Origin of the sequence: Lentzea waywayandensis (assembly GCF_900115955.1) — a bacterium.
GTDB lineage: Bacteria > Actinomycetota > Actinomycetes > Mycobacteriales > Pseudonocardiaceae > Lentzea > Lentzea waywayandensis.
Map to the genome: position 1 here is coordinate 634,148 of NZ_FOYL01000003.1, position 115,343 is coordinate 749,490.

A 115,343-nucleotide genomic window follows, 5' to 3' on the forward strand; every position below is an offset into this window, starting at 1 on the left:
ATGGAATCTCGACGGCAGTCCAATGGCGTGTCCAGCGGCGAGGAAACGTCACTCCCCAGCGGTGGATTCGAAAGCAAACCGCTACTGAGACGCATCCGGGCCGCAGCTGCAGTGCTCGCGGCGTCGATGGCCCTGGTGCTGGCTGCCGCGGCGCCGGCGCAGGCGTGGACGGGAGGGAATGTCTGGGTCAACTTCGGCTCGTGGAACTGCCCTGCCGGCGGATCTGTGGTTGGCGTCTACTGGGCGGTCGACGCCTATTCGAGTGGGCCCGCCACGGGGGACTGGGGCGACAACGTGATCTACCCGCGCGTGCGGGTCGGATCCGGCTCCCACAACACGCTCAGCTATCAGCTGATGTGCAAGAAGTGGGGCTGGTACACCTATCGTGGCGTCGTCGGCCAGCGCACTCTCACGCCCTACAAGTCTGGCCTCAGCTACACCTACTGACTCGACTTTCAGTCGCGTTGGTGACGAAAAACCTGACCGCGTTGCACCGGTCGTGAATTCGCAAGCCCGGTACTTTGGCTCGATACCCTCGTGGGTGGCGATCGAGATGCTGGGAGATGCCGGTTCGGTCGTCAAAGAGGTGTTGATTCGGGAGGCTGTATAATTTTGCAGACAAGCGGAGAGGCTGCCGATGTCGACGGCCTCTCCGCATGAACCGTTCAAACGTGTCAGAGGGCGAGTTACTCATATCTCTCCGGCTTGAAACTGGACTAGGCGTCGTTGTGGTCCCGGACACCGTGCCAGACAGCCTGCCTGGTCAGATGGATCATGGCTGACACGGTGAGCATCAGCGGTTGTACGAGCACGCCGGGGCATTGTCGATAGTCCAGCCGGGGTTCGCTCGTGCGGCCGTTACGGCCACATCGGCGACGGCGGCCCGTCCGGTCGAACTTGTCGGAGGACGGTGCGGCTGACCTGCGGTTCGCCAACCAGGTCCGGACAGTTTGGCGTGCGTGTGTCCAGACTTGGCTGGCGGAATCCGGGGGCGCGCGGCGGTGACCGACTCCCGAACGCGCATCTCCGAGAATCGGGTGTGCGTCCTGCTTGATGTGGCAAAGTTGGTGCGTGGGGGAGCGCGAGATGGACGACGAGCAGCGCGATCGGATGCACGACCTCAAGCGGTTGACCTGGCGTGGAGTGCTGACCGGTGGCGCGGTTCTGGTCTTCGCGATCGTCGCGGGCGTGCTCCTGCTCAACGACTGGACGGCGTTCCTGTTCTGGGGCTCGCTGAGCCTTGTGCTGACCATCGTCGTGTTCGTCTCGCAGTGGTGCTACATCCGGCGCGGACCGTTCCCGCGGCTGCCCGCGAACATGCGTGATGGCACCACCCCCTCGCCCGACTCGTCCAATGACGGGTAGCCGGTGAGGATCGGTCCGCAGGTGGCTGAGTTCAAGGCGCCGCGCGCAGCGCGGCGACGACGTCCGGATCCGTTCGACGATCTTCCTCTGACGCTGCGGCTGGCGGGTCGGGCCACCGTTTCGACGAGGCCCGGCCCGTACAGAGGAGCCAAGGTGGCCCAACATCGAGCTGAGCAGACGAAACAGGCGAGCGGCTGGTACTCACACCTTGAAGGTGTCTTCGAGTACCAGCCGCTCGCCTGTTGATGTTGCCCGTGTTCTGTGTGCCCCCGGTAAGGCACCACGCAGATCTGCTCGCCACTTCGCCCATGCGCCTGACCGGCAAGTTGGTGCTTGAGACCAGCTTCGTCGTGGACGAGCCGCGGGGTGGGCGATGAACCGCCAGGCAAGCGTGGAGCAGTTGAGCTGCTCGTTCGGGCGGTCACGACGATCATGACCGCGGTCGTGACGAGGACTGCTGACAGCGCGATGTCGGCGCGATCAGCTGCGCCTGCTACGAGAGCAACAGCCGCCCCTGGGACCCGGCCTCTGGCGGGTCATGAACAACATCGACTTCAAGTTCGTCCACGTCGCCGACCTCGGCAGCGGCAGCGCGCCCGCCTGATCCAGGTCCTGCAGCGCTTCGAGGGCGCCACCGGCTTGGGCATCGACATCGCTCAGGGCGCCCTGGACTTCGCGGCCGACGAGGTGGCTGAGGACGAACTCTCGGACCGCATCTCGTTCGCGCTGGACGACGCCCGCAACCTGACGACGGCGAAGCCGGAGTACGAGAAGGTCGAGCTGCTGACGTGCTTCATGATGGGCCACGACTTCTGGTCGCGCGAGAACTGCGTCCGCAACCTGCGTGAGCTGTCCCGAACGTGCGCAAGTTTCTGCTCGGGGACGCCACCTGGACGGTCGGCATCGCGGACGTGGACAAGCCGGCGTTCACGCTCAGGTTCGAGGTCCGGGCACGACATGATGGCGACCTATGTGCCGACGATCGACGAGTAACTCGGGTGTTCGGTGAGGCCGGGTGGCATCTGGACCAGATGCACCGGATGGAGGTTCCGGCGGCTTCGGTGATCTTCGAGTTGAGTTGAGCGGGTCCGGTCGCCCCGACGTGGCTTCACCAGCGCCAGATTGCGGCGACAGTCCCGAGGAAGAACCTCGAACGATGAGGGCCTGCGGAAGGCTGGACCTCAGTCGGTGCCGAGTTTCGTCCTGAGGTGCTGTGGCAACCTCTCACCTGCTGCCGCCCGTAGTTGCTCGACACGACTCTCGTCCTCCTCGACGAGCTCGAGAATCTCGAAGGCGTAGCCTGCCGCGTCGACGTCTCGCCCGGAGAGGACCTCGGCGTAGAACAGCCATAGTCCCTGCCGGGCGGTCGCACGACTTTCCGAGACCAGATCGCGGCCACGGGCGTAGTAGCTGGGGTCGTACGCGGTGTCCCCGACCAGAGCGAGTACCTGGCCGTAATACTCGGCCAACTGGCTTGCCGGCGGGTTCGCCGAGAGGACAGCCAGCAACACCTCCAGCACCGGGAACGACGGTTCCACGAGAACTTCCCCGGCCGGCAGGAAGTGCTCGTCCAGACTCCCCGGATCGGAACCGCCGGCGAACGCCAGCAGTTCCGCCGCGAGATGACCGGCTGACTTGCCACAACCACATCGCATCGCAGCCCAGTCGTGCCGGTCCACCTCGAACCGGACCAGGTCACTGGTCAGTGCCCCCACGCTCCTCCTGGCTCGCCCCTGACCTCCGGTTTGAAGCCCCTTCAACGGGAATGCCGATTGGCAGACCACACACAAGTCTGGGCTCCGGGGTGTGAACGCCGCCCTTGCTCTTGACCGTCCACACCTGACCGAAGTACACGTTTACAGGAACACCGCCCAGTGCGTGGATGGCATGCTCTTAGCGCAGTGTGACACGCCGCAGCCCGTCAGGTTGGTTCCCGACGACGCCAGGGCGATCTCTCCGGTCACCGTGTTCACGCCGCCGACGTAGACGCGGTTCTGGGTGTTCTTCCTGCGGCTGTTCACGGCGAAGTCCTGAATGAGGCTGTCGATCGTGGCCATCTGCCCGTCGACGGTCCAGCCGCTCGGGGCCGGTGGACTTCGAGTGCGTGGTCGATCGAGCCCGCCTCGCCGCGGATGGGGAGGCCTGTCGGGCAGCTGCCTTGGCTTTGCGGATCACCGTTGTGCGTGAGTACAGCGATGGACGCCACACCCACGCGGTAGGTGTGCAGCCCGTCGACCATCAGGTTGTACACCCGTCGGTCCTTGTCGGAGAACGACTGCGTCCGGGACACCGTGGCGGACCGGTTGTCCGCCGTGAGGGACTGGTAGCCGGGCTTCAGGTCCTCGGCGTTGACCCACTTCTGCAGGCTCTCCACCCAGAACGGGTGCTCGTCTGTCGCGACCAACGACCCGTCGCCGGACGTGCTGCTCACCCAGATGGTGACCAGCACGTTGTCCGCCTTGTGCGCCCGGACGTCGGTGACGACCTTGGTGGCCGTCTCCTTCGTCGTCGGGTCCGTGGCCAGGACCGCGTCGTCGACCTGCGCCGACGTGATGGCCTTGCGTGAGCCGTCGGCCATCAGGACCGGGTGGTGCCGACGAAGCTGTTGCTGTCGGCGGGCACCGGCGGGCGGATCGGGCAGGACGCGCCGCCTGAGGCGTCCTGCTTGGCCTCCTTGCCCTTGTCGCCTGCTCGCTTGCGCTTCTTGCCGCCGTCCGCGAGGTCCAGGATCTCCTCGGCGTACGGGACACCCATCGTGGCCAGCGTCTCCGCCACCTGGGCCTGCGCGGCCTCCTTCACGACCTCCTTGCCCACGCCGAGCATGGCGGTCTTGATCGTCTCGTAGACCTTGTTGAGGTCCTGGACGTTCGTCACCGCGATCTGCACGATGCGGGCCGGCGCGTTCGGCATCGCCGAGATGATGTTCTTGGCGTTGGCTATGCGCGGCTTGAGCGCTGCCTTCAGGATCGGGATCGGGTTGGACTTCACGGCTCGGGCGACGGCTGCCGTTCGCTTCACCGCTGCCTGGTAGGCGGCTCTGGCCGCTGCCGCCTTGCGAGCCGCCGCTTCCGCCGCGAGTTTCGCCGCGTCGTCCAGGCCCTTGCCCGCGTTCGGGCCGTCCGGGCGCCTCGGCTGCCTGCCCATCGCCGGGGTCGACCTCGACCTCCTGCTTGACGAGGTGTCGCGACCGCTGTTCGAGGCGCTTCGGCTAGAGATCCACTATGACTACGAAACGAGGACTGCCGTGTGTCGCATCACCCTGACCGGGGACACGGTCCTAGCAGCAGAAAGGGCCGCAACCGAGGCGGTTGCGGCCCTTCCGAAGCAACGCTCTGCTCGTGGTGAGCAGGTCTGCGTGGTGCCCCCGGCAGGATTCGAACCTGCGCTCCCGCCTCCGGAGGGTAGGCGGCATCGGCTACACCGGCCTCCACCTGCATCAACGTTTTCATCGTCGGCCGCGCGATGCTCATCGATCACATCGTTCTCGCTGTTTCGCGGCACAACTGATGGCATGTAAAGCCGCTTCCGCGGCCCGCCGTGGCTACTCAGCGTGGTGCCAGACGATGTAGGTCAGATCACTTCCCGCTGCGAGCCGCGTCCGGCGTGTCGCCTGTGTCGGTGCGAGTGATCCGTCGACCGTGATGACTCTGAGCGGTCGTGGATACGCCTGTGGTGTCATCGGGCCTGGCCGCAGACAAGGGGCTACAGGTGGCTTCGAGTCCGTCTTGGAGGCCAGGTTCCCGTGCTGATCAAGCTCGGCTACGACCGTCAGCTCGGCTGCTACCGATACCTCGACGTCATCGTGGCGAGGTGTCCTGCAGCGCATGATCTGGTCAAACTCACCCGCGGGTCGAGCCATTCCAGGCTTCCGATACCGGAAGATCATGAAGAGCCCGACTGCCGTGACCCGACTTCCGCCGAAAAGGATCTTCAGGTCACGTGTCGGGTTGCTGCGGTGGGTGAGATCGTCCGGCCCTCCAACACCGCCCGCGCTGCCTCTTCAGGGTTGCGTCGAACCACACATTCCCAGAGTCGGACAACATTCCATCCGGCTTCGACTGCAAGCTGAGAGCTACGGATGTCACGCTCTCGGTTGCGACGCATCTTTTCTTCCCAGAGTCCTGCGTTAGGTCCGGTGAACGGCGCCTTGCGGCCGTGCAGGGGACACGAGTGCCAATAGTCGCCGTCGACGAACACCACGATGCGCCTGCTGGGCATGACGATGTCAGGGGTACAGCCCTTGGCTAGGTTGCGATGCAGGCGATAGCGCGCGCCGAGCGCGTGGAGAGCCCGTCGCAGCATGAACTCGGGCTGCGTGTCCTTCTTGCGCCGCCCGCTCAGATGGGATCCGGCGTTCGTGGAGACCCAACGCCTGCCCTCGTTGCTCAACTACCTGCTCCGATGTCTCGGAAACCGTCATGCTCGGAGGGTACGTACGATACAAGTGGCGTCGGGGGATGCCACAGCGATATCGGAGGCGTCCTGCATAAGGCGCGGCATCAGGTAGATGTGTTCTGATCGCTAGTGAAGGGGTAATTCCAGCGTGCGTGTACCTATTCGTCCGCAGGTCGGAGTGTTCGGTGTCTTCGAAGCGGTCGACTACAAGCAGTGGTTTGCCCTGGCCGAGTTCGTCGACAACTCGATCCAGAGTGCACTCGACCTCTGGCACGCGCATGGGCGCAGGGGACCGCTTCACGTCTCCATCAGGAGGACAGGTGGGGATGGCGGCACGATCACTGTCACGGACGATGCGGGTGGCATCCCGTCGCACCGGTTCATGCAGGCCTTCGAGGTGGGTACTCCACCTCCCGACCGGAGTGGCCTGTCCGTGTATGGGATGGGTATGAAGAGCGCGGCCGCGTGGTTCGCCGGTCGCGTACGCATTACCACGACTGCCATCGGCGAGCCGGTCGAACGCACCGTAGAGTTCGACTTTCCTGCCATCATCGCCAATGGTCTGCAGGACCTGGAGGTCGTCGAACGTCCTGCGCCGGCGGAGGACCACCGGACTTCCATCGTCATGTCTAACCTGCGCAACCCGATCCGTACCAAAACCCACGGCAAGGTCAGAGACCACCTGCGCGCCATCTACCGCCACTTCATCCGCAGCGGGGCCTTGGTGCTGAGTTACGACGGCGAGACCCTGACCTACGAAGAGCCCGAGGTGCTGGTCGAGCCCTACTATCGGGATGGCGCCGAAGCCAAGGAATGGCGCAAGGAGATCGACTTCACGCTCAGCAGCGGCGAGCACGTCCGAGGATTCGCGGCGCTGAGCAAGGTCGGTCGTACCGCGGGGGCCGGATTCAGCTTGTTCAGGCAGAACCGCGTGATCACGGGCCTTGACGACGACCCATGGCGCCCGTCCGAGATCTTCGGCGCGGGTAACTCCTTCCGCAGCCAGCGTGTATTCGGCGAGCTGCACCTTGACGACGTCAAGGTCACCTACAGCAAGAATGGGTTCGTTTGGCAGGCCTCCGAGGAGGAGCTGATTAGCAGGCTCAGGGAGGAACTCGATGCCGAGCCGCTTCCTCTTCTTCGCCAAGCTGAGGGATACCGCGCCCGCAAGGCGACCTCGCAGCAGCTACAGGCGGCCAAGAAGGCCATGAACGCGATGGACTCGGCGTTCGCCAAGGCGGTGGAGCAAGACCTGCCCGAACGCATCGAGGATTCGGATGGCCCCGGGCCGGTGGCGCCACCGATGGCTGAACCAACCTTGGTAACTGTTCCTCAGCCGATTGCTGCACCCGTTGACGAGCGGGTTTACCAAACGATGGCGAACGGGACCTCCTGGGAGATCGTGCTTCGTCTCACGGATCAGGGAGATGAGTGGATCTCGTTGACGGAGATCCCAAAGACTGTTGACCCCGCGCCCAAACGGCTGGTGGTGGAGGTGAACGTCAGCAGTGCGTTCATGCGCAACTTCAGCGGTCGTGACGCCGTCGAGACCGAGTCGGTGCTTCGCGTCGCTGCTGGAGTCGCGCTCACGATCGTGACTGCGAGGGACCACGGGGTGAAGAACTCGATGTACGTGTTGCACACGCTGAACCAGCTGATGTCCGGCAGCCTCGGCATTAGGAGCTGATGGTGGAGACCTTGGTCGAGGACGGCAACAACCCCTATGATGTGCACCACGAGCTTTGGAAGTGGGGCCCGAAGGTCGATGGGCCGAACTTTGCGCGCTTCCTGGAAGCCGCGAACCTACCGGAGCCGGCGATCGAAGGGCTCCGCCGTTTCACGCCGAAGGTTCTCGGCCAGAGTTCTCCTCCGGAGATAGACGGGATCTCCACGGGCCTCGTCATCGGCAAGGTCCAGTCCGGCAAGACGAACTCGTTCCTGGCACTTTCGGCGCTCGCCAGTGACAACGGGTATCGCATGGTCATCGTGCTTTCCGGAACGAAGAACATTCTGAAGGACCAGACATACCGTCAGGTGGTCTCGAAGCTGTCGCGCGGTGACCGCAGCTGGATGGTGTTCAACTTCGAGCCAGGGACGGGTGAGCTCGACTTCGAAAATGCGCTGCGCACGGCGTTCTCTCCTTTCGCACCAAGGACGCTCGTGGTGACGATCTTGAAGCGCACCCGCGACAACTCGGACGCTAGCGAGGGAATCGACCGCCTCGCGACGTTGCTCGAACGGTCAGACCTGCGAGAGAAGCTCGCGCACCAGCCGACCCTCATCATCGACGACGAGGCGGACGAGGCCAGCCTCGACAACTCCGCAAAGGCTCGAAGCAGCGGCAAGGAGGCTGAGCCGACACCGACGTTCAAGGCCATTCTCCGGCTGAAGGAGTTTTTCTGCAGGCAAGCGTTCGTCCAGTACACCGCTACGCCGCAGGCCAACCTGCTCGCCGAGCTGACCGAGCAGCTCTCGCCTGACTACTGCGAGCTTCTCCCGCCGGGCGACGGGTACTGCGGCGCGGCGGACTTCTTTCCAGAGAACGGTCCGTACTGGCAGGAGATCCCGCAGTCGGACGTTGACGCGGTGGCGGACAGGTCGAGCGAGCCGCCTGAGTCACTGGTCGAGGCCATGCGCTACTTCTTCGTGAGCGCTGCGCTGGAGGAGATGACCGGCGACGGCACGCCTAAGTCGCGGAGCATGCTCGTGCACCCAGAACGGCAGATGCCGTCGCACAACCTGGCAGAAGCTTGGGTTCAGAAGGTTCGAAGCCGGCTACGCGAGTACGTTACGGCCGCTTTGGATCGTCCGGACAGCCACCTGGCCCATGAGTTTTACGCCGAGGTCGCCCAGTCATTGCAGACGTTGAGCACGACCACGCTGGTAGAAGGAGTGAGGCCACAGGATCTGATGCTGCCGCTCCACCATCGTCTGGGAGACGCCAAGGTCCGGGTGATCAACTCGAAGAACCAGTTCGGAGAGGACGTCGACTGGAACGAGCCGTGCTGCTGGATCTTCGTCGGTGGAGACGTCCTGCAACGTGGGTTCGCGTTCCAGGGCCTCACGACCACGTGGATGGCGCGCGGACCGGGAACGGGCCAGGTTGACGTGCTGATGCAGCGCGGGCGGTTCTTCGGCTACCGCAAGCCCTTCTTCAAGTACTGCCGTATCTGGCTGCCTCGGGTCGTTCACGACGACTACTACGCGCTTTTCGCGGAACACGAAGCCGCGTTGTGGCGTGCGGTGCAGGCGCACATCGACTCAGGCAAGCCCATGACGGAGTGGCCACGCGTGTTCCGGATTGACCCTGGGCTGCGGCTGTGCCGCCGGACCAGCCAGTGGATCCGGTTGAAGACGACGACGAACGAGTGGCTAGCTCAGCGAGTGGTGCCGTCCGTCGACCAGGCCGCCGACGCTGCGGCGAACGCCAAGCTGGTGCAAGATCTCCGCGAGTCCGTCGCGAACTGGCAGGAAGGGTGGGTACCGAGCGACCGGAATGCTGTGCGAATGCATCGCTTTGCCTATGTTCAGCTGAAGCGGCTCGAGGACTTTCTTACCAACTACCGGTTCTTTGGACAGGACGATGTCCTCGACGTGATCCTGCTGGACGTGGTCGCCTCCCTGGCGGAGCAGAATGATCAAGCGTGCGCTGTCGTAGTCGACATGCGGCCGGATGGTCGCAACCGGCGCGCTGTCACGAAGGGTGAGGTCAACCAGCTCTTCCAAGGGGCAAACAAGTTGGAGGACCCTGCCGCGCGGGCTCACTACCCCGGTGACCGGGCGTTCCGGGCAGGAGGCGACGGCCTTCCGCACCTCAGTGACAACCTTCTGACCATCCAGCTGCACGAGCCGAACCTCGATCAGAACGGGAAGTTCCTGACCGACCTGGGGGGCTACCTGAGCAAGGGATGCCCTCTTCTCGGGGCCTGGCTTCCCGAAGACCTGCGCAACTACCGGAGGCAGTCATGACGACACTGACCTATGCCGACGTGCGCCGTGTCTTCGACCGCCTTCCGTTGCCAGAGGACACGGCGGGGACGTCCTACGCGACGGAGCAGCTCGTCGGGCAGACCATCCGGCTCGGCAAGACGCACGAAGGACTCCCTGTGCTGGTGATCGCGGAGCCGAGCGAACTACGAACGGCGTTGCAAGACAGGCACTACGCGAACATCAGGCTAAGACACCAGCGGGTACTTCGACTTGTCGACGGTCAGGAACCTTCGACGTACTCCGTCCTGGAGTGTGTGACCCGCGACCCGGCGGTGCAGGACTGGTTCCTGCGGCTGCTGCCATCGCTGCTCGAGCGGGTTGGCGACAAGGGGGCCGACGAACTCAACCACCAGGTTGCTTGGCTCAACGAGCTGTTCCGCAACTTCGACTCCGCCGCGGGCAAGGACATGACGGGCATCTGGGCGGAGTTGTTCCTGCTGCACGAGGCGTTTGATCCGGTCCACGCGATCACGGCCTGGCGCTCAGACCGTGACAGCCGCTATGACTTCACCGACGACGGCAGTCATGTCGAGGTGAAGGCTACGACGCATGCAGACCGCAAGCACGCGTTCTCGGCGTCGCAGCTCGAACCTGGGGACCGGGTGCTTGTGGCGAGCCTGTTGCTCGACCGTAGCGACAGGGGCGCGAGCGTTCTGGACCTGTACCAGCAGATCGCGGTAAGGCTGGCGGGCGCGTCCGAAGCGGGGGAGAAGCTACATAGGCACGTCATGGCGATGGTAGGCACCCGCGTCGCTGAGGCAGACGACACCAGGTTCGACATGCAGGCCGCGGGCGAGAACCTGCGCGTCTACCGAGCTGTCGACGTGCCGCAGGTCAGCGCACCGTTCCCCGTCGGGGTGTCCAATATCCGCTTCACCGCGGACCTCACCGACACGGCCACGGCCGCACCACGGCTCGGCGAACGGAGCGCACTCTGGAAGGAGCTGCTCGCGGTCGGCTCGTCAGAAGAGTGAGAGGGCTTCGTCTTTGTTGAGGGCCTTCTCGCGGGGTGACGGACCCATGCCCTCACCGGGGTGTGCATCCTTGTCCCCGACCATCTCCCTGAATCGAGCAGGGATCGGCTTCGGTGGCACTGGCTTTGGCGGCGTCCTGTCAGACTTCTTGGGCAGGTAGACCAGCTCGCCCGTGTCGTAAGGCTCACCGTGCAGGTGCGTGTAGAGCGCGCGGCCAACAACTTCGGCTAGCAGCGGCGGCGTCGCATTGCCCGCCTGCTTGATCTGTTGGCGATGCTTGCCCTCGAGCTTCCAATCTCTTGGGAATGTCTGCAGCAGGAGACATTCGAGGGCAGTCAGCGGGCGGTTGTTCCAGTGGAACGGTCCGGTTGAGGGCCCTGGGCTTGCGGGCAGGGTCCAGGCGGGCTGGTCCTTCGCGAGCTTCAGCAGGAACGACCAGTAACGAGTGCGGTAGCCGAACAGCTCCTCACCCTCGCCACGTGCGGTCAGGTGCAGGTAGTTGCCGCCCTCAGGGATTGAAGCCAAGAGTTCGGTCCAGGTGCCCTGGTTGGCAGGAAGCTTGGTCTGCCGCAGGTGTCCGATCGCGTCCCATGCTGTCATCGGCTTGTCGCGGTACTCCGGGTCAGGCCACTTGAACGGAAGCCCGTCTTTGACCGCCACCGCGATGACGCGGTTGCGTCGCTGCGGAACGCCGTAGTGGGAAGCATCTACCACACGCGGGTCCAGTCGGTACGCGGTCCCGTGCTTCTTGTTGATCTCAGTGAGTCGCTCGGTGATGAACGGGGCTGCCGAGATTTCGCCGCGCAGGAACCCGGCCACGTTCTCGATGAACAGCGCCTTGGGCAGGAACGACTCCACCAGGTCCAGCATGGCGATGACGGTCTTGGCGCGGTCGTCCTCCATGCCGCGCCGCCCGGTGTTCGCCCATTGCGCGGCCATCGAGAACGGCTGGCACGGTGGCCCGCCAGCGATCACGTCGAGTTCGCCGACCTCGAGGTCCAGGTGCTCCGGCTTGAGTTCCTTAGCAGCAACAGTGACGTCGTTGGTCGGCAGCTGGGTCCAGGTCTTGCGGTTCTTCCTCAGCGTGTCGCGGCACGTCTTGTCAAGCTCCAGACACGCCACGGTGTCGAACCCCGCGGCTTCGAGACCAAGATCCAGGCCACCAGCCCCGGTGAAGAGCGACAGAACTGAGCCGCGGACGTCCTGCACCGTTGCTCCACCTTCCACGTCAAATGCCCCCGCTGTCTGGGCTGCCGGAGTATGAGCTCAACCCACGCGGCCACTCATGTCAAGAACCACCTTGAAATATCATCTCGCACAGCAGTGTGTCTGCGCTGTCTGCCCCCCACGACTGCGTTCAAGAGCAGCGGGTAGTTCGTGGTGGGATCGCGGCGGACACCAGTGAGCGCGATACGCCAATGAGCCCATGGTCCGACCCGAGTTCCCGCTGACCTGTGGTCCGAAAGCCGGTCGGGCAGTTATGAGTACCCGACCGGCTCGCCTGTCCAGGTTCGACGGGCCACACGACAGAGCTACGTGCTGACACGCCTCAGCACCGCCAGCGGGAGCCTGTCCATCTCATATGGATCTGACCACAGAACAGTTGATGCACCTAGGCGTTCCTTCACATGTTCCGCTGTGGAGTGCTGCTTTTCGTTTAGAAGGTGGGGCTCTCGCCGCCAGAGCGGATGCCCAAGTGCGACCGCCCTTTCGTTGCGGGTGTTCAGCACGACAGGTATGCCGTCAACGTTGTGGGCCGCAAGATCAGTCTCGTTGGTCGAAACGAACCCTCGTGCCAGCATATGGCCGCGCACGAACCAGCGGTCGGTGGCGAGGGCGTCACCTGCGGCGAGAGCGAGCATGTCCAGGGCCAACCGCCAGTCGAGTGCTCCGTGCAGCCGGCGGTTGTCATAGGATCGGAGGCAGTCTGGGCAGGACGACGTGCAGGCACCGTGCTCGGCCTTCTCCCAGCGTGCCGATAGTTCGCGGCGAGTGTCCTGAATTAGCGTTCGGAAGACCTCGACGTGGCCAATCTCCGAGGCGTAGCCGGCCCCGTTCTCCAAGGCATCGGCAATAAAGACGTCGTATGTCGGGCTTTCGTGGCGTCGGACCGGCTGGAGGCCGACGACCAGCTCCTGTGGGTCCACGTCAAGCTGCACCTGACACGCAGCACGAAGCGACTCGGCGAAAGACCAAAAAGCAGCTTTGCCAGCCGGGAGCTGTTGCGGCAGCGAGGAGATGACACCCGTGGCAACGTCGACTTTCGTCAGGCCGACCATCAGTACGTCCGTTGTCCGGATCTCGCCGATCGCTGCACGCCCCTTGTTGGTACCCGCGGGGATGAGCCAGGTCTTCGGCGGATAGAGCATGTCCTCCGGTACGACGACCGAGCCGTCAGGCAGTTCGCGGAGGGGAAAGAGATCTCCTCGGTTATCGTTCACCTGAACAACTTGGGCCTGCTCGTACGTCTCGAGCCGCGCACCGCCGACCTGCTCGGATCTGGTTGGCGGGGTCGCCATCGTGACGGCCGGTAGTGCAGCCCCTGGAGCGAACTCGTTCTCATCGTTGTAGTCCCTCGACCGATACGTCGTCCGGAACCCGAGTGGCTGGTACATGTCGAAGTGCAGGAGGTTCTCGCCGCACGATCCACATGCCTCGGCCGTGGGGTTTGCAACCAGGGTTCCGCACGTGAGGCATCGCCCCATGCGCATCGCCGGCCCGAGCGGATCCTTCGGCCCGACTCGGGTCCCCTTGATCTCGTAGGCCGCGAAACCGACCGCTGTATGCAGGCTTCCGTCTCGGACAATCTGAGCGCCAGGTGCGAATGACGACACCGCCATGTCAAGCGGCCGGTCGGAGAGCTCCGCCTCGTCCATGTCCGAGCGACGCCGCACGGGTGAGCTGTAGAGCGGTCGCACTCTGGTGGGGAACCCAAACATGGGCAGCACACCTGCGGTCGCGAGGAGCTCGCTCAGCTCAGCAGGCGGAGTTGATGTGCGCTCGACGGCAGAGTCGATGTCCTGAGCGAGACCGGACCTCGCCCACGCATCGAGGGCGCCCACCTCGTGGGCAGAGAGGCCGGTGTAGCTCGACAGTCGGCGGACGACGTCATCGACGTCCGCCGAGCTTGCGAGCCAGTCGGCCACCTCGTGGCGGTAGCTCGGCCAGCTGGCCGATGGCCCGAAGGAGCCGTGGATGCTGCCTGGCGTCCATGCTGGTGGGTTGGCTGTGTCGAGGAATGCCCTGCGGAGCAGCTCGGCCGCGACTACGCGGCGGACGATCTGCTGCCGGTCGAGGTCCAGGAACGGCTGGGGCGGCACGTCCCCTGTGATGCGGTGTGTGTTGTTGAAGTAGAAGTCATCGTGGGTCCGGTCGCGACAGATTGTTACCGCGTAGGAGAAAGCCTGTCCCGCGCGGCCTGCGCGTCCAACCCGCTGTTGGTAGTTGAACCGCTGAGGCGGCATGTTCGCCATAAGAGTCGACTTGAGAGATCCGATGTCGACGCCGACTTCCATTGTTGTCGTCACGCTCAGGACGTCGAGTCCGCAGGTCAACGGGTTCTCCCTTGGTTCGCGGAGGAGCACCCCGCGGAACCACCGCTGGCGACGGCGCTGTTCCTCGAGCGGTTTGGTCTGCCCTGTCAGCTCCGCGACTGCGAGTCGACGGGGTTCCCGATGCGAGAGCCATGCGTAGTAGTCGTCGGACAGAGCTTCGAGGGTGTTTTCCTGCAGACCTTTGCCCCGACAACGTCGGTTCGCGCAGACGCCTCCTGAGGGGTGAAGGTGGCGGTACGAACATGAGGGGCATCGCCACACACGGTTGCCGCCGGGAATGACGACGAGTGGCGCGGTACCGGTCTGGATCTGCAGGAGCCAGCCGGACGCGACCGAGAAGGTCAGCACCTCACTGACCCACTGGACCAGGTCCCTGGGGTCAACGCCGAGGTGGCTGCCAACCTTCTCGAGATACTTCCTGACCACCTGCGGAATGGTGGGTTGCATATCGCCGTACTCCGCACCTACGTACCGCCGGGCAGTCCCCAGGATGCGGATGCAGGAACTGAGGATCTCTTGTGCTCTCGCTTCGTCAACCGGGGCTCCGCTGGTGCGGACGTTGGACGGGGCGACGTAGCCCAACCCAGCCGACTCGATGTCCCGCCCAGCACGGTCGAACAACGCCTCAGCGAGGCTGACATTGAGCTGGTCGGTGTAGATGCTCCGGGCAAGAGCTAGGTCGCCAGGGCTGAGCGTCTTCCACATGCCCGGCTTCGGTGGAGCGAACGCGGCGTACCACGGCGAACCGTCTGGCGTGGTTGCCATCGATGGCCCAGGCCCAGCTGGAGGCACTCCCGTGTGAACGAGGCGCTGCGTCAGCCGTTCCCGCAGAGTTGCCCAGCTGGTGCGGGAAGCGCCAGAGGTGTCCTTCTCTGCGGTGTCGAGCTGGAGCTGCTCGTCTTCGGTCAAAGCCACGTACTGCTGTTTCTGGACGAGACCGTAGAGATGGGGGCTCTGTTGCATGACCTCGTCGAACACCTGGCGCTCGTCGTCGCTCAACGAGTTGGGGTTCACCGTGGACTTGCGAAGCACATCGACGGGGTTCGGAGGAGCCACATCGAGCGACTGCCGCACGAGCTGCCGAATCAGGTCTCGATAATGGTTCCGCGCCACGCCGGCGGCAGTCCGGGCAGCGTCGTCCCGGCTGTCAGTGAAGACGATGGTCTTGCCATCCGACGGTGCGTCACCCATCGACCTAACCAGCTGGGACAGGAAGACCTGGGTTGACTGTGCCAGGCCGGACGTGTGGGCCCGGATCGGGCTGCGGACTGTCCCTCGCCAGTAGATCTGGAGATCAGCGTTGTATCCCTGCTGGGCGCAGCTCGGGCATATCTCAGGAAGCGCAGGGGGGACGTTCCTGTCGCCTGTGATGCCGCGAACGGTCATGACCCAGCCCGTTGTGGAGTCGAACGAGTCGAGTGTCAGCAGGCCCGTGCTCGCGTCGAAGCTGGCAGGACTGAAGGTGAAGCGAGCCGTGCCCTTCTTCGAGGGCAGCTGGTGGGACCACTCGGGAACCGGAGTGAGCGGCTTGTCGCCGGGCCAGTACCACATGTACTCCCCGTACTTGCGGCGGAACACCGGCTGCTGCTCCATAGCGGGGATCTCCACGGTGCTCGGGCCGAGAACCCATCCCGTGCCCTCGTGCTCCTGGAGGCGGTCGACGACGAACCCGCCCAGGCTGACGTCGCCACACTCGAAACAATAGAGAAGGTCTAGAACCCTTGACCCGCATTCAGCGCAGGTCGATGCGGGGACGTCGAGGAGTCGGCCAACTGTCCGGTCAGCCCGCGGAGCGTCCTCGTCATGGCAGTTTCGGTTCGAGCACGCCCACATTCCGCGTACCGTTCGTGCAAAAAGGTGTGCGCGAAGCGGGATTGTCTCGGACGTCGCTGGAGCGTCGGCGATCTTGCTCAGAACCTGCTGCAGGGCGAGCTGGTCCTGCGCGCTACCGTCCGCGTCTGGGAACAGGTTCCGTGCGAGCGCGGTGAGTGGGGTCGCCCTGAAGCGGTTCTCGCTCTGGGAATAGCACGCTGCTGCAACAGCTTGGGAAAGCGCCGGGCCATCGGCCCAGGTGTCGTTGTTGGCGGCCAACGCGTGTACCTGCTGGCGGGTAACAATCGGGGCGTCGACAAGCGTTCTGGGCTCACCAGAGGTGACGTGAAACGTGCTGCGTGACGCACCGAAGAACGTTTCGAGGTAGGCGCGGCTGTCGTCACCTTCGGCCAGCGAGGCACTCGTGGCCACGAAGCGCACCTGCGGACTGTCAGCTTCCAAGCCCAGCCTCGACAACAGGCTGCGCAGGATCATCGCGACCTCACTGCCCTGCGTGCCCCGATAGAGGTGAAGCTCGTCAACGACGAGCGTCAGGACGTTCTCGGGCGACCGATCAAGCCAGTTGTGTGTGCGTTCGAACAGTGGACTGTCGACGTCGCGCATTAGCAGCGCGTTTAGCATCGAGTAGTTGGTCACCATGATGTCGGGTGGGGTCACCCGTATGTCCCAGCGAACAAGCATCTCGTTCCGGCGCGGGTCAGAGAACTGCGCGAGGTCCTCCTCTGCGGTGCCGGCAGCCTCCATCTCGTCGAACTCACGGGCGATATCCCGGAGCTGTTCGGCGACCTGCGCCGCCTCGGACGATGGCCCCGCGGGCTGGGTGACTGTCCCCAGCGTTGCTGAGGTGTACCTGCCGAACCAGAGTTGGGAATCCGGGCGGAGCTGCGCAATACGGCGCACAGCTCGCCGGAGACGGACGATTTGGTCCTCGACAAGCGCATTCGTGGGGTACAGCACGATCGCTCGCATTGCCGCGGGGCGGCCCTCTGTACGCAAGGGCTGCCAGCGCTTCGCGTTGGCAGGCGCCCACCACTCGTGCGCCGATGGCTCGCTGCCCCACGTCAGTGACTCCTCGACCAGCCGGAGTAACAGCGGGAGGAGAAAGCTCTCAGTCTTGCCTGAGCCTGTCCCGGAGGTCACGACCACATTGCGACGCTCGACCGCGCCACCCAACGAACAACGGACTGCCTCCGCTTGATGGGCGCGGAGGCGGATCGGTTCACCCGCCGGCGTGAACGCACCGAAGAGAGCCTGCCCGACAATTTCGGCCGCCTCGTCTGAGATGCCGACCTCGCGCGCTACCTCGAGCAGTGGCACCGTGGCGTCATAGGGAATCACCGGCTCGAGGAGCGGATCAGCAAAGAGGCGGCCAGGCCTCTCCAGGAGCTGACGGCGTTCAGCCATCAGCCGTTCGTCGCGAAGCCAGAATGCAGTATCGAAGTACCGCAGGTAGGCGCTGCGAATAGCATCGTGGACACTGGACGGGCTGGCAGACATCGAACCTCAGATCAGCTAGCGAGTAGGTCGTACAGACGAGAGGCGACCGCATCGGGGACGTCGTGGTAGACAAGTGACCGGCTCTTGCTGGCGGTGCCGGGCAGCCGACCGCTGTTGAGCACGGCGGCGCGGCCGTAGAGGCCAGGCAGGTCGGCTCCTAGCGGGACGGCAAGCCGCTCCGAGCTGGGGTAGTAGCCCAGGAGCGGTCTTCCCAACCTGCGGGCTTCAAGATGTTTCACGAGCTGAGCGGTACCGATGGCGCCCGCGTGCTGTTCAACATCAGTCTCAGTTCGGAAGACGTAGAGCGTGCGAAACGCAGACTCCAACCGGTATGCCCCTGGCGATGCAGCTGTTTGGACCGGTTCCCATGACGCAGAGGCGATGTCGAACCGCTCAATCCGCCGTGCGCCCGGCAGCGGGACACGTGGGAGTGCCCGCGCGACCGTGCTCAGCGACGGTAACGTCCGCAACAGCGCCATCGCTGCCTCCGGTACGACCCCTGGCGTTGTTCCCTGCGGGAGAAGACTTCCTAGATCCGGATCATCGGCGATCTCACTGACTTGATCGCATGTCAGCTCCTCAACGAACCACGTTGTCGGGCCCTGCTCGCGGTTGGCGTAGGAAAACTTGCCGCCCGCCTCATCTACCGCGACCTCGAGTTTCCATCGCGCCGCCTCAGACCATGCTCCGGAAAGGAAGAATGTTTTGTCACTGGCCTCAGCCAGACACGGTGGGCCAATCGCCCACGCAGTGACCTCCATCCGTTCGTCGCGGGCAAGATCGACATGGCCAAGTGCCTCGAGGCTGCGACGAAACGAGTCGGCCGCGATGGCCGACGAGTCGACCTGGGTTGCGACACGGTCGAGTGATGATGCTGCGCCGCCCCCCAGGTGCACCAGCGCGTCAAGGGCGTCGTCACGGCTGATGCGTTGTACCTCAGCCTCGGCAATACTCGACAGCCAACGGGACTGGTCAAGTTCGAGATCGTGTCGCTCCGATCGCCTTCGACTGGGGCGTGGCCAGGTCGGGTAGCGTTTAATCAACCCACACTGCGTGCACGTGCCGGATGTCATCGAAGCAGTGGGCCGCCCGACAGCGGGCGGAAGCTCGATCCGATGTGCCCCCGTCACAACACATGACTTCGGGTCCGGCGACGCGATGACGATCGGCACACCTTCGCGTTTCGCTCGGGCTCTGGCGGACCACCAAACCGCCCCAATATCGTGCGGTTCCACCGCATGAACCAGGGACATGGGACGGGGCGACAACGCTCCCCGTACGCCGGTCCCGGCCTCGCGGTTGACGCGGCATGCTGTGACTGCTGCGCGTGGAGTTTGAAGGTCGTAAGCAAGGCGGGACGCGGTCTCCCAGCTCCAACGGTCTGGGGTGTTGGACGAGCGCAGACGCAGAACCGATCGCTGAAGCGCCCGGCCGCCACCGTCCAGCTTCAGCTCGTAGTCACCATCCTCGAGTTCCTGCTCGGCGAGGTCGACGAGCAGGAGTCCTCGCGAGCTTCGCCACTCTTTGCATTCGCTCACATCGCCAGTGTCGAGTTGTGTACGCGTCAGCGTCAGTTGCAGGTCTCCTTCGAGCTGCGACACGGCGCGGATCTCAGGAGGGCAGAGTCTGGACCACTTCCGGAGGTTGCCAGGCAGCTTCAGCCCACCGGCGATGCTGAGCTGAGAAGAGATCACTGGAACCAGCGCGTTTAGGTCAGCGTGCTTCGGCTCTAAGGCTGGGGCGACAAGGACCTGAAGATCCGTGGTAAGTGCCCAGCCCTGTGGAAGCCCGCGCATCGAGCTGTACGTCTTGTAACCAGGGCGCGCGACCTTCTTAAGAAGGTGGGTGACCTGGTTGAGTAGTGCTCCCTCGTCCTTGATGAGGAGAAGGAAGTCCTCTCCTAGCTGGACCCGCTCGCATTCCACGAAGCCATTGGTCTGTTCGTCCCGCCGGAGCGGGACCAGTCTGCGCGGATGACGCCTGGCCTCGATGCCAGTGCGCGGGTCCGCAACGTGAAGCATCCCCTCAGCCATCGACTTGGAGTCGATGTCGGCGGCGGACCGCGGACGCACCGACCCACCAGCAAGGGGGAGCATGTCTAGCGTTGGCCCGCCCTCGGCACTCAGAACCTTAAGTTCCTCCGGCGGCGAGCCTGCTGGCATTGTCGCGAGGAACGACAGTTGCAGGGCGGGCTGAGGGAAGCGCTGCAGTTGCGCGATCAGATGGACGTCGCCAGCCTTCCTCCCCGACGATGCTGTCACCACGCCCGCAAGAGTGTTGTCCCAACTGAGCAGCTCCGTAGCGGCAATCTCTGCAATCCGCTCTCGAGCACCGGCTCGCTGCCACAGCCGCTCAAGGTTCTTGCTGGCTGGGCAAGGGACTTGCTGGATCCAGGTATCCAGCATGCGCGCCATGTCAGCTGGTGGTAGCTCGCTACCTGGCGGGAGGCCGAACTGACGGAACATCTGGGTGAGGTGCCGCCGGTCCGCTGCGCGAATGAGGGCTTGAGAGAGCGGAAGGCCAACGTAGCGGTGCGACAGGGCATAGGCAGTCGGGACGCCATAGCGACCGTCCGCAAACGTGAGCCAGTCGTTCAGGCCGCGCCAGAGCTGCTCCGCCGCAGACCTGTAGGCGAACTGGAGACGCTCCTGCTCCGCCTCGTTGTCGACCTTAAGGACTGAGGCGAGACGTGGGTAGTACGCGTGGGCGGCAAACGAGGCGTCGCTGCCCATCGTCTCGGCGGCCAATGTGAAGACTGCGAGGAGGGCAACCGTTGGCGGTGGCTTCAGCTGAGACCCTTGGTTCTCGGACCGGCCGACTGATCGTCGCCAACGGGCCAGATGCTGAAGGTGCGCCCGAAAGACATCAGTCGGTCCGCAGTCTAGAACGAGGGTCGACAGCGCAGCCTCGGTCAGCTCACGGGTGGCGTCCTCGGGTGACAGTGACAGGCGCGACGACACCTTGGCGAGCACGCCGTCGTCCATGTCGAGGTAGACCGGCCGACCGGCCTGCATTTCGGTGAACACCGTCTCGCAGATCGCAGTGTTCCAGCGCAGATAGCGCTCCCACGCGCTTGACGTCTCCACCGGACTCCCTTCGTCGGCCCAATACCGACCAGCTCACAGCCGATCTTGGGACCGATGGCGGTCACGCGTCCGCCCTCGTCGACACATCGGAACGCACCCCGGCCGAGTTACAGGCGTCACTTGGAATGCTGACCGTCGTACACATCCGCCGCAATTGCGTCTTCGGGTGGTCGTGGTGCGCCTGGAAACAGGTGGCCGGCGGAATGACGCTCGCGTCGCCGACGGTCGTGCTCGACCAGATCGGCGGGCCTGAGCTGTTCATGCACGGCCTGGACCACAAGGTGTACCGGCTCAGCGTGCGCGACGGCAGGTGGCAGCCGTGGGCGGAAATCGCCAGCCCGCAGCTCATGCGCGGCAGCGCGAGTGCATCCAGGTCGGGCGACGGGAGCCCGCAGGTGCTGTTCGAGGGACCGAACGGTCAGATCTTCCGCTCCGTTCGCGGTAGCGGTGGTCTCACCTCGGCGACCCAGCGGGGCGTTCGATTGGAGCGTGCGGCGGCTGGACTTAACCCGGCAGTGTGCAGGAACCGATCTCGTTGACTCGCTGCTGCGAACGCCTCCCACAACAGGTTGAAGGGATGGTTTGCGCCGTATCGGTCACGCTCGCCTTTGCGGGCGAAGACGCCGGTCAACCTGGGGCTGCGCTATGTGAAGGCCTCACCAAGATCATCGAGACGCTGCTCGCCATGTCAAGAGGCGTCGTCTCCCGCCTGGCTATCGGCTACTGCACGCGGAGCGACGATCGTGCGATGCCCAGATGTGGTGACGACGAGGCGCTCGTGCGCGAGCTGGGTGATGGCTCGGTGGGCTGTGCTTGGTGCGACGCGATAGGTAGCGGCCAGATCGCCTGTAGAAGGAACTGTTGCACCGCAAGGAAGTTGGCTGGTTGCGATCTTGCCGCGTAGGTCATCCGCAATAGAAGCGTATGTGGCCGGTCGCCCAGGTCCACTGGCCATAGCTGGTGATGTGCCAGAGCGGGGTTCGACTGGCTGGCCAGCGGTAGTAGACGTGCAAGAGCGGCGCTGGCGCGTTGGTCGGCTTCTCTGATCCAGGCTGAGTAGTACTTGAGAGTGGTGCCGCCGTCGGCGTGGCCGAGTCGGCCCGCCACGGTGCGAACGTCTACGCCGGCGCTGATGAGTTCGGTGGCGTTGAAGTGGCGCAGCTTGTGCCAGCTGGTTGCGATACCGAGTTTGCGAACTAGGCGCCGGTACCACCCGGTGACGGCATCCGGCCGTCGCGGAGCGAGTCCATCAGAGTTGGCAGAGAACAGGAACGAGTCGTTAGACAGCGCAGTGCCAACGTGCGCTGCGCGCTGTCTGCAATGGCAGTGGTAGGTCGTGAGCATGGCGACGGTCTTGTGGTCGAGCAGGATGTGGCGGCGGGTATGGAGTTTGGTGTCTTTCTCGCGCAGCACGGTGCCTACGTGGGCGATGCTGCGCTCGATGACCAGCTGCCGTCGGTCGGGATCGAAGTCGCGCCAGCGAAGGGCACACAGTTCTCCACGACGAGCACCGCTGGCCATGGCCAGCCACACCATCGGGCCGAAGTCCGGGTCGTTCAAGGCTGCCGCAAGGATCCGCGTTGCTTGCTCCTGACTGGGCGGCTGAGGCCGCGGAGGCTCGCTGGACGGTGGCCGGGTGCCGACGACGGGGTTGCGGATCAACCAACCCCATCGCATGGCGCTCTGATAGGCCGCACCAATGAGGAAGTGCAGTTTGCGGACAGTTGAGCGAGCCAGCGGTCGGCAGAGGTGTTCGTCGTCCCGTAATCGGGGGGATGAGGGTTCGGCGCAGTGCTCACGGCAGCGCAGGAGCTGTGCGTAACAGTCTTCGAGAATCTCGGGCGTCAGATCCCGGATCTGGATGTGGCCGATCATGGGCACGACGTGGGTGGAAGCGAGCTCGAAGTATCGCTGCCGGGTCGTCTCGCTTATGGCCAACAGCAGGATGTGTCGGTTGATCAGCTCGGCAACGTTAGCGTTGCCCTGACCGTGGCTGCGGCAGACGGCCAGTAGGCGTTGGCGGACGTCCTCCACCTCGAGGAGTGCGTCGGGGCCGTCCGGGACGGTCTCGCTGACGTAGCACGGGCGCCTGGTCGCTGGGTTGATGCCCGCGTAGACGCGGACGCGCCAGGAGCCGCTGGGAAGTTGCTGGACGTTGCCGCGTGCGGGCTTCGGATGGGTGCGTCGGGTGGACGCGCTGATGACACGACTCATGCCACAGGCTAGGCCCGAAAAAGAAGACCTGCAGCGTGTCGCTGCAGGTCAACAGTGGTGCCCCCGGCAGGATTCGAACCTGCGCTCCCGCCTCCGGAGGGCGGTGCTCTATCCCCTGAGCTACGGGGGCCGTAGCTACGTGGAAGATCCTAGCGCACTCGCGCGACTGTGTTTCACACCTACCCCCGACTGGCGGGAAGCGTGGCCTCGGTCACTGCATCGTGGGAGTGGGAATACGCCGGATTGCACTCATGCGCATATCGCTATATGTTCCGGAGCATGGGTCATGGCCACGGACACGGATCGGCTTCGGCGAGCGGGCAGCACGCCGGCAAGCTGTGGATCGCGTTCGGCATCGGCGCGGTCTTCATGGTGGTGGAGTTCGTCGTGGGGTTCGCGACGTCCTCGCTCGCCTTGATCTCCGATGCCGCTCACATGCTCACCGACGTGCTCGGGGTCGGTATGGCGCTGGCCGCGATCATGGTGGCCAAGAGGGCCAAAGCCGGGAAGAACCGCACGTTCGGGTTCTACCGGGCCGAGGTGCTGGCGGCGCTGGCCAACGCCGTGCTGCTCTTCGGGGTGGCCGGGTACGTGATCTACGAGGCGGTCGGCAGGTTCCAGGACCCGCCCAGCGTGCCGGGGTGGCCGGTCCTCATCGCGGCGACGCTGGGGCTCGCGGCGAACCTCGTCTCGTTCAGCGTCCTCAAGGAGGGCGCGAAGGAGAGCATCAACGTCAGGGGCGCGTACCTGGAGGTGCTCGCTGACCTGATCGGGTCGGTGGGTGTGCTGATCTCGGCGCTGGTGACCATCACGACCAGCTGGAAGTACGCGGACCCGATCATGGGTGTGCTGATCGGCGTGTGGGTGTTGCCGCGGACGTACAGCCTCGCCAAGAACGCGCTGCACATCCTGTTCCAGCACGCGCCGGTGCGGTTGGACGTCACCGAGATGCAGAAGGCGCTCACCCAGCTTCCTGGGGTCACCGAGGCGCATGATCTGCACGTGTGGACGCTCACCAGCGGCATGGAGGTGGCTTCCGCTCACCTCACCACCGCGGAGAACGCCGACCACGAGAACGTGCTCAAGGCCGCTCAGTCGTTGCTGGCGAGCAAGTACCACATCGAGCACGCGACGTTGCAGGTCGAGGGTGGCTCGTCAGCGCAGCGGTGCCGGGAGCTTTCGTGGTGAGCCCGGCAGGTCGCGGATCCCGTCCTTAGTGGACTGCGTGCCCGTCCGTGACGGAACGATCGGGTCGCGGGGGCGTGGCACCGCGACCCACACTCGGCCTCGTTCGAACGGCACCACAAGAGCCTCCCCAGTCACCGCAGACGAATCGTCAAGATCTCATCGAAGTATGTCTGAAAGGGATAGATCCTTTCAGGTGAACGGGAAAGGCCGCGTTCCGTGACGGAACGCGGCCTTTCTCAGTCGAACGAAGGTCAGTTACGCGTTACAGCCCAGCGCACTGTCCTGCCTTCGGCCCCTTCACGTCGTTCGCGAAGCCGTTGTTCGACGGGTCGGGGGTGTTGCCCGTGCAGGACAGCGGTCCGCCCACCGAGGTGGCCGCCACCACTGACCTGGTCTTGTTCGACGTCAGTGACACAGGGCCACCGACCGACGAGTTCTCGATCGCGACCTCCGTCGAGGAACCGTGCACCGACACCGGGCCGCCCACGCGAGTGCCCACGAGCACCACGGAGGCCGCGTTCGCCGCCGACAGCGGGCCCTTGATCTCGCCGCCGAAGACGTAGAGCGTGGCACCGCTCGCGACGGTCACCGGGCCGTTCACCGTCGCACCGTCCACATAGGTCACGCCCTTGACCTGCAGCGGACCGTTGACGGTGCCGGTCACCGTGGTGGTGGCGGCCGGCAGCGGCTTCGACATCAGCTCGAACTCGGCCAGGGCCACGTCGCCGGAGAACTCCAGCCGGTAGAAGTTGTACCGGCCCGGCGAGGCGATCTTGAACGACCGGGTGTACTGCTGCCACTGGAAGTTCTCGCCGGAACGCTTGTCGACCGTCGACCAGGTCTTGCCGTCGTAGGAGCCCTTCAGCTCCCAGGCCGACGGCGACGTGCCCGTCTTGGCGTTGGTCAGCGTGTAGAACTCCGCCTTCTCCTTCACGTTCGCGGCCTTGAAGTCGAACGATCGGACCACCGCGGAGGTCGAGGAGTTGTTGTCGGCCAGTGCACCGACAGCAACGCCGGAAGCGACATCGCGCAACGGCGTCGGGACCGCGTCACCGGTGGTGATCGAGTCCGGCACGTCGTTGACGCCGGTGCCCCAGGCGGAGGGCTTCGGGCCCATGTCGAAGTCGATCGTGGCGCCGGCCGCGAGCACGTCGTGCGGCAGCGACGTCTTGTTCCACGCCTTGCCGTTGACCTTCACGCCCTGCACGTAGATGTTCTTCGCGTTGTTCTTCGGCGCGTTGATGACGAGCTTCTTGCCGTTCTCCAGCTTCACGGTCGCCTTGGTGAACAGCGGCGAACCGATCGCGTAGGCCGGCTTGCCCATCTGCAACGGGTAGAAGCCCAGCGACGAGAACAGGAACCACGCCGACATCTCGCCGTTGTCCTCGTCACCCGCGTAGCCCTGGCCCTGCTGCGAGCCGACGTACAGGCGCGACAGGATCTCGCGCACCTTCTCCTGGGTGCCCGAGGGCTTGCCCGCGTAGTTGTACATGTAGGCGATGTGGTGCGACGGCTGGTTGGAGTGGCCGTACTGGCCCATCCGCACGTCCCGCGCCTCGATCATCTCGTGGATCACGCCGCCGTAGCCGCCGGGGAACTTCGCGGTCTCCGGCAGGGTGAAGAACGAGTCGAGCTTCTGCGCCAGCTTGTCCCGTCCGCCGTACAGGTTCGCGAGACCCTGCCCGTCGTGCGGCACCGTGAACGCCATGTTCCAGCCGTTCGTCTCGGTGTAGTCGTAGCGCCAGTCCTGCGGGTTGTACTTCGCGGGGTCCTCGACGCGCCACGAACCGTCGACGTTGCGGTTCTGGAAGAACTCGATCCGCTTGTCGAACGTCAGCACGTAGTTCTGGGCGCGGTTGAGGAAGTACTCGTACTCCTCGGCGTACCGCTTCTCGCCCGTCTTCTCGTGCAGTGCCTTCGCCATCGACGCGATGCCGAAGTCGTTGACGTAACCCTCGATCGCCCACGACCACGCCTCGTCCAGCTGGTCGTTGCCGGTGTAGCCGAGGAAGATCGACTTGTCCATGCCCTTGCGGCCGACGTTGTTGCTCGGCGGCACGACGGACGCGTTCTTCACCGCGGCGTCGTAGGCGGCCTTGATGTCGAAGTTCGACACGCCCTTCAGATACGCGTCGGCGAACGCCACGTCGGAGCTCGTGCCGGTCATCAGGTCCGCGTAACCGGGGGAGGACCAGCGCGAGATCCAGCCGCCGTCCTTGTACTGCTGGACGAAGCCCTCGGCCATCTCACCCGCCTTGGACGGCGTGAACAACGAGTAGGCGGGCCAGGTCGTGCGGTAGGTGTCCCAGAACCCGTTGTTGACGTAGATCTTGCCGTCGACGATCTTCGCGCCCGTCTGCGTGGGCGTGCTCGGACCGGTCGCCGGCGCCACCGGGGACGCGTACTTGATCTTGCCGCCGACGTTCTCGTAGCCCGAGTTCGGGTACAGGTACAGGCGGTACATGTTGGAGTACATCGTGATCAGCTGCTCTTCGGACGCGCCCTCGACCGAGATGATGCCGAGGATCTTGTCCCACGCGGCCTGCGCGCGGTCGCGCACCGAGTCGAACGTGTCCGAACCGCTGACCTCCTGCTCCAGGTTGGACTTCGCCTGGTCGACGGAGATCAGCGAGGTGGCGATCCGCAGCTCGACGTTCTTGTCGCCGAACGAGAAGTAGCCGCCCACGTTGTCGCGGCCCGCGCCGGTCAGCCGGCCGCTCGCCGTGACCGCCTTGTCGACCTTGCCGTAGACGAACAGGCGGGTCGCGCCGGTGGAGAGGCCGCTCTTGACGTCCGAGTAGCCCGTGACGACGCCGGAAGCGGGGTCGAGAGTGACACCACCGAGGTTGTTCACGTTGTCGAACACGAGGTTCTTCTGGCCCGTGTCGGCGAACGTGAACCGGAAGATCGCCGCGTGGTCGGTCGGCGCGATCTCGGTCTTCATGCCGTTCTCGAAGGTCACGCCGTAGTAGTGCGCCTTCGCGACCTCGTTGTCGTGCCTGAACGGCAGCGCACGCAGCGCGCGGTCCTGGGTCGGCGCCTTGTCGGAAGGCATGACCTGGAACGTCTGGCGGTCACCCATCCACGGGCTGGGCTCGTGGGACGTCGTGAACGCCTGCAGCGTCGGCAGGTTCTGCGCGTTGTTGCGCTGCGCGTACTCGTACAGCCAGCTCTGCGAACCCGCGTTGGTCATCGGGGTCCAGAAGTTGAAGCCGTGCGGCACCGCGGTCGCCGGGAAGTTGTTGCCCCGCGAGAACGAGCCGTTCGAGTTCGTGCCACGCGTGGTCAGCACGTAGTCGGAAGGCTTCGCGTACTGCTTGGTGACGACGTCGCCGATGCGGATGTCGTCGTACCAGGCGCCGAAGTCCGTCGGGCCCTTCGGGCTGTCGAAGGCGACCAGGATCCGCTTGATCGTCTTGCCCGCCGCGACGGCGCCGATCGTGGACGCCACCTTGTTCCACTGGCTCGCGTACAGGAACTTGCCCGCGCCCTGGCCCTGCGGCGACAGTGTCGCGCCGTGCTGGTCGACCGCCTTGAGGTCGCTCAGGTACGTGCCGTCGGAGAACGCGAGGTCCACCGACGAGTACGTGCTCGGGTAGTTCAGGTTGTCGGTCACGAACTCCGGGAAGATCATGTACGACAGCTCGGTCTTGGCGCTGACGGGGATGTCGACGTCGAAGACCTTGTTGTAGCTGTACGCGCGACCCTCGGTCGTCTGCCGGCCCTGGGTGCGGAACGACTTCACGCCCGTCCAGCCGGCGCGCGACTTGGACGTGTAGCCGCTCGTGGGACCGGAGCCGACCACGCTGCGCATGTTCGGCGACGGAGGAGTTGTGGAGCCGTCGGAGAGTTGCCACTCCGCGAGCTGCACGATGTTCGTGGAGCCGTTGTTCAGCGTGATGTCGAGCTTGAACCAGCTGTAGGACCCCGGCGTCGCGACGTCGTAGGTCTTCGTCTGGAAGCGCTCGGAGAACGTCTCACCGGTGCGGGTGTCGAGCACGGTCCAGTCGGTGCCGTTGTTCGAGCCCTGCACGGTCCAGTTCTTGGGGTCGCGCTCCGGCGCGTCGTTCGCCGAGGACAGCGCGTACTTCTTGATGTTCTGGGCGGCGGGGAACTTGTACGTCACCCAGCCGGTGTTGGCGAACACCAGCCACTTCGAGTTGACCGTGCCGTCCCAGAGGTTGTCGACGACCTCGCCGGACTCCGCGTACTCGCCGTTGGCCGTCGCCTTCTCGACCTTGTCGGACACGTTGCCGGGGATGCCGGAGCCGTCCGAGCCGATCACGCCCGCCGACTTCGGGTTGCCCGACGCGTCGGTCTCGACGGTGTTGGACCACGACGGTTGTGGTTGACCGTCCTCAAAGGACGACGAAAAACCCACTCCTGGCTCCTCTGGTGCGGCGGCCGCGTAGCCGTTGGTGACGCCACACACCAGTGTCGCAGTGATCGCAACGCTCAACAGAGTTCTGGTTCGTCTCTTCCCCAGTTGCCTCATTGCAACCCTTCCGCCGCCTAGCCTGCCCCTTTTGGGTGGGAGCGTTTCGGCACGTGACATCGTTGTCAAGGGAGCGGACAGGAATTGTCGCGCAACCTGTCCTCTCCACAGTTGCGCGCGGCGCCAGTCGATCAAGATCTAGAATCGGCCGGTGACCGACCGCAAGCCGCCAGAGGTGGGTACACCAGCGGGCATGCGCGTGCTCAACCAACGCGCTGTGCTGGATCGGTTGCGCCGTCTGGGTGTCGCCACGCGTCCCCAGATCGCCAGGGACAGCGGATTGTCCAAACCGACCGTCGGGCAGGCGCTGGCCGATCTCGAACGCCACGGTCTCGTCCGCCCGACCGGCCGCACGACCACCGGTCCCGGGCGTTCCGCGGTGGTCTACGAGCCCAATCCCGCCGCCGGGTACGTGCTGGGCGTCGACATCGGCCGCGAACGGATCCGGGCGGCGCTCGCCGATCTGGGCGGGTCTGTGGTGGCTCGCGTGGACGTGCGCAACCGCAGCCGATCGGCCGCCGCCCTGGTGCGCACGGTGACCGACCTGGCCGCGCGCACCGTGGCGGACGCTGGGATCGCTCTCACGGACGTCGTGGTGAAGGTGATCGGCAGCCCCGGCGTGATCGACCAACGCTCGCGGGTCGTGCGGCACGCGCCGCAGCTGCCGGGCTGGGAGTCGCTCGGTGTGCTGGACGGGCTGGAGTCGGCGCTCGGTCCGGTGATGGTCGTGGAGAACGACGCGAACCTGGCCGCGTTGGGAGAGCACGTCTACGGGGCAGCCAAGGACGCCCGCGTGTTCGTGTGCGCGACGGTCGGCACCGGCGTCGGCATGGGCATCGTCGTGAACGGCGTGCTGTTCCGCGGCGCGCACGGGGCGGCCGGCGAGGTCGGTTTCCTGCCGTACGGGCAGTCCGCTTCGGACGTCCGTCGTGGACAGTTCGAGGACGCGGCGTCGGCGGGATCCGTTGTGGAGCTGGCGCGGGAGCGCGGGCTGACGGCGCGCTCGGCCCGTGAGGTCTTCGGCCTCGCGCGAAAAGGCGACGATCAGGCGTTGGAGGTCGTGCGGCTGGAAGCGGAACGGCTCGCGTTCCTCGTCGCCGCCGTGGCCGCGGTGATCGATCCGGAACTGGTCGTGCTGGGCGGTGGCGTCGGGTCGAACGTCGACCTGCTGCTCGCGCCGCTGGAGGCAACGCTGCGCACGATGACGCCGCTGGCGCCCCGGATCGTGGCGGGCTCGCTGGGCGACGGCGCGGTGCTCTCCGGAGCAATCGCGATGGGCCTGGAGGCCGCACGTGAATTGGTCTTCGAAGTTACTCTCTGAGAGTAGTTGAGTAGCTCTCACCTGGTAATTCACTCAATTGTCGTAACTGTTAACGGCGATATGTGGCTTAGCGTTACCGGAACCTCCACCTGGAGGGTTGTGTCCTTCCGTTGCAAGGGGAGTCGGTAGGGGGATGCGGGGGACGTAGCCCCCTACCGGCCGTGCACTGGGCAGGTGCCGCGCCCGCACCACCATCAGCCTGCCCAGTGCAGCAACGGGCTAACGGGGTGTCGGGCGGTGGACGTTCGCCGCCGTCGACTCGTGATGGGTGGAGTCCGCGATCCACGCCCCCGGGATGGACGTGTCGAGCACGCCGTCCTCCAGCCACGTGTAGTCGCCGTCGAGGACCTGCTTGGCCAGCACCTGATCGCTGTCGTCGGTGTTCTTCCAGAGCTTCTCGAACAGCTCGTCGACCCGGATCCGCGCCTGCTTGGCGAACGCGTCCGCGAGCGCCTGCGCGTTGGGATTCGAGTCCTGCGCGGCCCGCACACACGCGGCGCTGATCGCGAACAGCTCGGCCCCGATGTCCACGATCCGGCTCAGGAACCGCTGCTTGCGCTCCATCTTCCCCTGCCAGCGCGACATCGCGTAGAACGTCTGCCGCGCCAGCTTGCGCGCCGACCGTTCGACGAACCGCAGGTGCTTGGCGAGCGGCCCGAACTCGGTGTAGCCGGCTGGACTCTGGCCCTTGCCGACGACGAGCGTGGGCAGCCACTTGGCGTAGAAGCCGCCCGCTTTGGCCGCTGCCTTCATCTTCGCGTTGCGGTCGGCGTCCGGGTCGATGATGTCGCCGGCGACGCTCAGATGCGCGTCGACGGCCTCGCGGGCGATCAGCAGGTGCATGATCTCGGTCGAGCCCTCGAAGATGCGGTTGATCCGGAGATCCCGCAGGACCTGCTCGGCCGCGATGCCGCGTTCTCCGCGCGCCGCCTGGCTTTCCGCCGTCTCGTAGCCGCGGCCGCCGCGGATCTGGACCAGTTCGTCCGCCACCAGCCAGGCCTTCTCGGACGCGTAGAGCTTCGCGAGGGCGGCCTCGATGCGGATGTCGTGCTTGCCCGCGTCCGCCAGTTCGGAGCTCAGGTCCAGCACGGCTTCCAGCGCGTACGCCGTCGCGGCGATGTAGGCGATCTTGCCCGCGACGGCCTCGTGCTTGCCGACCGGCAGGCCCCACTGGATGCGCGCGCCCGACCACTCGCGGGCGATCTTGAGACACCACTTCGCGGACCCGGCGCAGAGGGCGGGCAGGCTCAGCCGCCCGGTGTTCAGGGTGGCCAGCGCGATCTTGAGGCCAGCACCCTCCTTGCCGATGACGTTCTTCTTGGGCACCCGGACGTTGTGGAACCTCGTCACGCCGTTCTCCAGGCCGCGCAGGCCCATGAACGCGTTGCGGTTCTCGACGGTGATGCCCTCGGCGTCGGCCTCCACGACGAACGCCGTGATGCCCTTGTCCGGCACCTGGGCCATGACGACCAGCAGATCGGCCACGACTCCGTTGGTGGTCCACAGCTTCACGCCGTCGAGGATGTAGTCGTCGCCGTCCGGCTTCGCGATGGTGCCGAGCCTGGCAGGGTCGGAGCCGACGTCCGGTTCGGTGAGCAGGAACGCGGTGATCTCGCCCTTGGCGCACCGGGGCAGGAACTCCTGCTTCTGCTCCGGGCTGCCGAACATCGCGACGGGCTGCGGGACGCCGATGGACTGGTGCGCGGACAGCATCGCGCCGATCGCCGGGCTGGCCGAGCCGACGAGCATCAGGGCCTTGTTGTAGTAGACCTGGGTCAGGCCGATGCCGCCGTACTCGGGCTTGATCTTCATGCCGAACGCGCCGAGGTCCTTGAGGCCCTTCAGGACGTCGTCGGGGATCTGGGCGTCGCGTTCGATGACGGTGTTGTCGATGTGGGACTCGGTGAACTTCCGGAGCTTCTCCAGGAACGCCTCGCCGCGTGCGCGGTCCTCGGCGGTGCCACTCGGATGCGGGTGGATGAGGTCGATGCGGAAGTGACCGAGGAAGAGCTCCTTGCCGAAGCTCGGTCGCTGCCAGCGGGTTTCCCGTGCTTGTTCGGCGACCTGCCTGGCCGCGCGCTCGTCGACGGTCATGGGTTACCTCCCAGTAGGTGTGACCCACGTTACTCGGGGGTAGTCGGATGTCCACCTGCTCGCGGGGTGAAACCAGGTAACGGAAGGCCGCCCTTTCCGGGGGCGGCCTCGCGCACCAAAAGCGAAAGGGCCGCCCGATGAACGGACGGCCCTCGCACAGCGACAAGTGACACCTGGTTACGGCAGCGGTGCGGCTCCGCGCTTCGCCAGGTAGTCCTTCATCAGCTCGGTCTCGGCGGCCTGCGACTTCAGCATGTTGTCGGACAGTGTCCTGACCACGGACTGACCGGCGGCCGTCGAGGCGTACTCGGCCATCGGCGACCCGCCCACGTGGTGGCGGAGCATGAGCTGGAGCCAGTAGACGTCGAAGTCGCGTCCGGCCGGCATCGTGCGCAGCTTGGTCAGCTCCTCGGTCGTGGCCATGCCGGGCATCAGCGGCTTGCCCGCTTGCGGCGTGGTGGCCCCGTGGCCGTGGACCCCGGCGGCGTCCATCCACTTCATGTAGACGCCGGAGATGTTCTGCTCGTGCTCGTTCCACATCATCAGCCAGCCCTTCATCCGCCCCACCTGTTCGAGCTGGGTGGAGGAGATGTCGAAGGCGAGCTGGCGGATGTCCGGTTCGGTCGAGCGGTCCCTGGCGATGTTCGCCATCTGGATGCCCTGAAGGTGGTGCACGGACATGTCCTGGCAGAAACCGACGTCCACGGAACCGGAGGCCGGAGCCGCGCCGGACGAGGACGAGCCGGGGAGTTTCACGAGCAGGCCCACCGCCGCGCCCAGCAGGAGCACGGCGAGGACCGCGGCGCCGATCACGAGGGTCCGAGCCACCCCTGAGGGGCGGTCGGACACCTCGGTCTCGTCGGTGTCGGTGGGAGCGGACATCAGCTCGACGGCGGCGTCGAGACGGAACCCGACGCGGGCGGCGTGCTGGCGTTCGGCTGGGCCTCGGTCTGGGAGTCGTCCTTGCCGCCGTCCATCGGCACGGCGTCGGCGCCCGGCTTCTCGGCCACGAACGGGGCCGGGTTCGACAGGAACTGCGGGTTCTCGCAGGACGCGCCGACCTCGGGGTAGGTGTTCGGGTTGCGCAGCAGCGACGAGATGAACTGGTCGACGCGCTCGTCGTCGGCGTTCTCGACCTTCAGCTGGTGGCCCCAGGACTGCAGCGAGATCGGCTTGTCGAGGCCGGGGAACGGCGAGAGCGCCATGTACGGGATGCCGTCGACCTTGACCTTGAGCTTGTTGAGCGCGTCGTCCTTGACCTGGTCGGGGTTGTACGCGATCCAGACGGCGCCGTGCTCCAGGCCGTGGACGATGTTCTCGGTGCGGATGGCCTTGTCGTAGACGACACCGGTGCAGTCGGCCCACGTGGCGTCGTGCGGTCCGCCGAAGGCAGGGGTCTGGTCGTAGGCGACGCGCTGGGTCGGCTCGACGTGGCGGGAGCCCTTGTACTCCTTGACCACGATGCCCGCGAGCTGCGTCGACGGGTCCTTGTTCGTGTCCGAGGGCTTCCACTTGGCCAGGGCGGCCTCTTTGACGTTGTTCGCGTGGATCTGCGAGTACGCATACCCGAAAACACCGCCCGCGAGGCCCAGCACCGCGATGACCGCGATGATCGTGCCCCACGGCTTCGGCTTGCTCGCCACCACCGAGGAACGGGCTGCGGCCACGCTGTTGCGTGTGGCCTTCGTCTTCTTGCCGCTGGTCATGTCCGCCTCAGATGTCGTCCTGGTCAACCGGCGCCAGTGTAGGGACATCGTGTCTGATCACTGTCAGCGCAGGGCGATACCACGTCCGCGTTAACACTTGCCGTCTCACCCTCCGAGACCCGGTAACCCGGTCGAGACCTGCGACAACGCTTCTCTAAACTGTTCCAGCGTGACCCCTGAAGCGCTCGCCGATCTGGTCCGGACCACGGTTGCCCGGTTGCTGGCCGACCGACGTCTGGACGCCTCCGCTCTCCCGGAGCAGGTGACGGTCGAGCGACCCAGGAATCCCGAGCACGGCGACTACGCCACGAACGTCGCGCTCCAGCTCGCCAAGAAGGCCGGCGTGCAGCCCCGCGAGTTCGCGACGTGGCTGGCCGAGGCCCTGCTGTCCCAGCCCGCCATCGCGAAGGCCGACGTGGCCGGTCCCGGCTTCCTGAACCTCACGATCGCCAGCGAGGCCCAGGGAGCGATCGTTCGTGCGGCGCTGGAGACCGGCTACGGCACCGGCACCGAGCTCAGCGGCAAGCGGATCAACCTGGAGTTCGTCTCCGCGAACCCCACCGGCCCCATCCACCTCGGCGGCGCGCGCTGGGCGGCCGTCGGCAGCGCGCTCGGCGAGGTCCTGCGGGCCCGTGGCGCCGAGGTCGTCCGCGAGTACTACTTCAACGACGCCGGTGCGCAGATCGACCGGTTCGTCCGGTCGCTGATCGCCGCCGCGAAGGGCGAGCCGGCCCCCGAGGACGGCTATGCGGGCACGTACGTGAGCGACATCGCCGCCGAGGTCCTGCGCCGCGAACCGGGTGCTCTCAGCGACCCCGAGACGGTGCGCAGGGTCGGCGTCGGGCTCATGTTCGAGGAGATCAAGAGCAGCCTGCACGACTTCCGCACCGACTTCGACGTCTACTTCCACGAGGACTCGCTGCACCAGAGCGGCCGCGTGGACGAGGCGATCGCGAAGCTGAAGGCGAACGGCTCGCTGTACGAGAAGGACGGCGCCTGGTGGCTGCGGTCCACGGACTTCGGTGACGACAAGGACCGCGTCGTCATCAAGAGCGACGGCGACCCGGCCTACATCGCGGGCGACATCGCGTACCTCGTCGACAAGCGCGGCCGCGGCTTCGACCTGTGCATCTACATGCTCGGCGCGGACCACCACGGCTACATCGCGCGCCTCAAGGCCGCGGCGGCCGCACTGGGCGACGACCCGGACAGCGTCGAGGTGCTGATCGGCCAGATGGTGAACCTCGTCAGCGACGGCCAGCCCGTCCGGATGAGCAAACGCGCGGGCACGGTCATCACGATGGAGGACCTGGTCGACGCGGTCGGCGTGGACGCGGCGCGCTACGCCATGATCCGGTCGAGCGTCGACTCCAGCCTCGACATCGACCTCGACCTGCTCCGCAAGCACGACAGCGAGAACCCGGTCTACTACGTCCAGTACGCGCACGCCCGCATCTCGGGAGTGCTGCGCCACGCCGCCGACCTCGGTGTCACGCAGGGGGACGATCTCTCGCTGCTGGTGCACGAGCGCGAGGGCGACCTGATCCGCACCATCGGTGAGTTCCCCAGGGTGGTGGCGACCGCGGCAGAGCTGCGCGAACCCCACCGGGTGGCGAGGTACCTCGAAGAACTCGCCGGGTCCTTCCACCGCTTCTACGACCGCAGGAACGGCGTGCGCGTGCTTCCCCAGGGCGACGAGGAGACCACTCCGTTGCACCGGGCGAGGCTCACGCTCTGCGCCGCCACCAGGCATGTTTTCGGAGCGGGCCTCGGCCTGCTCGGCGTCACCGCACCGGAGCGAATGTAAATGCGAGCACATCCCGCTGGACCTCGGCACGCCGACGTCATGGCACCCGGCAACACCGCCGGAGACCGCCCCTCGACCGCCGACCAGCTCGACTACCTGCACCCGACGGTGTGGCCGCGCAACGCCTCCCGCAACGCTTCCGGCGTCGTGGAGCTGGCGGGCGTGGACGTGCGCGGGCTCGCCGAGCAGTACGGCACCCCGTTGTTCGTCATGGACGAACAGGACTTCCGCGCACGTTGCCGCGAGCATGCCGAGGCGTTCGGCGACCCGACGCTCGTGCACTACGCCTCCAAGGCGTTCCTGAGCGTGCAGATCGCGAAGTGGGTGGCCGAAGAGGGCCTCTCCATCGACGTCTGCAGCGGTGGCGAGCTCGCCATCGCTCTGCGCGCGAACTTCCCGGCCGAGCGCATCGCGTTGCACGGCAACAACAAGAGCGTTCCCGAACTCGTCGCGGCGGTGGAGGCCGGCGTCGGCGGGGTCGTGCTCGACTCGTACCACGAGATCGCGCGCCTCGACCAGATCGCGCGCGAACGCGGTGTGGTGCAGCCGGTGCTGATCCGCGTGACGGTCGGCGTCGAGGCGCACACGCACGAGTTCATCGCGACCGCGCACGAGGACCAGAAGTTCGGCTTCTCGCTGTCCTCCGGCGACGCGGCCGAGGCGGTGCGCCGGGTGCTGAAGGCGAGCGGGCTCAAGCTCGTCGGCCTGCACAGCCACATCGGCTCGCAGATCTTCGACGCGTCCGGCTTCGAGGTCGCCGCGCGCCGCGTGATCGGCCTGCTCGCCGAGATCCGTGCCGAGCACGGCGACGTCCCGTCCTTGAACGTCGTCGACCTCGGTGGCGGTCTCGGCATCGCCTACACGCCGGACGACGACCCGCCCCCGCCCGCCGAGCTCGCGCGGCAGCTGCACAACATCGTGCAGAAGGAGTGCGAGCACAACGGCTTGGAGATGCCTCGAATCGCGGTCGAGCCCGGCCGCGCGATCGTCGGCCCCGGCACGGTCACCGTGTACGAGGTCGGGACGATCAAGGACATCGAGCTCGACGGTGGCGCGCGCCGCCGGTACGTCAGCGTCGACGGCGGCATGAGCGACAACATCCGCACTGCTCTGTACGACGCGGTCTACGACTGCAAGCTCGTTTCGCGTGCCGCCGAGCCCGAGTCGCGGGCCGTGCTGTGCCGCGTCGTCGGCAAGCACTGCGAGTCCGGTGACATCGTGGTGCGCGACTGCTGGCTGCCCGATGACCTCGCGCCGGGAGACTTGGTTGCGATCGCTGCCACAGGGGCCTACTGCTACTCGATGGCGAGCGGGTACAACCGACTTCCACGGCCCGCGCTCGCCGCGGTGACCGACGGAGAGGCGCGGCTGCTGCTGCGTCGCGAGACCGAGGACGACCTGTTCCGGCTGGAGGTGTAGGCAGTGTCAGTCAAAGAGGCGGGCCCCGTGAAACCTATTCGTGTCGCGTTGCTCGGTTGCGGCACGGTGGGCACGGAGGTAGTCCGGCTGCTGACGGACCAGGCCGAGGACCTCACCCAGCGCATCGGCGCGCCGGTTGAGCTCGCGGGCATCGCCGTGCGCAGGCCGAACAAGCACCGTGAAGTACCGGAGCACCTGCTGACCACGGACGCCGCGGCGCTCGTGAAGTCGGACGACGTGGACGTCATCGTCGAGGTCATCGGCGGCATCGACCCGACGCGCGGCCTTCTGCTGGAGGCGCTGCGCAACGGCAAGTCCGTCGTCACGGCGAACAAGGCGCTGCTGGCCGAGCACGGCCCGGACCTGTTCGAGGCGGCCGACGCGTCCGGCGCGGACCTCTACTTCGAGGCCGCCGTCGCCGGCGCGATCCCGTTGCTGCGCCCGTTGCGGGAATCCCTTGCGGGAGACCGGATCACGCGTGTCATGGGCATCGTGAACGGCACGACGAACTTCATCCTGTCCGCGATGGACGCCACCGGCGCGGGCTACAACGAGACGCTCGAGGAGGCCTCGCGTCTCGGTTACGCCGAGGCCGACCCGACCGCCGACGTCGACGGGTTCGACGCCGCGTCGAAGGCCGCAATCCTTGCGTCCCTTGCGTTCCACACCCGTGTGACGGCTTCGGACGTCTACCGCGAGGGCATCCGCGCGGTGTCCGCGGCGGACATCCAGGCCGCCAAGGGCCTCGGCCGCACGGTGAAGCTGCTCGCGATCTGCGAGCGCGTGACCAGTCCGTCCGGTCAGGAATCAGTCGCCGTTCGAGTGCACCCGGCGATGATCCCCAGGACGCATCCGCTGGCGAGCGTCAACGGCGCGTTCAACGCGGTGTTCGTCGAGGCAGACGCGGCGGGGGAGATGATGTTCTACGGGCAGGGTGCCGGTGGCGCCCCCACGGCGAGTGCGGTCGTCGGCGACCTGGTCGCCGTGGCGCGCAACATGGTCGCGAGCGGGCACGGCCCGCGCGAGTCGGCCTACGCCGCGCTTTCCGCGCAGCCCATGGGGAACACGCCGACCCGCTACCACATCAGCCTCGACGTGGCGGACAAGCCCGGTGTCCTCTCGCAGGTCGCCGCGGTGTTCGCCGAGCACGACGTCAGCATCGCCGCGGTGCGCCAGGAAGGCCGCATCGAGGACGCCAGTCTCGTGATCGTCACGCACGCGGCGACCGACGCCGCGCTGCGGTCCACTGTGGACAAAATCGGTGGCCTCCCCGTGGTGCGGGACGTCGTCAGCGTCATGAGGGTGGAGGGCGAAGAGTGAGCGCTGTCAGAGCAGGCTGGCCCGGTCTGATCAACGCCTACCGGGACCGCATCGAGATCCCCGAGGGCGCCGAGGTCGTCACGCTGCACGAGGGCGGCACGCCATTGGTGCACGCTCGCCGTCTCTCCGAGGCGACCGGGTCCGACGTGTGGGTCAAGGTCGAGGGCGCGAACCCGACCGGCTCGTTCAAGGACCGCGGCATGACCGTGGCGATGACGTACGCGCTCGCCTCCGGCCTGAAGGCGGTCATCTGCGCCTCCACCGGCAACACCTCCGCCTCGGCTGCCGCCTACGCGGCCAAGGCGGGTCTGACGGCGGCCGTGCTCGTGCCCAGCGGCAAGATCGCGATGGGCAAGCTCGCGCAGGCCGTCATGCACGGCGCGAAGATCCTGCAGATCGACGGCAACTTCGACGACTGCCTGGAGCTGGCGTCCAAGACCGCCGCCGAGTACCCGGTCACGCTGGTGAACTCGGTCAACCCGGTGCGGCTCGTCGGTCAGCAGACCGCCGCGTGGGAGGTCTGCGACGTGCTCGAGCAGGCGCCGGACGTGCACTGCCTGCCGGTCGGCAACGCGGGCAACATCACCGCGTACTGGAAGGGCTACACGTCCTACGACAAGGGCCTGCCCCGCATGTTCGGGTTCCAGGCGGCCGGTGCGGCTCCGCTGGTGTCCGGTCAGCCGGTGCCGAACCCGGAGACCATCGCGACCGCGATCCGGATCGGTTCGCCGGCGTCGTGGACCGGCGCCATCAAGGCCCGCGACGAGTCCGGTGGCCTGATCGACGCCGTCACCGACGAGCAGATCCTGGCCGCGTACCGCCTGCTGGCGTCGTCCGAGGGCATCTTCGTCGAGCCCGCGTCGGCCGCGTCCATCGCCGGTCTGCTGATGACCGCCGAGGACGGCAGGCTGCCTCGCGGGTCCACGGTTGTGTGCACCGTCACGGGCCATGGCCTGAAGGACCCCGACACGGCGTTGCTCGGCACCACCGAGGTCGAGCCGGTCCCGGTCGACCCCGGCGCCGTCGCGCACGCGCTGGAGCTGGCGTGAGGTTCCTCGTCTCCGTCCCCGCGTCGACCGCCAACCTCGGTTCGGGGTTCGACGCGCTGGGCATGGCGCTCGGCATGTACGACGACGTGGAGGTGGCCGGCGGCGAAGGCGTCGACGGCCTCTCGATCACGGTCGACGGTGCCGGATCTGGCGACGTCCCGCTCGACGAGACTCATCTCGTCGTGCGGGCCGTCCGCGCCACCGGCTACACCGGTGGACTGTCGCTGAGGTGCCGCAACACCATTCCGCACGCACGGGGGCTGGGCTCCTCGGCGGCCGCGATCGTGGCGGGCGTCGTAGCCGGATTCACCCTGTTGGGTCGCGAGTTGGACACGGACGCGTTGCAAATCGCAGCCGAGTTCGAGGGCCACGCGGACAACGCGGCCGCTTCTCTGTTCGGCGGCGTTGTTGTTGCCTGGTCTGAAGGAGAGCGCTACCGCGCGGTGCGGATGGATGCCGACGCACGCGTGCGCCCGGTCGTTCTGATCCCGTCGCAGGAGTCGTCCACCAAGACGACGCGCGGCCTGCTTCCGGCCGAAGTGCCGCACGCGGACGCCGCGCACGCCGCCGGGCGCGCTGCCCTGGCGGTACACGCGCTGACGTCGGATCCGACCGTTCTCCTTGCCGCTACTGAGGATCGACTCCACCAGAACTACCGCGAGCCCGCATGGCCGGACACCGTTCGGGTGATCAACGATCTTCGCAAGCTCGGAGTTCCCGCCTGCGTGAGCGGAGCGGGACCCACCGTGATCGCCTTCGGTGATCTTCCTCCCGAGGTCGACGTGCACGGCTTCGACGTGCGGAGACTCGACGTCGACGCCGCCGGCGTGCGCGTTCGTCCATTGGACTGACACGCCCGACCCCGGTTGTTGCATGCCGGGGGACCGGCGTCTACTCTCGGGGGCGATCAGTCACCGCGCGCACGGGCGCCGGTGTCGCGCTCGGACATTCGTTCCGAGTCGCAATCCTTTTGCGTTCCGGCTCTGTGCCGTGCGGGCGGGGCGAACGCAAAAGAGGCACCCGATCGCCGTGTGATCTGAGAAAAGTCCCGTGCTTGAGGGAAGCCGTCGTGCTTCCGTCTTCATCGGACTTGACCGCCGTTCCCCGCTGAAGTGGGAAGGCGGGTCCGCTGGGCCGCGTAGGAGGCGGGGCCTGGTCAGGAAGGACTTGTGTGACCAACACCGATTTGCTGAGCAGCGAAGTCGCAGCTGCCGCTGGTTCTGGAGCCGAGGAGAACGCTCTGTCCACCCCATCGAACGGCACGACGCCGCGCCGCCGCGCGGGTCTGTCCGGCATGGTGCTCGCTGAACTGCGCGAGCTCGCCGGCCAAATGGGCATCACCGGAACCGCAGGCCTGCGCAAGGGCGACCTGATCGCGGCCATCAAGGAGAAGCAGGGCTCCGGCGCCCCGGCCAAGGCTGAGAAGCCCGCGAAGACCGAGAAGGTCGCCGCGAAGGCCGAGGCTCCCGCCGAGAAGCCCGCCAAAGCGGCCGAGAAAGTCGTTGAAAAGCCTGTTCAGCAGCAGCTCGAGGTAGCGGAGAAGCCCGCCGCCGCCGAGTCCGGCGCTGGCGACGACACCCGATCGTCCGAGGACGGTGGGCGCCGTGGAAACCGTCGCCGCCGTTCCGGCCGTGGTGGCGGCAACGCCGAGGGCGAGAGCCAGCCGCAGCAGGAACAGCGTTCCGAGCGTTCCGAGCGTCCTGAGCGGGGCGAGCGCGCCGAGCGTTCGGACCGCCCCGAGCGCGCTGAGCGGACCGACCGTTCGGACCGTGCCGAGCGCCCTGAGCGTGGCGAACGTTCCGACCGCGGCGAGCGTCAGGACCGTGGCGAGCGCTCCGAGCGTTCCGACCGTGGTGACCGCAACGAGCGCGGCGGCCGTGACCGCAACCGCGACCGTGGCGAGCGCAACGACCGTGGTGACCGCGGTGGTGACCGCCAGGGTGGCGGCCAGCCCGACGGTGACGACGACGGTGGCCGCCGTGGCCGCTTCCGCGACCGCCGCCGTCGTGGTGGCCGTGGCGAGGAGCAGGGTGGCGGCGGTCGTGTCGACCGCGAGACCGAGGTGCGCGACGACGACGTCCTGCTCCCGGTCGCGGGCATCCTGGACGTGCTGGAGAACTACGCGTTCGTCCGCACGTCGGGCTACCTCGCCGGCTCGAACGACGTCTACGTGTCGTTGTCGCTGGTCCGCAAGTACGGCCTGCGCCGCGGCGACGCCCTCACCGGCGCCGTCCGCCAGCCGCGCGACGGCGAGCAGCAGCGCCAGAAGTTCAACCCGCTGGTCCGCGTCGACAAGATCAACGGCCTGGACCCGGAAGAGGCGCGCAACCGCCCGGACTTCACCAAGCTGACGCCGCTCTACCCGAACGAGCGTCTGCGCCTGGAGACCGAGCCGCACATCCTCACCACCCGTGTCATCGACCTGGTGATGCCGATCGGCAAGGGCCAGCGCGCCCTGATCGTGTCGCCTCCGAAGGCCGGCAAGACCTCGGTGCTCCAGTCGATCGCCAACGCGATCACGACGAACAACCCCGAGTGCCACCTCATGGTGGTGCTGGTGGACGAGCGTCCCGAAGAGGTCACCGACATGCAGCGTTCGGTGAAGGGCGAGGTCATCGCCTCGACCTTCGACCGCCCGCCGTCGGACCACACGACCATCTCCGAGCTCGCCATCGAGCGGGCGAAGCGCCTGGTCGAGATGGGCCACGACGTGGTCGTGCTGCTCGACTCGATCACGCGTCTGGGTCGTGCCTACAACCTGGCGGCGCCGGCTTCCGGCCGGATCCTGTCCGGTGGTGTCGACTCGACCGCGCTGTACCCGCCGAAGCGCTTCCTTGGTGCTGCTCGCAACATCGAGGGTGGCGGTTCGCTGACCGTCATCGCCACCGCGCTCGTCGAGACCGGTTCCGCCGGTGACTCGGTGATCTTCGAAGAGTTCAAGGGCACGGGTAACGCCGAGCTCAAGCTCGACCGGAAGATCGCGGACAAGCGGACGTTCCCGGCTGTCGACGTCGACTCTTCCGGTACTCGTAAGGAAGAGCTGCTGCTGTCGCCTGACGAGATGGCGGTCACGCACAAGCTGCGTCGGGTGCTGCACGCGTTGGACGGGCAGCAGGCGATCGACTTGCTGCTTGACCGGCTGCGGAAGTCTCGCACCAACATCGAGTTCTTGATGCAGGTTGCGAAGACGACGCCTGGGTCTGAGCAGGACTGAGGCTTGTTGGTTGGCGTGTGAGTTTCACGTGAAAAGACCCCCGGTGCTGGTCACCGGGGGTCTTTTTGTTGCTGTTCACTCGAATGCCGAGGGTGGTTGGGTTGCGGGCGTTCAGGTTGCGGCTGCTTCCTGGGGCTCCGCCCCAGACCCCGCCAATCTGATCCAAAACCGGGGCCTACGCCGTCTGCGGGTTGATGGCACGCCTGTTGCGTTGGGCGGAGGCGCGTTGCGTAGTGGGGCGCGTTGGTGGGGTGGTTTCGTCACGAGCCGTACCAAGAGCGGGCCACAGCCAGGAAGGGATGTCAAACGGACGAAAAGCGTGTCCGTTTGACATCCCTTCCTGGCTGCAGCAAGAGCTGTGGCACGACTCGTGACGAAACCACCCCACCCAGACCGCACGGTAAGGACGGCTCGCCTCCGGCATCGCGGACGGTCAGGCGCTCGTCCTCGCCGCTCGCCGCTCGCTCTCGGCTTCGGCTTCGGCTTCGGCTTCGCGGGAGTGTCAGACCTGCTCGCTAAGTTGGGTCGCGGGGGACGCTGAATCCAAGGGGACCCCTGCGTCAGCCTGCGTTTGTGCTGGTCAGCGACACTTGGTGGCCTGTCGGCTCTCGTCGTTCTGCACCAGCGCCTGGAATGCCAGGGCCAGCAGCACCGGCAGTCCCACCACCGTCGCGGCCATCGCGGGTACCTCCACCGCGCCCTCCACGACGCCGAGCGCCAGGACGGCCGCCAGGTAGGGCCAGCGCAGCCACGTGCGTTGCCAGGCTCGCTTCCAGCGCACTCCGCCGGACACTGCCGCGGCCACCGCCACGCCGGCTCCCGACACGACCGGTGACAGCGGCACCGTGGTCCAGGAAGCCGTGACCAGCCCTGCCGACCCCATCAGGCCGAACACGGCAGCGGAGAACAGGAACGGCACCGCCAGCCACATGTGCTGGTTCATCGGCCGCTCTGAGGTGCAGAACACGGCACACAGTCTGAAGGAGACCGACCAACAACATGGAGCCGTATCTGGCCGAACGGCCACACCTTGCGCCGAACGGCGTATCACGGGGGTTAAGCGGCTGTGACTTAAGCCACGGGCGGGCCTTGGGAACAACCGCGTTTTTGCACGTGTTGAACGGTCTGGCAAACTAAATGGTCGAGTCCGGCTCCGGTTCACCCGTTCACCAACAGGGACCCGGCGGCCATCCTTGAAAGGGACAAGATCTTGAAGACTGGCATCCACCCCGAGTACACCGTCACCGAAGTGACCTGTAGCTGCGGCAACGCGTTCACCACGCGCAGCACCACCTCGGCGTCCGAGGTTCGCGTCGAGATGTGCTCCAACTGCCACCCGTTCTACACGGGCAAGCAGCGCATCCTGGACACCGGCGGTCGTGTGGCGCGCTTCGAGGCGCGTTACGGCAAGCGCAACAAGTAGCTGCTTTCACGGCGCCTGACCTCGGCCTTCTGGCCGGGGCGGGCGCCGTCGCCGTTTCCACGGAAACCCTACGAAAGCAGGAGACGTGTCGCAGTCGCTGGACAGCTTGCTCGCCGAGTACGACGAGCTGGAGAAGAAGCTCGCCGATCCCTCCGTGCACGCTGACCAGGCGGGAGCGCGCAAGCTCGGCAAGCGGTATGCCGCGCTCGGGCCGATCGTGCAGACGGCGCGGGAGATCGAGCAGGTCAAGAACGATCTGGAGGCGGCCAAGGAACTCGCCGCCGAGGACCGGTCCTTCCAGGAGGAGGTCGAGCAGATCGAGGAGCAGCTCCCCAAGCTGGAGGAGAAGCTCACCGAACTGCTGCTGCCGCGTGACCCGCACGACGGCGACGACGTGCTGCTGGAGATCAAGTCCGGTGAAGGTGGCGAGGAGTCCGCGCTGTTCGCCGGGGACCTACTGCGTATGTATACGCGGTATGCGGAGCGGCAGGGGTGGAAGGTCGAGATGCTCGACGGCACCGACTCCGACCTGGGCGGGTTCAAGGACGTCACCGTCTCCATCAAGACCAAGAGCGCGGTGCCGGACGGGGTGTGGAGCCGGCTGAAGTGGGAGGGCGGCGTGCACCGCGTGCAGCGCGTGCCCGTCACCGAGTCGCAGGGGCGCATCCACACGTCGGCCGCCGGCGTTCTCGTCTTTCCGGAAACCGAGGAGACCGCCGCGGTCGAGATCGACGAGAAGGACCTGCGGATCGACGTCTACCGGTCGTCCGGCAAGGGCGGTCAGTCGGTCAACACCACCGACTCCGCCGTGCGCATCACGCACCTGCCGACCGGCATCGTCACGTCGTGCCAGAACGAGCGCAGCCAGTTGCAGAACAAGGCTCGCGCCATGCAGGTGCTGCAGAGCCGGTTGATCGCTCTCGCCGAGGAGCAGAAGGCACAGGAGCAGTCGGACGCGCGGCGCACCCAGATCCGCACCGTTGACCGCAGTGAACGGGTGAGGACCTACAACTTCCCTGAATCACGCATCTCCGACCATCGGGTTGGGTACAAAGCGCATAACCTGGACCAGGTGCTCGACGGTGACCTGGACGCGGTGGTGGACGCACTTGCTGCCGCTGACCGGGCAGAACGGCTCGCAGGCGGGTAATCCGACGTGGGAGGGGCGCGTTGTGGCCGAGATCCTGGTGAATCCGCAGACAGCGCCTCTCGACCAACCGGTCGACGTGCTCGTCGTGGGACTGAAGGCCGGTCAGACGGCCACCGTGCAGCTCTCCACAGGCGATCGCGCGTCTCATGCCGTGTTCGAGGCTGACGACCGTGGTGTCGTCGATCTGACGAGGCACGCACCGCTTGATGGCAGCTATCGCGGCGTTGACCCGATGGGGTTGTTCTGGTCGTTGGAACGCACCGGCGGCAAGGCCGGCCCCACCGTGCTCTCCGTCGAGGGCGTGGGGGACCGCGTTCTCGAACGGCTCGCTGTGCCCGAGGGCGTCGAACGACTGGAGGTCCGGGAGAACGGGCTGGTCGGCACGCTGTTCGCCCCTGAGGACGACGGAGGCGTGCTGCCGGGTGTCATCGTGCTCAGCGGGTCCGAAGGCGGCATTCACGAGACTGACGCGGCGCTGCTGGCCGCGCACGGGTTCGTCACGTTCGCGCTCGGCTACTTCGGCATGAAGGGCCTGCCCGAGAACCTCGTGGACATCCCGCTCGAGTACTTCGGCAAGGCCATCGACTACCTGTCCGAACGCGCCGGCGAGATCGGTGTCGTCGGCGGGTCGCGCGGTGGTGAGCTGGCGTTGCTCGTCGGCGCGACGTACCCGCAGGTCAGTGCGGTCGTGAGCGTCGTCGGCAGTGGCGTGGTGACGCAGGGCATCGGGCCGGGCGCCAACCTGCTGCAGAAACTCTCGTACGAAGCGGCGTCGTGGACCTTGAAGGGCGAGCCGCTGCCGTACCTGCCCTACGAGATCGGCGGCGAGCTGCGGGCGAGGATCGTCAACGACGAACCGGTGCCGTTGCGGCTTGCTTTCAGCACCGAGGACGGCGTCCCCGAGGACACCGAGATCCCCGTCGAACGGATCGCCGGGGGTGTGTTGCTCATCTCGTCCGGACAGGACGACGGGTGGCCTTCGGCCGACCTGAGCGAGGTCGCGATGCGGCGGCTCAAGGACCACGAGCATCCGTTCCCGTACGAGCACGTCGTGTATCCCGAGGCAGGACACCTGATCGCGGGCCCGCCGCACCGGCCGGCCACCGACGTGACCTATCCGGGGCCCGGTGTCACCTTCTCGGGTGGTGGTGTTCCGCGGGCGACCGCGCACGCCCAGGCGAACGCTTGGAAACGGACGGTTGAGTTCTTGCGGGAGCAGCTCGGGAGCTAGGTTGTGTGCTTATGAGCGCACACTTTGATGTCGTGGTCGTGGGTGCGGGTCCCGGCGGGTACGTCGCCGCGATCCGTGCGGCTCAGCTCGGGCTGAAGACCGCCATCGTCGAGGAGAAGTACTGGGGCGGCGTCTGCCTGAACGTCGGCTGCATCCCTTCGAAGGCCCTGCTGCGCAACGCTGAGCTCGCGCACATCTTCACGCACGAGCAGAAGACGTTCGGCATCAAGGTCGACGGCACCGTGAGCTTCGACTACGGCCAGGCGTGGCAGCGCAGCCGCAAGGTCGCGGACGGGCGCGTCAAGGGCGTGCACTTCCTCATGAAGAAGAACGGCATCACCGAGTACAACGGGTGGGCCAACTTCACCGACGACCACTCGCTGACCGTCGGGGACGAGACGATCACGTTCGGCCACGCGATCATCGCCGTGGGCGCCACGACCCGGATGCTGCCGAACACGCAGAAGTCCGACCGCGTCGTGACCTACGAAGAGCAGATCATGACCGAGCAGCTGCCTGACTCGATCATCATCGCGGGCGCCGGCGCGATCGGCGTCGAGTTCGCCTACGTCATGCACAACTACGGCGTGAAGGTCACCATCGTCGAGTTCCTCGACCGGATGGTGCCGCTGGAGGACGCCGAGATCTCCGCCGAGCTGCTCAAGCGCTACAAGAAGCTGGGCGTCGACGTGCGCGTCGGCACGCGTGTCGAGTCGATCGACGAGTCGGGCGAGAAGGTCCGCGTCACGGTGTCGAAGGACGGCGCGCAGGAGGTCCTCGAGGCCGACAAGGTCATGCAGGCCATCGGTTTCGTGCCGCGTGTCGACGGCTACGGCCTGGAGAACACCGGCGTGAAGCTCACCGAGCGCGGCGCGATCGACATCGACGGCCGCGGCCGCACGTCCGTGCCGCACATCTTCGCGATCGGTGACGTCACCGCGAAGCTGATGCTCGCGCACGCCGCCGAGTCCATGGGCATCATCGCCGCGGAGACCATCGCGGGTGCCGAGACCATGGAGCTCGACTTCGTGATGATCCCGCGGGCGACGTTCTGCCAGCCGCAGATCGCGTCGTTCGGCTACACCGAGGCGCAGGCCCGCGAGAAGGGCTTCGACGTCCAGGTCGCGAAGTTCCCGTTCACCGCGAACGGCAAGGCGCACGGCCTCGGCGACTTCGCCGGATTCGTGAAGCTGATCAGCGACGGCAAGCACGGCGAACTGCTCGGCGGCCACATCATCGGCCCCGAGGCGACGGAGCTGCTGCCCGAGCTCACGCTGGCGCAGCAGTGGGACCTCACCGTCAACGAGGTCGCGCGCAACGTCCACGCGCACCCGACGCTGTCGGAGGCCGTGAAGGAAGCGGTGCACGGCCTGGCCGGGCACATGATCAACTTCTGAGGTAGTTTTCTCATCTGATGATGAACCGGCAACCGCTCCGCCTCGCCGTCTCCGAGGCGGCCAAGATCCTCGCCGAGGCGGGCGTGGACAGTCCGCGCGTCGACGCGGAGTACCTGGCCGCGCACGTGCTCGGCGTCGAGCGCGGGCGGTTGCCGCTCATCCCGCTGGTCGATCCGTCGGTGATCGACCAGCTGCACAAGCTCGTTCGTGTTCGTGCCTCGCGCATTCCGTTGCAGCACATCCTCGGCTGGGCGCCGATGGGCACCATCTCCGTCGAGGTCGGGCCCGGTGTGTTCGTGCCGCGGCCCGAGACCGAACTGCTGATGGAGTGGGGTCTCAAGGCGCTGGCCGGCGTTTCCTCGCCGGTCGTCGTGGACCTGTGCACGGGAACGGGCGCGCTGGCGTTGTCGATCGCCGCCGCTCGCCCGGACGCCGTGGTGCACGCGGTGGAGATCGATCCGCAGGCGATCTCGTGGACGCGGCGCAACGCGAACGCGCGGGTGGCCGCCGGGGACACCCCGATCCGGCTGCACTCGGGGGACGCCACCGACCCGTCGCTGCTGTCCGATCTGGACGGTCTGGTGGATCTCGTCGTGTGCAATCCGCCTTACGTGCCAGAGGGAACTCCCGTCCAGCCCGAGGTCGGTGAGCACGATCCGCACCACGCGGTGTTCTCCGGCGCGGACGGGCTGGACGTGATCCGGCACGTCGTGCGGGCGGCGGCGCGCTGGCTCAAGCCCGGTGGGTCCGTCGGCATCGAGCACGACGACACGCAGGGGGAGTCCGTGCCGGCGCTGCTGGCCGCGCGCCGGGTGCTCGCGGACGTGGCCGATCACGCCGATCTGGCGGGGCGGCCCCGGTTCGCGACCGCCCGCAAGGTCGGTTAGGGCTTCTCAGTACAGAGCGTCGAAGGCTTTCGACAGGTCCTTCATCCGCTCGCCGAGGCCGCGGTCCGCCAGCCTGTCCATCAGGTGTTCCGCGACGTCCTTGCTGGGCTTGGGTTTGCGGGCCTCAGCGCGAAGATCGTCCACCGTCTCGATCGTGGACGTGGCCGCCTGCGCCTCGGTCAGGTCCTCGCGCAGCTCGTCGAGCAGCCGCAGCACGGCGCTCACGTCCTTGATGTGTCCGATGTGGACGTCCCCGGTTCTGGCGCGTCCACCGGTGCCGATGTTGTTGCCGCCGATCACCGGGCCCTGGATCCCGAACTTCCGCTCGTTCATGACTTTCCCCTGTCAGGCTCGGCGTCGTCCTCGATCGGATGGAGCGCGGGCGCTTCGGCGAAGTTCGAGTGCCCAAGCTCCCGGAACTTCCATTCGTTTCGCCGCAGCTCCTCCTCGCCCTGGCAGGTGCGGAAACCGGCGCGCCGGAAGCTCTTCGTGACCAGCAGCGCCGCGAAGATCAGCACGATCGCGCTGATCGAGGTCGCGAGCACGGCGCCGCTGCTCTCCTGCTCGCACATCTCGTACCTGGGCCTGCAGTACTCGCTGGAGGCGGCGAGCTCGTCCATGAACTTGTACAGCACGAAGAAGAGCGCGATCGCGCAGGCGATCGAGCCGAGCACGGCCGGCCCGCGCGGCGTGACCCGCCACGGACGCGTGAACGCCATTCGTGCCCCGATCCCGAGCACCACGATCGAGGCGACCACCAGCCACCCCACGAGCAGCGTCCCGTTCGCGGCGAACAGCACCACGACCGCCAGCACCAGCAGCGAACCACCGCGCACCTTGCGCCGCGTGCGCACCACCACCCGCAACACCGCGCCGGAGTTGACTCCGGGCGACCGCGGAATCGACCGAGTGGCCTCGACGAGGTACTCGCGAATGGCCGAGCCCGCGAACTCCTCGTCGCGGTGAGCGGCTCCGCAGAGGAAGCGGGTTGTGTCGTCGCGCAACTTCGGAGAATCGTTTCCCGTCGTCGCCGCGGGAGCTGACATTGTCCTGTCCACTTTCTGTCATTGAAATCAAGCACTCTGTGTTTGTGCTGGTCAGGGACATGGCGAGACAACGAACAACATGCAATTCGTACCGTTGCTGGCACAATAGTCGTTCCTGATCGGAATGGGCCAGGGGTGGTTGAATTGCGCATTGTCAATGCGCCGAACGAGGGCAAATGACGCGCTTCTCGGACGCGCCACCGATCCGTTGCTTCCTGAGCTACGCCCGCCAGGACTCGTGGGCAACGTGCAGACCGCCGAGCACGCCGCTCACCGCTCCAGTTCCGACCGAGGTCGACGCTCTCGCGGTCCTGACACGGCCAAGCCCTCGAAGCAGACCGCGCCCTGCGCAGCGGCCTGCGAGTCGTGGAGTCCTGGATGAAGTTGCCAAATCCTGGCCAATAACGCGTCGTTTGGGCCCGTTGGGGTCAAACGGTCGTATGTTCTCCGCGGGGAGGGCACGCGGTCACGCGCTATGAGGATCCGCCGCCTCGCGTGTGACCGCGTGTACGCCTACTCCTCTGCCGCGGGCACGGCTTTGCGAACCGGGAGCCAGGCGACGAGGAAGACGAACGCGCCATTCATGAGCAGGGCGAGCAGGAACAGCAGGTTGAACCCCAGGCTGACCTTGCCCGGTTCGAGCTCACGGACGAACCTCGCCTTGTCCACGACCACGTCGACCTCACGGCCGACGTCTTCGACGGTGTGGCCGAGGCTGGGCCAGTAAGTCAGCGTCCTGCCACCGCAATCCAGTTCGTTGGACCACTGCGTGGAGCCGCGGCTGCTCGAATGGCTGTCGACGCTGATGACCTTGCAGCGCAGCGATTCCCCGAACGCGGTGAGCCACAGCGAATGGCCACCCGTGTTCACCGCGAAGACGGTGACGACGCCGATCGCCAACGCCGTGAACATCGGCCACTTCTCCGGGCGCCGGTAGCCGCTGACCGTGGCGCCGTAGCCGATCAGGCAGATGGCCGTGGCGAGGATGAAGAGGACCATCAGATTGCTGGCCGGAGTGTTGGGCAGGAAGCTGCCCACCATGATCGCCGCGAGGAAAAGACACGCGACGAGCAGTCTTCTGGCTCGAAGGGGAGGTCTGGCGCCGATCATTCGTTCAACGACCCTTGCTGCCTCGGGAACGTCTTGCCCTGCTTCTCCAGCTCGTCGTACTTCGCCCACTCACGCAGGTGATCAGCCGTTGCCTTCGCGATCCAGCCCCCGTCCTCGACGTTGGGCATCGAGTGTGGTGTCACCGTGCCGTCAGGGCGAGTGGCCGGTTTGTAAGGCGTGTAGGCGCCGGCTGCTTCCTGGAACGGTTGCGACGGCTGCGTGACTCTGTTCTGGTACGGCTCCTCGTACTTGTGCTTCCAGACGTTGCCCGCGTCGCCGTAGCCGTCCTTGAACTCGCTGCCCGCCTGCTTGAGCTTGTCGCCGGCCTCGGTGACCTTCGGGCGCGAGTTGCCCCAGTCCTCGAGCCGCTTGCCCGCATCGGCGAGCCCGTCCCCGCGAGTGGAGGGGACGTGGGGAGCGCTGGTTCCGCCGCCTTTGCCGAACCGGCCAAGCCGTTTGAGCACATCGCCGAGCTGACCGAAGAGTCCCTTGAGACGCCCCATGATCCGAGTGATGAGTTTGACCAGCTTGGCCAGTTGCTGGGTGATCTTGCCCAGCACCGCCGCGCCGCGCCCGACCGCCCACGCGGAGAACGCGGCGAGCGAGCTGCCGAGCGAGACCCACGACGACGCGAGCGCGATGACAGCGTTGCGGATCACTTCCCAGATGAACAGGGCGATGAGGTCGCGGATCATCCCGCGGATCGCGGCCGTGATCGTGCCTGCTTTCGCGATCTCCGATGCGACGAACGTGCTGGCCTTCGACACTGCGGCGATCTCGGTGGCCAGCTCTCCCTGGCTCTGCCGGAACTTCTCGGCCGCCGTTCCCCGCTCCCAGCACGGCAGTTCGCCCTTGACGGCCCTGTCCTGCTGCTCGCCGATTTCCTGGAGGTCGGCCGCGACCTGGTTCCAGGTGGTCACGGCAGCTTTGATCTTGTCGCCGTTGCCCGCCAGCCAGTCCAGTGGCTCGCGCAGGAAACTCAGGTGTTCGATCAGCCAGCCGATGCCCGCGGTGGCCAGCGATCCCAACGGGTCCATCCACATGCTGAGCCCGTCCAAGGCCAGCGCGGCGGCGTTCATCCCGAACTCGAGGAAGTCGCCCTCGCCCAGCCGGTGGGCCGAGTCGATGGTCTGGATGAGCGACTCGGCCACGCCGCCGCCGGCAACGTTGTCGGGGTTCGTCGCACCATCACCGAAGCCTGTGAAGGTCATCGCGGACCTTCGAACCTGGCGCGGTTCGCGTCCTCGTGCGAGGAGTACGTGTCTGCTGTGGCCACGGTGTCTTCGGCGGCCGCGCCGACTGCGGTCGCCAGCTCCCGGATAGCCGCTGTCGTGCCGTGCGCCCACTCTTGCGCGCTCGAGGCGAAGAAGGACAGCAACTGGCCGAAGGTGTCGCCACCTAGGTCGACACCGGCCGACTTGTCGGCGGCGGCATCCAGTGCGTCTTCCCGTGCTCGCTGGCCCTTCGCGAACTTGAGCAGCTCGGTCGGCTCGACTCCGAAGCCGGTCATCGGAGCACGCTCCCGAAGCCGTCCTCGTCGTCATCCGCCGACCGCTGCGGCCGTGGTGCGGGCTTCTGTGCCGGGTCGTTCCACGAGACCTCGCGCATCACCTGGCCGTCTTCCGGCGGTGGCGGCGCTTCCTCTTCCTCCGGCTGCGGGATGAAGCTGCGCAGGAAGTCCATCGCCTCGGTGCCGCCGAACTCGGGCTCCACGATGGACGCCACCTGCTCGGCGGCCTGGATCTGGGCCTTCTGCACGGTCTGCATCACGAGGTGGCTCAGCTGGACGTGCGTCAGGCGCATCGCGACCGGCGAGAACTCGATGTGCTGCAGCGCGCCGTTCGGTGCGACCCGGACGGTCACCGCCTCGTTGGGCGAGGTGATGGTGCTGGCGGCGTGCTGGATCTGCTCCTGCATCTGCTGGGAGCGTTGCTGGAGCTGCTGGGCCCTGGACTCCAGGTCCGCGATCATCTGTTCCGGGTTCATCGTTCGCTCGTCATCGCCAGAACCTGCCCGAGGTGTCGTGCCAGACCCATGTTGTCGGCGGGGCTGATCGTGAACCAGCCCTTGCGGGTCTCGACGTTGGAGTAGCGGCCCTGGTTCGTGTCGATCCAGGTGACGGGCGGGAAGTCCCGCTTGGCGCGGCCCTGTCGGAGCTGAACCAGGAAGTGGCCGTTGCCGATGGCGGGGCCGGTCAGCATCTGCTTGGCGATGCGGACGTCGTCGTTCTCCATCGTGCGAACCGCCTGCCGGAAGCCCTCCTGTTGCTGGGGCTGAGCCTCGAACGCCTGGGCCGGCACGGTCACCGGCTTGCCGGGTCCAGGGCGCCCAGGCGGCATGGCGTTCGCGAGACTCGTGGCGATCTCGTTGGGCTGCAACAGGTTCAGCGTGATGGTGGTGTCCTCCTGGGTCACCAGCACCGCGTACCCGCCGCGCGCCACCACGCTCGCGCGGACCAGCTTCTGCTGGTTCATGTCCGGGATGCAGAGGGCGATCACGCGGAGTTCGGGGCGCGCCAACAGGTTCAGCGCGTCCTCGAGGTCCGGCTCCGGCCTGCCGCGCCTCGCCAGGCCGCGGCGTTCGAGATCGGCGTGTACGGACGCCCTGATGCGCGCACGTTCGTCGAGCGTCTCGCCGTGTTGGCTGACGTCGAATGGATAGGGGACGCTCCCCGCCCGCAGGTCCTCCCAGAGGACCTCGAACCCAGGCAGGGAGAGCTGCACGATCTGCCTCATCCGCCGATCACCGGCGGCGCGACCATTCGATCGTCGTCGAAGAAGTCGTCAGTGGGCACGAGGTAGTTCGACTTGTGCTCCTTGTCCTCCTCGCCACCGCCCTTGCCCGCACCGGCGCCACCCCCGGCACCCATGCCGCCCGCCGCACCACCACGACCGGCCGCACCCGCGCCCGAGGAACCTGCGGCACCACCAGGTCCGCCCGCGACTCCGGCGCTGCCACCGGGCGTCGCGGGACCGAAACTGCCCATGCCACGACCCGAACCGCCGACACCCGCCATGCCGCCGGGACCCATGCCACGGCTACCGGCACCGCCGCCGCCACCAGGACCACCGCGTCCGGAGCCGGGAGCACCCGTACCGCCACCGCCGGGCCTGCCGGTCTGACCGCCGCCGGGCGGTCGCATGCCGGGCGGGAACAGCCCGGGCGGCCCGACGGGTGGTCGGTTCTGGCCACCGGGCGGGTTGTTCGGGTTGAAGTTGCCAGGCCCCGGCTCCTTGAGACCAGGAGCGACCCAGGCGGGATTCGTCGTGTTGTTGCCGGTGTTCGGCGACGGGATGCTCGGCATACCCGTGTTGGCGGGCGGGCGGAACGTGCTGGCGTTGCTCAGGCTCTGCGAGTGCGTGCTGCTGCTCGTCTGCGTGGTGCCCTGGTCCTTGGTGACCTCAGGAGTCGCGTCCATCGCGGGCAATGACTGCGCCGCCGACATCATCGTGGTGTCACGCTGCTGCATGACCCGCACGGCTTCCTGCTTGGCCTCGACCTTCTCGTTGTGGGTGCTGAACATCTCGAAGGCACCGCCGATCATCGCAGGCGGAGCGATGACCGCGGCCGCACCCCACTTGCCCGCGATCTGCAACGGGTTGAAGTCGACGGGCTTGGGCATGCTGTGGTGCGCCTGCACCGCCGCGTCCCGCTGCGTGGCGATGGCACCGGCCGTGGCGTGGAACGCCGACCCCGTGTCGTCCGCGAACTTGCTGACCTTCGTCAGCGCCGCCCGAACCCCCTCGGCCGCCGCACCGCTGTACCCGGTCTGAGAATCGTTGACGATCTTGTTGAAGTCGTGGGCCAGTTCCCGGAACTTCGTGCCGAACTGCACCCACGCGTCGATCACCGGCGAAGCGGCGTTCGGGTCGTAGTCCTGGTTGACCAGGTTCTGCATGTGGTCGTGCTCTTGAGCCGGGTAGTTCTCCGTCGACGGCTTGACGGCAGGTTTGACGGGCGCCATTGAGATCCCCCCTCGTACGGCGTTACGGCAGTTTCGCGGCGACGAAGTCCGCCGCTTTCGCGGCTCGGTCGCAGGCCTTGACCATGTCGGTCGACGACAGGTCGACGTTCGCGATGACCGAGACCGATGAGGTTTCGGTGACCGAGATCCACAGGGCGCAGATGTTCTTGGCGCCTTCGAATCCTTCGGACTTGACCGCGTCGAACTTGCCGACCTTCACGTCGGTGTTCTTGTCACCCGAGATGTTGAGGTCCTTGACGCCGGCCTTGGTGCGAATACCGGTGCTGACGCCGCCGTCGCCGCTGATCGTCCACTGGCAGCCGTCCGCGGTCCCCGTCTTCTCCGCTTCGCCGGGGTGTGCGAGCCCGAGCCCGGTCGCCTCCGTCTGGGTGAGGAGGTCGCAGGGCTTGATGGCCTCCAGGCCGCTCGCCGTCCCGGTGGTGCCGGTGGAGGTGCTCCCGCTGGTCGGATCAGGCTTGGCGGTGCCGCCGGTGGTGCAGGCGGTGGACAGTGCCGCGACGCTGACAACGACGGCGGCGAACAGAGTGCGTTTCATGACTTCCCGTTGAGTTTCTTGAGCGAGTCGGCGTGGGCCTGATCGGCGTTCCGGTAGTTGGCGCGACTCTTGTCGAGTTGCTCGACCAGCGAGTCGATCGCCTTGCTGATGTCGATGATCTGGGCGATCGCGTTCTCGCCGAACTGCTTGTTCAGCTCGCTGATGGAGTGCGCGTAACCACTGCCGAGCTTGGTGTCCGCGGTCAGTTCGGACTTGCGACGCTGGATCCTCGTCAGCGCGTCCTTCATCTCGTGCAGCTTCTTGACCATGCTGTCCACGACGGCCGGATCGACGGAGAACGCTCCGGATCCGGTGGCCGCGGCGACCGCCTTGCTTGCCGCCGAGATGTCTGCGACGCCGGTGCCCAGCACAGCCTGCACGTTCTGCTTCGGCAGGAAACTGCCGCGCTTTCCCCATGATGTTGCTTCTTCGGACACAGGAGCCCGACCTTCCCCTGTTGCGCTCTGTGGTCGACTCATGACCATACAGTTGTGCGCCCGTTTGGGGGATGCGTTGAACTACTCAGACCTGTTCGGGTCGAAACGTGCCCTGGTCAGGGCATGAATGGCCGCGCCAAGTGAGAATGAAGGCACAGGTTCGCAGGGGGCTGGATGGTTAGGGCGGGCCTTGCGTCACCCGGTCGGGGCGGCTGACTAGGCTCACCGAGGTGAGCACGGTCTACGACTGCAGCGAACCGGGCAATCGCGCGGCGGGACTTGCCGCTGCCGCCGGCGCGGTGCGGAGCGGGCGCCTTGTCGTCCTGCCCACCGACACCGTCTACGGGATCGGCTGCGACGCGTTCGACGCCGAAGCCGTCCGGAGTCTTCTCGACGCCAAGGGGCGCGGGCCCGACATGCCCGTGCCCGTGCTGGTCGGGTCCTGGACCACCATCGACGGGCTCGTTCTCAGCGTGCCGCGGCAGGCTCGTGCGCTCATCGAGGCTTTTTGGCCCGGTGGGCTGAGCATTGTGCTGCCACACGCGCCGAGTCTGGCTTGGGATCTGGGGCAGACGCGCGGCACGGTGATGCTGCGCATGCCGTTGCACCCGGTGGCCCTGGAGTTGTTGCGGGATGTCGGGCCGATGGCCGTGTCCAGCGCGAACAGGACCGGGCACGCGCCGGCTTCCAGTGCGCAGGAGGCTCGGGACCAGCTCGGCGACGCCGTGCCCGTGTACCTCGATGGTGGGCTCAGTGGCGAGAACATCGCCTCGACCATCGTCGACCTCACCGGGCCGGACGCGTTGATCCTGCGTGAGGGTGCTGTCACCAAAGAAGAGGTCAACGAGGTGCTCGGCATCGAGGTCGAGGTCGCGCGGTAGCTTGCGGCTGCCAGAATTGATCATGATCGCCGCGAGTACCGTGGCGAGCACCCCGAACACCCCCGATTGATTGGTAGGCCCGTGGGGCCCGCATCCTCGTTCGTCCTTCCCGTGCGCGAGTACCTGCTCGTCGCGTTGATTGCTGCCGTCGTGACGTTTTTGCTCGTGGGTCTGGTGCGCGCGATGGCGTTCCGGCTCGGGGCAGTGGCCTACCCGCGGCAACGAGACGTGCACGTGCAGCCGATGCCGCGTATGGGTGGTGTCGCCATCTACGGCGGCGTGCTGTGCGGCATGTTCGTGGCGCACCAGTTGCCGGTGCTGCGGGCGGCGTTCGACTTCTCCAACGACCCGTGGGGCGTCATCGTCGCGGGCGGCGTCATTGTGCTCGTGGGCGCGATCGACGACAGGTTCGAGCTCGACTCGCTCACCAAGCTCGCCGGACAGGTCACCGCCGCGGGCATCCTCGTGTTGTTCGGTCTTCAGTGGATGATCGCGTGGGTGCCGTGGGACGGCGGCGCGACCATCTCACTCGACCAGAACCAGGGCGCGCTGCTGACGGTGCTGCTGGCCGTCACGATGATCAACGCGATGAACTTCGTCGACGGCCTCGATGGGCTGGCGGCGGGCATCGGCCTCATCGCCGCCGCGGCGACCGCCGTGTTCTCGATCGGTCTGCTCGTCGAACGTCAGGGCGCCGTCGAGGCCTACCCGCCGGCCCTGATCGCCGCCGTGCTGGCGGGCGCGTGCCTCGGCTTCCTGCCGCACAACTTCAACCCCGCGCGCATCTTCATGGGCGACTCGGGCTCGATGCTCATCGGCCTCATGCTCGCCGCCGCCACCACCAGCGCGTCCGGCAAGATCAACCAGGCCACCGGCAGCGCGGCCGACCTGCTCGGTCTGCTCTCGCCGCTGATCGTGGTGGCCGCGGTGCTGTTCGTGCCGCTGCTGGACCTGCTGATGGCGATCATCCGCCGCACCCGGCGCGGCGAGAGCCCGTTCTCCCCGGACAAGATGCACCTGCACCACCGGCTGTTGGAGATCGGGCACTCGCAGCGCCGCGCCGTGCTGCTCATCTACTTGTGGGCCGGCGTCCTGGCCTTCGGTGCGGTCGCGCTCACGCTGTTCGACCCGATCATCGTGGCCACGTGCTTCGTCATCGGGCTGATCGTGACGTTCGTGGTCTCGGTGATCCCCCGGCTCCGGGACGCCCGCAGCAAGTCCTGACGAGACAGGTCAGATCGGGTTCTCCACGCACGGGCGGCCGAGCAGTTTGAACGTGCCGTCGTCCTGCAGTGACCAGCCCTCGGAACAGTGCATTTGGCCGTCGGAGTAGTTGCGGTCGACCTGGACGTTCCAGATGCGGCCCACGCCCCACTTCTGCGTGGGCGAGACGGAGCTGTAGTCCGGGCCGTACACCTTGAAGAACCCGGTGAACGACAGGTACGTGCTGAGAGTGCTGACACCTGCATAGGTGTTGGTGACATGGCCGCCGCTGCCTCGGGCGGTGACGGTGATACCGCCACTCATCCCGCTCTCGTCCGCATGAGCCGCAGGTGCGGCTACGAGAAGAGCAGCCGTCACGGCGGTCAGCGCGATCGCAGTCCTTCGGATCTTGCTCATCGGATCCCCCAAGAGGTGGTCGTCAACGGGACCGACGCTAACCCCCCGTTGCTCCAATTCGCCTACATCAGGAGTAGGCGAATGGAGTAGCGTCCCTGGTGGTTGACTGCCTGGGGGGAACGACAGCCATGGAGAGCTGCAGGTTCGGACTGCTCGGAGAACTCTCGATCGACGACGGCGCGCTGACGCTCAAAGCGAGCAAGCTGCGTGCCCTTCTGGCCGCCCTTCTGCTGCGCGCGGGCAGACCGGTCTCGCAGACCGACCTGGCCGAACAGATCTGGGACGAACCACCGTCGCGGGCGAACTCGACACTGCAGGTCTACGTCGTGCGCTTGAGACAGGCACTCGGCGGCTTCGGTCCATCGGTCGTGCGCAGCAGCACGGGCTATCGCATCGACGTGGACGCCGATCAGGTGGATCTGCACAGGTTCCGTGCTCTGGTGGCGCGCCGCGACGCTGATGCCCGCACCCATCTCGGTGACCTCCGTGAGGCGTTGTCGCTGTGGCGCGGCCCGGCGCTGGCCGATGTGGTGTCGGAGGCGATGCGGTTCGAGGCCGATCGGCTCGACGAGGAACGACTCGTCGCGGTCGAGCGCAGGATCGAGCTGGAGATCGAACTGGGCGCGCACCGCGAGCTCGTCCCCGAACTGCGCACGCTGACCCGGCGGCATCCGTTGCGGGAGCGGTTCGCCGAGTTCCTGATGCTCGCGTTGCATCGCGGCGGGCGTTCGGCGGACGCGCTGGCGATCTATCGACTTGTTCACCGGATGTTCGCGGACGAGCTGGGAGTTCGGCCGGGACGACGGCTGGCGGAGCTCCACGATCAGATCCTGTGCGGCCGGGAAATTGGCGCGCCATCTTGTTTGGGGCCGCTTAACCGTCGTTAATCAGGGGCTGCCCGCAGGTGCCGCATTGCGGGTTCCTAGACTTCGGGACATGAGCGACGCGGACAAGGCCGTCACGCACGAGCTGACCGTCCAGCGACTCGCCGGGGAAATGTTCCGCGAGGCGGCGTGGGCCGCACTCGGCACGTTTGTCCTCGGCGTCGTCGTGTCAACTGTGATCTGGGGGACCGCTGGTCTCTTCGGATCATTGATCGGTGGTGCGATCGCCATCGGTTCGAGCCTTGCCACGTTGTTGTTGATGCGCAAGACGGCGGCGCTTGATCCGATGTTCGTGATGGTCGCCGCTCTTGGCGGATTCATGGGCAAGCTGATCGTGTTGCTACTGGCGGTGATCCTGCTGCGCAACCAGCAGTGGCTTGAACCCAAGGCACTCGGAATCACCCTGGTGGCGACAGTGCTCGTGACGTCGTTCCTGGAGGCCAGAGCCTCCAAGCGCAGCCGTAGTCAGATGGTGGTCCCCGCGTCCGAAGGCGCCTAGACCTGCTGATATGGTCCGCGCAGACCAGGGACACCCGATAGCAGGGGTGCCTCTGGTAGTCGCTTGCGAACCGTAAGGTACGTTAAGTCCAGATCGTGACGATTCCCCCGGCGGAGTGAACGCCGGCCGGGAGAACCGGAAGGAACACAGTGACCAAGTTGCTGGCTTCGGGGGGCGAGTTCGTCGCTCCCGGTGTGAAGGACTTCTTCCTCCCGCCGATCTTCGGCTCGGTCACCAAGCCGATGGTCCTGCTGGTGCTGTCGATCGTGATCATCGGTGTCTTCTTCATTGCGGCGACGCGCAACCTGAAGGTCGTTCCCGGCAAGTTCCAGTTCGCCGCCGAGTCGCTTTACGACTTCGGGCGCAACAACATCGCCAGGGAGCAGATCGGCGCGAAGGACTTCAAGCCCTTCGTCCCGCTCGTCCTCACGATCTTCTGCTTCATCCTGGTGAACAACCTGTTCGGGCTCATCCCGATCGTGCAGTTCCCCACGATGTCGCACATCGGCTTCCCGCTCGCCGTTTCGTTGCTCGTCGTTTACCCGGTGTACCACTTCGTCGGGTTCAAGCGGCACGGCTTCGTGGGCTACTTGAAGCACCAGACGATGCCGCCGGGCGCGCCGTGGTTCGTGCTCCCGCTGCTGATTCCGATCGAGTTCATCCAGAAGTTCATCCTGAACCCGATCACGCTGGCGGTCCGAGTTTTCGCGGCCATGTTCGCGGGTCACCTGCTGCTGCTGGTGTTCACCCTGGCTGGTGAGTTCCTGCTGCTGAATGGCGGTCTGACCGTCATCGTGGCGCCGGTGTCCTTCGCCTTCGCCATCGCGCTGACCTTCCTGGAGGCACTGATCATGTGCCTGCAGGCCTACATCTTCGCGCTGCTGTCTGCCAGCTACATCGGCATGGCGCTGGCAGAAGAGCACTGAGTAACAGCACTAAGCCTCCGATCCGCGAACACTCGCGGACCGAGTTGGAAAGGGAACAGCAACAGTGAGCGCTCTCCAGATCGCCCAGGCCTTCGACGGAAACATCAACCCGGGTCTTGCGGCCATCGGTTACGGCCTCGCCGCGATCGGCCCCGGCATCGGTGTCGGCCTGATCTTCTCCTCGGTCATCAGCGGCACCGCCCGCCAGCCCGAGGCCCGCGGCGTGCTGCTCGGCCTCGCGTGGACCACCTTCGCCATCGTCGAGGTCCTCGCGCTGATCGGCTTCGTCGTTTACTTCATCGCGACCGCCGCAGCCTAACCCTTCAACGCGTTAGGAGACGTCGTGTTCCACGCCTTGATCCTGGCCGCGGAGGACCCTGCGAAGGTCAACCCGGTCATTCCGCACACCGCGGAGATCATCCTCGGGCTCGTCGCCTTCCTGCTCCTCCTCTTCGTCATCAAGAAGTTCGTCTCGCCGCGCTTCGAGGCGCTGTACGCGGAGCGGACGGCCAAGATCGAGGGTGGCATCGAGAAGGCGGAGCAGGCTCAGGCCGAGGCTCAGCGCACTCTTGAGCAGTACAAGGAGCAGCTGGCCGAGGCTCGCGCCGAGGCCGCCCGCATCCGCGACGACGCCCGGGCCGAAGGCCTGCAGATCGTCGAGGAGCTGCGTGAGCAGGCGCAGGCCGAGTCCTCGCGCATCATCGCGCAGGGCCAGCACCAGCTGGACGCTCAGCGCGCCCAGATCGTCGCGGAGCTGCGTGCCGACCTCGGCCGCACCGCTGTCGAGCTGGCGAGCAAGGTCGTGGGCGAGTCCCTCGAGGACGACTCCCGCCGCCGTGGCACCGTCGACCGCTTCCTCAACGAGCTGGACGCCGTCGCGGCGCCCGCGAGCAAGTAGAGGCTGCCGATGACGTTGCATGCCGCAAGTCGTGAAGCTCTGGCAGCCGCGGAACTGCGGCTGCTGGAGCTGGCCGACGCCACCACGTCGACGGACGACCTCGCCAAGCTCGGCGAGGAGCTCTTCGCCGTGCTCGGCCTGCTGATTCAGCAGCGGTCGCTGCGTGGCGCGCTCGCCGACGCCTCGTCCGAGGCTGCGGGCCGTGAGCAGCTGCTCACCGGCCTGTTCGGTGGCAAGGTGAGCGATGCGACCCTGCAGGTGCTGGTCGCCGTCGTCACCTCGCGCTGGTCCAGCCCGCGCGAGCTCGTCGACGGTGTCGAGTCGCTCGCCCGCACCGCGCTGCTGGTGCGTGCCGAGCGTGACGGTCAGCTCGACTCGACCGAGGACGAGCTGTTCCGGCTCGGCCGCATCGTTGCTGGTTCGAATGAGCTCGAGCTGCTGCTGGCGGACCCCGCCGGTGACACCGCCGGCAAGGTCGCGCTGGTCGACTCCCTGATCGAGGGGAAGGTCAGCCCGGTCACCAAGACGCTGGTGGACCAGCTGGTCCGCAACCCGCGTGGGGTGCGTGTGGCGGACGGGCTCTCCGAGCTCGCCGACCTGGCGGCCAAGCGCCGTCAGCGTTCCGTCGCGCACGTCCGGTCCGCCGTGGCGCTGACCGCGGAGCAGGTCGACCGCTTGACCGCGACGCTGACCACGATCTACTCGCGCCCGATCGCGCTGCACGTGGAGGTCGACCCCTCGCTGGGCGGCGGCCTCTCGATCAAGATCGGCGACGAGATCATCGACGGAAGCATCGCCGGCCGGTTGGCGGCACTGCGCCGCAATCTCGCCAGCTAGCCCCCGAGCCCTTTCCCAAGAACGAAGAAGTGAGAGCAGGAACGACATGGCGGAGCTGACGATCTCGTCGGACGAGATCCGCAGTGCGATCGAGAAGTACGTCTCGAGCTACTCCCCGGAGGTCTCCCGGGAAGAGGTCGGTACCGTCTCCGAGACCTACGACGGCATCGCCATCGTCGAGGGCCTTCCGGGCACGATGACCAACGAGCTGCTCGAGTTCCCCGGCGGCGTCCTCGGCGTCGCACTGAACCTCGAGGTCCGCAACATCGGTGCGGTCATCCTCGGTGACTTCGACAAGATCGAAGAGGGCCAGGAGGTCCGCCGGACGGGCAAGGTCCTGTCCGTGCCGGTCGGCGACGGCTTCCTCGGTCGCGTCGTCAACCCGCTGGGCACGCCGATCGACGGCCTCGGTGACATCGTCGCCGACGACACCCGCGCCCTGGAGCTCCAGGCGGCGTCCGTGCTGCAGCGTCAGCCGGTGTCCGAGCCGATGCAGACCGGCATCAAGGCCATCGACGCGATGACCCCGATCGGCCGCGGTCAGCGTCAGCTGATCATCGGTGACCGCAAGACCGGCAAGACCGCGGTCTGCATCGACACGATCATCAACCAGAAGAAGGCCTGGGAGTCGGGCGACCCGAAGCAGCAGGTCCGCTGCGTCTACGTCGCCATCGGCCAGAAGGGCTCCACCATCGCGGGCGTCAAGGCCGCGCTGGAGGAGGCGGGCGCACTCGAGTACACGACGATCGTCGCCGCCCCCGCTTCTGACTCGGCCGGCTTCAAGTGGCTGGCGCCGTACACCGGCTCCGCCATCGGCCAGCACTGGATGTACCAGGGCAAGCACGTCCTGATCATCTTCGACGACCTGACCAAGCAGGCCGAGGCGTACCGCGCCATCTCGCTGCTGCTGCGCCGCCCGCCGGGCCGCGAGGCCTACCCCGGCGACGTCTTCTACTTGCACTCGCGTCTCCTCGAGCGTTGCGCGAAGCTGTCGGACGAGCTCGGTGGCGGTTCGATGACGGGTCTCCCGATCATCGAGACCAAGGCGAACGACGTGTCGGCGTACATCCCGACCAACGTCATTTCGATCACCGACGGTCAGTGCTTCCTCGAGTCCGACCTGTTCAACGCCGGTGTGCGTCCGGCCGTCAACGTGGGTATCTCCGTTTCCCGCGTCGGTGGTGCCGCGCAGATCAAGGCGATGAAGGACGTCGCGGGTTCGCTGCGTCTCGACCTGTCGCAGTTCCGCGAGCTGGAGGCCTTCTCCGCGTTCGCGTCCGACCTCGACGCCGCGTCGCGCGCCCAGCTGGACCGCGGTGCCCGTCTGGTCGAGCTGCTCAAGCAGGGCCAGTACTCCCCGGTGCCCGTCGAGGAGCAGGTCGTCGAGATCTTCGCCGCGACCAAGGGTCACCTGGACGACGTCCCCGTCGCCGACATCCGTCGCTTCGTCGCGGACTTCAAGGACTCGCTGCGCCGCAACCACGCGGACCTGCTGAGCTCCATCGTGGAGACCAAGAAGTTCCCCGAGGACTCGCAGAAGCGCGTTGTCGCCGCCGTGACCGAGTTCAAGAAGCAGTTCACCGCTTCGGACGGCACGACGATCGTCAACGAGGCGCCCGAGAAGGCGATGGACGCCGACAAGGTCGCCCAGGAGTCGGTGAAGGTCCACAAGCCCGAGCCCACCAAGAAGTGATCTGAGCCATGGGCGCACAGATTCGGGAGCTCCGCCAGCGGATCCGAACGGTCAACTCGACCAAGAAGATCACGAAGGCGTACGAGCTCATCGCCACGTCTCGCCTCGCCAAGGCGCAGACCAGGGTCGCGGCCTCGCGCCCCTACGCGGACGAGATCACTAACGTGCTCTCCGCGTTGGCCGAGGCCTCGGCGAACCTCGACCACCCGTTGCTGACGGAACGCAAGAACCCGAAGCGCGCCGCTGTCCTCGTCGTCACCAGCGACAAGGGCATGTGCGGTGGTTACAACTCCAACGTCCTCAAGGCCGCGGAGCAGCTGATCGAGCTGCTCAAGTCCGAGGGCAAGGAACCGGTCCTGTACGCGACCGGCCGCAAGGCGATCGGGTTCTACAACTTCCGTCGCCGCGAGGTCACCGCGTCGTGGAGCGGGTTCTCCCAGACCCCGCACTACGTCGACGCCGTCGAGGCGGGTGACGCGCTGGTGGAGGCGTTCCTGGAGGGCACGGAGGACGGTGCGCAGGGCGTGGACGAGATCCACGTCGTGTACACCGAGTTCAAGTCCATGCTGAGCCAGACGCCGACCGCCAGGCGGATCGCGCCGATGGACGTCGAGTACACCGGTGAGACCCCCAAGGGCCCGCGCGCGGTGTACGACTTCGAGCCCAGCGCGGAAGCGCTGCTCGGAGCGATGCTGCCCAAGTACGTGAAGACGCGGCTCTTCTCCGCCATGCTGGAGGCTGCGGCTTCGGAGTCGGCAGCTCGTCGTACGGCCATGAAGGCGGCGACGGACAACGCGACGGAGCTCGTGCGCAACCTCAGCCGGGCGGCGAACTCGGCCCGTCAGGCCCAGATCACCCAGGAGATCAGCGAGATCGTCGGTGGCGCCTCCGCGCTTACCGGTGGCGCAGGAAGTGATGACTGACATGAGTGCTACTGCCACCACCACCCGCACCGGCCGTGTGGTCCGGGTGATCGGTGCGGTCGTCGACGTGGAGTTCCCGCGCGACGCCGTGCCGGAGCTCTTCAACGCTTGCCACGCCGAGATCACCTTCGAGGCCGTCGCCAAGACGCTGACCCTCGAGGTCGCGCAGCACCTCGGCGACAACCTGGTCCGCACCATCTCGATGCAGCCGACCGACGGTCTGGTGCGCGGTACGACCGTGACCGACACCGGCAAGGCCATCTCGGTTCCCGTCGGCGACGTCGTCAAGGGCCACGTCTTCAACGCCCTCGGTGACTGCCTCGACGTCCCCGGCCTCGGCCGTGACGGCGAGCAGTGGGGCATCCACCGCAAGGCGCCCGCCTTCGACCAGCTCGAGGGCAAGACCGAGATCCTCGAGACCGGCATCAAGGTCATCGACCTGCTCACCCCGTACGTCAAGGGCGGCAAGATCGGCCTGTTCGGCGGCGCGGGTGTCGGCAAGACGGTGCTCATCCAGGAGATGATCACCCGTATTGCCCGTGAGTTCTCCGGTACGTCGGTGTTCGCCGGCGTCGGTGAGCGCACCCGTGAGGGCACGGACCTGCTGCTGGAGATGGAAGAGATGGGTGTTCTCGCGGACACCGCTCTCGTCTTCGGTCAGATGGACGAGCCGCCCGGCACGCGTATGCGCGTCGCGCTGTCCGCTCTCACGATGGCGGAGTACTTCCGCGACGTGCAGAACCAGGACGTGCTGCTCTTCATCGACAACATCTTCCGCTTCACCCAGGCCGGTTCCGAGGTGTCGACCCTGCTGGGCCGCATGCCTTCGGCCGTGGGTTACCAGCCGACGCTGGCCGACGAGATGGGTGAGCTCCAGGAGCGCATCACCTCGACGCGCGGTAGGTCGATCACCTCGCTGCAGGCCATCTACGTGCCCGCGGACGACTACACCGACCCCGCCCCGGCGACGACCTTCGCCCACCTGGACGCGACGACGGAGCTTTCCCGTCCGATCTCACAGAAGGGCATCTACCCGGCCGTCGACCCGCTGTCGTCGTCGTCTCGAATCCTCGAGCCGTCGATCGTCGGCGAGGAGCACTACCGGGTGGCCCAGGAGGTGAAGCGGATCCTGCAGAAGTACAAGGAGCTGCAGGACATCATCGCCATCCTCGGCATGGACGAGCTCTCCGAAGAGGACAAGGTCCTCGTCGGTCGCGCCCGTCGTCTCGAGCGCTTCCTCGGCCAGAACTTCATCGTGGCCGAGAAGTTCACCGGTCAGCCCGGCTCCTTCGTGCCCATCAAGGACACGATCGAGGCGTTCGACCGCGTGTGCAAGGGCGAGTTCGACCACTTCCCGGAGCAGGCGTTCTTCTCCTGCGGCGGGTTGGACGACGTCGAGGCCAACGCCAAGAAGCTTGCCGGTAACTGAGGCTCGCTGACTTTCGAAGGGCCGTCCCTCCTTTGTGGAGGGGCGGCCCTTCGTCATGTCCGGAGCACATGACGTTTCCGGTGAATGGAAATCGCACTCCCGGCTGCGGGCCCTGACGTCGCACGATGCTCGGCATCACCAGGCCCCTCAGCGAGGAGGAAGAGCGCGTGAACAAATGGGTGTTGCCGCTGTGCTGGACCGCTGTCCTGCTCGACGGCTTTGACCTCGTGGTGCTGGGCACGGTGATTCCTGTGCTGTTGCAGGAGAAGCTGCTCACGACGGCGAGTGCCAGTGCGGTGTCCACGGCAGGCCTGGTCGGGATGATGCTCGGCGCGCTGATCATCGGGACCATCACCGACGTCATCGGGCGGCGCAAGGTGATGATCTACGCCGTGGCCGGGTTCTCCGTGTTCACGCTGGCCTGTGCGTTCGCGCCGGACGCCACGACGTTCGGGATCCTCCGGTTCCTCGCCGGGCTCGGCCTTGGCGGGTGTCTGCCCACCGCGATCGCGTTGGTCAACGAGGCTCGGCCACAGCAGGGCGGACGGGCCACCACGCTGATCATGACCGGCTATCACGTCGGTGCGGTCATCACGGCGCTGCTGGGGATCGTGCTGATTCCGCAGGTCGGCTGGCGAGCCCTGTTCGTCGTGGGTGCGTTGCCCGCGCTGGTGCTGATTCCGTTGATGGTCAAGCACTTGCCGGAGACGGTGGCGCGCAGGGCTCCCGCGCTGGAGGCGGTCGGGTCGCTGTTCAAGCCGGGGCTGCGGAAGGCGACGATCGCGTTCTGGGTGGCCTCCTTCATGGGGCTGTTGCTGGTGTACGGGCTCAACACCTGGTTGCCGCAGATCATGCGCAGCGCCGGGTACGAGCTCGGCACGGCGCTCGCGCTGCTGCTGACGCTCAACATCGGTGCTGTGATTGGACTTCTGGTCGCCGGCGCGGTGGCGGACCGGATCGGGATCAGGCCCGCTGCCATCGGCTGGTTCGCGGCTGCCGTGGTGTTCCTGGCGTTGCTGAGCATCAAGTTGCCCGGCTTCGGGGTTTACGTCGCTGTGCTTCTCGCCGGGTTCTTCGTGTTCAGCGCGCAGGTGCTCGTTTATGCCTACGCGGGGCGGGTTTACGAGGAGAACCGGGCCACCGGCATCGGATGGGCCGCCGGCATTGGACGGTTGGGCGCGATCAGTGGACCGTTGTTGGGCGGTGCGTTGCTCACGGCTGGTTTGGCGCACCCGTGGGGCTTCTACGCGTTCGCGTTCGTAGCTGCGTTGGGCGCCACGGCCGTTGGTGCGATTGGGCTGAAGGCGAAATCGGTCGTGGCGCCCGCCGGATGATGGCAAGGTCGGGGGTATGGCCCGACACGTCCCGTACGACGATCCGGGAGACCCGGATCTGCGCTCGCCCTGGCGCTACCTGTGGTGGCTGGTGCTCGCCCAGCGCGGGCGGGTACTGGCCGGGGCGTGGTGGGGTTCGTTGTCGATGTGCGGGCTGATCCTGCCGCCGTACCTGATCTCTCAGGCCATTGAGGACGGTCTGCGGGGCGGTGATCGCGTCGCGCTGGTGTGGTGGTGCGCCGCCCTGCTCGCGGTGGCGGCGGCAATGGCTCTGATCTTCATCGCCCGGCATCGCACGATGACGCTGGTGCGGACCGACGCCTCGTTGCGGACGGCGCAGATCGTCGTCCGGCACGTGACACGGCTCGGTGGTGTGGTGCGGCGGAAGCTGTCCACCGGGGAGCTGACGTACCTGCAGAACGGGGACACGGCGCGGATCGCGCACGCGCTGACCAGTACCGGGCCCGGGGTGGGGGCGGTGGTCGCGTACGTCGCCACGGCGGTGTTGCTCGTGCGGATCTCACCGCTGGTCGCGGTCGTCGTGCTGCTCGGTGTGCCGGTGCTCGCTGTGGTCACCGGACCTGTCCTGCGGCGGTTGCACGCCGTGGAGGCCGGGTACCGGCAGCGGCAGGGGGAACTGAGCTCACGGGCGGGCGACATCGTGGGCGGCCTGCGGGTGTTGTCGGGGATCGGCGGGAAGCCTGCGTTCGAGGCGCGGTTCCGGGCCATGTCCACAGAGGTCCTCGGCGACGGCTACCGGGTGTCGGCGTGGCTGAGCTGGGTGCAGGCACTGACGTGGGGGCTGCCCGCCTTGTTCCTCGCGGTGGTCACGTGGATCGTGGCCCGGATGGTGGTGAGCGGAGCCATCTCGGTCGAGGAGATGGTCGCGGTGTACCTGTACGTCACCACGCTCACCGTGCCGGTCAGCTTCTTCATGGAAGGGGCGGACGCGATTCCCCGTGCGCTGGTGTCGGCGGGGCGGGTCGTGGACGTGCTTCGGTTGCGGCCGGAGGAGAAGGACGACGGCGCGGGGCCGCTGGACGTGAAGACCGGTGCGTTGACCGTGGTCGTCTCGGCGAACGCGACGCTGGCCAGGGAGGCGGTCGAGCGACTGCCCGCGGTGGTGGCGGACAACGACGACTACCTGTTCGCGGGGACCGTGCGCGAGGCGGTGTCGGTGGGGGAACACGGTGATCACGAGCTCGACGCGGCGTTGCACGCGGCGGCCGCGCTGGACGTCGTGGAGGCGCTGCCGGACGGGCTCGACTCGCACCTGGAGTCGCAGGGGCGCAACGTGTCCGGCGGTCAGCGGCAACGCCTGCGGCTCGTGCGGGCGTTGCTGAGCGAACCGGAGCTGCTCGTGCTGGTGGAGCCGACGTCCGCGCTCGACGCGGTGACCGAGGCAGTGGTGGCGAAGAGGGTGCGGGAGCGGCGTTCGGGGCGGACCACCGTCGTCGTGTCGTCGTCACCGTTGTGGGCGGGGCAGGCGGATCAGGTCGTGCACCTGGAGGAGAGCCGATGACGAGGCTGCCCATCGCGGACCGTCGTGAAGTGAGGCGGGCGGCGGCGCGGTTGCTGAGGGGCGAACGGCGTGCGCTGGCCGTGGTGCTGGTGCTCACGGCGCTCTCGGCGTTGGCGGGGCTCGTCGGGCCGTACCTGCTCGGCAAGATCGTCGGCGGGGTGGAGGAAGGGTCCCTGACCCTGTCCACTGTGGACCGGCTTGCGCTGGGGGTGCTCGGCGCGGCCTTGGTGCACCTGATGCTGGTGCGGTACAGCGCTTTGCTGACTGCCAGGCTCGGCGAGCGGTTCCTCGGCTCGTTGCGCGAGGAGGCGGTGGCGCGCACGCTGGCGTTGCCCGCGCGAGTGGTGGACCGGCTGAGCACCGGGGATCTGCTCACGCGCGTGACGAGTGACGTCGGCACGGTCGGCCAGGCGTTGCGGGACAGCGTGCCCGAGGTGCTCGCGGGCGCCACACACCTATTGGTCGTGTTCGTGGCGGTGTTCTGGCTGGACCTGGTGCTCGGCCTCGTCTCGCTGGCAGGGATGCCTTTCGTCGTGTGGGTGGTGCGCTGGTACCTGGTCCGTGCGCGCGACGCGTACCTCGCGGAGAGCGAGGCCAACGGGGACGTCGCGGAGATCTCCGCGGCGGTCGGCGAGGGCAGCCGGACGATCGAGACGTACGGGCTGCGGGACCGGATGGTGGCGGCCGCGGACCGCACAGTCGCGCGCTCGTACCGGGCGCGGCTGAGGACTCTCCGGCTGAGGAACGTGCTGTTCCCGGTGACCACCTTCGTGAACATGCTGCCGACCGCGCTGGTGCTCGTCGCCGGGGGTTTCCTCTACGCGGCCGACGGCATGCGGATCGAGGTCGTCGTCACGGCGGTGCTCTGGGTGTGGCGGCTCGTTGAGCCGATGGACCGCATTCTGTTCTGGGTGGAGTTCCTGCAGCGCGGTGGCGCGTCGTTCGCGCGCATCGAGGGGATCGGGGCTCACGTCGAAGCGGCGCCCGCGGTCAGCGAACCGGACGGCGACCGCATCGAGGTGAGTGGTGTCCGTTACTCCTATGTGGACGGCCACGAGGTGTTGCACGGCGTCGATCTCGTGGTGCAGCCGGGCGAACGGCTGGCGATCGTCGGCGTCTCCGGCGCGGGCAAGTCCACGCTGGGACGGTTGATCGCGGGTGTGGACCGGCCGGCGGAGGGGTCGGTGCTCGTCGGCGGAGTGCCCGTCGCGGATCTCGTGGCGGCCGGTGAGCAGCGGATCGTGCTGGTGACGCAAGAACATCACGTGTTCATCGGCACGGTCAGGGAGAACCTCGCGATGGCGGCCCCGGACGCGCCAGACGAACGGCTGCTCGAAGCGTTGCGGACCGTTGACGCGCGGTGGTTCGAGGAGTTGCCGGAAGGCCTCGACACGGCACTGGGCGCGGGCGGGCTGGAGCTGGATCCCGCACAGGCGCAACAACTCGCGCTCGCGCGGGTCGAGGTCGCCGATCCGCACACGCTGGTGCTGGACGAGGCGACGTCCTCGCTCGACCCGGCCACGGCCAGGCATGCGGAGCGCGCGATCGCGGCCGTGCGGGAGAGACGCACGGTGATCGCGATCGCGCACCGGCTGCAGACCGCGCGTGACGCCGACCGGATCGCGGTCGTCGATGCGGGTCGTGTCGTGGAGTTGGGCTCTCACGACGATCTGGTCGCCAGGGACGGCACCTACGCGACGCTCTGGCGTTCGTGGCACGGCTAGGTGTGTTGACCGCGCACTGGTCGGACTCCGCGAGCGGCGAGCCAGTCGACGGCTCGGTGCAGGACTGCGATCGCGGTGGCGGCGGCTGATCGTCGTGGATCTCGGCGCAGGCCACGCGGCTGTGGTCGTCGAGCACGACGTGCACGAACCCGTGGCCCAGTTGTGGAGTGAGGCGTTGGGGTGGCGTGCCCGGTGTGGCGAACCGGTTTCGGTCGCCCTGGACCCGGCCGACGAAGCGCCAGCCGCCTCCGTCGGGGATGTTGCCCAGCATTGTGAAGCCGGCGTGCGGCAGATCGCCGGGCGCGGCGTGTTCACAGCGGCGAATCGGCTCGCCGGTGCGGCGGTCCAGCACCGGGAGCCGGTTGAACCGGCAGCGCACCAGGATCTGATGCGCGGTCGACGGAGCGACACCGACCGCGCAGCGGCCAGGCGTAACCGGGCACGCGAGGTCAACGCCGCGTGAGCGCGAGACACGAAGACCTCCTGGGTCGTGGTGTGGAAGCCGTCAGACAGCTCCACACCACTCCAGGAGTCGTCACACGACCAACGTCCCCGATCAACACAGCTAGGGGAGTTGGATCACCTTGGGAACGCCTTTCTGGCGCACGGTGACCTCCTTGGTGCCGCTGGGCGCCAGCCAGGCGTGCTCGCGTTCCTGAGGACCGACGAGGGCGTTGGCGTCGGCGACGATCGTGCCCTGGCCGTCCGGCAGTGACAGCACCGCAGGCTCGCCCTTGACCGCTTTGCCGCCGACCACGGGTGCGCTGAACGTGCCGTCGGGCTGGTAGAGCGCGCCGTACAGCTCGCCCAACGACTCGAACATCAGGGCGTAGCGGCCGTCGGGCAGCCACGCGCAGACGCTCCAGTCGGTGGTCGCCTCCCAGCTGACGATGTAGTCGAGCAGGGCGCGCTTCTGCAGTTCGTGCTGCACCGCCTGCAGCTTCAGGCCCGGCCAGGAGTTCTTCTGCTCCGGGAAGGCCGTGGCGCAGAACTGCCCTTCCCAGCCGAGGCCGGGATGGGGCACGAAGGGGCGGTCCGGCTGAAGGTCGCCGGTGAGGATCGTGGGCTGGGTGAAGTCGTCGGACTGGGGCACGGAGTCGCCGCGCACGAACACGGGCCGTTCTTCCGGCGGGACGACGGTGAAGACGACGCCGTCCTCGTCGTGGGGTGCGGAGGCCCAGGTGCGGGTCAGACGGTTGTCGGGGCCGCGCTTCGGGTTCTGCGACCAGGACACCGTCTTGCCGAGGGTCAGCACCACGTACTGGTCGCCGACGGGGCCGAAGCGGTAGAGCCCGGCCTCGCGGTCCCTCGCCTCCGAGAGCACGATCTCGCGGTTCACCACTTTGCCGTCGGCCACGAGGCCGACGAGCGTCGCGGGGTGCTCGGAGGTCCGCACCCACACCTCCTGCGCGACCAGGGCCGCAGGGCCGGTCGGCGTCTGCCCGGTCCAGAACACGTTCGGTTTCGATGAGACCTCGGTCACGGGCTCGTCTCGCTTCCACGGCTCGTCCTTCTGCGCCTCGCTCCACAGGTGCGACGCGGTCGCGATGAACTCGGAGTCGCCGGCGAGCGGCCCGGTCGTCGCCGCTGTCAGCCGTGGGTCTGCTGATCGTTCTGTCGAACGCGTCAGCACGACTCCCGTCGTCACGCCCGCGAGCAGCGCCACCACCGCGGTCACCGTCACCAGCTTGCGCGTGTGCCTTCGTCGTCCCCCGGCCATCACGTCCCCCACGAATCCCGGCCGCACGTCCAGTTCTGAGGTCGCGGCCTCCATTGCCTGCTTCAGTTCCACGTCAGCACCTGCTCACCCATCAGTTCCCGCATGCGGGAGAGGCCGCGCGAGGTCTGGCTCTTCACCGTGCCGATGCCGCAACCAAGCGCGCGTGCGGTCTCGGCCTCACTGAGGTCGTCGAAGAACCTCAGCACCAGGACGGCGCGCATCTGCTTCGGCAGTTGCGCCAGCGCACGCACCACGCTGTCCGCGTCCACGACCTGCTGCTCGTGCCCGCGAGCCGTAGGTACCGCCCCCAGTTCCAGCGGTGCCTCCGGTTTGCGCGAACGCCGTCGCCAGCGGTTCGCGGCCGCGTTGGCCAGCGCGGCACGTGCGTAGGCTTCAGGAGAGGTCCTGATCCGGCGCCACTTGCCGTACATGCTCATGAGGACGTCCTGCAGAATGTCCTCAGCGGCGCCTCTGTCGCCGCCGCACAGCAGGTAGGCGGTGCGCAACAGTGCCTGGGAGCGCAACGCCACGAAGTCCTCGAAGTCCTGCATGTCCCCCCTCCGGCGGTCGTCGAAGGTACTGACACCGGGCGGGGCGGCAAGGTTGTCAGGCGACCGTTTAGACTCAGTTCGACTCCAGACGACGAGGGAGATACGCGTGGCCGAGATGACCGTTGAACTGGTCGCCGTTGAACGCCGTTTGTGGTCCGGTACGGCCACCTCTGTTTCGGCGCAGACCACCGAGGGCGAGATCGGCATCCTGCCCGGTCACGAGCCCGTGCTCGGCCAGCTGGTCGAGGGAGGCGTGGTGCGCGTGCGCACGACCGACGGTGGCCTGGTCACCGCCGCGGTGCACGGTGGCTTCCTGTCCGTGACCGGCACCGGCGTATCGATTCTCGCCGAGGACGCCGAACTGGCGGGCGAGATCGACGTGGACGCGGCGCGCACAGCGCTGCAGGACGCGGATGACGCAGAGCGCGCACGTGCGGCAGCGCGCGTGCGGGCCGTGGAACAGTCGGCCTGAGACCGGGCACGAGGCCGCAGCCGTGGGGATCACCGAGATTGCCGGCCTGATCCTTCTTGGGGTGGCGATCGTCATCGCCTACTTCGCCTGGCGCCGCATCCGGCTGCTGCGTGAGGGTGGCGTGCACGTCGCGTTGCGCAGCCAGTTCGATGATCGCGGGCGTGGCTGGCACCTGGGCGTGGGGCACTACCGGGGTGACAAGTTCGCCTGGTTCCGGGTGTTGTCGCTCGGGTCCGGGCCCAACGAGCTGATCACTCGGGACGGGCTGGAGATCGACGCTCGGCGGGAGCCCACCGGGCCGGAGGCTTATGCCATGCCGGTCGGGGCCATCGTGCTGAGGTGTCGGTCGGTTTCTGGTGAGGTCGAGATCGCCATGGGGCCGGATGCGCTCACCGGGTTCTTGTCCTGGCTCGAGTCCGCGCCGCCTGGGCGGTCCATTCCTTGGGCTTCTTGATTTGAGAGCTGCGAAGGGCGCGTTCCTGTGGGGACGCGCCCTTCGTGTTTGCAGGGGCCGTTGCGTGGGTCAGGCGTTTTCGCCTGGCTGCCAGAGCACGTCGCCGTCCGGGTTGGCCACTCGGGCCAGGATGAACAGCAGGTCGGAGAGCCTGTTCAGGTACTTGGCCGTGAGCACGTTCGTGTGTTCCGCGTCGGCCTCGATCAGCGACCACGCCCGGCGTTCTGCGCGGCGGGAGATCGTGCGTGCCTGGTGCAGCAGCGCTGCGCCTGGGGTGCCGCCGTTCAGGATGAACGAGTCGAGTTTGCCCAGGCGTTCGTTGAACGTGTCGCAGTAGCCCTCCAGGCGGTCCACGTAGGCCTGAGTCACGCGGAGGGGCGGGTACTTCGGGTCAGGGACGATCGGGGTGCAAAGGTCCGCTCCTACGTCGAAGAGGTCGTTCTGCACCTTGCGCACCACTTCGAAGACGTCCGGGGCCAGCTGGCCCAGGGCCAGGGCTACGCCCAGGGACGCGTTCGTCTCGTCCACGTCCGCGTACGCCTCGATGCGTGGTGAGGTCTTCGGGACGCGGGAGAAGTCGCCGAGGCCGGTCGTGCCGTCGTCGCCGACCCGCGTGTAGATCTTGGTGAGATGTACCGCCATGACCGGCACTCTATGGGCGTACGTAGGATTGCCGCGTGAGCGAGCATTTCCGGGTACACGGTGGCGCAAGGCTGGTCGGCGAAGTTGATGTCGTCGGCGCCAAGAACAGCGTGCTCAAGCTGATGGCCGCTGCCCTGCTGGCTGAGGGTACGACGACCATCACCAACTGCCCGGACATCCTCGACGTGCCGCTGATGGCGGACGCGTTGCGCAGTCTTGGGTGCGAGGTCGAGCTCGACGGTGACGTGGCGAGGATCACGACGCCGCAGGAGCTGAGCCACCGCGCTGATTCTGAGGCGATGGGCAAGCTGCGGGCGTCGATCTGCGTGCTGGGGCCGCTCGTCGGGCGGTGCAAGCGCGCGGTCGTGGCGTTGCCCGGTGGGGACGCGATCGGGTCGCGGCCGCTGGACATGCACCAGAGCGGTCTGGAGAAGCTCGGCGCGCGGACCTGGATCGAGCACGGCTGCATCGTCGCCGAGGCCGAGGGGCTGCACGGCACGCAGATCTGGCTCGACTTCCCGAGCATGGGCGCTACCGAGAACATCCTGATGGCGGCTGTGCTGGCCACCGGGACGACGGTCATCGACAACGCCGCGCGTGAGCCCGAGATCGTCGACCTCTGCCTGATGCTCAACCAGATGGGCGCGAAGGTCGAGGGCGCCGGCACGTCCACCCTGACCGTCCACGGCGTGACCGAGCTCAAGCCGACCGAGCACCGCGTCATCGGCGACCGGATCGTCGGCGCCACCTGGGGGTTCGCCGCCGTCATGACGCGTGGCGACGTGCGGGTGCGTGGCGTGAATCCGCACCACCTCGACCTGGTGCTGGAGAAGCTGCGCATGGCGGGCGCCGAGGTCACCGTCTACGAGGGCGGCGAGGACGAAGGGTTCCGCGTCGTCATGGAGGGGCGGCCCAAGGCCGTCGACTTCGTGACGCTGCCGTACCCCGGCTTCGCCACGGACAACCAGCCGTTCGCGATCGCGCTGTCCACGGTCTCCGAGGGCACCGCGATGATCACCGAGAACCTGTTCGAGTCCCGGTTCCGGTTCATCGACGAGATGATCAGGCTCGGGGCCGATGCGCGCACGGACGGTCACCACGCCGTGATCCGCGGCATCGAGAAGTTGTCGAGCGCGCCGGTGTGGGCTTCGGACATTCGCGCTGGTGCGGGGCTTGTTCTCGCCGGTCTGTGCGCGGACGGGGCCACCGAGGTCTACGAGATCTTCCACATCGAGCGTGGTTACCCTGGGTTCGTGGAAAACCTCCGCAAGCTCGGGGCCGACGTGGAACGCGTCAGCTCCTGAGCACCAGCCGCGCGTTCGCGACGTCCGCCGGGAACACCATCACCCGGTAAGGCGCGTTTCGCGAGCGCGTGGCACGCACCCCGTTCCGCTTCAACTTCTGCACGAGGACGTTCGCGGCCTCTTCGGTGGGCACGACCGCCACCTCGTTCAGCAACCCGAAGTCCGTGCCGTCCAGATCCGGCACGGGCCTCTTGTCGTTGCCCGCGAAGTACCTCAACACCAGTGCCAGCAAGCCGAGAACCCCGAAGACGACCGCAGTCTGGTAGAAGCCCGTCACCTCTTCATCATGCTCCCAGTGGTCACGATTCAGTGAGCAATCGCACGCGCAGCAATGGTTACCGGCCAGTACGCTCCGATGAACGACGATGTGGGAGGTTGCTGTGCCGTACCCAGCTGACCGCGAACGCGATCGCCCCTGGGTGATGCGCACTTACGCGGGGCACTCCTCGGCCGCGGCTTCCAACGCGCTCTACCGGCGAAATCTCTCCAAGGGCCAGACGGGCCTGTCCGTGGCGTTCGACCTGCCGACGCAGACCGGCTACGACCCCGACGACGAGCTCGCGAAGGGCGAGGTCGGCAAGGTCGGCGTGCCCATCAGCCACATCGGCGACATGCGGCAGCTCTTCGACCAGATCCCGCTCGCCGGCGCCAACACGTCGATGACGATCAACGCGACGGCCATGTGGCTGCTCGCCATGTACGTCACCGTGGCCGAGGAGCAGGGCGCGGACCCGTCGGCGCTCGCCGGCACGACGCAGAACGACATCATCAAGGAGTACCTGTCCCGGGGCACCTACGTGTTCCCGCCCGGACCGTCGCTGCGGCTGATCACCGACATGGTCGCGTGGACCGTGTCGAACGTGCCGAAGTGGAACCCGATCAACATCTGCAGCTACCACCTCCAGGAGGTCGGCGCCACGCCGGCACAGGAGGTCGCGTACGCGATGTGCACGGCGATCGCCGTTCTGGACTCGGTGCGCGACTCCGGTCAGGTGCCGCAGGAGAAGTTCGGTGAGGTCGTCGCCCGCATCTCCTTCTTCGTGAACGCCGGTGTGCGGTTCATCGAGGAGATGTGCAAGATGCGCGCGTTCGCCCAGTTGTGGGACGAGATCACGCTGGAGCGCTACGGCGTCGAGAACCCGAAGCACCGCCGATTCCGCTACGGCGTGCAGGTGAACTCGCTGGGGTTGACCGAGGCGCAGCCGGAGAACAACGTTCAGCGCATCGTGCTGGAAATGCTCGCGGTCTCGTTGTCCCGCAACGCCCGTGCGCGTGCGATCCAGCTCCCGGCGTGGAACGAGGCCCTCGGCCTGCCGCGCCCGTGGGACCAGCAGTGGGCGTTGCGCATGCAGCAGGTCCTGGCTTACGAGACGGATCTTCTGGAGTACAACGACATCTTCGACGGCTCCCCGGTCATCGAGGCCAAGGTCGGCGAGATCCTTGCCGGTGCCCGCGAGGAGATCGACCGCGTGCAGGCGATGGGCGGCGCCGTCGCGGCCGTCGAGTCCGGCTACATGAAGTCGAACCTGGTGTCCTCACTGGCGAATCGCCGCCGCCGCGTCGAGGCGGGCGAGGACATCGTGGTCGGTGTCAACAAGTTCGACACGACCGAGCCGTCGCCGCTGCAGGCCGAGGGCGCGAACTCGATCGAGACCATCGACCCGATCGTCGAGCTGCACGCCGTCGAGGCGATCCAGCAGTGGCGGGCGAACCGCGACAACGCTGCGGTAGAAGCATCTTTGGACGCTCTGCGCGAAGCCGCGAAGACCGACCGGAACCTCGTGGAGGTGACGTTGGCCTGTGCGCGAGCCGGAGTCACGACGGGCGAATGGTCGCAGGCATTGCGTGAGACGTTCGGTGAATACCGTGCCCCCACAGGCGTTTCCGGCGCCTCGGCATCCGGCGAGGCAGGCTCGGAGATCGCCCGCGTGCGTGACCGGGTGCGCGCGACCGGCGAGGAGATGGGCGAACGCCTGCGCATGCTCGTCGGCAAGCCGGGCCTCGACGGCCACTCCAACGGTGCCGAGCAGGTCGCCGTGCGAGCCCGCGACGTCGGCTTCGAGGTCGTCTACCAGGGCATCCGCCTCACGCCGTCGCAGATCGTCGCCGCGGCCGTGCAGGAGGACGTGCACGTCGTCGGCCTCTCGATCCTGTCCGGCTCGCACCTCGAAGTGGTGCCCGCGGTGGTGGACGGCCTGCGCGCGGCCGGCGCCGGGGACATCCCGGTGATCGTCGGCGGCATCATCCCGCCGGACGACGCCGCGAAGCTGCGCGATCGTGGGGTGGCGCGGGTGTTCACGCCCAAGGACTACGAGCTGACCGAGATCATGGACGAGATCGTCACCGTGATCCGAGAGGTGCGTTCTCTCTCGTAGGGCCTTAGTGTCGCGGAATGGTTGACGTTTCGCGGGACGGGTCCGTCGTCCGGATCACGATGAACCGCGCGGCCAAGCGCAACGCGCTGTCCGCCGAGCACCTCACGGAGCTGCTGGACGCGTTCCGCGAGGCGCGCACGTCGGACGCGGCGGGCATCGTGCTGGCCGCCGAGGGGCCGGTGTTCTCGGCCGGGCACGACTTCGCGGACGTGCACGCGCGGGACGAGGAAGGCGTGCGGCTGCTGCTGGAGCTGTGCACCGTGCTGATGAAGACCATCCAGTCCGCGCCGCAGGTGGTGATCGCGCGCGTGCAGGGGCTGGCGACGGCGGCCGGATGTCAGCTGGTGGCGTCGTGCGACCTCGCGGTGGCGGCGGACACGGCCGGGTTCTCGTTGCCCGGTGGCAAGGCAGGGTGGTTCTGCCACACGCCCGCGGTGCCGGTGGCTCGGTCGATCGGGCGCAAGCGGTTGATGGAGCTCGTGCTGACCGGGGACGTGATCGACGCGGCGACGGCGGTGGAGTGGGGGCTGATCAATCGCGCCGTGCCGGCGGACGAGTTGGACGCCGTCACGGACGACCTGCTGGCGCGGGCGACGCGGGGAAGCAGGGCGTCGAAGGCGATCGGCAAACGGACGATCTACGCGCAGCTGGACCGGCCCGAGATCGACGGGTACGAGATCGCGTTGTCCGTCATGGCCGAGACTTCGCAGTCCCCGTCAGCCAAAGAGGGACGGGCGTCGTTCCTGGAGAAGCGGCCGCCCGTGTGGCCCGACTAGTCGCGAGGAGCTTCAGCGCGTCGGCGTTCGGGCCCGGATCGGCCTGGTAGACCACCAGGAACTGGCCGGGCGCCTCGCGGACGTCGAACGAGTGGTAGTTCAGCTTGATCGGGCCGACGGCCGGGTGCACGAACTCCTTGGCGTCCTGGGTCTTCCCGCGCACCTCGTGCTGCTCCCACAGCTCCCTGAACACCGGGCTCTGGTTGAGCTCCTCGACCATCTGCCTGAGGCGCTGCGACTTCGGGTCGGCGGTCTGCCGCAGGTGCGCGACGGTGCTCTGCGCGACCCAGTTCCAGCGCGGGTAGAAGCTCGCGGCGGCGGGGTCGAGGAACGTCATCCTGGCGGCGTTGTCGGCCGGGCTGAACGGCTCGTACAGGGCTTCGGCCAGCGCGTTCGTGGCGAGGATGTCGAGCAGCGAGTTCATCACGAACGCCGGCATGTCGTGCATGCCGCTCATGAGCTGCCGCAGTTCCGGGCTGACGACGTCGGGGGCGTGGCCTTCGTCGGCGACCACCCCGGCCAGGCGGTGCAGGTGGGCGCGGGAGTCGGAGTCGAGCTTGAGCGCGCGGCTCAGGGCGTCCAGGACCTGGGCGGACGGGTTGGTCTCGCGGCCCTGTTCCAGGCGGGCGTAGTAGTCCGCGCTGACGCCGGCCAGCACCGCGACCTCCTCGCGTCTGAGGCCCTTGACCTTGCGCTGGGTGTGGCTGGGCAGGCCCGCGTCCTTCGGATTGACGCGGGCGCGGTGAGCCTTCAGGAACTCGCCGAGCACGTCTGCGAGGTTATTGCCCGCGGTGGTGATCTGCCTGGGTGTGCCACACCTAGGCAGAAGGTGTCCTGGTAGCGGCCGTGCCGCGCGTCGATCGTGGTGGCCATGAGCGAAAAAGTCGTGGTGATCAGCGGAGCTTCCAGCGGCATCGGCGAGGCGACGGCCCGGGTCCTGGCCAAGGCCGGGCACCAGGTGTTCCTGGGGGCACGGCGGGAGGACCGGCTGGCGGCGCTGGCCGACGAGATCGGTGGCGGCTACGCGCCGCTGGACGTGACCTCCCGCGAGTCGTTCCAGTCCTTTGTGGACGCTGCGGTGGAGCGGTACGGACGGGTCGACGTGCTGGTGAACAACGCGGGCGTGATGCCGTTGTCCCTCATGGATTCCCTCAAGGTCGACGAGTGGGACCGCATGGTGGACGTGAACATCAAGGGTGTGCTGAACGGCATCGCCGCTGTGCTGCCGCGGTTCACCGGCGGCGGGCACGTCGTGAACGTCGCCTCGGTCGGCGCGCACATGGTCATGCCGACCGCCGCCGTGTACTGCGCGACGAAGTACGCGGTGTGGGCGCTGTCCGAGGGGCTGCGCCAGGAGCGCGACGACCTGCGCGTCACGGTGATCTCGCCCGGTGTCACGGAGTCCGAGCTGGCGGACACCATCACCGAGGACTTCGCGGCGTCGTTGATGGAGGACTTCCGCAAGCTCGCGCTGCCGGCGACCGCCATCGGTGACGCCATCGCCTACGCGATCTCGCAGCCGGCGGAGGTCGACGTCAACGAGATCGTCGTGCGGCCGGTCTCGCAGCGCTAGGCACCGGTCGTCGAGCCCGGCCGGAGGATCATCAGCACCGTCACGGTCGCCCACAGCAGGTTGAAGACGCCCGTGTACATGGCCAGGTGCCTGATGTCCTTGGTCTTCAACGCCTTCTCCTGGCCGGGCAGGATCTTGAGGGCCAGCACGAACGCGGCGGCGGTGGTGAGCGCGATCGACACGATCACCCAGGGGTGGCCGGTCACGCCCATCACGCCGGCCGTCGCGAATCCGAAGACCGGCACCGAGATGCCGATCAGGGCGTAGACGCGGCAGATCCGGTGCAGCAGCTCGGGATTGCCGGCCGTGGTCACCGCCTTCGGGAACATGCTCGCGGCGACGGTGACCGGGCCAATGGCGATGATGGCGGCGAGGACGTGCAGCGAGAGGAAGAGCTTGCTCACGCGGCCCTCCACGCGGTGCCGCGGCGTTCGTGGGCGAACAGCTCCTCGACCTCCAGGGCCTGCTGTGCGCCGATCTCGCGGTCGATCAGGTAGAGGCCGAGGTCGACGCCCGAGCTGACGCCGGCGGCGCTGACCAGGTCGCCGTCGTCCACGATCCGCGCGCGGACGGCGTTCACGCCCATGGACTCCAGCGCATGCAGGCCGAGGTGGTTGGTGGTGGCGTTGCGGCCTTTGATCAAGCCGGCGATGCCGAGCAGCAACGAACCTCCGCACACGGTGGCGATGATCGCCTTCGTCTCTCTCAGCACGGGAGCGAGCGTTGCGGCACCCGCGCTGAGCAGGGCGAACACCTCCTCGTCCTGGAGGGCCGCCGCTCCGGGGACGATGACGAGGTCGGTACCGGGGTCGAGCTGGGCGGTGGCCTTGAGGGACAACAGGCCCAGGCCGGCGGGGACCTCGCGCGCACCCTCCGCCGTCACCAGTGCGGCCCGGACCCCGCCCGCGGTCAGCGTCTCGTACGGGCCGATCGCGTCCAACGGGTCGAAGCCGTCGAACAACACCACTTGAGCTTTCACTTCGTTGACTCCTCGCTTCGGTGATCAAAACCGTAGGAGCGGGAGGGCGTGGCGAGAACTGGCTGGAATGCCATGTTCCAACGGATTCTCGCCAGCTACGGTGGTGGACGTGCACGAGGTGGCAGTGGTAGCGATGGACAGCGTCGTCCCGTTCGACTTCGCGACGCCGGTCGACGCGTTCAACTGGGTCGGGCGGTACCGGGTGCGCGTCTGCGGTCCGAAGAGGACTGTCGACGCGGGCTGTTTCGAGCTGAAGATCCCGCACGGCTTGGAGTTGCTGTCCGAAGTGGACACGATCGTTCTTCCCGGCCACGATCCGGGCATGGTCGTGCCGAAGGCGTTGATCGACGCGCTGCGGCAGGCGGCGGCGAGGGGCACGCGGATCGCGTCGATCTGCACAGGGGCGTTCGTGTTCGCGGCGACCGGCCTGCTGGACGGGATGCGGGTGACCACGCACTGGCTGGGAGCCGAGGAGCTGGCGGAGCGGTTTCCGGCGCTGGAGGTCGACCCGGACGTGCTCTACGTCGACAACGGGCAGTTCCTCACGTCCGCGGGTGCCGCGGCGGGGCTGGACCTGTGCCTGCACATGATCCGGCGCGATCACGGGTCGGCGGTGGCGGCCGATGCGGCGCGGTTCGCCGTGATGCCGCTGGAGAGGGAAGGCGGGCAGGCGCAGTTCATCGTGACACCGCCCGTGACGCCTCAGGGGGCGGAGCTGGAGCCCCTGCTGCGGTGGATGGAGGCCAACGCGTCGCTCGAGCTCACGCTGGAGGACCTGGCCAAACAGGCGGGCATGAGCACACGGACGTTGAACCGGCGCTTCCGCGAACAGACCGGCACGACGCCGCTCCAGTGGCTGCACCGTGCGCGGGTCCGCCAGGCGCAGCACCTGCTGGAGACGACCAAAGACCCGGTGGAGCTGATCGCGAGCCGCGTGGGCTTCGGCTCGGCCACGGCGTTCCGCGACAGGTTCAAGCGGATCGCCGGAACCTCACCGCAGAGCTACCGGGCGGCTTTTCAGGGCTGCCAGAACTAGGGTTGGGAGTGCTCGTGCAGCAGGAGGAGCGTGTAGGCGGCGATCGACTGGGCGTCGGTGATCTCGCCCTTCGCGATCATCGACTCGAAGTCGGCGCGCGGGAACCACGCCGAGCGCATGTCCTGCTCCTCCGTCTCCCGCTCGTGGAAGCCCTCGGTGAGCTGGGTCGCGAGGAACACGCGCCCGCGCTGCGACGACATGCCGGGCGCGACGTCGAGCAGGCCGAGCTCGGTCATCCGGCCGGCGCGCAGCCCCGTCTCCTCGCGAAGCTCGCGGGCGGCGAGCTGCACCGGGTCGGAGTCGGCGCGGTCCGGCGCGGTGCCCTGCGGGAACTCCCAGCGGCGCAGGCCGATCGGGTAGCGGAACTGTTCGACGAGCCGCACGCGCTCGCCGTCGAGCGGGATGATCAGCGCGAAGTCGGGCTTGTCGACCACGCCGTAGATCCCGCTCGAACCGTCCGCACGCTGGATCTCGTCCTCGCGCACGGTCATCCACGGGTTTACGTACACCTGACGGGTGCCGAGGCTTTCCACGCCACGGACCGTACCTAACGTCAGCATTCTGGACACACCCCGTAGCCTGTCGCGGTGCGTCTCGTCATCGCTCGCTGCAAGGTCGACTACGTAGGCCGACTCACCGCCCATCTGCCCATGGCACAGCGACTGCTGCTGATCAAGGCTGACGGCTCTGTGTCGATCCACTCCGACGACCGCGCGTACAAGCCGTTGAACTGGATGAGCCCGCCCTGCTGGCTGATCGAGGACCCGGACATCTGGACCGTGCAGAACAAGGCGGGGGAGAAGCTGATCATCACCCTCGAAGAGGTCCTGCACGACTCCAAGCACGAGCTCGGCCCCGAACCAGGCCTGCAGAAGGACGGCGTCGAAGCCGACCTGCAGAAGCTGCTCGCCGAGCACGTCACCACCCTGGGCGACGGCTGGTCCCTGGTGCGCCGCGAGTTCCCGACCCCGATCGGCCCGGTCGACCTGATGTGCCGCGACTCCGCCGGCAAGTCGGTCGCCGTGGAGATCAAGCGGCGTGGCGAGATCGACGGCGTGGAGCAGCTGACCCGGTACCTCGAACTGCTCAACCGCGACCCGCTGCTGGCGCCGGTGCAGGGTGTGTTCGCGGCGCAGCAGATCAAGCCGCAGGCCCGCGTGCTGGCCGAGGACCGCGGGATTCGGTGCGTGGTGCTGGACTACGACGCGTTGCGCGGGATCGAGCCGGACGAGTTCCGCCTGTTCTAGCGGACGTCGCGGTAGTGGGGGAGGTGCACGAGCTCGACGGCCTCCTTGAGGCCGCAGCCGGCCACCTCCCTGACCCGCTTGATCGCCAGGATCGTCTTCTTCGCCTCCAGCAACCGGAGGATCTCCGCGCGGGCGGGGCCGGGCCACTTCGCCCACTCCCGTTCCGCGTGACACCACGTGCAGGACTCGCCCGCGCGCGTGCGGCTGCCGGCCTGGTCGTCGCCGCAGCCGGGGCAGGTCCACGTCGTGAGCTTCGCCGAGCAGTCGTCGCACAACGCGCCGTACGGGTAGTCGTCTCGGTTGCTCGCCGGTGCCTTGTGACAGCTGATGCAGCGCAGGTCGACGCCGATGCGTCCGGCGAGCACGGCGACCGCTTCGGCGGCCAGCAGCCGATCGCCGTCCGGTGCCGCAGTCTGCAGCTTGTACATCGCCACGTCTGACATGCGGTGCAGGACGTACGCCCACGCTTCGGTGTAGCGGGCTTCCGGCAGCGTGTCCAAGAACGTGATCGCGGCGTCGGTCATGGCCTGACTGTGTGCCCTGAAGATGTTTCGCGCACCCGTTTTTTCCCAGCTTCCGACTTCAGTGAGCGCCCCAGATCAGCTCGTGGTTTGGTGATCAACCACACGGGGTAGGAACTCGCTCACCTGGAGTACTGTCCTCTCCTGGTCGGTGATGTTCGACTTTGTTGAAAGTCTGGGAGGTGGGCAGTGTCGGTGTCGGTGCTGGCCGAGGCGGACCTGCGGCTCGACGCGGGACCGATCGACTACGCGTTGCTCGTCGTCTACTTCGCGGTGGTTCTCGGCATCGGCGTGATGGCACGACGATCCGTCTCCTCCAGCCTGGACTTCCTGCTGTCGGGGCGGTCGCTGCCCGCGTGGGTCACCGGGCTCGCGTTCATCTCGGCGAACCTCGGCGCGCTCGAGCTGATGGGCATGACGGCGAACGGCGCGCAGTACGGCATGGCGACCGTGCACTACTACTGGATCGGCGCCATCCCCGCGATGGTGTTCCTCGGTCTGGTGATGATGCCGTTCTACTACGGCTCGAAAGTGCGCAGCGTTCCCGAGTTCATGCGCCGCCGGTTCGGCAAACCGGCTCACCTGGTCAACGCCATCAGCTTCGCCGTCGCGCAGATCCTGATCGCGGGCATCAACCTGTTCGCGCTCGCGGTGATCATCGACGCGCTGCTCGGGTGGCCGTTGCCGGTGTCCATTTGCGTCGCGGCGCTGGTCGTGCTCGCGTACACGACGCTCGGTGGTTTGAGTGCCGCCATCTACAACGAGGTGCTTCAGTTCTTCGTCATCGTGGCCGCGCTGGCGCCGCTGACGATCATTGGTCTGATCAAGGTCGGTGGCTGGCAGGGCATCGTCGACAAGATCAGCGACCCGGAGCAGCTGTCCGCGTGGCCCGCGACAGAACTCACCGGCATCGACAGCCCGGTGTGGAGTGTCGTCGGGTTGGTGTTCGGTCTCGGCTTCGTGCTGTCGTTCGGTTACTGGACGACGAACTTCGCCGAGGTGCAGCGCGCGATGAGCGCCAAGTCGATGTCCGCGGCCAAGCGCACGCCGATCATCGGTGCGTACCCGAAGGCACTCATCCCGGCGATCATCATCATTCCCGGCATCATCGCCGCGATCATCGTGCCGGAGATGGCTCAGCTCAAGGCCGGCGACACGAGCAGTGGCGTGGTCTACAACAACGTGCTGCCGCTGCTCATGCGCGACCTGCTGCCCAACGGCATCCTCGGCATCGCGATCACGGGTCTGCTGGCGAGCTTCATGGCCGGTGTGGCGGCGAACGTCAGTTCGTTCAACACCGTCTTCACGTACGACCTGTGGCAGGACTACATCAAGAAGGACCGGCCGGACGAGTACTACCTGCGCGTCGGGCGGTTGGCCACGGTCGGCGCGTGCGTGCTCGCGATCGGCACGGCGTTCATCGCGGCGGCGCTCGGCGGGTCCAACATCATGGACTACATCCAGGCGCTGTTCTCGTTCTTCAACGCGCCGCTGTTCGCGACGTTCATCGTCGGCATGTTCTGGAAGCGGATGACGCCGACCGCCGGTTGGGTCGGTCTGCTCGCGGGCACGTTCACCGCGATGTTCATCTACGCGATCTCGGAGCCGTCGTTCGGCATCAAGCTGCTGGAGCTGCCCGGTCAGGGCGCGAGCTTCCTCGGCGCGGGTCTCGCGTTCGTGGTGGACGTCGTCGTGAGCGTCGCGGTCAGCCTGGTCACGCGGCCGAAGCCGGACAGCGAGCTCGTCGGGCTGGTCTACAGCCTGACGCCCAAGAAGGACAGGTCGCACTCCACCACCGGCGAGGACGCCGGCTGGTACCGCTCGCCCGCCCTGCTCGGCGGCGGAGTGCTGGCCCTGACGACCGTTCTCTACTTCATCTTCGGCTGAGGGAGGCTGCCATGAGGTTGTTCGACCTGCGACTGATCATCGCTTTCCTCTTCGGCCTGTACGGCGTTGTACTGGTCGTCATCGGTCTCGGCTTCACGACGGACGACGACCTGAAGAAGGCCGAAGGGGTCAACATCAACCTGTGGGCCGGCATCGCCATGGTGGCGCTGTCGGCGGTGTTCGCTGCCTGGGCGATGCTGCGGCCTCAGTTCGCGGACACGGACAAGCAGCCGGTCAAGGAGCTATGACTGGGGACGACCAGGGTAAACAGGGTTGAAGGCCTCGATCGTCCACGCGTCGAGCCAGTTGAATGCGCGGCGAATTCGGTTTCGCACGTCTCTCCTTCTGTCGGGGTCTTCACCCTGTACATCGCGTCGATCTTCTGAATCGTTCCCGTAGCGCTGGGTGACATGTGCCACGACTCAACTCGGGGTACCGCCCACGAACGCACGCAAAGGGCACTACCGTGCACGTCGTGCCTCGTTTTCGTGCCACCGCTGTGGTCGCCGCCGCCGCGTTGCTGATGGCCGGTTGTGCGACCGGGCCGGGTCTTGCCAAGACCAACTCGCCGCGCCGCACCGTGCAGGCGGGTGCGGACGCGAACACGACCGATCCGTCGACCAAGCCGTCGGCGCAGGCGGGCAAGCCCGTCGACCCGGCGTTCGCGGCGGAGCGGCTGCGGCTGATCAACCCGTGCGCGTTGATCGAGAAGGACCTGCTGCAGACGGTCGGCACGCCGTCGAAGTACACGAGCAGTTCGTACACGCGCTGCTCCAACTACATGAAGGACAAGGGCGGCAAGACGCTCAACTTCACGCTGGACATCGGGTACTCGCTGACGTCCACCGAGGTGAAGAACGCGACCAAGCAGATCGCGAGCCTCAAGAGCGGCGAGCAGAAGCTGAGCGCCACGTCGTGCTTCATCTGGGTCGTGACGCAGGAGAGCCCGGCGCAGGCCGTGCGGATCCAGGTGGGTACCAGCAGCGACGGCAGCGAGGCGTGCGAGCCGGGGCGCAAGGTGCTCGAAGGCGTGGTGCGCAAGCTCAAGGGCAACCCGCAGAAGTACAGCCCGCCGAAGGGGTCGCCGGTCGAGGTCGACCCGTGCACGATCGTCGAGAAGGCGGCGCTCTCGCCCGTGCTCGGTGCCTCGCCGCGTTCGCTGGAGTTCGGTCTGCACCAGTGCTCGTGGACGGGGCAGAGCGCCCAGATGCAGATCGAGTTCAAGACGGCGCGCATCCCGAAGGACGGCAAGTTCGACGAGAAGTCGGTCGAGACCGATCTCGGTGGCGGGGTGAAGGGCTACCAGGCGTTCAAGGACGGCCCGTTCCCCACGTGCGAGTTGGTGGTGGTCCGGACGAAGGACCAGAGCGACGCGGGTGAGATCGCGGAGTTCATCGTCGCGGCCTCGAAGGAGAAGGAACTGGATCGCTGCCAGGCGGCGCAAGCGTTCGCCAAGGCGGTTCTTCCTGCGCTGCCCCAGGCCTGACGGCTCCCTCCACGGGGACCAGGCGGGGGCTGAAAGTTCTTCGAGTACGCGTTAGTGTCGAGGTTACTGGCGAGTACCGGAGGAGTCCTATGACGCAGACCGCTTCGAACAGCGCGCTGTCGGCCGATGGCGAGCAGCGGCGGTTCGCATCACTGGACCCGCGCACGGGCGAGGTCGTCGCGCATCACCCGATCCACACGGCCGCCGAGGTCGAGGACGCGGTGTCCTCGGCGCGCGAGGCCGCCGCGTGGTGGGCGGGCCTCGGGTTCGAGGGGCGCAAGACCAAGCTCGACGCGTGGCGCAAGATCCTCTCGCAGCGCTCGGACGAGTTCATCTCGTTGATCAGCTCGGAGACGGGCAAACCCGCCGACGACTCCCGCGTCGAGGTCGCGCTGGTGATGGACCACCTGCACTGGGCCTCGCGGCACGCGGGCCGTGTGCTGGGCAAGCGCCGGGTGTCCTCGGGGATGCTGATGTTCAACCACGGCGCGACGCTGGAGTACCGGCCGTTGGGCGTCGTCGGCGTCATCGGGCCGTGGAACTACCCCGCGCACACGCCGATGGGTTCGATCTCCTACGCGCTGTCCGCGGGCAACGCCGTCGTGTTCAAGCCGTCGGAGTTCACGCCGGGCGTCGGCACGTTCCTCGCGTCGACGTTCACCGAGGCGGTGCCGGAGTTCCCGGTCTTCCAGGTCGTCACGGGCTTCGGTGAGACGGGCGCGGCGCTGGTCGGCGCGGGCGTCGACAAGATCGCGTTCACCGGGTCCACGCGGACCGGCAAGAAGGTCATGGCCGCGGCCGCCTCGTCGCTGACGCCGGTGCTGGTCGAGTGCGGTGGCAAGGACGCGCTGATCGTCGACTCGGACGCCGACCTGACCGCCGCCGCCGAGGCCGCGATCTGGGGTGCGGTGTCCAACGCCGGCCAGACGTGCGCGGGCGTGGAGCGGATCTACGTGGCCGAGGACGTCGCCGACGAGTTCACCGAGATCGTCGTGAAGCGCGCGAAGAAGCTCAAGCCGGGTGGCGAGCCGAACGCGAACCTCGGGCCGATCACGATGCCGTCGCAGGTGGAGATCATCCGCGAGCACGTGCAGGACGCGCTGGACCGCGGTGGCAAGGCACTCGTGGGCGGGCCGGACTCGATCAGGCCGCCGTACGTCGAGCCGGTGGTGCTGGTGGACGTGCCGGAGGACTCGCTGGCGGTCACCGAGGAGACCTTCGGGCCGACCGTGGTGATCAACCGGGTGCCGAACGCGCTGGAGGGCGTGCGGCTCGCGAACCAGTCGAAGTACGGGCTGGGTGCCGCCGTGTTCTCGAAGTCGCGTGGCGAGGAACTGGCGTCCGAACTGCGGGTCGGGATGGTGTCGATCAACTCGGTGCTGACCTACGCGGCGATTCCCGGGCTGCCGTTCGGCGGTGTCGGCGACTCCGGGTTCGGGCGCATCCACGGCGACGACGGCCTGCGCGAGTTCACCTACGCCAAGGCCGTGACGAAGCTGAAGTTCTCGTCGCTGATCAACATGGCGACGTTCGACAGGTCCTCCATGGCGGGCAAGCAGATGCTGCGCCTCGCGCGGATGCTCTTCGGGCGCTGAAGAGCATCCGCGGCGGAGGTTCTCAGACGCCGAGCTGCGTCTTCATGTCGTCCAGGACCACGTTCGCGGCGAGCACGCCGAGGCCGAGGAAGTAGGTCTCGTCGAGGACCGGCTTGGCCTTGCCGGCCTTCACGGCGTTCAGGCCGGTCCACAACGGACCGCCGAGCACCGAGGCCTGCGCGGTCTTGGCCGGGTCGCCGTAGGTCGAGTAGAGGATGAAGTCGCCGTCGGCCTTGCTGATCTGCTCCGCGCTGACCTCGGCGGCCAGGTCGTCCACCTGGGACGAGGTCGGCTGGCCGATCTTGGCGTCGATCAGGATCGTGCCGATGAACGACTTCTTGGCGTACAGGCGGATGCGGCCAGGCATGAAGCGCAGCGCCGTGACCGTCGGGCGCACGCCGAGCTTCTTCTCGATGGCGTCGCCGGTCTCGGTGGCCTTCTTCGTGTAGTCCTCGAGCATCTTCGCCGCGTCGGCCTGGCGGTCGAGTGCGGCCGCGTTGAGCAGGAAGTTCTCCTTCCACACGTAGCCGGGGCGCACGCTGAACACCGTCGGGGCGATCGCGGCGAGCTTCGGGTAGAGGGCCTCCGCGCGCAGCTGCGAGCCCAGGATCAGGTCCGGGTTCAGCTTGGTGATCGCCTCGAGGTTGAGGTTGTTGGTCGTGCCGACGTTCTCCGGCGTGCCGCCCTTGTCGCCGATGTAGGACGGCATGGTCGGCGAGCCGTCGGTGTAGGCGATGCCGACGGGCTTGATGCCGAGCGCCACGACGTTGTCGAGCTCACCCGTGTCGAGCACGATCACCCGTTCGGGCTTCTTCTCGAGCTTGGTCTCACCCATCGCGTGCTTGATGGTGCGGGGGAACTCGCCGGGCTTCTGCGTCGTGCCGAAACCGTTGCTCAGCTCGTACGCCTTGCCGAAGTCCTCGCCACCTTGGGCGACGGTCGGCTTGTCCGGCGTGCTGGAGCAGGCGGTCAGGGTCAGGGCGACTGCTACGAGCAGCGCTGCTCTCTTCGACACGACGTTGTTCCTCCACTACGGAACGTGATGTTGACCTGCATTTCTTAGGGCGACCTAACGGTAGCGGGGTCCTTTGCCCGTTCCGAGTGTCAGACCCCCGGAGTAAGAAGGAACACGGTCACCGACGATCGGGAGGGCTGTTCGATGAAGAAGATCATCAACGATCCGGAAACCGTGGTGCAGGACGCGCTGCGGGGCATGCAGGCAGCCCATTCCGACTTGCTGACCGTGCACTACGACCCAGCGGTCATCGTGCGCGCGGACGGGCCGGCACAGGGCAAGGTCGCGATCATCTCGGGTGGAGGGTCGGGCCACGAACCGTTGCACGGCGGGTTCGTCGGGCGGGGCATGCTCGACGCGGCCTGTCCGGGCCCCGTGTTCACGTCGCCGACGTCGGACCAGGTGCTCGACGCGGTGGTGCGGACGGACGGCGGCGCGGGCGCGTTGCTGATCGTGAAGAACTACACCGGCGACGTGCTGAACTTCGAGATGGCCGGTGAGCTCGCGGAGTCCGAGGTCAGGTCGGTCGTGATCGACGACGACGTGGCGGTGAAGGACTCGCTGTACACGGCCGGGCGGCGGGGCGTCGGCGGCACGGTGCTGCTGGAGAAGATCGTGGGCGCGGCGGCGGAGCGCGGCGATGATCTGGCGGCCTGCGAGGCGCTGTCCTTACGGGTGATCGCGTCGGTGCGCTCGATGGGTCTGGCTTTGACGTCGTGCACCGTGCCGCACGTGGGCTCGCCGTCGTTCGAACTGGCCGACGACGAGATGGAGATCGGCATCGGCATCCACGGCGAGCCGGGCCGGCATCGCGTGCCTGCCGGTACCGCGTCCGAGATGGTGTCGGCGTTGCTGGAACCGATTCTGGAAGACCTGCCGTTCTCCTCAGGGGATCGGGTGCTGCTGTTCACGAACTCGATGGGCGGGACCCCGTTGATCGAGCTGTACTTGGCGCACGGCATCGCGGAACAGTTGCTGGCCGATCGGGGGATCATCGTGGAACGCAGGCTGGTCGGCCCGTACATCACGAGCCTGGAGATGCAGGGCATGAGTCTCACGCTTCTTCGCTTGGACGACGAGATGATCTCCCTGTGGGACGCGCCGGTCCACACGCCCGCACTGCGGTGGGGAGTCTGAGGTGGGCTGCACGGCAGCGGACGTCGTGACGGCTCTGCGAGCCGCCGCGGCTGTCGTCCAGGAGCACCGCGACGAGCTGGTGCGCCTGGACCAGGCGATCGGCGACGCCGACCACGGCGAGAACATGAAGCGCGGCTTCACCGCGCTGCTGTCCCGTTTGGACGCCGAACCGCCGGACACCCCCGGCAAGGTCCTGAAACTGGTGGCCACCACGCTGATCTCCACGGTGGGCGGAGCCGCGGGCCCGTTGTACGGCACCGCTTTCCTGCGCGCGTCGGCCGCGGTGGGCGACGCGGCCGAGCTCGACTGCGACCTGGTCGCCCGAGCGTTGCAGGGCGCGCTGGAGGGCGTGGTCGCGCGCGGCAAGGCCGTGGTGGGCGACAAGACGATGGTCGACGCCCTGACTCCAGCCGTGACAGCAGCGGCAAGCGCGCAAGGCTCAGTGGCCGCCGCCCTCTCCGCGGCGGCCGACGCGGCCGACGAAGGCGCCTCCTCGACGGTGCCGATGGTGGCGCGCAAGGGCCGAGCCTCCTACCTCGGTGAGCGCAGCGCGGGCCACCTGGATCCGGGCGCCAGGTCGACGGCGTTGCTGCTGCGCGCCTTCGCGGACGCGGCGGCCAAGGCATGACGGCGGCCGCGGACACCAGCCGCGTGGGCCTGGTGGTCGTCTCGCACAGCGAGATGCTGGCCAACGGCGTAGCGGAACTGGCCGCTCAAATGGCCCCCGACGTCTCCGTGCTCCCGGTGGGCGGCACGGATGAGGGCGGCCTGGGCACCGACTACGCCTCGGTGGTCGAAGCCCTGGCAGACGCCGACTCCGGCGCGGGCGTCGTCGTGCTCTACGACCTGGGCAGCGCCAAGATGACGGCCGAGATGGCCGTGGAGTCGGCAGACGACCCGTCCCGCTACGTGGTGGTGGACGCACCACTGGTGGAAGGCGCGGTGGCCGCGGCCGTCGCCGCCCAGGGAGCCGCTTCGCTGGCCGACGTGGCGGCCGCGGCAGAGGGCGCGTCCGGCGAGGCCCCGGTGGCCGCCCCCAGCCGCCCAGCCCTGCACCTGGTGCCGGACGCGGTGTCGGCGGAAGTGCTGCTGACCAACGAGGTAGGCCTGCACGCGCGCCCGGCGGCCTTGCTGGCCCGCACCGTCGCCGAACTCGACGCCGACGTGGTCGTCCGCTACGGCAACGAGGAGGCGAACGCGGCGAGCGTGCTGGCGCTGATGGGCCTGAGCGCGCCCGGCGGCAAGTCGATCACCGTGGTGGCCACGGGCAAGGACGCGGGGGAGGCGGTGCGCCGCATCGAGGAGCTGGCGGAGAGGGGGTTCGACGACTAGCGGCCGTCGCAGGTGCGGGCCCGCGCTGTGAGGTGCGGGCGGGCTGGCCGAGGCGGGCTGCGCGGTGTGGGCGGGCTGGCCGAGGCGGGGCTGTGAGGTGCGGGCGGGCTGGCCAAGGTGGGCTGTGCGGGTCGTGCGGCTGTTCGTGGGTGGGCTGGTCGAGGCGGGCTGTGCGGTGTGGGTGGCTGACCGAGGGTGGGGTCGCGGTGTGAGCGGCTGTTAGTGGGTGGGGCTGTGCCGTGTGAGCGGCTAGCTGGGGGTGGTGCCGCGCGGTGTCCGATGGCGTCGCGTGGGGGCGGTCGCGTGGCGAAACCATGCCCGTCCTGAAGGCGCTGCCCCGAACCAGCCTGCTCGTCCGCCGCTGCCGGCTTCGGCCTCAACGCTGTCCTCGGCGCGGCAGCCGCCCCGACTGCGCTGAGTCCGACGCGACCCGCACGCCCCTGGAGGGTCCACCGAGTTCGATGGCACTCGCGCGTCCCGCAGTGCTTGCTAGCCGTGCTGGCTCCGTCCGGCCCGCGTCCGCATGGCGGTCCCCAGCCCCGCCAGCTCCGATGCGGCCCGCGAGCCACAAGGCCGTGCCCGACCAAGCCGTTCCCCGACTCGGATGGCGCAACTCCGCGTTCACCCACCTGGGTTCATCAGGCAAAAGGCCGGGTCTAGGCGTTTGCTGGACCGATAACTGTTTCGATCCTGATGGCGAAGCTCACGGCTCCCGCCAGCGCTGGGAGTGGCATAGTCGCCCGCAAGTTACTCCTTGGTAGCCCACGCTTTACCCCGCATGGGAGGTCTGCAGTGGCGCGCGAAATCAACACCGTCGGAGTCGTCGGCTTCGGAACCATGGGCGCGGGCATCGTGGAGGTACTCGCGCGCACCGGGCTCTCGGTCAAGGTGGTGGAAGTCGACGCGGCCGGTGTCGAGCGCGGGCTCGGGCACCTGGAGCACTCGACGAAGCGGGCCGTGAAGCGGGAGAAGCTGACCGCTGACGAGAACGCGGCGCTGCACGGCCGGGTCACCACGAGCCTCGACCTGAGCAGTCTCCAGGACTGCGACCTCGTCATCGAGGCGGTGCCGGAGAGCGTCGAGCTCAAGGCGCGGATCTTCCGCGAACTGGACGAGATCCTCAAGCCCGAGGCGATCATCGCGTCCAACACGTCGTCGCTCTCGATCACCGAGATCAGCGTGGTGACGAAGCGGCCGGGCAAGGTCGTGGGGCTGCACTTCTTCAACCCGACGCAGGTCCTCAAACTGGTCGAGGTCGTGCGCACGGTCGTCACGGAGCCGGACGTGATCACCGACGTGGTCGCGTTCACCGAGCGGCTGGGCAAGTCGCCGGTCGTGATCGGGGACAGGGCGGGCTTCATCGCGAACGCGCTCCTCTTCCCGTATCTCAACCACGCGGTCAAGATGCTGGAGTCCAGGTACGCGACGCGTGAGGACCTCGACGCGGCCATGCGGTACGGCTGCGGTTATCCGATGGGACCGTTGGCGCTGCTGGACCTCATCGGTCTCGACACGGCGTACGAGATCCTCGACACGATGTACCACCAGTCGCGCAACCGGCTGCACTCGCCGGCGCCGCTGCTCAAGCAGATGATCACGGCGGGTCTCCTCGGCAGGAAGACCGGGCGCGGTTTCTACACCTACGACGGTCCCGACTCGCCTGTCGTCGTCAAGGACGTGCAGACGCCGTCCGAAGTGGACAGCGCTGTGCAGGCTCGGGAAGTTCAACGGGTCGGCGTCATCGGCACGGGCACGATGGCGACGGGCATCGCCGAGGTGTTCGCCAAGCGCGGGTACGACGTCGTGCTGCGGGCCCGCGGTCTGGACAAGGCCGAGAAGGCGATCGGCGCGGTTCGCAAGTCGCTCGAGCGTGCGGTCAGCAAGGGCAAGCTGTCGGAACAGGACCGCGACGCGACGCTCGCCCGCATCTCGCCCGCCGTGGAGTTCGTGGAACTGGCGGACTGCGACCTGGTCGTCGAGGCGGTGGCCGAGGAGATCGGGATCAAGAAGGAGGTCTTCGCGGCGCTCGACGAGGTGTGCAAGCCCGGTGCGGTGCTCGCGACGACCACGTCCTCGCTGCCGGTCATCGAGGTCGCGGCCGCCACGAGCAGGCCCGCGGACGTCGTCGGCCTGCACTTCTTCAACCCCGCGCAGGTCATGAAGCTGGTCGAGATCGTGGAGACGATCTCCACGGGCGCCGACGTGGTCGCGACGGCCCGCAAGATCTGCCTCGACCTCGGCAAGCACCCGGTGCACTGCGGTGACGTGGCCGGTTTCATCGTGAACGCGCTGCTCTTCCCGTACCTCAACGACGCGGTGAAGATGCTGGAGGCCCACTACGCCGAGGCCGACGACATCGACAACGCCATGAAGGTCGGCTGTGGCCTGCCGATGGGACCGTTCGCGCTGCTCGACGTCGTGGGGCTGGACGTGTCGCTGGCGATCCAGCGCACGCTCTACAACGAGTTCCGCGAGCCGGGGTTCGCGCCGGCGCCGTTGCTGGAACACCTGGTCACGGCCGGTCGCCTCGGCCGCAAGACGGGCAAGGGATTCCGCGACTACTCGTGAGCCGCTAACAGGGGCACCATGTCGCGTCTGGCATGGTGGTGGCATGCGGCGACTGGTGCTCCTGTTGGCTGTCCTCGTGCTCGCGTCCGGCTGTGCCCGCGCGACCATCGAGGGCAGTCCGGTCGCGCAGGCACCGCTCGACGTCGCCTCGCCGTTCGACCAGGAGGGCTCCACGGATCCGAGCACGGATCCGAGCGAGTCGCAGGACCCGGAGAGCTCGCCGATCGACGGCGAGATCACGCCCACCTGCGCGAAGCTGAAGTGGACGGACCTGCCCTACCCCGGCGCCAAGGCCGAGACGCCGCCCACCCAGATCAACTACGACTCGACGTTCGAGGAGTCGTGCCGGTGGACGACGAAGATCGACGACGTCGAGGTGGGCGTCTCCCTGCGGTATCGCGAGGGCAAGCAGATCACGATCGAGCGCACCACCGGTGACTGGGACGTGAAGGGTCACAAGGTCGTCTACCTGGACCGTTCCGACGAGCAGGACGTCGAACCGTCGTGCGTGCTGGCCCTGCCCTACAACGGTGGCGGGCTCGGAATCATCATCATCGACTCGTCCGGCAAGTTCGGCAGCGTCTGCGACCAGGGCCGCAAGGTCGCCGAGGTGCTGATCGACCGCGAGACGGCCTAGTCCTGTCCCGCGGTTCGCCAGGACTTCAGCTTTTCCGGGTTCCGCACCGCCCAGATCCTGGTGATCTGGCCGTTCTCCGCCTCGATCGCCGCCACCGTCACCGCGACACCGTCGTACGTCGCCACCAGGCCCGGCCTGCCGTTGACCGTCCTGGCGAGGATCGTCAGATCCGGCGCCATCTTCCCGATGCCGACGAGGTAGCGGGCGATCTGCTCGCGGCCTTCCACCGGCTTCAGCACCGTGGGGACCTGGCCGCCGCCGTCGGCGATCATGACGGCCGCCGGGTCCAGCAAGGCGATCAGGGCCCGGATGTCCTGCGCCTCCCACGCTTGCTTGAAATCTCGCACCACGTCCGCCTGCCGCGTGGCCGGGATCTCGTCGCGCTGCGATGCGCGAATCCGCCGCCGCGCGGACGTGGCCAGTTGCCGGCACGCCGCAGGGCTCCTGCCGACGATGCCCGCGATCTCCGCGAACGGGAACCGGAAGACGTCGTGCAGCACGAAGCTGACCCGTTCCGCCGGGGTCATCTGCTCCAGCACCACCAGGAACGCCATGGTGACCGACTCGTCCAGGGTGACGCGGTCCGCTGGGTCGGGCCCGCCGCCCCATTCCTCCCGGTCCGGGAGCGGCTCAGGGATCCACTCGCCCACGTAGCGTTCCCGCCTGGCCCTGGCAGACCCCAGCAGGTCCAGGCAGACGCGACCGGCCACCCTGGTCAGCCACGCTCCGGGGGACTCGATGGTGTCCCGCTGGTCCGGTGACAGGGCGTACCACCGCGTGTAGGTCTCCTGCAGCACGTCCTCGGCGTCGGTCAGTGAACCCAGCAGGCGGTAGGCGAGGTTCAGCAGCTGCCGCCGTTCGCTCACGATCGCGTGCACACCAGGATCAGCCAACGTCCCCCGCCTCACATTTCCGGCCGCTGCGTCGTCGGACTGTCATGGCCACGCAATCCACGGCAAGACCCGCCAACCTGAAGCTCCTGCACGCCACCGTCGCTCTGCAGGCCGCGGCCGTCTTCGTTCAGTCCATCACCGCAGGGCTGATGATGACCGTCCCGTACGGACACGTCCTGCACAGCGCCGGCTCGTACACGTTGTGGGTCGTGACGGTCGTCCACGTCGTCGTCGCGGTTCTCGCGTGGCGGCCGGGCGGCGGGCCAGCTCAGCCCATCTGGTACGCCGTGGGCTTTCTGGCGCTGATCACCGCTCAGGTGTACATCGGCGTGTTCCACCTCACGGCCCTGCACGTTCCCCTCGCCGCGGCGCTGCTCGTCGCGAGCGTGCTTTACCTGTTGCGGATCCGGCGCTAGCCGCAGCAGCCTCCACCGCAGCACCCGCCGCCACCACCGGCCGCGGCCTGCTGCGTGCCGCCGATACCGGCCATGGACAGCAGTTTCACCGTGTCGGGGTGGCCCTCGGGGCAGTTCGCCGGCGAGGACGACTCGCTCATCGGGCGCTGCACGTCGAAGGTGTCGTCGCAGGTTCGGCAACGGAACTCGTAGGTCGGCACGGACCGATTCTACGAGCGGTTAACGTGTTGTCGTGCCACGTCGTAACAGCCCCAAGCCAGAAGAATCCCGTCCCCTTGGAGGGGGCGTCGGCTGGGCGCGCGCCGAGTCAGGCCCGGACGGCGACTGGCTGGTCCGCGCCATCTCGGGCGCGCAGGCCCAGAAGACCTACCGCTGCCCCGGCTGCGACCACGAGATCCGCCCCGGCGTCGCGCACGTCGTGGCGTGGCCCGCGCAGGACACGGGTTCGGTCGAGGAACGCCGCCACTGGCACCAGACGTGCTGGGACTCGCGCGGCCGGCGAGGCCCGACCGCGCGCCGCTGGTAGTCGCTAGTGGCGTGGCCCGGAATGTTGCCGGGCGAATTCGCGGTCAGACGGGTGCATCGTCGTACCGCCCCCACGTCCTCGTACTGGTTGTACGTGGGCGTGGGGGCGACACCACGAGGTGCCCTGCTGAGCGTGAATTACCCAGCCGACGTTCCGGGCCACGCCGCTAGATCTCGACCTGCTCGCGCCACCGCTCCAGTCGTGCCCGGAACTCCTCCGGCTGCTCGACGGGCGGCAGGTGTCCCGCGTCCTCGATGCGTTCGCTGGTGGAGTGCCTGAGCGTCACGGCGAGCTTCGCGGCCACGTCGGGCGGCGTGAGCTTGTCGTGTTCGCCCACGAGCACGAGCGACGGGACGTCCAGCGACTCCAGCACGTCCGTGGAGTCCGGCCGCTTCGCCATCGCGCGCTGCCACCACGCCACGTCCTCGGCCCGCTGCTCCAGGATCATGGTGCGCACAGAGGCCCGTGCTGTGTCCGAGGCGTTGGGGCCGAGCAGGTTCGGCAGCATCGCGTCCGCGAGCCAGTCGCCGACGCCCTCGCGTTCCACGCGGTCGGCCATCGCGTGCCGGTTCGCGGCCGCTTCCGGCGCGTCCGCGGTGTGCTTGGTGTCGACGAAGATCAGGCCCCGCACGCGTTCCGGTGCGCGCCTGAGCAACGCCATCGTGATGTAGCCGCCCATCGAGCAGCCGCCGAGCACGACGCTGTCCAGCTTCCGTTCGTCGAGCACGCCGAGCACCTGCTCCGCGACGGTGTCGAGGTCGGGCTCGCCGTGGCCGCGCAACGACGGCGTCAGCGCGCCCGGCACGTCCCACATCCGCGCGTCGAGCGGAAAGGCGTGCAGCAGCACCAGATCGTCCATCAGCTCTCCCACTCCGGCGCCAGCACCGACCACACCTCGAGGTCCTGACGAACCCCGTGGTGCAGGAAGTACGAGCGCAGCACGCCGTCCCTGCTCATGCCGAGCCGCCGCGCGACCGCGATGCTGGGCGCGTTCTCCGACGACACCAGCCACTCAACCCGATGCACGCCGCGCTCGCAGATCGCCCAGTCGATCAGGATCCTCGACGCCCGCGTGATCAGCCCCTTGCCCGTCGCGGCCGGCTCCAGCCAGCAGCCGACCTCGGCGCGCCCCTGCGGGATGTCCATCACGCGGAACAGCACGCCGCCGACCAGCTTGTCGTCCAGCCAGATCCCGAAGATCCGCCCGGTGTCGGCCGCCGCCTTGTCCGCGTAGTCCTGCAGGAGGTCCCGCGCGCTCTCCAGGTCCTTGGCCTTGTCCGCGAACCCGATGTGCTGCCCGATGAACTCCCGGCCGCGCTCCATGTGCGCGAAGAACTCCTCGGCCTGCCACGGGTCCAACGGCCTGAGCTCGGCGCCGTCGACGCCCAGCGATTTCACGAACATCCTGTTCCCCCAAGATGGTGTGTTGTGTCCACGCGAATCGTATTGGTACGCCATGCGCAATCCGTCCTGCCGCGCCTCGGCGAGCCCGACGACGACCAACGGCCGCTGGCCCCTGCCGGGCTGGCCGCCGCGGAGGCGCTGGTCGAGCGACTCGCCGCGTACGCACCCGCCGCAGTGCTGTCGAGCCCGCTGTTGCGCGCCGTGCAGACCGTCAGGCCGGCCGCGGACGCGCTGGGGCTCGCGGTGACGACCTGGCCGTCGTTGCGGGAGTGGGAGTCGGGGTTGTTGCCGAGCGCGGACTGGGAGACGCGGTACGCCTACAGCTGGGCTCATCCCGGCTTCGCCCACGGGGAGGGGGAGAGCCTCGACGCGCTGACCGTGCGGGCGGGGAAAGCGTTGGCGCGCATGGGTGAGGAGTATCCGGACGCGACTGTGCTCGTCGGGTCGCACGGGACGTTCCTGACGCGCGCGCTGATCGCGGCGGGGCAGCGCGCGGACTGGGAGTTCTGCCGCGCGATGCCGATGCCGGCGATCTACGAAGTCATGGGCTGACCTGCGCGGACGCGAAATTGTCGGTGCCGGCTGGGATAATTGAAATCAGGGGTCCCCCTGGGCGGGGGACCCCTGCGTGAGCTTGCGGTGCGCGCTCGCGAGGTGGGCTCGCGGTGCGGGCTCGCGAGGTGAGCTTGCGGTGCGCGCTTGCGAGGTGAGCTTGCGGCGCGGGCTTGCGGTGCACGCTTGCGAGGTGAGCTTGCGGCGCGGGCTCGCGAGGTGGGATTGCTGCGTCAGGACTTCTTGGCCGTCTGCGGGCGCGCGAGCTTGGCCGTGGGGCCGTCGACCTGAGGTGACTGAGCCTGCGACGCCTGAGCTGGGGCCTGGGATGCCTGAGCTTGCGATGCTTGGCCCTGGGATGCCTGGCCCTGAGGAGACTGGCCCTGCGATCCCTGCGCCGGCTTGTTCTGCGCCGAGGGCGCGGCCTGCGGAGCCGGTGCCTGGGCGGGCTTGTTCGGCGCGGCAGGAGCGGCTTGAGCCCCCTGGGCCTGGGCGGGAGCCTGCGGCGCGGCGGGCCTCGCCGGACCGGGCTGCGGAGCCTGGGCGGGCTGGGCCGGCACCGGAGCGCCGCCCTGTCCCTGAGCCGGAGCTTGGGCCGGAGCCTGGGCGGGAGCCGCGGGCTTCTCCTCGTCCACCGGGTCGAGCAGCGGCACGACCTCCTGGAGCGCCGTCCGCACGTTGTGGAGCTGGTGCGAGAGGCGGTTGCGGAGGTTGCGGAGCTGGTCGACGCGCTGCGTGGCGGCGGTGGTGCGGCGGTTGGCTTCCTCGGTGGCCTCGCGGACGCGGCGGTTCGACTCGTCGGTCGCTTCCTGGATGCGCGCGGTGGCCTCGGTGATCGAGTCGTGGCGGCGGCGGTTCGCCTCTTCGGTGGCCTCGCGGACTCGGCGTTCGGCGTCGGCCTTCGAGGTGGTCTGCTCGGTCGCGATCGCGGCGCGGACTCGGGCGGCCTCCTCGGCGGCTTCGCGCAGGCGCCGGTCTGCCTCGCCCTTGGAGTTTGCCTCCTGGGAGGCCAACGTTGCCATCGCCTCGGAGCGGCGGGCGGCCATCGCGATCTCGAAGTCCTCTTCGACGGTCACGCGGCGCTGCTCGGACTCGTCGGCGATCTTGCGGGCGGCGGACTCCGCCTCGGAGACGATCTTCTCCGCCTCGTTGCGCGCGGTCTCGAGAACGCTCTTGTGCTCGGACTCCATGGCGGCACGGCGCTCGTCGAGTTCGGCGATGAGCTTCTCGTAGCGCTGGCGCAGCACACCCGCGTCGGCCTCGGCCTTGGCGCGGATGTGCCCGCCCTCCGCTTCGGCACGGGCCTTGATCTCGTTGGCCTCGTCCTGGGCCAGCCGCAGCATGCGCTGGAGGCGCTCGGAGAGCCCCTCCAGCGTCGTCGGCGGCAGCGACAGGCGCTCCACCTGGTTGCGCATCTCGGTGATCTCCGAGCGTGCGGCTTCCAGCTGGCGCGCCAGATCTGACGTCTGGGAGACGGCGGCATCGCGGTCCGCGGCGAGCAGCCGCAGATCCGAGTCGAGGCGTTCGAGATGATCCTCGACCTGAGCGCGGTCGTAACCGCGCTTGACGATGTCGAAGCCGGATCCCAGTGGGACGAGGTCACGGTCGTCGGCGAGGCCCATGCCCCTCACGCTACCCGTTCGGGTAACCCCAGAAGGTCACACACCCCGGAATCGATTGATAGCCGTGAGGTGTTGTGCGCGTAGTTCGTGATCCAGCACACCAAGACCTTCTTCGGGCGCAAGGCAGAGCACGCCGACCTTGCCCTGGTGTGCGTTGCGGTGCACGTCGTGTGCTGCCTGGCCCGTTTCGTCCATTGAGTACACCTTGGACACTGTCGGGTGGATCTTTCCCTTGGCGACCAACCGGTTCGCCTCCCAGGCCTCGCGGTAGTTCGCGAAGTGCGAGGAGATGATGCTCTTGAGGTTCATCCAGAGGTACCGGTTGTCGTACTGGTGCATGTAGCCGGACGTCGACGCGCACGTGACGATCTTGCCGCCCTTGCGCGCCACGAACACCGACGCGCCGAACGTCTCCCGGCCGGGGTGCTCGAACACGATGTCCGGGTCCTCGCCACCGGTGAGCTCGCGGATGCGCGCGCCGAACCGCTTCCACTCGCGCGGGTCCTGCTCGTGCTCGTTCTTCCAGAACTTGTAGCCCTCCGCCGAGCGATCGATGATCAGTTCGGCACCCATGGAACGAACGATCTCCGCCTTCTCCGGCGAGGAGACGACGCAAATCGGCGTGGCGCCACCGTTCAACGCGAACTGCGTGGCGTACGAACCCAGACCGCCGGACGCACCCCAGATCAGGACCGTGTCGCCCTGCTTCATGTTGCCGCCGTTGGTCGACACCAGCTGGCGGTACGCGGTGGAGTTCACCAGGCCCGGCGACGCGGCCTCTTCCCACGTGAGGTGCTTGGGCATCGGCATCAGCTGGTTCGACTTCACCAGCGCCAGGTCGGCGAGTCCACCGAAGTTCGTCTCGAAGCCCCAGATCCGCTGCTGCGGGTCGAGCATCGTGTCGTTGTGCCCGTCCGGCGCTTCCAGCGGCACGTCCAGACAGTGCGCCACGACGCGGTCGCCCGGCTTCCACGCGGTGACGCCGGGGCCGACCCGCACGACGACGCCGGCCAGGTCCGATCCCACGACGTGGTACGGCAGGTCGTGGCGGCCGCCCAGCTTCTTCAGGAAGCCGAACGTGGACACCGGCTCGAAGATCGAGGTCCACACGGTGTTGTAGTTGATCGCGGAGGCCATGACGGCGACCAGCGCCTCGCCCGGCCCGAGTTCGGGCGTGGCGACCTCGTCGACGTGCAGCGACTTGCGAGGGTCCTTGTCCCTCGTCTCGAGGCCCGAGAACATGTCGGCCTCGTCCGCGTGCACGGTCACGCCCCGATAGCTCTCCGGAACGTCCAACGAACCGATGGCGTCCAGCTCGTCGGCCAGGATCGCGTCAAGGATCTTCTGCACGGCGGCATTCCTTCCCTAGTGAGGGATAGTCGCAGGTTGCCGGAGGTTACTCAGCAGTAACCGATTCAGATGCACGCCTGTGAGGGATTCCACTCAGAAGTGTTGACCGGGCGGCCAACCAAAGAGGATTATCGAAGGTGTCCGAGAAGGAGGAGGTGGTGGAGATGACCAAGGCGTGGACCAGGTGGCAGGACTGGACCGAGGTGGCGATCGGTGTTCTGGTGCTGCTGTCTCCGCTCGTCGTGGACACCTCGAACGCGGCCATGTGGACGATGATCGTGCTCGGCGCGCTCATCGCGATCGACGGACTCGTCGACCTCGCCATGCCCGCGATGATCTACGGGGAGTACGTGCAGATGGTGCTCGGAGCACTGCTGTTCATCTCTCCGTGGGTGATGAGCTACAGCGACCTGATGGCGGCCTCGTGGGTCTCCTGGGTCGGTGGCGTGCTCACCATTGCCGCGGGAGCGCTGGCGATGCCCTCCGCGAACGCGGCACACTCGGCTGCGGCGCAACCGCACTGATCAGTCAGGAAACCTGTGGGCCCAGGAACGTTCTTGGGCCCACACACCCATGGAGGACGCGTGGAGGATTCGGCCAAGGAGCGCATCCTGGCCGCGGCCGAGGAGCTGTTCGCCGACGGAGGCTTCGACGCCACCCCGACCTCGCGGATCGCCGAACGCGCCGGCGTGCCCAAAGGCCTGGTGCACTACTACTTCAACCGCAAGAAGGATCTGCTCGCCGCGCTCGTCGCGCGGTTGCCGGACAGCACGGTCGACCACCGCCGCGTCGTCGTGGCGGGGGACATCGCGGAGTCGCTCAGGCGCCTGGTCGCCGCACTCGACGCACGCCTGAACGCCTCGCCGCTGCTGTCACACCTGTTGTGGCGTGAAGCGGATACGCATTCGGCTGTGCGCGACGCGATGCAGGCGCGCTACGAGAACGTCGCGGCGCAGATCAAGCAGGTCATCCTGGCCGCGGGCGGCGCGGCGGTCGCGATCAAGGACGTCGAGGCGGCCGCGGCGCTCCTCGCGCTGGCCGTCAGCTACCGGCATTCGGTGGCGAGGCACAGCGACGAGGAGGACCCGATCGACCGCGAACTGAGCTTCGTGGCTAACGCGCTGGCTCGACCAGCTCGATGAGCACGCCGCCGGCGTCCTTGGGGTGCACGAAGTTGACCCGGCTGTTCGACGTGCCGCGTCGCGCCTCCTCGTAGAGCAGGCGCAGGCCCTTCGCCCGCAGAGCGTCGGCCGCGACGTCCACATCGGACACCCGGTAGGCGAGCTGCTGGAGGCCGGGCCCCGAGCGGCCGATGAACTTGGCGATCGTCGAGTCCTCGTTCAGCGGCGCCAGCAGCTGGATCGCGGTGCCGTCGTGGTCGCCGGGCGCGTGCAGCATCGCCTCGCGCACGCCCTGCTCCTCGTTGACCTCTTCGTGCGCCACTTCGAGGCCGAAGTTGTCGCGGTAGAACGCGATGGCCACGTCGAGATCGGGCACCGCGATGCCCACATGGTCGATCGCGGTCACGAATCGAGCGAGTTCTGCGTTCATAGCGGGCAAGGGTATCTACGTGATCGGTGCAGGTGCTCCTGTGCGGGGTCTCACACGATTACCGCCCAGTAGCCCCAGGTATGGTGCCTAGTTAACGACCGTTCGCTCTTCCAATGGAGGCAGTTGTGTCCGGTTCCGTGATCGTCGCCGGGGCGCGTACCCCGATGGGCCGACTGCTGGGATCGCTCAAGGACTTCTCGGGCGCCCAGCTGGGTGGCGTCGCGATCAAGGCGGCACTGGAACGCGCGGGCGTGGCCCCCGAGCAGGTGCAGTACGTGATCATGGGTCAGGTGCTCACCGCCGGCGCGGGCCAGATTCCCGCCCGCCAGGCCGCGGTCGCCGCAGGCATCCCGATGAGCGTGCCCGCGCTGACCATCAACAAGGTGTGCCTGTCCGGCATCGACGCGATCGCGCTGGCCGACCAGCTGATCCGCGCCGGCGAGTTCGACGTCGTCGTGGCCGGTGGCCAGGAGTCGATGACGCAGGCGCCGCACCTGCTGCCGAAGTCGCGCGGCGGGTTCAAGTACGGCGACGTGACGATGGTCGACCACATGGCGCACGACGGCCTGTTCTGCGCGTTCGACCAGGTCGCGATGGGCGTCTCGACCGAGAAGTACAACGGCCGCTACGGCGTCACGCGCGAGGAGCAGGACGCGTTCTCCGCGCGGTCGCACCAGCTCGCCGCGAAGGCCGCCGGGAACGGTGTCTTCGAGGCCGAGATCGCGCCGGTCGCGATCCCGCAGCGCAAGGGCGACCCGGTCCTGTTCAGCACGGACGAGGGCGTGCGCGCCGACACGACCGCCGACTCGCTCGGCAAGCTGCGCCCGGCGTTCGCGCCGGACGGCACGATCACCGCGGGTTCGGCGTCGCAGATCTCCGACGGCGCGGCCGCCGTGGTCGTGATGAGCAAGGCGAAGGCCGAGGAACTGGGCCTCGAGTGGATCGCGGAGATCGGCGCGCACGGCGTCGTCGCGGGTCCGGACGCCTCGCTGCACGAGCAGCCGTCCAACGCCATCAAGGCCGCGTGCGCCAAGGAGGGCATCGACCCCTCCGACCTCGACCTGATCGAGATCAACGAGGCGTTCGCGGCGGTCGGCATCGTGTCCTCCCGTCAGCTCGGAATCTCCGAGGACAAGGTCAACGTCAACGGCGGCGCCATCGCGCTGGGCCACCCGATCGGCATGTCCGGCGCCCGCATCGCCCTGCACCTCGCTCTGGAGCTGCAGCGCCGGGGCGGCGGCGTGGGTGCGGCGGCGCTGTGCGGTGGTGGTGGTCAGGGCGACGCTCTGATCATCCGCGTGCCCTCCAAGGCCTAGTGTCCTTGGCTGTGGCCACAGCTGTTGACGTAGCAGGACTGGTCGACCGCGCGCGTGACGGCGAACCGCGCGCGGTCGCCAGGCTGATCTCCCTGGTGGAACAGGGGAGTGCACAGCTGCCCCTGGTGGCGGCGGCCCTCGCCCCGCACACCGGGCACGCGCGGGTCATCGGCATCACCGGTGCTCCCGGCGTCGGCAAGTCGACCTCCACGAACGCGCTGGTGCGTGCCTTTCGCGAGCAGGACAAGCGCGTCGCGGTCATCGCCGTCGACCCGTCCAGCCCGTTCTCCGGCGGCGCGCTGCTGGGCGACCGCGTGCGGATGGGCGACCACGCGACCGATCCCGGCGTCTTCATCCGTTCCATGGCCACGCGCGGCCACCTCGGCGGCCTGTCCTGGGCCACCCCGCAGGCGCTGCGGGTCCTGGACGCGGCCGGGTTCGACGTGATCATCGTGGAGACGGTCGGCGTCGGTCAGTCCGAGGTCGAGATCGTGGCGCTGGCCGACACGACGCTCGTGCTCCTCGCGCCGGGCATGGGCGACGGCATCCAGGCCGCGAAGGCGGGCATCCTGGAGATCGCCGACGTCTTCGTCGTCAACAAGGCCGATCGCGACGGCGCCGACCAGACCGCGCGCGACCTCAAGTACATGATCTCGCTCGGCCGCAAGGACCGCGAAGGCCCGTCGTGGCGCGTCCCCGTCGTGAAGACGGTGGCCGCGCGCATGGAAGGCCTCGACCGCGTGGTCGAGGCGATCACCGAACACCAGTCGTGGATGGCCGAGCACGGCGAACTGACCGAACGCCGCCTGCGCCGCGCGGGCGCCGAGATCGAGGCGATCGCCGTCGAACGCGTCCGCACCCGCTTCGGCCCCGTCGACCAGCTCGCCAAGCGCGTGGTCGAGGGTGAACTGGACCCGTTCGCGGCGGCGGAGCTGTTGATCAGCGGTAACCTGCGGCCATGACCGCTTGGGGAGCGCCTCCGCCTGTCGTCATCGACCTCGGCAAGAGCGACACCCGCAAAGTCCTGATCGGCGGCTCGGTCGCCGGGATCCTGGGCATCCTGGCCCTGGTCGGCGCCGTCACCGCGTTCATGGACGGTGAACCGGTGGGTGGCAGCATCGCGGCCGTCATCGGCATCGTGTTCACCGGCATCGGCGTGATGGCCGTGGTCAAGTGGAAGACGATCTCCCGGCCCCGCAAGCTGATCATCGAGCAGCAGGGCATCCGCCTGGACGACCCGCAGGGCATGCCGTGGGCGGTCGCCTGGCAGGAGCTGGGCGCGATCTCGATCTCCCGGACCCAGGAGCGCGCGGTCCAGCTCGCGGACGCCCTGGTGCGCCGGACCCTGGTGCGCGTCGACCTGCATCCGCGCGATCCGCAGCAGTTCCGCCCAGGGCACCCGACGATGGAGCCGTTGTGGGAGTTCCACCGGGTGCAGAACGGGTACCGGCTGCCGCTGGGCGACTCGGCCGGGTTCATCGCGCCGCTCGACCACGGGTTGCGGACCTTCGCCCCGCAGATCTACCGCGGAGTCATCGACGAGGGGTTCAGCGTCGGCCTGCATTGAGCCGCCTGGCCCCCCAAGCAAGACGCCCCTCTACTCTCAGTAGTCCCAAAGTTCACTGTTTGCAGTGATGGTCTCCCCCTTGACTACTGAGTGGAGTTACCCTCAGTCGTTCGTGCGGTGTCACTTCTATCCCCCCAGGGGGTGAAGCCGTGGGCGGCAACGTGAGCACAGAACAGCGAGTGCTGGACGTCGTGCTGTCGTTCGCCGAAGTCGACACCCTCCCCGATCTCCTCCGTCACACCGTCGAGTCGGCCTGCGACCTGATCGGGGCCCCCTACGGAGCGTTGGCCGTGATCAACGGCCACAAGGAGCTGACGGAGTTCACCGCCCACCACGACGGCCAGGTGCAGATCACGTCCGGTGATCCGCGCTCGATCGGCCTGGCGGACTTCCTGGGCGCACCGATCAAGGTGCACGACGAGACGTTCGGCAACCTCTTCCTGAGCGGGAAGGCGGAGTTCACCAACCAGGACCGCGACATCCTCACCGCGCTGGCCACGGCAGCGGGAAGCGCCGTGGAGCACCTGGACCGCTACGAACAGACGCGCAAGCGTGAGGTCTGGCTGCGCGCCGCCGCCGAGGTGACCACCAACCTGCTGATGGGCACGGACGGCCGTGACGCCCTCTACCTCGTGGCGAAGACAGCACGCACAACGGCCAACGCCGACTTCGCGGCCGTTGTACTGCCCGACCACACCGGTGACCTCGTCATCGAGGTGACCGATGGCGGCACGTACGACGCCGAAGGGATGTGGGTGCCCAAGGAGGGCACGGTCACCTACCGGGTCTACGAGTCCGGCCAGGGCGAGTGCCACGCCGAGGGCAAGGTGCCCGCGGTGCCGGGACCGTGCGCGGTCGTGCCGCTCAAGGTGGGGAAGCGGACGATCGGCGTGCTGATCCTGTCCAGGTCCAGCACCGAGCCCGGCTTCGACGACCCCGACCTCATCGAGGCCTTCGCCGCGCAGGCCGCGCTGGTGCTGGAGTTCACGCGGGCGCGGGGCGACACCGAACGGCTGGCGGTGCTGGAGGATCGCGACCGCATCGCCAGGGACCTGCACGACCTGGTCATCCAGCGGCTGTTCGGGCTCGGCCTCGGGTTGCAGGGGCTGACCGGGACGAGCGTCAGGCCTCAGGTCTCCGAGCGGATCAGCGGGTTCGTGGAGGAGGTCGACCGCACGATCCGCGAGATCCGCCGCACCATCTTCTCCCTGCAGGAACCGCCGGCCGGGGGCACGAGCCTGCGCGGGCAGTTGCTGAACGTCGTGCACGAGTCCGCTCGGCTGCTGGGGTTCGAGCCGGACGTGTCGCTCGAAGGGCCGTTGGACACCGTGGTGCCGGACCAGGTCAGGCCCGATTTGCTGGCCACGCTCCGAGAGGCGCTCACGAACGTGGTGCGTCACGCGCGAGCGAAGCACGTTGCTGTTGCCGTGAGCGTCGATCGCACCGTGACGAGTGTTGAGCTCATGGTCAAGGACGACGGCAGTGGCTTGCCGTTGGCTGACGATTCCGGCGGGGCGTCCCATCACGCGGGCGGGCTCGCGAACATGGCGGCTCGGGCGCGGCGCCACCACGGCGACTGCGCGGTCGACTCGATCCCCGGAGCCGGGGTGAGCATCACCTGGTTCGTTCCACTGGTGCTGCAGGAGGCGAGATGGCGATAGCAGTGCTGTTGGTGGACGACCACGAGATCGTGCGGCGCGGGCTGGTGCAGTTGCTCGCGCAGGCAGAGGACGTCCAGGTCGTGGGCCAGGCGGACAGCGCCGCGGCCGCGATCGCGCAGGCACCGCGGCTCAAACCCGACGTGGCGATCATCGACGTGCGGTTGCCCGACGGTGACGGCGTCACGGTGTGCCGCGAGATCAGGAGCCTGGTGCAGCCGCCGCCCGCGTGCCTGATGCTCACGTCCTATTCGGACGATGAAGCCCTGTTCGGCGCGATCATGGCGGGCGCGTCCGGGTACATGCTGAAAGAGGTGTCCGGCAACGATCTCGTCGCCGCCGTCCGCACTCTCGCCTCCGGTGGATCGCTCCTGCACGCCGGCGTCACGGCCACTGTCCTGCAACGCCTCAGAGGTGGCCCAGAAGAAGATCCGCGCTATGCCGCGCTGAGCCCGCAGGAACGCCGCATCCTCGACCTCATCGCCGAAGGCATGACGAACCGGCAGATCGCGAACCGCCTGTTCCTCGCCGAGAAGACGGTCAAGAACTACGTGTCGTCGCTCCTGCACAAGCTCGGCTTCGACCGCCGCACCGAGGCGGGCGTCTACGCGGCAAGACGCAGACGTACCCACCCCGGTGCTTTCTAGGAGGTTCACCAGCCGGCTTGAGCCGCCAGCTGTCGTGCCGTGGTGAGCGGGTTGCCCTTGCTCTCACCGGGTGCCGGCAGCGGCACGCCGGGACAGCTCAGGTCCTTCGCCGGCACCACGCCGTCGACGAGGTAGCTCTCCACCACGTCGCTGACGCAGTCGTTGCCGAACCCGTAGATGCCGTGGTCACCCTCGTCCTTGACGGTCAGCATCCGCGAGTTGGCGAACCCGGCGTGAGCCCGTTGCGCGCCTGCGAGAGGCGTCGCGGGGTCACGCACCGACTGCACCATGAGCGCGGAGTCGACGCCCTTTCCGTTGGGGCGCTTGAGCTGCACGTCCGGGCGATCCCACCACGCGCACGGGCCGGTCACCTGGTAGCCGCCCACGAGCGAGTACCGCTTGACGCTCTTGTTCCCCTCGCGCTCCAACGACTTCCGGTCACCGTGGAACGGGGTGTCGTTGCACAGGATCGACATCTGCGTGCCCATCAGCGCGTCCGGGTACTGCTTCGGAGCGGCCAGTGACATGGGCAGCGTGCCCGCGATCAGCGCGAGCAGTTGCGCCGTGCCCTCGAAGGAGTCCTTGCTGTACAGACCTGTGAAGATCAGGGCGTCCAGCACGACCGGTGTGACGACGGTGCCGTCCGGCAACGTGGCGGGCTGCTCGACCAGCCGTGCACGCGTGGTCTCGTAGCTCTGCCGCACCTCCTCGGCGGTCTTGCCGAGATGGAACACGTTGTCGTACTTCGCCACCCACGGCAGGAAGTCCACGCGGAACCGGAGCTCGGACCCGGCCGGCAGGTTGTCGAAGACCTTCTGCCACGACACGGTGAACTCGGCGTTGGAGTCGAGGACGATCTTGTCGAGGGTCTTCGGGAAGTACGTGGCGTAGTAGGCGCCCATCCAGGTGCCCGCGGAGTAGCCGAGCCAGCTGACCTTCTTGCGGCCGAGAACCTGGCGGAGCAGGTCCAGGTCGCGCACGGTCTGTTCGGTGGTGATGAACTCGCCGAGCTCGCCGGACTTGGTCTGGCAGAACTTCGCCTGCAGTTCCATGCCGCCGTAGATCAGGTCGAGGTTGGCCTTGCTCCGGTCGCGCCAGTCGGTGGCGAGGCGGTGCTGGTAGGAGCCGCACGTGACGTTGTCGCTGCCGCCGGTGCCGCGCACGTCGATGCCGATGATCTCGGCGTTCTCACTGAGCTTCGGCCGGTTCAGGTAGACCAGCGGCAACGTGCGCCCGGCGCCGCCAGGGCCGCCGGGGTTGGTGAAGACCGTGCTCTTCGCGTTGCCGTTCAACGGAACCGTGCGGCTGACCGCGATCGTGATGGTCTTGCCGTTGCGCGGGTTGTGCCAGTCCATCGGCGCGGTGAACTCGCCGCACTCCAGCCGTTCGAAGCCCGGCTCGTCGGTGCACCTCTGCCAGGTGATCTTCTGGCTCGCGAACTCCGTGCTCGCCGAAGCCTGCGGTGCGACCAACAACGACGTCGCCATGGTCACGGCGGCCACGGCCGCCAACTGCTTTCTCATCGAACCTCCCCCTTACCAGCCGAGCCGGGTTGCCAGGGTCCGCGCCTGCTCCAGCGTCCCGGCCTGCTGCTGACCCGGCTCGGGCAGCGGCACTCCGGGGCAGGACAGGTCGCGGGACGGCGTCACGCGGTCGACGAGGTAGCGCTCGACCACGTCGTTGACGCAGTCGTTGTCGAACCCGTAGATGCCGTGGTCGCCCTCGTCCTTCACGGTCAGCATCCGCGATCCGGCGAACCCGGCGTGCGCCTTGCGCGCACCCTCGATCGGCGTCGGCGCGTCACGTTCGGACTGCACCATCAGCGTCGGCGTGACGCCGATTCCGGTGGGCTGCTTGAGGGTGACGTTCGGCCGGTCCCAGAACGCGCAGGGACCCATGATCTGGTAGTAGCCCAGCAGCGGCCACTTGGCGCCGTCCCGCGCGGCGTCGCGTTCCAGGAACTTGCGATCACCGCGGAACTTGTTGTCGTTGCAGACGATCGAGTGCAGCGTGGCGTTCGCCGCGTCCGGGTAGGACGCCTGCGCCGTCATCGGCGCCGGCACCGTGCCGGCCAGTTCGGCGAGCTTGCGCGCGGCGCCGTCGAACGCGTACTTGCTGTACTGGCCCTGGACGAGCACCAGGTCCAGCGTGACCGGGTAGTACGTGCCTTCGGGCAGGGTGACGGGCTGCTGTGCGAGCTTCGCGCGCGTCCGTTCGTAGCTCTGCCGCACCTCTTCACCGGTCTTGCCGAGGTGGTAGATGTCGTCGTACTTGGCGACCCACGGTGCGAAGTCGACGCGAAATCGCCGCTCGAAGCCCATGCCGAAGTCGCCGAACACCGACTGCCACGTCCCGGTGAACTCGGTGTTGGAGTCGAGGACGATCTTGTCGAGCGTCTTGGGGAAGTAGGTGGCGTAGTAGGCGCCCATCCAGCTGCCGCCGGAGTAGCCGAGCCAGTCGACCTTCTTGCGGCCGAGAACCTGGCGGAGCAGGTCCAGGTCGCGCACGGTCTGTTCGGTGGTGATGAACTTGCCGAGCTCGCCGGACTTGGTCTGGCAGAACTTCGCCTGCAGTTCCATGCCGCCGTAGATCAGGTCGAGGTTGGCCTTGCCGCGGTCCCTCGGGTCCGTCGAGCCGAGCGTGTCGAACCCGCCGCACGTGACGTTGCTGCTGGCGCCGGTTCCGCGGACGTCGATGCCGTAGATCTCGGCGTTCTCGCTGAGCTTCGGCCGGTCGAGGTAGACAAACGGCAGCGTGCGTCCCTCACCGCCCGGTCCGCCGGGGTTGGTGAAGACCGCGGTCTTCGCCTTGCCGTTCAACGGAACCGTGCGGCTGACCGCGATGGAGATGGTCTTGCCGTTGCGCGGGTTGTTCCAGTCCATCGGCGCGGTGAAGCTGCCGCACTCCAGCCGTTCGAATCCCGGCTCGTCGGTGCACTGCTGCCAGGTGATCTTCTGATCGGCCAGGCCGGTCGCCGCCTGAGCCTGTGGGGCGACGAACAGCGACGTCGCCGTGACGACGGTGAGTGCCGCCGCGATCTTCTTGCGGTACATGCGTTTCCCCCTTCAATCAGCCGAGCTGGGTGGCGAGCTGCCGTGCCTTCGCGAGCGAGTTGTGCGTGGACTCGCCGGGTGCGGGGAGCGGAACTCCCTGACACGTCAGGTCTTTCGCAGGCGTGACGCCGTCGATGAAGTAGCTCTCGACGATGTCGTTCACGCAGTCGTTGCCGAACCCGTAGATGCCGTGGTCGCCTTCGTTCTCGACCGTGAGCATCACCGAGTTCTTGAAGTTGCGATGTGCTCGTTGCGCGCCTTCGAGCGGCGTCGCCGGGTCGCGCACCGACTGCACCATCAACGTCGTCGGCACGCCGATTCCGTTGGGCTGCTTGAGCTGCACGTTCGGCCGGTCCCAGAACGCGCACGGCGCGGCGACCTGGTAGTAGCCGACGAGCGGCCACTTCGCGCCGTTGACCGCGGCCTCGCGTTCGAGGAACTTCCGGTCGCCCTTGAACTTCGTGTCGTTGCAGAGGATCGAGTAGGCCGTGGCGTTCTGCGCGTCCGGATAGGTGGCCTGCGCCTTCAACCGCGCGGGCGCGGTACCGGCGAGCTCGGCGAAGATCTGCGCGCCGATCTCGAAGCCGTCCTTGACGTAGAGCGTGCCGCGCAACAGGAAGTCGAGCTGCACGCCGTTGTACACGCCCTCAGGTCGCGTCACGGGCTGCTCGTTCAGCTTGGCGCGAGTGCGTTCGTACGACTGACGAACCTCCTCGCCGGTCTTGCCGAGGTGGTAAACGCTGTCGTACTTCGCCACCCACGGCAGGAAGTCGACGCGGAACCGGCGCTCGAAGCCCATGCCCCAGTCGTCGAAGGAGTCCTGCCACGGCGCGGTGAACTCGACGTTGGAGTCGAGCACGATCTTGTCGAGCGTCTTGGGGAAGTAAGTGGCGTAGTAGGCGCCCATCCAGCTGCCGCCGGAGTACCCGAGCCAGCTGACCTTGTTCTTGCCCAGCACCTGCCGCAGCAGGTCCAGGTCCTTCACGGTCTGGTCGGTGGTGACGTACCTGCCGAACTCGCCGGACCTGGTCTGGCAGAACTTGGCGTGCAGCTCGATGCTGCCGTAGAGCAGATCGAGGTTTGCCTTGCCGCGGTCACGCGGATCGGTCAGTCGCTCGGCGTCGTAGCCTCCGCACGTGACGTTGTTGCTTGCGCCCGTGCCGCGCACGTCGATGCCGATGATCTCGGCGTTCTCGCTCAGCTTCGGCCGGTCGAGGTAGATCAGCGGGATCGTGAGACCGGGCCCGCCAGGACCGCCGGGGTTGGTGAAGATGGTCTGCTTGGCCGTGCCGTTCTTCGGCGTCAGGCGGCTGACCGCGATGGTGATCGTCTTGCCGTTGCGCGGGTTGTTCCAGTCCATCGGCGCGGTGAAGCTGCCGCACTCCAGTCGTTCGCCGCCCGGCGGAAGACCCGGCGTTCCCGGGTCGAAGCACTTCTGCCACTGGATCCGCTGGGTCGGCGCCGCCGGCGCCTGTGGTGCGATGAGCAGGGATGTGGCCGTCACGACGGCAAGTGCCGCCGCGATTCTCCTTCGTAGCATTCGAGCCCCCTCCAATGTGCCTCAAGCTCATCGGTTTTCAGGACTCTGAACATCCGCTGAAGGATGACGGACTCGTACGACTTGGGTCTTAGGCCACCCGGCCAAACAGCCATGACATGCGTAATGGTCCCGTAGGTGGTGACCCCGGTGTCATGATCGGGGTATGGGGAAGACCGAGATCGTCAACGTCGCCGGGGTGACCGGGGAAGAGCTTGTGCTGGAGGTGGCCTCGCACCCGTTCTCGATCCGCGTGCTGGAGCCCGGGAACTTGGCGTCGATCGAGGGCGTCGGTGACGACGTGCTCGACTGCTTTCTCGACGTGCGGAGTCAGCTGGAGGAACACGGGATCCTGTTGTGCTGCATGGGTGCCCGACCGGACGTGTGGCCGTCCGGGATGCTGCGGCAGTTCTCCGACGGCAGGAAGGCCTACCTCCAGCGCGAGGGAGTGCGGACCACCGAGGACGACGTGGTGGACATCTTCGCGCCCGCCGACGCCGCGGACGTCGTGACGGTGCGGGAGCAGCGCGAGGCGTTGCGCAGGCGGTTCCAGGCCATGAAGGACCGCCGATAGCGCGAAGGGCCGTCCCCGCGACGGGAACGGCCCTCCACAGCGCTGAACTCAGCAGGACTGCTTGTAGAAGTACTTCGAGTTGGCCGACGCGTTGTCCTTCGTGATGGCGACGAGGTCCGTCTCGATGTTGCGCTTGTTCTCCTTGCCGTCGATCGCGGCGAGGGCCTGCTCGACGCCCTGCTTGCCGATCGTGCCGGGGTCCTGCGCGATCAGGGCCTGCACGGTGCCCGCCTGGAGGTCCTGCACCTGCTTGGGCGAGGCGTCGAAGCCGACCAGGTTCACCGTGCCGGTCTTGCCCGCGTTGCGCAGGCCGGTCGCCGCGCCCTCACCGGTGTTGAGGTTGGTCGCGAACACGCCGATCAGGTCCGGGTTCGCGGCCAGGGTCGCGGTCACCTTCGAGGCCGCGGTGGCGGGCTCGTTGTCGGTGTACTGCTGGCCGATGTACTTGAGGTTCGGGTAGGCCTTGATGGCGTCCTCG

Annotated in this window: 108 protein-coding genes, 1 tRNA gene and 2 pseudogenes (1 of these 111 cut by a window edge); 62 read left to right on the forward strand and 49 right to left on the reverse strand. The window is 67.4% G+C overall.

The annotated features are described in order from the left end of the window. From BM417_RS13700 to BM417_RS13710, 3 genes are all read left to right on the forward strand, one after another. The gene (locus tag BM417_RS13700; RefSeq protein WP_143138635.1) at positions 1-447 is read left to right on the forward strand and encodes a hypothetical protein; all 447 of its coding nucleotides are present in this window, start codon (positions 1-3) and stop codon (positions 445-447) included. Positions 448-1,071: 624 nt separating this feature from the next. Next, entirely contained in the window at positions 1,072-1,365 is a 294-nt protein-coding gene (locus BM417_RS13705; RefSeq protein ID WP_143138636.1) for a hypothetical protein, read from the forward strand. Positions 1,366-2,004: 639 nt separating this feature from the next. After that, positions 2,005-2,358, forward strand: a complete 354-nt coding sequence (locus tag BM417_RS13710; RefSeq protein ID WP_093592576.1) for a hypothetical protein — start codon at positions 2,005-2,007, stop codon at positions 2,356-2,358. A gap of 188 nt (positions 2,359-2,546) precedes the next feature. On the opposite strand, the gene BM417_RS13715 is transcribed toward BM417_RS13710, so the two are convergent. The 5 genes from BM417_RS13715 to BM417_RS13735 all read right to left on the reverse strand — a co-directional run bounded on the left by BM417_RS13715 (position 2,547) and on the right by BM417_RS13735 (position 5,754). After that, complete coding sequence (locus BM417_RS13715) at positions 2,547-3,080, reverse strand: hypothetical protein (protein ID WP_093592579.1); 534 nt, start codon at positions 3,078-3,080, stop codon at positions 2,547-2,549. Between the two features lie 141 nt (positions 3,081-3,221). Continuing rightward, positions 3,222-3,386 (reverse strand): hypothetical protein, encoded by a 165-nt coding sequence (locus BM417_RS13720; protein WP_177320418.1) that lies wholly within the window; start codon positions 3,384-3,386, stop codon positions 3,222-3,224. After that, positions 3,383-3,943: a polymorphic toxin-type HINT domain-containing protein gene (locus BM417_RS13725; protein WP_093592585.1), complete on the reverse strand. Its 561-nt coding sequence runs from the start codon at positions 3,941-3,943 to the stop codon at positions 3,383-3,385. Before BM417_RS13725 ends, BM417_RS13720 begins: the two co-directional genes overlap by 4 nt. Next, positions 3,943-4,509, reverse strand: a complete 567-nt coding sequence (locus BM417_RS47735; protein WP_093592588.1) for a hypothetical protein — start codon at positions 4,507-4,509, stop codon at positions 3,943-3,945. Before BM417_RS47735 ends, BM417_RS13725 begins: the two co-directional genes overlap by 1 nt. A 786-nt stretch (positions 4,510-5,295) precedes the next feature. Beyond that, complete coding sequence (locus BM417_RS13735) at positions 5,296-5,754, reverse strand: very short patch repair endonuclease (protein WP_218164462.1); 459 nt, start codon at positions 5,752-5,754, stop codon at positions 5,296-5,298. 154 nt (positions 5,755-5,908) lie between these two features. Between BM417_RS13735 and BM417_RS13740 the strand changes: the two genes are divergently transcribed. From BM417_RS13740 to BM417_RS13750, 3 genes are read left to right on the forward strand one after another with little or no spacing between them, the layout of a single operon-like run. Beyond that, entirely contained in the window at positions 5,909-7,447 is a 1,539-nt protein-coding gene (locus BM417_RS13740; RefSeq protein ID WP_093592591.1) for an ATP-binding protein, read from the forward strand. Further along, complete coding sequence (locus BM417_RS13745; protein WP_093592593.1) at positions 7,447-9,729, forward strand: Z1 domain-containing protein; 2,283 nt, start codon at positions 7,447-7,449, stop codon at positions 9,727-9,729. Before BM417_RS13740 ends, BM417_RS13745 begins: the two co-directional genes overlap by 1 nt. Further along, positions 9,726-10,724, forward strand: a complete 999-nt coding sequence (locus tag BM417_RS13750) for a PD-(D/E)XK motif protein (protein ID WP_281251312.1) — start codon at positions 9,726-9,728, stop codon at positions 10,722-10,724. The genes BM417_RS13745 and BM417_RS13750 overlap by 4 nt, the downstream gene beginning before the upstream one ends. Here the strand turns inward: BM417_RS13750 and BM417_RS13755 are convergent. From BM417_RS13755 to BM417_RS13765, 3 genes are all read right to left on the reverse strand, one after another. Then, on the reverse strand, positions 10,713-11,933 hold the full coding sequence (locus tag BM417_RS13755) for a DNA cytosine methyltransferase (protein ID WP_177320422.1): 1,221 nt from the start codon (positions 11,931-11,933) through the stop codon (positions 10,713-10,715). The genes BM417_RS13750 and BM417_RS13755 overlap by 12 nt on opposite strands. A 323-nt stretch (positions 11,934-12,256) precedes the next feature. Beyond that, the gene (locus BM417_RS13760) at positions 12,257-17,608 is read right to left on the reverse strand and encodes a DEAD/DEAH box helicase (protein ID WP_093592604.1); all 5,352 of its coding nucleotides are present in this window, start codon (positions 17,606-17,608) and stop codon (positions 12,257-12,259) included. Between the two features lie 11 nt (positions 17,609-17,619). After that, positions 17,620-20,694, reverse strand: coding sequence for a hypothetical protein (locus BM417_RS13765; protein WP_093592607.1), 3,075 nt, complete (start codon positions 20,692-20,694; stop codon positions 17,620-17,622). 203 nt (positions 20,695-20,897) lie between these two features. Between BM417_RS13765 and BM417_RS13770 the strand changes: the two genes are divergently transcribed. Further along, complete coding sequence (locus BM417_RS13770; protein ID WP_143138637.1) at positions 20,898-21,233, forward strand: hypothetical protein; 336 nt, start codon at positions 20,898-20,900, stop codon at positions 21,231-21,233. Positions 21,234-21,382: 149 nt separating this feature from the next. Here the strand turns inward: BM417_RS13770 and BM417_RS50295 are convergent, their stop codons facing one another. The 3 genes and pseudogenes from BM417_RS50295 to BM417_RS13780 all read right to left on the reverse strand — a co-directional run bounded on the left by BM417_RS50295 (position 21,383) and on the right by BM417_RS13780 (position 23,038). After that, on the reverse strand, positions 21,383-21,649 hold the full coding sequence (locus BM417_RS50295; RefSeq protein ID WP_407656149.1) for a GntR family transcriptional regulator: 267 nt from the start codon (positions 21,647-21,649) through the stop codon (positions 21,383-21,385). Between the two features lie 113 nt (positions 21,650-21,762). After that, positions 21,763-22,908, reverse strand: a pseudogene (locus BM417_RS13775) (tyrosine-type recombinase/integrase); the annotation flags it as partial. A 55-nt stretch (positions 22,909-22,963) separates the two neighbouring features. Continuing rightward, a tRNA-Arg gene (locus BM417_RS13780) sits at positions 22,964-23,038 on the reverse strand. Positions 23,039-23,187: 149 nt separating this feature from the next. Here BM417_RS13780 and BM417_RS13785 point away from each other — a divergent pair. Continuing rightward, positions 23,188-24,096 (forward strand): cation diffusion facilitator family transporter, encoded by a 909-nt coding sequence (locus tag BM417_RS13785; protein WP_093592616.1) that lies wholly within the window; start codon positions 23,188-23,190, stop codon positions 24,094-24,096. A gap of 262 nt (positions 24,097-24,358) precedes the next feature. Here BM417_RS13785 and BM417_RS13790 read toward each other — a convergent pair whose 3' ends face one another. Next, entirely contained in the window at positions 24,359-28,591 is a 4,233-nt protein-coding gene (locus BM417_RS13790) for a GH92 family glycosyl hydrolase (protein WP_093592619.1), read from the reverse strand. Between the two features lie 151 nt (positions 28,592-28,742). Here BM417_RS13790 and BM417_RS13795 point away from each other — a divergent pair, with 151 nt between their 5' ends. Beyond that, positions 28,743-29,912, forward strand: coding sequence for an ROK family transcriptional regulator (locus BM417_RS13795; RefSeq protein ID WP_177320423.1), 1,170 nt, complete (start codon positions 28,743-28,745; stop codon positions 29,910-29,912). A 219-nt stretch (positions 29,913-30,131) separates the two neighbouring features. On the opposite strand, the gene BM417_RS13800 is transcribed toward BM417_RS13795, so the two are convergent. From BM417_RS13800 to BM417_RS13810, 3 genes are all read right to left on the reverse strand, one after another. After that, the gene (locus BM417_RS13800) at positions 30,132-32,006 is read right to left on the reverse strand and encodes an acyl-CoA dehydrogenase family protein (RefSeq protein ID WP_093592624.1); all 1,875 of its coding nucleotides are present in this window, start codon (positions 32,004-32,006) and stop codon (positions 30,132-30,134) included. Between the two features lie 177 nt (positions 32,007-32,183). Further along, positions 32,184-32,888, reverse strand: coding sequence for a DUF305 domain-containing protein (locus BM417_RS13805; RefSeq protein WP_093592627.1), 705 nt, complete (start codon positions 32,886-32,888; stop codon positions 32,184-32,186). Then, on the reverse strand, positions 32,888-33,712 hold the full coding sequence (locus BM417_RS13810) for a DUF3105 domain-containing protein (RefSeq protein WP_093592630.1): 825 nt from the start codon (positions 33,710-33,712) through the stop codon (positions 32,888-32,890). The genes BM417_RS13805 and BM417_RS13810 overlap by 1 nt, the downstream gene beginning before the upstream one ends. Positions 33,713-33,881: 169 nt before the next feature. Here BM417_RS13810 and argS point away from each other — a divergent pair, with 169 nt between their 5' ends. The 6 genes from argS to rho all read left to right on the forward strand — a co-directional run bounded on the left by argS (position 33,882) and on the right by rho (position 42,521). Next, positions 33,882-35,519 carry an arginine--tRNA ligase gene (gene argS / locus BM417_RS13815; protein WP_093592633.1) on the forward strand — a complete coding sequence of 546 codons (1,638 nt, stop codon included), beginning with the start codon at positions 33,882-33,884 and terminating at the stop codon, positions 35,517-35,519. Beyond that, on the forward strand, positions 35,520-36,938 hold the full coding sequence (lysA, locus tag BM417_RS13820) for a diaminopimelate decarboxylase (RefSeq protein WP_093592636.1): 1,419 nt from the start codon (positions 35,520-35,522) through the stop codon (positions 36,936-36,938). A 27-nt stretch (positions 36,939-36,965) separates the two neighbouring features. Beyond that, positions 36,966-38,258: a homoserine dehydrogenase gene (locus tag BM417_RS13825; RefSeq protein ID WP_177320424.1), complete on the forward strand. Its 1,293-nt coding sequence runs from the start codon at positions 36,966-36,968 to the stop codon at positions 38,256-38,258. Further along, the gene (gene thrC, locus BM417_RS13830; RefSeq protein ID WP_093592642.1) at positions 38,255-39,307 is read left to right on the forward strand and encodes a threonine synthase; all 1,053 of its coding nucleotides are present in this window, start codon (positions 38,255-38,257) and stop codon (positions 39,305-39,307) included. Before BM417_RS13825 ends, thrC begins: the two co-directional genes overlap by 4 nt. Beyond that, positions 39,304-40,158: a homoserine kinase gene (thrB, locus tag BM417_RS13835; protein WP_093592645.1), complete on the forward strand. Its 855-nt coding sequence runs from the start codon at positions 39,304-39,306 to the stop codon at positions 40,156-40,158. The genes thrC and thrB overlap by 4 nt, the downstream gene beginning before the upstream one ends. Positions 40,159-40,478: 320 nt before the next feature. Then, on the forward strand, positions 40,479-42,521 hold the full coding sequence (gene rho / locus BM417_RS13840) for a transcription termination factor Rho (RefSeq protein ID WP_093592648.1): 2,043 nt from the start codon (positions 40,479-40,481) through the stop codon (positions 42,519-42,521). Positions 42,522-43,101: 580 nt separating this feature from the next. Here rho and BM417_RS13845 read toward each other — a convergent pair. Then, positions 43,102-43,488, reverse strand: a complete 387-nt coding sequence (locus BM417_RS13845; protein WP_143138639.1) for a hypothetical protein — start codon at positions 43,486-43,488, stop codon at positions 43,102-43,104. Positions 43,489-43,731: 243 nt separating this feature from the next. Here BM417_RS13845 and rpmE point away from each other — a divergent pair, with 243 nt between their 5' ends. The 5 genes from rpmE (at position 43,732) to prmC (ending at position 48,609) form a co-directional block, all read left to right on the forward strand. Continuing rightward, on the forward strand, positions 43,732-43,944 hold the full coding sequence (rpmE, locus tag BM417_RS13850; RefSeq protein ID WP_086664588.1) for a 50S ribosomal protein L31: 213 nt from the start codon (positions 43,732-43,734) through the stop codon (positions 43,942-43,944). An 85-nt stretch (positions 43,945-44,029) separates the two neighbouring features. Then, positions 44,030-45,094: a peptide chain release factor 1 gene (prfA, locus tag BM417_RS13855; RefSeq protein WP_093592654.1), complete on the forward strand. Its 1,065-nt coding sequence runs from the start codon at positions 44,030-44,032 to the stop codon at positions 45,092-45,094. Beyond that, the gene (locus BM417_RS13860; protein WP_143138640.1) at positions 45,027-46,325 is read left to right on the forward strand and encodes an acyl-CoA thioesterase/bile acid-CoA:amino acid N-acyltransferase family protein; all 1,299 of its coding nucleotides are present in this window, start codon (positions 45,027-45,029) and stop codon (positions 46,323-46,325) included. The genes prfA and BM417_RS13860 overlap by 68 nt, the downstream gene beginning before the upstream one ends. Positions 46,326-46,336: 11 nt before the next feature. Further along, positions 46,337-47,722, forward strand: a complete 1,386-nt coding sequence (gene lpdA, locus BM417_RS13865; protein ID WP_093592660.1) for a dihydrolipoyl dehydrogenase — start codon at positions 46,337-46,339, stop codon at positions 47,720-47,722. A 20-nt stretch (positions 47,723-47,742) separates the two neighbouring features. Beyond that, positions 47,743-48,609 (forward strand): peptide chain release factor N(5)-glutamine methyltransferase, encoded by an 867-nt coding sequence (gene prmC / locus BM417_RS13870; RefSeq protein ID WP_093593711.1) that lies wholly within the window; start codon positions 47,743-47,745, stop codon positions 48,607-48,609. 6 nt (positions 48,610-48,615) lie between these two features. Here prmC and BM417_RS13875 read toward each other — a convergent pair whose 3' ends face one another. The 10 genes from BM417_RS13875 to BM417_RS47745 all read right to left on the reverse strand — a co-directional run bounded on the left by BM417_RS13875 (position 48,616) and on the right by BM417_RS47745 (position 55,722). Next, on the reverse strand, positions 48,616-48,942 hold the full coding sequence (locus tag BM417_RS13875) for a hypothetical protein (RefSeq protein WP_093592663.1): 327 nt from the start codon (positions 48,940-48,942) through the stop codon (positions 48,616-48,618). Continuing rightward, positions 48,939-49,613, reverse strand: coding sequence for a hypothetical protein (locus BM417_RS13880; RefSeq protein WP_093592666.1), 675 nt, complete (start codon positions 49,611-49,613; stop codon positions 48,939-48,941). The genes BM417_RS13875 and BM417_RS13880 overlap by 4 nt, the downstream gene beginning before the upstream one ends. Before the next feature lie 555 nt (positions 49,614-50,168). Further along, positions 50,169-50,765: a hypothetical protein gene (locus tag BM417_RS13885; protein ID WP_143138641.1), complete on the reverse strand. Its 597-nt coding sequence runs from the start codon at positions 50,763-50,765 to the stop codon at positions 50,169-50,171. After that, a complete protein-coding gene (locus BM417_RS13890; RefSeq protein ID WP_093592672.1) occupies positions 50,762-51,976 on the reverse strand; it encodes a WXG100 family type VII secretion target in 1,215 nt (404 codons plus the stop codon). Before BM417_RS13890 ends, BM417_RS13885 begins: the two co-directional genes overlap by 4 nt. Further along, a complete protein-coding gene (locus BM417_RS13895; RefSeq protein ID WP_093592675.1) occupies positions 51,973-52,275 on the reverse strand; it encodes a hypothetical protein in 303 nt (100 codons plus the stop codon). The genes BM417_RS13890 and BM417_RS13895 overlap by 4 nt, the downstream gene beginning before the upstream one ends. Next, on the reverse strand, positions 52,272-52,751 hold the full coding sequence (locus tag BM417_RS13900) for a YbaB/EbfC family nucleoid-associated protein (protein WP_093592678.1): 480 nt from the start codon (positions 52,749-52,751) through the stop codon (positions 52,272-52,274). Before BM417_RS13900 ends, BM417_RS13895 begins: the two co-directional genes overlap by 4 nt. Continuing rightward, the gene (locus BM417_RS13905; protein WP_093592681.1) at positions 52,748-53,500 is read right to left on the reverse strand and encodes an ESX secretion-associated protein EspG; all 753 of its coding nucleotides are present in this window, start codon (positions 53,498-53,500) and stop codon (positions 52,748-52,750) included. The genes BM417_RS13900 and BM417_RS13905 overlap by 4 nt, the downstream gene beginning before the upstream one ends. Then, the gene (locus BM417_RS13910; RefSeq protein WP_093592684.1) at positions 53,497-54,729 is read right to left on the reverse strand and encodes a hypothetical protein; all 1,233 of its coding nucleotides are present in this window, start codon (positions 54,727-54,729) and stop codon (positions 53,497-53,499) included. Before BM417_RS13910 ends, BM417_RS13905 begins: the two co-directional genes overlap by 4 nt. 22 nt (positions 54,730-54,751) lie before the next feature. Continuing rightward, a complete protein-coding gene (locus BM417_RS47740; RefSeq protein WP_177320425.1) occupies positions 54,752-55,285 on the reverse strand; it encodes a DUF3558 family protein in 534 nt (177 codons plus the stop codon). Further along, positions 55,282-55,722, reverse strand: a complete 441-nt coding sequence (locus BM417_RS47745) for a hypothetical protein (RefSeq protein WP_177320426.1) — start codon at positions 55,720-55,722, stop codon at positions 55,282-55,284. Before BM417_RS47745 ends, BM417_RS47740 begins: the two co-directional genes overlap by 4 nt. A gap of 230 nt (positions 55,723-55,952) precedes the next feature. On the opposite strand from BM417_RS47745, the gene BM417_RS13920 reads away from it, so the two are divergent. Continuing rightward, entirely contained in the window at positions 55,953-56,603 is a 651-nt protein-coding gene (locus BM417_RS13920) for an L-threonylcarbamoyladenylate synthase (protein ID WP_093592690.1), read from the forward strand. Between the two features lie 81 nt (positions 56,604-56,684). Beyond that, on the forward strand, positions 56,685-57,827 hold the full coding sequence (locus tag BM417_RS13925) for a glycosyltransferase family 4 protein (RefSeq protein ID WP_093592693.1): 1,143 nt from the start codon (positions 56,685-56,687) through the stop codon (positions 57,825-57,827). Between the two features lie 9 nt (positions 57,828-57,836). Here BM417_RS13925 and BM417_RS13930 read toward each other — a convergent pair whose 3' ends face one another. Beyond that, the gene (locus BM417_RS13930) at positions 57,837-58,223 is read right to left on the reverse strand and encodes a hypothetical protein (RefSeq protein ID WP_143138642.1); all 387 of its coding nucleotides are present in this window, start codon (positions 58,221-58,223) and stop codon (positions 57,837-57,839) included. Between the two features lie 128 nt (positions 58,224-58,351). Between BM417_RS13930 and BM417_RS13935 the strand changes: the two genes are divergently transcribed. From BM417_RS13935 to BM417_RS13990, 12 genes are all read left to right on the forward strand, one after another. After that, positions 58,352-59,110, forward strand: a complete 759-nt coding sequence (locus BM417_RS13935) for an AfsR/SARP family transcriptional regulator (RefSeq protein ID WP_093592699.1) — start codon at positions 58,352-58,354, stop codon at positions 59,108-59,110. Positions 59,111-59,159: 49 nt separating this feature from the next. Next, positions 59,160-59,606, forward strand: coding sequence for a hypothetical protein (locus BM417_RS13940; RefSeq protein ID WP_093592702.1), 447 nt, complete (start codon positions 59,160-59,162; stop codon positions 59,604-59,606). A gap of 149 nt (positions 59,607-59,755) precedes the next feature. Continuing rightward, positions 59,756-60,532, forward strand: coding sequence for a F0F1 ATP synthase subunit A (atpB, locus tag BM417_RS13945; protein WP_093592705.1), 777 nt, complete (start codon positions 59,756-59,758; stop codon positions 60,530-60,532). Between the two features lie 64 nt (positions 60,533-60,596). Further along, positions 60,597-60,851 (forward strand): ATP synthase subunit c family protein, encoded by a 255-nt coding sequence (locus BM417_RS13950; RefSeq protein ID WP_093592708.1) that lies wholly within the window; start codon positions 60,597-60,599, stop codon positions 60,849-60,851. A gap of 36 nt (positions 60,852-60,887) precedes the next feature. Further along, positions 60,888-61,430 carry a F0F1 ATP synthase subunit B gene (locus tag BM417_RS13955; protein ID WP_093593714.1) on the forward strand — a complete coding sequence of 181 codons (543 nt, stop codon included), beginning with the start codon at positions 60,888-60,890 and terminating at the stop codon, positions 61,428-61,430. A gap of 3 nt (positions 61,431-61,433) precedes the next feature. Beyond that, positions 61,434-62,267: a F0F1 ATP synthase subunit delta gene (locus BM417_RS13960; RefSeq protein WP_093592710.1), complete on the forward strand. Its 834-nt coding sequence runs from the start codon at positions 61,434-61,436 to the stop codon at positions 62,265-62,267. A 46-nt stretch (positions 62,268-62,313) separates the two neighbouring features. Then, on the forward strand, positions 62,314-63,960 hold the full coding sequence (gene atpA, locus BM417_RS13965) for a F0F1 ATP synthase subunit alpha (RefSeq protein WP_093592713.1): 1,647 nt from the start codon (positions 62,314-62,316) through the stop codon (positions 63,958-63,960). Positions 63,961-63,968: 8 nt separating this feature from the next. After that, positions 63,969-64,883, forward strand: coding sequence for a F0F1 ATP synthase subunit gamma (locus BM417_RS13970; RefSeq protein ID WP_093592716.1), 915 nt, complete (start codon positions 63,969-63,971; stop codon positions 64,881-64,883). Beyond that, positions 64,876-66,312 (forward strand): F0F1 ATP synthase subunit beta, encoded by a 1,437-nt coding sequence (gene atpD / locus BM417_RS13975; RefSeq protein WP_030480452.1) that lies wholly within the window; start codon positions 64,876-64,878, stop codon positions 66,310-66,312. The genes BM417_RS13970 and atpD overlap by 8 nt, the downstream gene beginning before the upstream one ends. Positions 66,313-66,479: 167 nt before the next feature. Continuing rightward, complete coding sequence (locus BM417_RS13980) at positions 66,480-67,646, forward strand: MFS transporter (protein WP_407656142.1); 1,167 nt, start codon at positions 66,480-66,482, stop codon at positions 67,644-67,646. Positions 67,647-67,662: 16 nt separating this feature from the next. After that, entirely contained in the window at positions 67,663-69,168 is a 1,506-nt protein-coding gene (locus BM417_RS13985; RefSeq protein ID WP_093592722.1) for an ABC transporter transmembrane domain-containing protein, read from the forward strand. After that, positions 69,165-70,892, forward strand: coding sequence for an ABC transporter ATP-binding protein (locus tag BM417_RS13990; RefSeq protein ID WP_093592725.1), 1,728 nt, complete (start codon positions 69,165-69,167; stop codon positions 70,890-70,892). Before BM417_RS13985 ends, BM417_RS13990 begins: the two co-directional genes overlap by 4 nt. 23 nt (positions 70,893-70,915) lie before the next feature. Here BM417_RS13990 and BM417_RS49185 read toward each other — a convergent pair. The 3 genes and pseudogenes from BM417_RS49185 to BM417_RS14005 all read right to left on the reverse strand — a co-directional run. Then, positions 70,916-71,307, reverse strand: a pseudogene (locus BM417_RS49185) (IS481 family transposase); the annotation flags it as partial. Between the two features lie 150 nt (positions 71,308-71,457). Continuing rightward, entirely contained in the window at positions 71,458-72,684 is a 1,227-nt protein-coding gene (locus BM417_RS14000) for a hypothetical protein (protein WP_093592731.1), read from the reverse strand. Beyond that, positions 72,675-73,163 carry a SigE family RNA polymerase sigma factor gene (locus tag BM417_RS14005; protein WP_093592734.1) on the reverse strand — a complete coding sequence of 163 codons (489 nt, stop codon included), beginning with the start codon at positions 73,161-73,163 and terminating at the stop codon, positions 72,675-72,677. Before BM417_RS14005 ends, BM417_RS14000 begins: the two co-directional genes overlap by 10 nt. A gap of 106 nt (positions 73,164-73,269) precedes the next feature. On the opposite strand from BM417_RS14005, the gene BM417_RS14010 reads away from it, so the two are divergent. Both BM417_RS14010 and BM417_RS14015 read left to right on the forward strand, forming a co-directional pair. Then, a complete protein-coding gene (locus tag BM417_RS14010; protein ID WP_093592737.1) occupies positions 73,270-73,635 on the forward strand; it encodes a F0F1 ATP synthase subunit epsilon in 366 nt (121 codons plus the stop codon). Between the two features lie 22 nt (positions 73,636-73,657). Next, a complete protein-coding gene (locus tag BM417_RS14015; RefSeq protein ID WP_245821907.1) occupies positions 73,658-74,089 on the forward strand; it encodes a DUF2550 domain-containing protein in 432 nt (143 codons plus the stop codon). 69 nt (positions 74,090-74,158) lie between these two features. On the opposite strand, the gene BM417_RS14020 is transcribed toward BM417_RS14015, so the two are convergent. Next, positions 74,159-74,731, reverse strand: a complete 573-nt coding sequence (locus tag BM417_RS14020) for a cob(I)yrinic acid a,c-diamide adenosyltransferase (protein WP_093593717.1) — start codon at positions 74,729-74,731, stop codon at positions 74,159-74,161. 35 nt (positions 74,732-74,766) lie between these two features. Here BM417_RS14020 and murA point away from each other — a divergent pair, with 35 nt between their 5' ends. Next, on the forward strand, positions 74,767-76,035 hold the full coding sequence (gene murA / locus BM417_RS14025) for a UDP-N-acetylglucosamine 1-carboxyvinyltransferase (protein WP_093592742.1): 1,269 nt from the start codon (positions 74,767-74,769) through the stop codon (positions 76,033-76,035). Here the strand turns inward: murA and BM417_RS14030 are convergent. Next, a complete protein-coding gene (locus BM417_RS14030; protein ID WP_093592745.1) occupies positions 76,025-76,312 on the reverse strand; it encodes a hypothetical protein in 288 nt (95 codons plus the stop codon). The genes murA and BM417_RS14030 overlap by 11 nt on opposite strands. A 103-nt stretch (positions 76,313-76,415) precedes the next feature. Between BM417_RS14030 and BM417_RS14035 the strand changes: the two genes are divergently transcribed. Both BM417_RS14035 and BM417_RS14040 read left to right on the forward strand, forming a co-directional pair. After that, the gene (locus tag BM417_RS14035; RefSeq protein WP_093592748.1) at positions 76,416-78,410 is read left to right on the forward strand and encodes a protein meaA; all 1,995 of its coding nucleotides are present in this window, start codon (positions 76,416-76,418) and stop codon (positions 78,408-78,410) included. Between the two features lie 17 nt (positions 78,411-78,427). Next, positions 78,428-79,186 carry an enoyl-CoA hydratase-related protein gene (locus BM417_RS14040; protein ID WP_093592751.1) on the forward strand — a complete coding sequence of 253 codons (759 nt, stop codon included), beginning with the start codon at positions 78,428-78,430 and terminating at the stop codon, positions 79,184-79,186. Here the strand turns inward: BM417_RS14040 and BM417_RS14045 are convergent. Continuing rightward, positions 79,101-79,955 carry a helix-turn-helix transcriptional regulator gene (locus BM417_RS14045; protein ID WP_093592754.1) on the reverse strand — a complete coding sequence of 285 codons (855 nt, stop codon included), beginning with the start codon at positions 79,953-79,955 and terminating at the stop codon, positions 79,101-79,103. The genes BM417_RS14040 and BM417_RS14045 overlap by 86 nt on opposite strands. A gap of 102 nt (positions 79,956-80,057) precedes the next feature. On the opposite strand from BM417_RS14045, the gene BM417_RS14050 reads away from it, so the two are divergent. Then, positions 80,058-80,759, forward strand: coding sequence for an SDR family oxidoreductase (locus BM417_RS14050; RefSeq protein ID WP_093592757.1), 702 nt, complete (start codon positions 80,058-80,060; stop codon positions 80,757-80,759). Here BM417_RS14050 and BM417_RS14055 read toward each other — a convergent pair. Then, positions 80,756-81,163 (reverse strand): hypothetical protein, encoded by a 408-nt coding sequence (locus tag BM417_RS14055; RefSeq protein ID WP_093593720.1) that lies wholly within the window; start codon positions 81,161-81,163, stop codon positions 80,756-80,758. The two genes, BM417_RS14050 and BM417_RS14055, sit on opposite strands and share 4 nt — an antisense overlap. Then, positions 81,160-81,738 (reverse strand): DJ-1/PfpI family protein, encoded by a 579-nt coding sequence (locus BM417_RS14060; protein ID WP_093592760.1) that lies wholly within the window; start codon positions 81,736-81,738, stop codon positions 81,160-81,162. Before BM417_RS14060 ends, BM417_RS14055 begins: the two co-directional genes overlap by 4 nt. Positions 81,739-81,847: 109 nt before the next feature. Between BM417_RS14060 and BM417_RS14065 the strand changes: the two genes are divergently transcribed. Next, positions 81,848-82,774: a GlxA family transcriptional regulator gene (locus BM417_RS14065; protein WP_093593723.1), complete on the forward strand. Its 927-nt coding sequence runs from the start codon at positions 81,848-81,850 to the stop codon at positions 82,772-82,774. On the opposite strand, the gene BM417_RS14070 is transcribed toward BM417_RS14065, so the two are convergent. Beyond that, positions 82,771-83,307, reverse strand: a complete 537-nt coding sequence (locus tag BM417_RS14070; protein ID WP_218164463.1) for an NUDIX domain-containing protein — start codon at positions 83,305-83,307, stop codon at positions 82,771-82,773. The two genes, BM417_RS14065 and BM417_RS14070, sit on opposite strands and share 4 nt — an antisense overlap. A gap of 54 nt (positions 83,308-83,361) precedes the next feature. Between BM417_RS14070 and nucS the strand changes: the two genes are divergently transcribed. Then, positions 83,362-84,021 carry an endonuclease NucS gene (gene nucS, locus BM417_RS14075; RefSeq protein ID WP_093592765.1) on the forward strand — a complete coding sequence of 220 codons (660 nt, stop codon included), beginning with the start codon at positions 83,362-83,364 and terminating at the stop codon, positions 84,019-84,021. Here nucS and BM417_RS14080 read toward each other — a convergent pair. Further along, entirely contained in the window at positions 84,018-84,545 is a 528-nt protein-coding gene (locus BM417_RS14080; protein ID WP_093592768.1) for a hypothetical protein, read from the reverse strand. The two genes, nucS and BM417_RS14080, sit on opposite strands and share 4 nt — an antisense overlap. A 192-nt stretch (positions 84,546-84,737) precedes the next feature. On the opposite strand from BM417_RS14080, the gene BM417_RS14085 reads away from it, so the two are divergent. The 4 genes from BM417_RS14085 (at position 84,738) to BM417_RS14100 (ending at position 89,510) form a co-directional block, all read left to right on the forward strand. Beyond that, on the forward strand, positions 84,738-86,429 hold the full coding sequence (locus BM417_RS14085; RefSeq protein ID WP_093593726.1) for a sodium:solute symporter family protein: 1,692 nt from the start codon (positions 84,738-84,740) through the stop codon (positions 86,427-86,429). 11 nt (positions 86,430-86,440) lie between these two features. Continuing rightward, positions 86,441-86,677 (forward strand): hypothetical protein, encoded by a 237-nt coding sequence (locus BM417_RS14090; protein ID WP_093592771.1) that lies wholly within the window; start codon positions 86,441-86,443, stop codon positions 86,675-86,677. Between the two features lie 227 nt (positions 86,678-86,904). Next, on the forward strand, positions 86,905-87,915 hold the full coding sequence (locus tag BM417_RS47750; protein ID WP_177320427.1) for a hypothetical protein: 1,011 nt from the start codon (positions 86,905-86,907) through the stop codon (positions 87,913-87,915). An 89-nt stretch (positions 87,916-88,004) separates the two neighbouring features. Further along, complete coding sequence (locus BM417_RS14100; protein ID WP_093592776.1) at positions 88,005-89,510, forward strand: aldehyde dehydrogenase family protein; 1,506 nt, start codon at positions 88,005-88,007, stop codon at positions 89,508-89,510. Positions 89,511-89,532: 22 nt separating this feature from the next. Here BM417_RS14100 and BM417_RS14105 read toward each other — a convergent pair whose 3' ends face one another. Beyond that, positions 89,533-90,525 carry an ABC transporter substrate-binding protein gene (locus BM417_RS14105; protein WP_093592779.1) on the reverse strand — a complete coding sequence of 331 codons (993 nt, stop codon included), beginning with the start codon at positions 90,523-90,525 and terminating at the stop codon, positions 89,533-89,535. A gap of 144 nt (positions 90,526-90,669) precedes the next feature. Here BM417_RS14105 and dhaK point away from each other — a divergent pair, with 144 nt between their 5' ends. From dhaK to BM417_RS14130, 5 genes are all read left to right on the forward strand, one after another. Beyond that, complete coding sequence (gene dhaK / locus BM417_RS14110; RefSeq protein ID WP_093592782.1) at positions 90,670-91,662, forward strand: dihydroxyacetone kinase subunit DhaK; 993 nt, start codon at positions 90,670-90,672, stop codon at positions 91,660-91,662. A 1-nt stretch (position 91,663) separates the two neighbouring features. Continuing rightward, on the forward strand, positions 91,664-92,290 hold the full coding sequence (gene dhaL / locus BM417_RS14115) for a dihydroxyacetone kinase subunit DhaL (RefSeq protein WP_093592785.1): 627 nt from the start codon (positions 91,664-91,666) through the stop codon (positions 92,288-92,290). Further along, positions 92,287-92,994 (forward strand): dihydroxyacetone kinase phosphoryl donor subunit DhaM, encoded by a 708-nt coding sequence (gene dhaM, locus BM417_RS14120; RefSeq protein ID WP_093592788.1) that lies wholly within the window; start codon positions 92,287-92,289, stop codon positions 92,992-92,994. The genes dhaL and dhaM overlap by 4 nt, the downstream gene beginning before the upstream one ends. Positions 92,995-93,786: 792 nt before the next feature. Further along, entirely contained in the window at positions 93,787-95,562 is a 1,776-nt protein-coding gene (locus tag BM417_RS14125; RefSeq protein ID WP_093592791.1) for a 3-hydroxyacyl-CoA dehydrogenase family protein, read from the forward strand. Between the two features lie 43 nt (positions 95,563-95,605). After that, the gene (locus BM417_RS14130; RefSeq protein ID WP_093592794.1) at positions 95,606-96,199 is read left to right on the forward strand and encodes a DUF3558 family protein; all 594 of its coding nucleotides are present in this window, start codon (positions 95,606-95,608) and stop codon (positions 96,197-96,199) included. Here BM417_RS14130 and sigJ read toward each other — a convergent pair. Further along, positions 96,196-97,092: an RNA polymerase sigma factor SigJ gene (gene sigJ, locus BM417_RS14135; RefSeq protein WP_245821908.1), complete on the reverse strand. Its 897-nt coding sequence runs from the start codon at positions 97,090-97,092 to the stop codon at positions 96,196-96,198. The genes BM417_RS14130 and sigJ overlap by 4 nt on opposite strands. 44 nt (positions 97,093-97,136) lie before the next feature. Here sigJ and BM417_RS14140 point away from each other — a divergent pair, with 44 nt between their 5' ends. Beyond that, positions 97,137-97,508: a hypothetical protein gene (locus BM417_RS14140; protein WP_093592800.1), complete on the forward strand. Its 372-nt coding sequence runs from the start codon at positions 97,137-97,139 to the stop codon at positions 97,506-97,508. Here BM417_RS14140 and BM417_RS14145 read toward each other — a convergent pair. Further along, positions 97,505-97,708, reverse strand: coding sequence for an FmdB family zinc ribbon protein (locus BM417_RS14145; protein WP_093592803.1), 204 nt, complete (start codon positions 97,706-97,708; stop codon positions 97,505-97,507). The two genes, BM417_RS14140 and BM417_RS14145, sit on opposite strands and share 4 nt — an antisense overlap. A gap of 32 nt (positions 97,709-97,740) precedes the next feature. On the opposite strand from BM417_RS14145, the gene BM417_RS14150 reads away from it, so the two are divergent. Beyond that, positions 97,741-98,034, forward strand: coding sequence for a hypothetical protein (locus BM417_RS14150; RefSeq protein ID WP_093592806.1), 294 nt, complete (start codon positions 97,741-97,743; stop codon positions 98,032-98,034). A gap of 166 nt (positions 98,035-98,200) precedes the next feature. Here the strand turns inward: BM417_RS14150 and BM417_RS14155 are convergent, their stop codons facing one another. Together BM417_RS14155 and BM417_RS14160 are read right to left on the reverse strand one after the other, a co-directional pair. Beyond that, on the reverse strand, positions 98,201-98,893 hold the full coding sequence (locus BM417_RS14155) for an alpha/beta fold hydrolase (RefSeq protein ID WP_093592809.1): 693 nt from the start codon (positions 98,891-98,893) through the stop codon (positions 98,201-98,203). Then, a complete protein-coding gene (locus tag BM417_RS14160; RefSeq protein ID WP_093592812.1) occupies positions 98,893-99,438 on the reverse strand; it encodes a GNAT family N-acetyltransferase in 546 nt (181 codons plus the stop codon). Before BM417_RS14160 ends, BM417_RS14155 begins: the two co-directional genes overlap by 1 nt. 24 nt (positions 99,439-99,462) lie before the next feature. Here BM417_RS14160 and BM417_RS14165 point away from each other — a divergent pair, with 24 nt between their 5' ends. Continuing rightward, complete coding sequence (locus BM417_RS14165) at positions 99,463-99,990, forward strand: histidine phosphatase family protein (protein WP_093592815.1); 528 nt, start codon at positions 99,463-99,465, stop codon at positions 99,988-99,990. A 233-nt stretch (positions 99,991-100,223) separates the two neighbouring features. Here the strand turns inward: BM417_RS14165 and BM417_RS14170 are convergent, their stop codons facing one another. Next, the gene (locus BM417_RS14170) at positions 100,224-101,612 is read right to left on the reverse strand and encodes a coiled-coil domain-containing protein (RefSeq protein ID WP_093592818.1); all 1,389 of its coding nucleotides are present in this window, start codon (positions 101,610-101,612) and stop codon (positions 100,224-100,226) included. Positions 101,613-101,648: 36 nt separating this feature from the next. Further along, on the reverse strand, positions 101,649-102,962 hold the full coding sequence (gene ccrA / locus BM417_RS14175; protein ID WP_093592821.1) for a crotonyl-CoA carboxylase/reductase: 1,314 nt from the start codon (positions 102,960-102,962) through the stop codon (positions 101,649-101,651). A gap of 164 nt (positions 102,963-103,126) precedes the next feature. Here ccrA and BM417_RS14180 point away from each other — a divergent pair, with 164 nt between their 5' ends. Beyond that, complete coding sequence (locus BM417_RS14180; protein ID WP_093593729.1) at positions 103,127-103,486, forward strand: SPW repeat protein; 360 nt, start codon at positions 103,127-103,129, stop codon at positions 103,484-103,486. A 60-nt stretch (positions 103,487-103,546) separates the two neighbouring features. Further along, complete coding sequence (locus BM417_RS14185; RefSeq protein WP_093592824.1) at positions 103,547-104,104, forward strand: TetR/AcrR family transcriptional regulator; 558 nt, start codon at positions 103,547-103,549, stop codon at positions 104,102-104,104. On the opposite strand, the gene mce is transcribed toward BM417_RS14185, so the two are convergent. Further along, complete coding sequence (gene mce / locus BM417_RS14190) at positions 104,076-104,513, reverse strand: methylmalonyl-CoA epimerase (RefSeq protein WP_093592827.1); 438 nt, start codon at positions 104,511-104,513, stop codon at positions 104,076-104,078. The genes BM417_RS14185 and mce overlap by 29 nt on opposite strands. Positions 104,514-104,638: 125 nt before the next feature. Here mce and BM417_RS14195 point away from each other — a divergent pair, with 125 nt between their 5' ends. From BM417_RS14195 to BM417_RS14215, 5 genes are all read left to right on the forward strand, one after another. Further along, the gene (locus BM417_RS14195) at positions 104,639-105,829 is read left to right on the forward strand and encodes an acetyl-CoA C-acetyltransferase (RefSeq protein ID WP_093592830.1); all 1,191 of its coding nucleotides are present in this window, start codon (positions 104,639-104,641) and stop codon (positions 105,827-105,829) included. 11 nt (positions 105,830-105,840) lie between these two features. Continuing rightward, positions 105,841-106,791 (forward strand): methylmalonyl Co-A mutase-associated GTPase MeaB, encoded by a 951-nt coding sequence (meaB, locus tag BM417_RS14200; RefSeq protein ID WP_093593732.1) that lies wholly within the window; start codon positions 105,841-105,843, stop codon positions 106,789-106,791. Further along, positions 106,788-107,396 carry a hypothetical protein gene (locus BM417_RS14205; protein ID WP_093592833.1) on the forward strand — a complete coding sequence of 203 codons (609 nt, stop codon included), beginning with the start codon at positions 106,788-106,790 and terminating at the stop codon, positions 107,394-107,396. Before meaB ends, BM417_RS14205 begins: the two co-directional genes overlap by 4 nt. A gap of 149 nt (positions 107,397-107,545) precedes the next feature. After that, positions 107,546-109,057, forward strand: coding sequence for a GAF domain-containing protein (locus BM417_RS14210; protein ID WP_143138643.1), 1,512 nt, complete (start codon positions 107,546-107,548; stop codon positions 109,055-109,057). Next, positions 109,048-109,701, forward strand: coding sequence for a response regulator (locus BM417_RS14215; protein WP_093592838.1), 654 nt, complete (start codon positions 109,048-109,050; stop codon positions 109,699-109,701). The genes BM417_RS14210 and BM417_RS14215 overlap by 10 nt, the downstream gene beginning before the upstream one ends. A 5-nt stretch (positions 109,702-109,706) precedes the next feature. On the opposite strand, the gene BM417_RS14220 is transcribed toward BM417_RS14215, so the two are convergent. Genes BM417_RS14220 through BM417_RS14230 form a run of 3 tightly spaced genes read right to left on the reverse strand, consistent with a single transcriptional unit; the run spans position 109,707 to position 114,294 of the window. Then, positions 109,707-111,224, reverse strand: a complete 1,518-nt coding sequence (locus tag BM417_RS14220; RefSeq protein WP_093592841.1) for an alpha/beta hydrolase — start codon at positions 111,222-111,224, stop codon at positions 109,707-109,709. A gap of 12 nt (positions 111,225-111,236) precedes the next feature. Further along, complete coding sequence (locus BM417_RS14225; RefSeq protein ID WP_093592844.1) at positions 111,237-112,754, reverse strand: alpha/beta hydrolase; 1,518 nt, start codon at positions 112,752-112,754, stop codon at positions 111,237-111,239. Between the two features lie 16 nt (positions 112,755-112,770). Beyond that, positions 112,771-114,294, reverse strand: coding sequence for an alpha/beta hydrolase (locus BM417_RS14230; RefSeq protein ID WP_093592847.1), 1,524 nt, complete (start codon positions 114,292-114,294; stop codon positions 112,771-112,773). Between the two features lie 163 nt (positions 114,295-114,457). On the opposite strand from BM417_RS14230, the gene BM417_RS14235 reads away from it, so the two are divergent. After that, complete coding sequence (locus BM417_RS14235; protein WP_093592850.1) at positions 114,458-114,865, forward strand: hypothetical protein; 408 nt, start codon at positions 114,458-114,460, stop codon at positions 114,863-114,865. A 48-nt stretch (positions 114,866-114,913) separates the two neighbouring features. On the opposite strand, the gene BM417_RS14240 is transcribed toward BM417_RS14235, so the two are convergent. After that, positions 114,914-115,343: the final stretch of an ABC transporter substrate-binding protein gene (locus BM417_RS14240; protein WP_093592853.1), read on the reverse strand. The gene runs 545 nt beyond the window's last position; only the last 430 of its 975 coding nucleotides appear in the window; its start codon lies beyond the right edge, outside the window; the stop codon is at positions 114,914-114,916.

Bases quoted from the DNA above. Each gene is read 5' to 3' on its own strand.
- BM417_RS13700 (WP_143138635.1), top strand. From the start codon at position 1: ATGGAATCTCGACGGCAGTCCAATGGCGTGTCCAGCGGCGAGGAAACG.
- BM417_RS13725 (WP_093592585.1), bottom strand. From the start codon at position 3,943: ATGGCCGACGGCTCACGCAAGGCCATCACGTCGGCGCAGGTCGACGAC.
- BM417_RS47735 (WP_093592588.1), bottom strand. From the start codon at position 4,509: ATGGGCAGGCAGCCGAGGCGCCCGGACGGCCCGAACGCGGGCAAGGGC.
- BM417_RS13745 (WP_093592593.1), top strand. From the start codon at position 7,447: ATGGTGGAGACCTTGGTCGAGGACGGCAACAACCCCTATGATGTGCAC.
- BM417_RS13750 (WP_281251312.1), top strand. From the start codon at position 9,726: ATGACGACACTGACCTATGCCGACGTGCGCCGTGTCTTCGACCGCCTT.
- BM417_RS13760 (WP_093592604.1), bottom strand. From the start codon at position 17,608: ATGTCTGCCAGCCCGTCCAGTGTCCACGATGCTATTCGCAGCGCCTAC.
- BM417_RS13770 (WP_143138637.1), top strand. From the start codon at position 20,898: ATGACGCTCGCGTCGCCGACGGTCGTGCTCGACCAGATCGGCGGGCCT.
- BM417_RS50295 (WP_407656149.1), bottom strand. From the start codon at position 21,649: ATGGCCAGTGGACCTGGGCGACCGGCCACATACGCTTCTATTGCGGAT.
- BM417_RS13785 (WP_093592616.1), top strand. From the start codon at position 23,188: ATGGGTCATGGCCACGGACACGGATCGGCTTCGGCGAGCGGGCAGCAC.
- BM417_RS13790 (WP_093592619.1), bottom strand. From the start codon at position 28,591: ATGAGGCAACTGGGGAAGAGACGAACCAGAACTCTGTTGAGCGTTGCG.
- BM417_RS13800 (WP_093592624.1), bottom strand. From the start codon at position 32,006: ATGACCGTCGACGAGCGCGCGGCCAGGCAGGTCGCCGAACAAGCACGG.
- BM417_RS13805 (WP_093592627.1), bottom strand. From the start codon at position 32,888: ATGTCCGCTCCCACCGACACCGACGAGACCGAGGTGTCCGACCGCCCC.
- BM417_RS13810 (WP_093592630.1), bottom strand. From the start codon at position 33,712: ATGACCAGCGGCAAGAAGACGAAGGCCACACGCAACAGCGTGGCCGCA.
- lysA (WP_093592636.1), top strand. From the start codon at position 35,520: ATGCGAGCACATCCCGCTGGACCTCGGCACGCCGACGTCATGGCACCC.
- lpdA (WP_093592660.1), top strand. From the start codon at position 46,337: ATGAGCGCACACTTTGATGTCGTGGTCGTGGGTGCGGGTCCCGGCGGG.
- prmC (WP_093593711.1), top strand. From the start codon at position 47,743: ATGAACCGGCAACCGCTCCGCCTCGCCGTCTCCGAGGCGGCCAAGATC.
- BM417_RS13875 (WP_093592663.1), bottom strand. From the start codon at position 48,942: ATGAACGAGCGGAAGTTCGGGATCCAGGGCCCGGTGATCGGCGGCAAC.
- BM417_RS13885 (WP_143138641.1), bottom strand. From the start codon at position 50,765: ATGATCGGCGCCAGACCTCCCCTTCGAGCCAGAAGACTGCTCGTCGCG.
- BM417_RS13890 (WP_093592672.1), bottom strand. From the start codon at position 51,976: ATGACCTTCACAGGCTTCGGTGATGGTGCGACGAACCCCGACAACGTT.
- BM417_RS13895 (WP_093592675.1), bottom strand. From the start codon at position 52,275: ATGACCGGCTTCGGAGTCGAGCCGACCGAGCTGCTCAAGTTCGCGAAG.
- BM417_RS13900 (WP_093592678.1), bottom strand. From the start codon at position 52,751: ATGAACCCGGAACAGATGATCGCGGACCTGGAGTCCAGGGCCCAGCAG.
- BM417_RS13905 (WP_093592681.1), bottom strand. From the start codon at position 53,500: ATGAGGCAGATCGTGCAGCTCTCCCTGCCTGGGTTCGAGGTCCTCTGG.
- BM417_RS13910 (WP_093592684.1), bottom strand. From the start codon at position 54,729: ATGGCGCCCGTCAAACCTGCCGTCAAGCCGTCGACGGAGAACTACCCG.
- BM417_RS47740 (WP_177320425.1), bottom strand. From the start codon at position 55,285: ATGAAACGCACTCTGTTCGCCGCCGTCGTTGTCAGCGTCGCGGCACTG.
- BM417_RS13930 (WP_143138642.1), bottom strand. From the start codon at position 58,223: ATGAGCAAGATCCGAAGGACTGCGATCGCGCTGACCGCCGTGACGGCT.
- BM417_RS13935 (WP_093592699.1), top strand. From the start codon at position 58,352: ATGGAGAGCTGCAGGTTCGGACTGCTCGGAGAACTCTCGATCGACGAC.
- BM417_RS13940 (WP_093592702.1), top strand. From the start codon at position 59,160: ATGAGCGACGCGGACAAGGCCGTCACGCACGAGCTGACCGTCCAGCGA.
- atpA (WP_093592713.1), top strand. From the start codon at position 62,314: ATGGCGGAGCTGACGATCTCGTCGGACGAGATCCGCAGTGCGATCGAG.
- BM417_RS13970 (WP_093592716.1), top strand. From the start codon at position 63,969: ATGGGCGCACAGATTCGGGAGCTCCGCCAGCGGATCCGAACGGTCAAC.
- atpD (WP_030480452.1), top strand. From the start codon at position 64,876: ATGACTGACATGAGTGCTACTGCCACCACCACCCGCACCGGCCGTGTG.
- BM417_RS13985 (WP_093592722.1), top strand. From the start codon at position 67,663: ATGGCCCGACACGTCCCGTACGACGATCCGGGAGACCCGGATCTGCGC.
- BM417_RS13990 (WP_093592725.1), top strand. From the start codon at position 69,165: ATGACGAGGCTGCCCATCGCGGACCGTCGTGAAGTGAGGCGGGCGGCG.
- BM417_RS14005 (WP_093592734.1), bottom strand. From the start codon at position 73,163: ATGCAGGACTTCGAGGACTTCGTGGCGTTGCGCTCCCAGGCACTGTTG.
- BM417_RS14020 (WP_093593717.1), bottom strand. From the start codon at position 74,731: ATGGCGGTACATCTCACCAAGATCTACACGCGGGTCGGCGACGACGGC.
- BM417_RS14040 (WP_093592751.1), top strand. From the start codon at position 78,428: ATGGTTGACGTTTCGCGGGACGGGTCCGTCGTCCGGATCACGATGAAC.
- BM417_RS14050 (WP_093592757.1), top strand. From the start codon at position 80,058: ATGAGCGAAAAAGTCGTGGTGATCAGCGGAGCTTCCAGCGGCATCGGC.
- BM417_RS14080 (WP_093592768.1), bottom strand. From the start codon at position 84,545: ATGACCGACGCCGCGATCACGTTCTTGGACACGCTGCCGGAAGCCCGC.
- BM417_RS14090 (WP_093592771.1), top strand. From the start codon at position 86,441: ATGAGGTTGTTCGACCTGCGACTGATCATCGCTTTCCTCTTCGGCCTG.
- BM417_RS14100 (WP_093592776.1), top strand. From the start codon at position 88,005: ATGACGCAGACCGCTTCGAACAGCGCGCTGTCGGCCGATGGCGAGCAG.
- dhaK (WP_093592782.1), top strand. From the start codon at position 90,670: ATGAAGAAGATCATCAACGATCCGGAAACCGTGGTGCAGGACGCGCTG.
- dhaM (WP_093592788.1), top strand. From the start codon at position 92,287: ATGACGGCGGCCGCGGACACCAGCCGCGTGGGCCTGGTGGTCGTCTCG.
- BM417_RS14130 (WP_093592794.1), top strand. From the start codon at position 95,606: ATGCGGCGACTGGTGCTCCTGTTGGCTGTCCTCGTGCTCGCGTCCGGC.
- BM417_RS14140 (WP_093592800.1), top strand. From the start codon at position 97,137: ATGGCCACGCAATCCACGGCAAGACCCGCCAACCTGAAGCTCCTGCAC.
- BM417_RS14155 (WP_093592809.1), bottom strand. From the start codon at position 98,893: ATGGACGATCTGGTGCTGCTGCACGCCTTTCCGCTCGACGCGCGGATG.
- BM417_RS14160 (WP_093592812.1), bottom strand. From the start codon at position 99,438: ATGTTCGTGAAATCGCTGGGCGTCGACGGCGCCGAGCTCAGGCCGTTG.
- BM417_RS14170 (WP_093592818.1), bottom strand. From the start codon at position 101,612: ATGGGCCTCGCCGACGACCGTGACCTCGTCCCACTGGGATCCGGCTTC.
- BM417_RS14180 (WP_093593729.1), top strand. From the start codon at position 103,127: ATGACCAAGGCGTGGACCAGGTGGCAGGACTGGACCGAGGTGGCGATC.
- mce (WP_093592827.1), bottom strand. From the start codon at position 104,513: ATGAACGCAGAACTCGCTCGATTCGTGACCGCGATCGACCATGTGGGC.
- BM417_RS14205 (WP_093592833.1), top strand. From the start codon at position 106,788: ATGACCGCTTGGGGAGCGCCTCCGCCTGTCGTCATCGACCTCGGCAAG.
- BM417_RS14215 (WP_093592838.1), top strand. From the start codon at position 109,048: ATGGCGATAGCAGTGCTGTTGGTGGACGACCACGAGATCGTGCGGCGC.
- BM417_RS14220 (WP_093592841.1), bottom strand. From the start codon at position 111,224: ATGAGAAAGCAGTTGGCGGCCGTGGCCGCCGTGACCATGGCGACGTCG.
- BM417_RS14225 (WP_093592844.1), bottom strand. From the start codon at position 112,754: ATGTACCGCAAGAAGATCGCGGCGGCACTCACCGTCGTCACGGCGACG.
- BM417_RS14230 (WP_093592847.1), bottom strand. From the start codon at position 114,294: ATGCTACGAAGGAGAATCGCGGCGGCACTTGCCGTCGTGACGGCCACA.
- BM417_RS14235 (WP_093592850.1), top strand. From the start codon at position 114,458: ATGGGGAAGACCGAGATCGTCAACGTCGCCGGGGTGACCGGGGAAGAG.